Origin of the sequence: Streptomyces sp. NPDC047081, assembly GCF_040643775.1 — a bacterium.
GTDB lineage: Bacteria > Actinomycetota > Actinomycetes > Streptomycetales > Streptomycetaceae > Streptomyces.
Map to the genome: position 1 here is coordinate 169578 of NZ_JBEYUY010000007.1, position 111494 is coordinate 281071.

General features: G+C 71.9%; 110 protein-coding genes, 2 tRNA genes and 1 pseudogene (1 of these 113 only partly in view). 63 read left to right on the forward strand and 50 right to left on the reverse strand.

Going from position 1 to position 111494, the window contains the following annotated elements; genetic code table 11:
* Nucleotides 1–85: 85 nt before the first annotated feature.
* The 6 genes from ABZ848_RS15850 (at nt 86) to ABZ848_RS15875 (ending at nt 5858) form a co-directional block, all read left to right on the forward strand.
* Nucleotides 86–799 carry an SDR family oxidoreductase gene (locus ABZ848_RS15850; protein ID WP_360831386.1) on the forward strand — a complete coding sequence of 238 codons (714 nt, stop codon included), beginning with the start codon at nt 86–88 and terminating at the stop codon, nt 797–799.
* Nucleotides 800–831: 32 nt separating this feature from the next.
* Nucleotides 832–1203, forward strand: coding sequence for a hypothetical protein (locus ABZ848_RS15855; protein ID WP_360831389.1), 372 nt, complete (start codon nt 832–834; stop codon nt 1201–1203).
* A 39-nt stretch (nt 1204–1242) separates the two neighbouring features.
* Complete coding sequence (locus ABZ848_RS15860; protein WP_360831392.1) at nt 1243–2427, forward strand: Gfo/Idh/MocA family oxidoreductase; 1185 nt, start codon at nt 1243–1245, stop codon at nt 2425–2427.
* Between the two features lie 172 nt (nt 2428–2599).
* On the forward strand, nt 2600–3628 hold the full coding sequence (gene tdh, locus ABZ848_RS15865) for an L-threonine 3-dehydrogenase (protein WP_360831395.1): 1029 nt from the start codon (nt 2600–2602) through the stop codon (nt 3626–3628).
* 36 nt (nt 3629–3664) lie between these two features.
* Complete coding sequence (locus ABZ848_RS15870) at nt 3665–4912, forward strand: glycine C-acetyltransferase (RefSeq protein WP_360831398.1); 1248 nt, start codon at nt 3665–3667, stop codon at nt 4910–4912.
* A gap of 43 nt (nt 4913–4955) precedes the next feature.
* Nucleotides 4956–5858 (forward strand): LysR family transcriptional regulator, encoded by a 903-nt coding sequence (locus ABZ848_RS15875; protein ID WP_360831401.1) that lies wholly within the window; start codon nt 4956–4958, stop codon nt 5856–5858.
* A gap of 1 nt (nt 5859) precedes the next feature.
* On the opposite strand, the gene ABZ848_RS15880 is transcribed toward ABZ848_RS15875, so the two are convergent.
* Complete coding sequence (locus ABZ848_RS15880; protein ID WP_360831404.1) at nt 5860–6006, reverse strand: hypothetical protein; 147 nt, start codon at nt 6004–6006, stop codon at nt 5860–5862.
* Nucleotides 6007–6164: 158 nt separating this feature from the next.
* Between ABZ848_RS15880 and ABZ848_RS15885 the strand changes: the two genes are divergently transcribed.
* From ABZ848_RS15885 to lysA, 6 genes are all read left to right on the forward strand, one after another.
* Nucleotides 6165–6749 (forward strand): XRE family transcriptional regulator, encoded by a 585-nt coding sequence (locus ABZ848_RS15885; RefSeq protein WP_360831407.1) that lies wholly within the window; start codon nt 6165–6167, stop codon nt 6747–6749.
* A complete protein-coding gene (locus tag ABZ848_RS15890; RefSeq protein ID WP_360831410.1) occupies nt 6746–7261 on the forward strand; it encodes a GNAT family N-acetyltransferase in 516 nt (171 codons plus the stop codon). Before ABZ848_RS15885 ends, ABZ848_RS15890 begins: the two co-directional genes overlap by 4 nt.
* Before the next feature lie 73 nt (nt 7262–7334).
* Nucleotides 7335–7694, forward strand: coding sequence for an MmcQ/YjbR family DNA-binding protein (locus ABZ848_RS15895; protein WP_242761788.1), 360 nt, complete (start codon nt 7335–7337; stop codon nt 7692–7694).
* A gap of 154 nt (nt 7695–7848) precedes the next feature.
* Nucleotides 7849–9111 (forward strand): MFS transporter, encoded by a 1263-nt coding sequence (locus ABZ848_RS15900; RefSeq protein WP_360831943.1) that lies wholly within the window; start codon nt 7849–7851, stop codon nt 9109–9111.
* Between the two features lie 98 nt (nt 9112–9209).
* Nucleotides 9210–9283 (forward strand) — tRNA-Pro (locus tag ABZ848_RS15905).
* A gap of 221 nt (nt 9284–9504) precedes the next feature.
* On the forward strand, nt 9505–10791 hold the full coding sequence (gene lysA, locus ABZ848_RS15910) for a diaminopimelate decarboxylase (protein ID WP_360831414.1): 1287 nt from the start codon (nt 9505–9507) through the stop codon (nt 10789–10791).
* Between the two features lie 9 nt (nt 10792–10800).
* Here the strand turns inward: lysA and ABZ848_RS15915 are convergent, their stop codons facing one another.
* Nucleotides 10801–11952 carry a hypothetical protein gene (locus tag ABZ848_RS15915; protein ID WP_360831417.1) on the reverse strand — a complete coding sequence of 384 codons (1152 nt, stop codon included), beginning with the start codon at nt 11950–11952 and terminating at the stop codon, nt 10801–10803.
* 303 nt (nt 11953–12255) lie between these two features.
* Here ABZ848_RS15915 and ABZ848_RS15920 point away from each other — a divergent pair, with 303 nt between their 5' ends.
* Together ABZ848_RS15920 and ABZ848_RS15925 are read left to right on the forward strand one after the other, a co-directional pair.
* Nucleotides 12256–12444, forward strand: a complete 189-nt coding sequence (locus ABZ848_RS15920; RefSeq protein ID WP_360831420.1) for a hypothetical protein — start codon at nt 12256–12258, stop codon at nt 12442–12444.
* A 143-nt stretch (nt 12445–12587) separates the two neighbouring features.
* Nucleotides 12588–13607, forward strand: a complete 1020-nt coding sequence (locus tag ABZ848_RS15925) for a DUF6454 family protein (RefSeq protein ID WP_360831423.1) — start codon at nt 12588–12590, stop codon at nt 13605–13607.
* A gap of 89 nt (nt 13608–13696) precedes the next feature.
* Here ABZ848_RS15925 and ABZ848_RS15930 read toward each other — a convergent pair whose 3' ends face one another.
* Nucleotides 13697–14668: an NAD(P)-dependent alcohol dehydrogenase gene (locus tag ABZ848_RS15930; protein ID WP_360831426.1), complete on the reverse strand. Its 972-nt coding sequence runs from the start codon at nt 14666–14668 to the stop codon at nt 13697–13699.
* A 94-nt stretch (nt 14669–14762) separates the two neighbouring features.
* Nucleotides 14763–14945 (reverse strand): hypothetical protein, encoded by a 183-nt coding sequence (locus ABZ848_RS15935; protein ID WP_360831429.1) that lies wholly within the window; start codon nt 14943–14945, stop codon nt 14763–14765.
* Nucleotides 14946–15064: 119 nt separating this feature from the next.
* Here ABZ848_RS15935 and ABZ848_RS15940 point away from each other — a divergent pair, with 119 nt between their 5' ends.
* Both ABZ848_RS15940 and ABZ848_RS15945 read left to right on the forward strand, forming a co-directional pair.
* A complete protein-coding gene (locus ABZ848_RS15940) occupies nt 15065–15676 on the forward strand; it encodes a hypothetical protein (protein WP_360831432.1) in 612 nt (203 codons plus the stop codon).
* 66 nt (nt 15677–15742) lie between these two features.
* The gene (locus ABZ848_RS15945) at nt 15743–16927 is read left to right on the forward strand and encodes an FAD-dependent oxidoreductase (RefSeq protein ID WP_360831435.1); all 1185 of its coding nucleotides are present in this window, start codon (nt 15743–15745) and stop codon (nt 16925–16927) included.
* Nucleotides 16928–17141: 214 nt separating this feature from the next.
* Here the strand turns inward: ABZ848_RS15945 and ABZ848_RS15950 are convergent, their stop codons facing one another.
* Nucleotides 17142–18482, reverse strand: a complete 1341-nt coding sequence (locus tag ABZ848_RS15950; protein WP_360831438.1) for an MFS transporter — start codon at nt 18480–18482, stop codon at nt 17142–17144.
* A gap of 285 nt (nt 18483–18767) precedes the next feature.
* On the opposite strand from ABZ848_RS15950, the gene ABZ848_RS15955 reads away from it, so the two are divergent.
* Complete coding sequence (locus ABZ848_RS15955; RefSeq protein ID WP_242761761.1) at nt 18768–19127, forward strand: metalloregulator ArsR/SmtB family transcription factor; 360 nt, start codon at nt 18768–18770, stop codon at nt 19125–19127.
* 104 nt (nt 19128–19231) lie between these two features.
* Here ABZ848_RS15955 and ABZ848_RS15960 read toward each other — a convergent pair whose 3' ends face one another.
* Entirely contained in the window at nt 19232–20371 is a 1140-nt protein-coding gene (locus tag ABZ848_RS15960) for a histidine kinase (protein WP_360831441.1), read from the reverse strand.
* Nucleotides 20372–20450: 79 nt separating this feature from the next.
* Nucleotides 20451–21116, reverse strand: coding sequence for a response regulator transcription factor (locus tag ABZ848_RS15965; protein ID WP_360831945.1), 666 nt, complete (start codon nt 21114–21116; stop codon nt 20451–20453).
* 172 nt (nt 21117–21288) lie between these two features.
* On the opposite strand from ABZ848_RS15965, the gene ABZ848_RS15970 reads away from it, so the two are divergent.
* Nucleotides 21289–22512, forward strand: a complete 1224-nt coding sequence (locus ABZ848_RS15970; RefSeq protein WP_360831444.1) for a DUF418 domain-containing protein — start codon at nt 21289–21291, stop codon at nt 22510–22512.
* On the opposite strand, the gene ABZ848_RS15975 is transcribed toward ABZ848_RS15970, so the two are convergent.
* The 4 genes from ABZ848_RS15975 to ABZ848_RS15990 all read right to left on the reverse strand — a co-directional run bounded on the left by ABZ848_RS15975 (nt 22505) and on the right by ABZ848_RS15990 (nt 25128).
* Nucleotides 22505–22795 (reverse strand): DUF1905 domain-containing protein, encoded by a 291-nt coding sequence (locus ABZ848_RS15975; RefSeq protein ID WP_360831447.1) that lies wholly within the window; start codon nt 22793–22795, stop codon nt 22505–22507. The two genes, ABZ848_RS15970 and ABZ848_RS15975, sit on opposite strands and share 8 nt — an antisense overlap.
* A 4-nt stretch (nt 22796–22799) precedes the next feature.
* A complete protein-coding gene (locus tag ABZ848_RS15980; RefSeq protein ID WP_360831449.1) occupies nt 22800–23576 on the reverse strand; it encodes a DinB family protein in 777 nt (258 codons plus the stop codon).
* A gap of 118 nt (nt 23577–23694) precedes the next feature.
* On the reverse strand, nt 23695–24870 hold the full coding sequence (locus ABZ848_RS15985) for an SPFH domain-containing protein (protein ID WP_360831452.1): 1176 nt from the start codon (nt 24868–24870) through the stop codon (nt 23695–23697).
* Nucleotides 24871–24897: 27 nt separating this feature from the next.
* The gene (locus ABZ848_RS15990) at nt 24898–25128 is read right to left on the reverse strand and encodes a hypothetical protein (RefSeq protein WP_360831948.1); all 231 of its coding nucleotides are present in this window, start codon (nt 25126–25128) and stop codon (nt 24898–24900) included.
* A gap of 238 nt (nt 25129–25366) precedes the next feature.
* On the opposite strand from ABZ848_RS15990, the gene ABZ848_RS15995 reads away from it, so the two are divergent.
* On the forward strand, nt 25367–25912 hold the full coding sequence (locus ABZ848_RS15995; protein ID WP_360831455.1) for a hypothetical protein: 546 nt from the start codon (nt 25367–25369) through the stop codon (nt 25910–25912).
* A gap of 163 nt (nt 25913–26075) precedes the next feature.
* Here the strand turns inward: ABZ848_RS15995 and ABZ848_RS16000 are convergent, their stop codons facing one another.
* Together ABZ848_RS16000 and ABZ848_RS16005 are read right to left on the reverse strand one after the other, a co-directional pair.
* Complete coding sequence (locus ABZ848_RS16000; RefSeq protein ID WP_360831458.1) at nt 26076–27008, reverse strand: M56 family metallopeptidase; 933 nt, start codon at nt 27006–27008, stop codon at nt 26076–26078.
* Nucleotides 27009–27014: 6 nt separating this feature from the next.
* Entirely contained in the window at nt 27015–27404 is a 390-nt protein-coding gene (locus ABZ848_RS16005; protein ID WP_360831461.1) for a BlaI/MecI/CopY family transcriptional regulator, read from the reverse strand.
* Between the two features lie 135 nt (nt 27405–27539).
* Between ABZ848_RS16005 and tatA the strand changes: the two genes are divergently transcribed.
* Nucleotides 27540–27749, forward strand: coding sequence for a Sec-independent protein translocase subunit TatA (gene tatA, locus ABZ848_RS16010; RefSeq protein WP_360831464.1), 210 nt, complete (start codon nt 27540–27542; stop codon nt 27747–27749).
* Nucleotides 27750–27764: 15 nt separating this feature from the next.
* Here the strand turns inward: tatA and ABZ848_RS16015 are convergent, their stop codons facing one another.
* Nucleotides 27765–27977, reverse strand: a complete 213-nt coding sequence (locus ABZ848_RS16015; protein ID WP_360831467.1) for a twin-arginine translocase TatA/TatE family subunit — start codon at nt 27975–27977, stop codon at nt 27765–27767.
* A 347-nt stretch (nt 27978–28324) separates the two neighbouring features.
* Here ABZ848_RS16015 and ABZ848_RS16020 point away from each other — a divergent pair, with 347 nt between their 5' ends.
* Together ABZ848_RS16020 and ABZ848_RS16025 are read left to right on the forward strand one after the other, a co-directional pair.
* Complete coding sequence (locus ABZ848_RS16020; protein WP_360831950.1) at nt 28325–29860, forward strand: LCP family protein; 1536 nt, start codon at nt 28325–28327, stop codon at nt 29858–29860.
* 170 nt (nt 29861–30030) lie between these two features.
* Nucleotides 30031–32103 (forward strand): heavy metal translocating P-type ATPase, encoded by a 2073-nt coding sequence (locus ABZ848_RS16025; protein WP_360831953.1) that lies wholly within the window; start codon nt 30031–30033, stop codon nt 32101–32103.
* Between the two features lie 27 nt (nt 32104–32130).
* On the opposite strand, the gene ABZ848_RS16030 is transcribed toward ABZ848_RS16025, so the two are convergent.
* Complete coding sequence (locus ABZ848_RS16030) at nt 32131–32598, reverse strand: helix-turn-helix domain-containing protein (RefSeq protein WP_360831470.1); 468 nt, start codon at nt 32596–32598, stop codon at nt 32131–32133.
* 107 nt (nt 32599–32705) lie between these two features.
* Between ABZ848_RS16030 and ABZ848_RS16035 the strand changes: the two genes are divergently transcribed.
* The 14 genes from ABZ848_RS16035 (at nt 32706) to ABZ848_RS16100 (ending at nt 48141) form a co-directional block, all read left to right on the forward strand.
* Complete coding sequence (locus ABZ848_RS16035; protein WP_360831473.1) at nt 32706–33200, forward strand: PaaI family thioesterase; 495 nt, start codon at nt 32706–32708, stop codon at nt 33198–33200.
* Between the two features lie 289 nt (nt 33201–33489).
* A complete protein-coding gene (gene glnT, locus ABZ848_RS16040) occupies nt 33490–34797 on the forward strand; it encodes a type III glutamate--ammonia ligase (protein WP_360831476.1) in 1308 nt (435 codons plus the stop codon).
* Nucleotides 34798–34808: 11 nt separating this feature from the next.
* The gene (locus ABZ848_RS16045) at nt 34809–35666 is read left to right on the forward strand and encodes a glutamine amidotransferase family protein (RefSeq protein WP_360831479.1); all 858 of its coding nucleotides are present in this window, start codon (nt 34809–34811) and stop codon (nt 35664–35666) included.
* Nucleotides 35654–36328, forward strand: a complete 675-nt coding sequence (locus tag ABZ848_RS16050; RefSeq protein ID WP_360831482.1) for a glutamate synthase — start codon at nt 35654–35656, stop codon at nt 36326–36328. Before ABZ848_RS16045 ends, ABZ848_RS16050 begins: the two co-directional genes overlap by 13 nt.
* A gap of 15 nt (nt 36329–36343) precedes the next feature.
* Complete coding sequence (locus ABZ848_RS16055) at nt 36344–37663, forward strand: FMN-binding glutamate synthase family protein (protein ID WP_360831485.1); 1320 nt, start codon at nt 36344–36346, stop codon at nt 37661–37663.
* A complete protein-coding gene (locus tag ABZ848_RS16060) occupies nt 37660–38745 on the forward strand; it encodes an FAD-dependent oxidoreductase (RefSeq protein ID WP_360831488.1) in 1086 nt (361 codons plus the stop codon). Before ABZ848_RS16055 ends, ABZ848_RS16060 begins: the two co-directional genes overlap by 4 nt.
* Nucleotides 38746–38754: 9 nt before the next feature.
* Nucleotides 38755–39360, forward strand: coding sequence for an XRE family transcriptional regulator (locus ABZ848_RS16065; protein ID WP_242761718.1), 606 nt, complete (start codon nt 38755–38757; stop codon nt 39358–39360).
* Between the two features lie 102 nt (nt 39361–39462).
* Entirely contained in the window at nt 39463–40749 is a 1287-nt protein-coding gene (locus ABZ848_RS16070) for an ammonium transporter (RefSeq protein ID WP_360831491.1), read from the forward strand.
* An 87-nt stretch (nt 40750–40836) separates the two neighbouring features.
* Nucleotides 40837–43524: a glucosidase gene (locus tag ABZ848_RS16075; protein ID WP_360831494.1), complete on the forward strand. Its 2688-nt coding sequence runs from the start codon at nt 40837–40839 to the stop codon at nt 43522–43524.
* Nucleotides 43521–44969, forward strand: coding sequence for an alpha-amylase (locus tag ABZ848_RS16080; RefSeq protein ID WP_360831497.1), 1449 nt, complete (start codon nt 43521–43523; stop codon nt 44967–44969). Before ABZ848_RS16075 ends, ABZ848_RS16080 begins: the two co-directional genes overlap by 4 nt.
* 57 nt (nt 44970–45026) lie before the next feature.
* Nucleotides 45027–45692, forward strand: coding sequence for an NUDIX domain-containing protein (locus tag ABZ848_RS16085; protein ID WP_360831500.1), 666 nt, complete (start codon nt 45027–45029; stop codon nt 45690–45692).
* Between the two features lie 71 nt (nt 45693–45763).
* On the forward strand, nt 45764–46747 hold the full coding sequence (locus tag ABZ848_RS16090; RefSeq protein WP_360831503.1) for an aldo/keto reductase: 984 nt from the start codon (nt 45764–45766) through the stop codon (nt 46745–46747).
* Between the two features lie 147 nt (nt 46748–46894).
* Nucleotides 46895–47713 carry a hypothetical protein gene (locus tag ABZ848_RS16095; protein WP_360831506.1) on the forward strand — a complete coding sequence of 273 codons (819 nt, stop codon included), beginning with the start codon at nt 46895–46897 and terminating at the stop codon, nt 47711–47713.
* A 92-nt stretch (nt 47714–47805) separates the two neighbouring features.
* Entirely contained in the window at nt 47806–48141 is a 336-nt protein-coding gene (locus ABZ848_RS16100; RefSeq protein WP_360831509.1) for a DUF2218 domain-containing protein, read from the forward strand.
* Nucleotides 48142–48143: 2 nt separating this feature from the next.
* Here the strand turns inward: ABZ848_RS16100 and ABZ848_RS16105 are convergent, their stop codons facing one another.
* The 7 genes from ABZ848_RS16105 to ABZ848_RS16135 form a co-directional block, all read right to left on the reverse strand.
* A complete protein-coding gene (locus tag ABZ848_RS16105; protein WP_360831512.1) occupies nt 48144–48695 on the reverse strand; it encodes a dihydrofolate reductase family protein in 552 nt (183 codons plus the stop codon).
* A gap of 79 nt (nt 48696–48774) precedes the next feature.
* Complete coding sequence (locus ABZ848_RS16110) at nt 48775–49695, reverse strand: sigma-70 family RNA polymerase sigma factor (RefSeq protein ID WP_360831515.1); 921 nt, start codon at nt 49693–49695, stop codon at nt 48775–48777.
* Between the two features lie 14 nt (nt 49696–49709).
* A complete protein-coding gene (locus ABZ848_RS16115) occupies nt 49710–50246 on the reverse strand; it encodes an NUDIX hydrolase family protein (RefSeq protein ID WP_360831518.1) in 537 nt (178 codons plus the stop codon).
* A 15-nt stretch (nt 50247–50261) separates the two neighbouring features.
* The gene (locus tag ABZ848_RS16120; RefSeq protein ID WP_360831521.1) at nt 50262–51392 is read right to left on the reverse strand and encodes an amidohydrolase family protein; all 1131 of its coding nucleotides are present in this window, start codon (nt 51390–51392) and stop codon (nt 50262–50264) included.
* A gap of 1 nt (nt 51393) precedes the next feature.
* Entirely contained in the window at nt 51394–52794 is a 1401-nt protein-coding gene (locus ABZ848_RS16125) for a glutamine synthetase family protein (protein WP_360831524.1), read from the reverse strand.
* Nucleotides 52795–52834: 40 nt separating this feature from the next.
* Nucleotides 52835–53644, reverse strand: a complete 810-nt coding sequence (locus tag ABZ848_RS16130; protein WP_360831526.1) for an SAM-dependent methyltransferase — start codon at nt 53642–53644, stop codon at nt 52835–52837.
* Between the two features lie 109 nt (nt 53645–53753).
* The gene (locus tag ABZ848_RS16135) at nt 53754–54557 is read right to left on the reverse strand and encodes a hypothetical protein (RefSeq protein WP_360831528.1); all 804 of its coding nucleotides are present in this window, start codon (nt 54555–54557) and stop codon (nt 53754–53756) included.
* A gap of 204 nt (nt 54558–54761) precedes the next feature.
* On the opposite strand from ABZ848_RS16135, the gene ABZ848_RS16140 reads away from it, so the two are divergent.
* Together ABZ848_RS16140 and ABZ848_RS16145 are read left to right on the forward strand one after the other, a co-directional pair.
* Entirely contained in the window at nt 54762–55229 is a 468-nt protein-coding gene (locus tag ABZ848_RS16140) for a potassium channel family protein (RefSeq protein WP_360831530.1), read from the forward strand.
* 138 nt (nt 55230–55367) lie between these two features.
* Complete coding sequence (locus ABZ848_RS16145; RefSeq protein ID WP_360831532.1) at nt 55368–56780, forward strand: cytochrome P450; 1413 nt, start codon at nt 55368–55370, stop codon at nt 56778–56780.
* 7 nt (nt 56781–56787) lie between these two features.
* Here ABZ848_RS16145 and ABZ848_RS16150 read toward each other — a convergent pair whose 3' ends face one another.
* From ABZ848_RS16150 to ABZ848_RS16165, 4 genes are read right to left on the reverse strand one after another with little or no spacing between them, the layout of a single operon-like run.
* Nucleotides 56788–57483 carry a response regulator transcription factor gene (locus tag ABZ848_RS16150; protein WP_360831535.1) on the reverse strand — a complete coding sequence of 232 codons (696 nt, stop codon included), beginning with the start codon at nt 57481–57483 and terminating at the stop codon, nt 56788–56790.
* 7 nt (nt 57484–57490) lie between these two features.
* On the reverse strand, nt 57491–59524 hold the full coding sequence (locus ABZ848_RS16155) for an ABC transporter permease (protein ID WP_360831537.1): 2034 nt from the start codon (nt 59522–59524) through the stop codon (nt 57491–57493).
* Nucleotides 59525–59552: 28 nt separating this feature from the next.
* A complete protein-coding gene (locus ABZ848_RS16160) occupies nt 59553–60236 on the reverse strand; it encodes an ABC transporter ATP-binding protein (protein ID WP_360831539.1) in 684 nt (227 codons plus the stop codon).
* Between the two features lie 20 nt (nt 60237–60256).
* Nucleotides 60257–60628: a DUF4333 domain-containing protein gene (locus ABZ848_RS16165; RefSeq protein WP_360831542.1), complete on the reverse strand. Its 372-nt coding sequence runs from the start codon at nt 60626–60628 to the stop codon at nt 60257–60259.
* Between the two features lie 169 nt (nt 60629–60797).
* Between ABZ848_RS16165 and ABZ848_RS16170 the strand changes: the two genes are divergently transcribed.
* The 9 genes from ABZ848_RS16170 to ABZ848_RS16210 all read left to right on the forward strand — a co-directional run bounded on the left by ABZ848_RS16170 (nt 60798) and on the right by ABZ848_RS16210 (nt 69124).
* On the forward strand, nt 60798–61952 hold the full coding sequence (locus ABZ848_RS16170) for a histidine kinase (protein ID WP_360831545.1): 1155 nt from the start codon (nt 60798–60800) through the stop codon (nt 61950–61952).
* A 74-nt stretch (nt 61953–62026) separates the two neighbouring features.
* The gene (locus ABZ848_RS16175; RefSeq protein WP_360831548.1) at nt 62027–62707 is read left to right on the forward strand and encodes a cupin domain-containing protein; all 681 of its coding nucleotides are present in this window, start codon (nt 62027–62029) and stop codon (nt 62705–62707) included.
* Nucleotides 62708–62759: 52 nt separating this feature from the next.
* The gene (locus ABZ848_RS16180; protein WP_360831551.1) at nt 62760–64085 is read left to right on the forward strand and encodes a Xaa-Pro peptidase family protein; all 1326 of its coding nucleotides are present in this window, start codon (nt 62760–62762) and stop codon (nt 64083–64085) included.
* Nucleotides 64085–65062, forward strand: a complete 978-nt coding sequence (locus tag ABZ848_RS16185; RefSeq protein ID WP_360831554.1) for a thiamine pyrophosphate-dependent dehydrogenase E1 component subunit alpha — start codon at nt 64085–64087, stop codon at nt 65060–65062. The genes ABZ848_RS16180 and ABZ848_RS16185 overlap by 1 nt, the downstream gene beginning before the upstream one ends.
* Nucleotides 65050–66030 (forward strand): alpha-ketoacid dehydrogenase subunit beta, encoded by a 981-nt coding sequence (locus tag ABZ848_RS16190; protein WP_360831557.1) that lies wholly within the window; start codon nt 65050–65052, stop codon nt 66028–66030. The genes ABZ848_RS16185 and ABZ848_RS16190 overlap by 13 nt, the downstream gene beginning before the upstream one ends.
* A 22-nt stretch (nt 66031–66052) precedes the next feature.
* Entirely contained in the window at nt 66053–67405 is a 1353-nt protein-coding gene (locus ABZ848_RS16195) for an amidohydrolase family protein (protein ID WP_360831560.1), read from the forward strand.
* On the forward strand, nt 67402–68277 hold the full coding sequence (locus ABZ848_RS16200) for a cupin domain-containing protein (protein WP_360831563.1): 876 nt from the start codon (nt 67402–67404) through the stop codon (nt 68275–68277). Before ABZ848_RS16195 ends, ABZ848_RS16200 begins: the two co-directional genes overlap by 4 nt.
* Nucleotides 68274–68963, forward strand: coding sequence for an SDR family oxidoreductase (locus ABZ848_RS16205; protein WP_360831566.1), 690 nt, complete (start codon nt 68274–68276; stop codon nt 68961–68963). The genes ABZ848_RS16200 and ABZ848_RS16205 overlap by 4 nt, the downstream gene beginning before the upstream one ends.
* 5 nt (nt 68964–68968) lie before the next feature.
* Complete coding sequence (locus tag ABZ848_RS16210; RefSeq protein ID WP_360831568.1) at nt 68969–69124, forward strand: NAD(P)-binding domain-containing protein; 156 nt, start codon at nt 68969–68971, stop codon at nt 69122–69124.
* Here ABZ848_RS16210 and ABZ848_RS16215 read toward each other — a convergent pair whose 3' ends face one another.
* The 5 genes and pseudogenes from ABZ848_RS16215 to ABZ848_RS16235 form a co-directional block, all read right to left on the reverse strand.
* A complete protein-coding gene (locus ABZ848_RS16215) occupies nt 69125–69925 on the reverse strand; it encodes an SAM-dependent methyltransferase (RefSeq protein ID WP_360831571.1) in 801 nt (266 codons plus the stop codon).
* 54 nt (nt 69926–69979) lie between these two features.
* Nucleotides 69980–70671 (reverse strand): annotated as a pseudogene (locus tag ABZ848_RS16220) (endonuclease).
* A gap of 17 nt (nt 70672–70688) precedes the next feature.
* On the reverse strand, nt 70689–71021 hold the full coding sequence (locus tag ABZ848_RS16225; RefSeq protein WP_360831574.1) for a DUF3140 domain-containing protein: 333 nt from the start codon (nt 71019–71021) through the stop codon (nt 70689–70691).
* Nucleotides 71022–71061: 40 nt separating this feature from the next.
* Entirely contained in the window at nt 71062–71544 is a 483-nt protein-coding gene (locus tag ABZ848_RS16230) for a DNA starvation/stationary phase protection protein (RefSeq protein ID WP_360831577.1), read from the reverse strand.
* 88 nt (nt 71545–71632) lie between these two features.
* The gene (locus ABZ848_RS16235) at nt 71633–72442 is read right to left on the reverse strand and encodes a lysophospholipase (protein WP_360831580.1); all 810 of its coding nucleotides are present in this window, start codon (nt 72440–72442) and stop codon (nt 71633–71635) included.
* Between the two features lie 292 nt (nt 72443–72734).
* Here ABZ848_RS16235 and ABZ848_RS16240 point away from each other — a divergent pair, with 292 nt between their 5' ends.
* From ABZ848_RS16240 to ykgO, 4 genes are all read left to right on the forward strand, one after another.
* A complete protein-coding gene (locus tag ABZ848_RS16240; RefSeq protein ID WP_360831583.1) occupies nt 72735–73508 on the forward strand; it encodes a sulfite exporter TauE/SafE family protein in 774 nt (257 codons plus the stop codon).
* A gap of 100 nt (nt 73509–73608) precedes the next feature.
* Nucleotides 73609–73773: a 50S ribosomal protein L33 gene (gene rpmG / locus ABZ848_RS16245; RefSeq protein ID WP_242761659.1), complete on the forward strand. Its 165-nt coding sequence runs from the start codon at nt 73609–73611 to the stop codon at nt 73771–73773.
* Between the two features lie 60 nt (nt 73774–73833).
* Nucleotides 73834–74091, forward strand: a complete 258-nt coding sequence (locus ABZ848_RS16250) for a type B 50S ribosomal protein L31 (protein WP_360831587.1) — start codon at nt 73834–73836, stop codon at nt 74089–74091.
* 12 nt (nt 74092–74103) lie between these two features.
* Nucleotides 74104–74226, forward strand: coding sequence for a type B 50S ribosomal protein L36 (gene ykgO, locus ABZ848_RS16255; protein WP_360831590.1), 123 nt, complete (start codon nt 74104–74106; stop codon nt 74224–74226).
* 55 nt (nt 74227–74281) lie between these two features.
* On the opposite strand, the gene ABZ848_RS16260 is transcribed toward ykgO, so the two are convergent.
* On the reverse strand, nt 74282–75727 hold the full coding sequence (locus tag ABZ848_RS16260) for a hypothetical protein (RefSeq protein ID WP_360831593.1): 1446 nt from the start codon (nt 75725–75727) through the stop codon (nt 74282–74284).
* A 187-nt stretch (nt 75728–75914) separates the two neighbouring features.
* On the opposite strand from ABZ848_RS16260, the gene ABZ848_RS16265 reads away from it, so the two are divergent.
* Together ABZ848_RS16265 and ABZ848_RS16270 are read left to right on the forward strand one after the other, a co-directional pair.
* Entirely contained in the window at nt 75915–76661 is a 747-nt protein-coding gene (locus tag ABZ848_RS16265) for a cobalt-precorrin-6A reductase (protein WP_360831596.1), read from the forward strand.
* A 52-nt stretch (nt 76662–76713) separates the two neighbouring features.
* The gene (locus ABZ848_RS16270; RefSeq protein WP_360831599.1) at nt 76714–77427 is read left to right on the forward strand and encodes a histone-like nucleoid-structuring protein Lsr2; all 714 of its coding nucleotides are present in this window, start codon (nt 76714–76716) and stop codon (nt 77425–77427) included.
* A 43-nt stretch (nt 77428–77470) separates the two neighbouring features.
* On the opposite strand, the gene ABZ848_RS16275 is transcribed toward ABZ848_RS16270, so the two are convergent.
* The 3 genes from ABZ848_RS16275 to ABZ848_RS16285 form a co-directional block, all read right to left on the reverse strand.
* Complete coding sequence (locus ABZ848_RS16275) at nt 77471–79546, reverse strand: MDR family MFS transporter (protein WP_360831602.1); 2076 nt, start codon at nt 79544–79546, stop codon at nt 77471–77473.
* Between the two features lie 150 nt (nt 79547–79696).
* On the reverse strand, nt 79697–80479 hold the full coding sequence (gene cobF / locus ABZ848_RS16280; protein ID WP_360831605.1) for a precorrin-6A synthase (deacetylating): 783 nt from the start codon (nt 80477–80479) through the stop codon (nt 79697–79699).
* Between the two features lie 184 nt (nt 80480–80663).
* Nucleotides 80664–81203 (reverse strand): DUF309 domain-containing protein, encoded by a 540-nt coding sequence (locus tag ABZ848_RS16285; RefSeq protein WP_360831955.1) that lies wholly within the window; start codon nt 81201–81203, stop codon nt 80664–80666.
* Nucleotides 81204–81538: 335 nt separating this feature from the next.
* Here ABZ848_RS16285 and ABZ848_RS16290 point away from each other — a divergent pair.
* The 5 genes from ABZ848_RS16290 to ABZ848_RS16310 all read left to right on the forward strand — a co-directional run bounded on the left by ABZ848_RS16290 (nt 81539) and on the right by ABZ848_RS16310 (nt 85454).
* A tRNA-Pro gene (locus tag ABZ848_RS16290) sits at nt 81539–81612 on the forward strand.
* Nucleotides 81613–81931: 319 nt separating this feature from the next.
* On the forward strand, nt 81932–83752 hold the full coding sequence (locus ABZ848_RS16295; RefSeq protein WP_360831608.1) for a glycoside hydrolase family 15 protein: 1821 nt from the start codon (nt 81932–81934) through the stop codon (nt 83750–83752).
* Nucleotides 83749–84285, forward strand: a complete 537-nt coding sequence (locus ABZ848_RS16300) for a hypothetical protein (protein WP_360831611.1) — start codon at nt 83749–83751, stop codon at nt 84283–84285. The genes ABZ848_RS16295 and ABZ848_RS16300 overlap by 4 nt, the downstream gene beginning before the upstream one ends.
* Nucleotides 84286–84304: 19 nt before the next feature.
* On the forward strand, nt 84305–84883 hold the full coding sequence (locus ABZ848_RS16305) for a DUF308 domain-containing protein (protein ID WP_360831613.1): 579 nt from the start codon (nt 84305–84307) through the stop codon (nt 84881–84883).
* 79 nt (nt 84884–84962) lie between these two features.
* Nucleotides 84963–85454, forward strand: a complete 492-nt coding sequence (locus tag ABZ848_RS16310) for an SHOCT domain-containing protein (protein ID WP_360831616.1) — start codon at nt 84963–84965, stop codon at nt 85452–85454.
* 3 nt (nt 85455–85457) lie between these two features.
* Here ABZ848_RS16310 and ABZ848_RS16315 read toward each other — a convergent pair whose 3' ends face one another.
* Nucleotides 85458–86189: a TetR/AcrR family transcriptional regulator C-terminal domain-containing protein gene (locus ABZ848_RS16315; protein WP_360831619.1), complete on the reverse strand. Its 732-nt coding sequence runs from the start codon at nt 86187–86189 to the stop codon at nt 85458–85460.
* Between the two features lie 151 nt (nt 86190–86340).
* Between ABZ848_RS16315 and ABZ848_RS16320 the strand changes: the two genes are divergently transcribed.
* A complete protein-coding gene (locus ABZ848_RS16320; protein WP_360831622.1) occupies nt 86341–87573 on the forward strand; it encodes an NAD(P)-binding domain-containing protein in 1233 nt (410 codons plus the stop codon).
* A gap of 12 nt (nt 87574–87585) precedes the next feature.
* On the opposite strand, the gene ABZ848_RS16325 is transcribed toward ABZ848_RS16320, so the two are convergent.
* Nucleotides 87586–88797, reverse strand: coding sequence for an ATP-grasp domain-containing protein (locus tag ABZ848_RS16325; RefSeq protein ID WP_360831625.1), 1212 nt, complete (start codon nt 88795–88797; stop codon nt 87586–87588).
* A 19-nt stretch (nt 88798–88816) separates the two neighbouring features.
* The gene (locus tag ABZ848_RS16330) at nt 88817–90211 is read right to left on the reverse strand and encodes a sugar transferase (protein ID WP_360831628.1); all 1395 of its coding nucleotides are present in this window, start codon (nt 90209–90211) and stop codon (nt 88817–88819) included.
* A 139-nt stretch (nt 90212–90350) separates the two neighbouring features.
* Between ABZ848_RS16330 and ABZ848_RS16335 the strand changes: the two genes are divergently transcribed.
* Nucleotides 90351–91511 carry a glycosyltransferase family 4 protein gene (locus ABZ848_RS16335; RefSeq protein WP_360831631.1) on the forward strand — a complete coding sequence of 387 codons (1161 nt, stop codon included), beginning with the start codon at nt 90351–90353 and terminating at the stop codon, nt 91509–91511.
* On the opposite strand, the gene ABZ848_RS16340 is transcribed toward ABZ848_RS16335, so the two are convergent.
* Genes ABZ848_RS16340 through ABZ848_RS16360 form a run of 5 tightly spaced genes read right to left on the reverse strand, consistent with a single transcriptional unit; the run spans nt 91482 to nt 99276 of the window.
* Nucleotides 91482–92237 carry a polysaccharide deacetylase family protein gene (locus tag ABZ848_RS16340; protein WP_360831634.1) on the reverse strand — a complete coding sequence of 252 codons (756 nt, stop codon included), beginning with the start codon at nt 92235–92237 and terminating at the stop codon, nt 91482–91484. The two genes, ABZ848_RS16335 and ABZ848_RS16340, sit on opposite strands and share 30 nt — an antisense overlap.
* Nucleotides 92237–94333, reverse strand: a complete 2097-nt coding sequence (locus ABZ848_RS16345; RefSeq protein WP_360831637.1) for an O-antigen ligase family protein — start codon at nt 94331–94333, stop codon at nt 92237–92239. The genes ABZ848_RS16340 and ABZ848_RS16345 overlap by 1 nt, the downstream gene beginning before the upstream one ends.
* On the reverse strand, nt 94330–96489 hold the full coding sequence (locus ABZ848_RS16350) for a glycosyltransferase (protein ID WP_360831641.1): 2160 nt from the start codon (nt 96487–96489) through the stop codon (nt 94330–94332). The genes ABZ848_RS16345 and ABZ848_RS16350 overlap by 4 nt, the downstream gene beginning before the upstream one ends.
* Complete coding sequence (locus ABZ848_RS16355; protein ID WP_360831644.1) at nt 96486–98102, reverse strand: flippase; 1617 nt, start codon at nt 98100–98102, stop codon at nt 96486–96488. The genes ABZ848_RS16350 and ABZ848_RS16355 overlap by 4 nt, the downstream gene beginning before the upstream one ends.
* A gap of 40 nt (nt 98103–98142) precedes the next feature.
* A complete protein-coding gene (locus ABZ848_RS16360) occupies nt 98143–99276 on the reverse strand; it encodes a cellulase family glycosylhydrolase (RefSeq protein WP_360831956.1) in 1134 nt (377 codons plus the stop codon).
* A gap of 126 nt (nt 99277–99402) precedes the next feature.
* Between ABZ848_RS16360 and ABZ848_RS16365 the strand changes: the two genes are divergently transcribed.
* Together ABZ848_RS16365 and ABZ848_RS16370 are read left to right on the forward strand one after the other, a co-directional pair.
* Complete coding sequence (locus ABZ848_RS16365; RefSeq protein WP_360831647.1) at nt 99403–100413, forward strand: LCP family protein; 1011 nt, start codon at nt 99403–99405, stop codon at nt 100411–100413.
* A 211-nt stretch (nt 100414–100624) separates the two neighbouring features.
* A complete protein-coding gene (locus ABZ848_RS16370; protein WP_360831650.1) occupies nt 100625–102430 on the forward strand; it encodes a glycoside hydrolase family 15 protein in 1806 nt (601 codons plus the stop codon).
* Here the strand turns inward: ABZ848_RS16370 and galE are convergent.
* The 7 genes from galE to iolC form a co-directional block, all read right to left on the reverse strand.
* Nucleotides 102372–103433, reverse strand: coding sequence for a UDP-glucose 4-epimerase GalE (galE, locus tag ABZ848_RS16375; RefSeq protein ID WP_360831959.1), 1062 nt, complete (start codon nt 103431–103433; stop codon nt 102372–102374). The two genes, ABZ848_RS16370 and galE, sit on opposite strands and share 59 nt — an antisense overlap.
* Before the next feature lie 155 nt (nt 103434–103588).
* Entirely contained in the window at nt 103589–104374 is a 786-nt protein-coding gene (locus ABZ848_RS16380; RefSeq protein ID WP_360831653.1) for a GntR family transcriptional regulator, read from the reverse strand.
* A 35-nt stretch (nt 104375–104409) separates the two neighbouring features.
* Nucleotides 104410–105903, reverse strand: a complete 1494-nt coding sequence (locus ABZ848_RS16385; RefSeq protein ID WP_360831656.1) for a CoA-acylating methylmalonate-semialdehyde dehydrogenase — start codon at nt 105901–105903, stop codon at nt 104410–104412.
* Nucleotides 105904–105932: 29 nt separating this feature from the next.
* Nucleotides 105933–107813: a 3D-(3,5/4)-trihydroxycyclohexane-1,2-dione acylhydrolase (decyclizing) gene (iolD, locus tag ABZ848_RS16390; RefSeq protein WP_360831659.1), complete on the reverse strand. Its 1881-nt coding sequence runs from the start codon at nt 107811–107813 to the stop codon at nt 105933–105935.
* On the reverse strand, nt 107813–108703 hold the full coding sequence (gene iolB, locus ABZ848_RS16395; protein WP_360831662.1) for a 5-deoxy-glucuronate isomerase: 891 nt from the start codon (nt 108701–108703) through the stop codon (nt 107813–107815). The genes iolD and iolB overlap by 1 nt, the downstream gene beginning before the upstream one ends.
* 33 nt (nt 108704–108736) lie before the next feature.
* Nucleotides 108737–109615, reverse strand: coding sequence for a deoxyribose-phosphate aldolase (locus ABZ848_RS16400; protein WP_360831665.1), 879 nt, complete (start codon nt 109613–109615; stop codon nt 108737–108739).
* A 15-nt stretch (nt 109616–109630) separates the two neighbouring features.
* Nucleotides 109631–110593, reverse strand: coding sequence for a 5-dehydro-2-deoxygluconokinase (gene iolC, locus ABZ848_RS16405; protein ID WP_360831668.1), 963 nt, complete (start codon nt 110591–110593; stop codon nt 109631–109633).
* A gap of 240 nt (nt 110594–110833) precedes the next feature.
* Between iolC and ABZ848_RS16410 the strand changes: the two genes are divergently transcribed.
* On the forward strand, nt 110834–111494 hold the 5' portion of the coding sequence (locus ABZ848_RS16410) for a sugar ABC transporter substrate-binding protein (RefSeq protein ID WP_360831671.1). 359 nt of this gene lie beyond the right edge of the window; only the first 661 of its 1020 coding nucleotides appear in the window; the start codon lies at nt 110834–110836; its stop codon lies off the right edge, out of view.

The following is a 111494-nucleotide window of genomic DNA, read 5'->3' on the forward strand; positions in this document are numbered from 1 at the left end:
CTTCCGTCCCCGCCTGGCCCGACCTACCTTCCAATTAGTCGACCGGTCGGCTAGTAGCCGGTCACCCACTTCGGAGAAGGTCACCATGAGCACGCAGAACCAGAAGGTCGCGATCGTCACCGGCGCCTCGCAGGGCATCGGCGCCGCCCTCGTCGAGGGCTACCGCAAGCTCGGTTACGCCGTCGTCGCCACCTCGCGCACGATCGCCCCTGCCGACGACGCCGACGTCCTCACCGTGCAGGGCGACATCGCCGACCCGGCGACCGCCGAGCGGGTCGTCGCGGCCGCCGTCGAGCGGTTCGGCCGTATCGACACCGTGGTCAACAACGCGGGCGTCTTCGTCGCCAAGCCCTTCACCGAGTACACGGCCGAGGACTACGCCACCGTGACCGGCATCAACGTCGCCGGCTTCTTCCACCTCACCCAGCGGGCCCTGCCCCACCTGCTCGCCCAGGGCGGCGGCCACGTCGTCAGCGTCACCACCAGCCTGGTCGACGCGGCGGACTCCCGCGTCCCGTCCGTCCTCGCCTCCATGACCAAGGGCGGCCTCCAGTCCGCCACCAAGTCCCTCGCCATCGAGTACGCCACCCGCGGCGTCCGCGTCAACGCGGTGTCGCCCGGCACCATCAAGACCCCCATGCACGCGCCGGAGACCCACGACTTCCTCGCCGCCCTGCACCCGGTCGGCCGGATGGGTGAAGTGGCCGACATCGTCGACGCGGTGCTCTTCCTGGAGACGGCACCGTTCGTCACCGGCGAGATCCTGCACGTCGACGGCGGTATGAGCGCCGGACATTGACAGACCGTCACATCACGTACCAAGGAGCGGACATGACCACCACGACGGACGACAAGGCGATCCTGACCCAGGTCCTCGACGAGTGGAAGGCCGGCGTCGACGCACACCGACCCGAGCGCGTCGCCGCCCGGTTCACCGAGGACGCGATCTTCCAGGGGCTGCACCCCTACAGCGTCGGACGGCAGGGCATCGCCGAGTACTACGACTCCCAGCCGCTCGGCATGCAGGCGTCGTACCGCATCCTGGAGACCAGGCGCCCGGCCGACGGTCTCGTCCTCGGCTACCTGGACGTCGAGTTCTCCTTCACGGACCGGCCCGTACTGCCCGTAAAGCTCGCGGTCCTGCTGAGCCGCGCGGGCGACGACTGGTACATCAGTCACTATCAGGTCTCCCGCCTCGACTAGGCCCGCCACCCGAGGCGCACTGCTACGGAAAGGTCCGCCATGACCGATCTGCGCCTCGGTGTCCTCGGCCACGGACTGCGCGGCTCCCTCGCCCGGACCGCGCACCGGCCCGGCGGGGGAGCGCGCGTGACCGTCGTCGCCGACCCCGACCCGGAGCGGCGGGAGCGGGCCGCCGCCGACATCCCCGGGGTGCGCACGGTCGACGACCACCGCCAGGTGATCGAGGCCCCGGACGTCGACGCCGTCCTCGTCCTCACCCCGGACCACACCCACGCCGACCTCGCCCGCGCGGCCCTGCGTGCGGGCCGGCCGGTCTTCGTCGAGAAGCCCCTCGACATCACCGTCGACCGCTGCGACGACATCCTGCGCACCGCCCGAGAGACCGGCACCCGCCTGTACGTCGGCCACAACATGCGCCACATGCCGGTGATCCGCCTGATGCGCGACCTCGTCACCCGCGGCGACATCGGCACCGTCAAGACCGTCTGGGTCCGCCACTTCGTCGGCTACGGCGGCGACTGGTACTTCAAGGACTGGCACGCCGAACGCCGGTACACCACAAGCCTGTTGCTGCAGAAGGGCGCCCACGACATCGACGTGCTGCACTGGCTGGCCGGCGGATACACGCGCCGGGTGCAGGCCTTCGGCGACCTCATGGTGTACGGCGACAACCCGCACCGCCGGGCGCCGGGCGAGCCCAAGACCGCCGACTGGTACACGAAGGACGGCCATTGGCCGCCGCACACCCAGCGGGCCCTCAACCCCGTCATCGACGTCGAGGACGTCTCGCTGGTCAACATGCGCCTGGACAACGGGGTGTTGGCGGCCTACCAGCAGTGCCACTTCACCCCCGACTACTGGCGCAACTACACCGTCATCGGCGACGCGGGCCGCCTGGAGAACTTCGGCGACGGACCCGGGGGAGTCGTGCGGGTCTGGAACTCCCGGCGCTCCGGCTACCGCGCCGAGCCCGACGCCGAGTACCCGGTGCCGGAGGTGACCGAGGACGCCGAGCACGGCGGCGCCGATCCGCTGATCATCGACGAGTTCCTGCGCTTCGTACGGGAGGGCGGGCCCACCGACACCTCACCGGTGGCCGCGCGGATGGCCGTAGCGGCAGGGTTCGGGGCGACCGAGTCCCTGCGCGCGGGCGGTGCCGTACGGGAAGTGCCGCCGCTGGACGCGGAGCTGGCCGGCTACTTCGAGCGGGGGCAGCGGGCGTGAAGCGGGCCGCGAGCTGGCCGGTATGAAGCGGAGCTGCGGCGTGGCTTAAGAAAAGCTCGATGGACCTGGGGCTGCGGGTACGGCAGATTGCTAGTCGATTCCACCCCCCTCCCCGGCCGCGGGCCGCTTCGGCATGCCCGCGGCCGGGACCTCACGCACAGGAGCCGTAGCGTTGAAGGCGCTGGTCAAGGAGAAGGCGGAACCCGGGCTGTGGCTCGCGGACGTCCCGGAGCCCGTCGTCGGACCGGGCGACGTACTCATCAAGGTGCTGCGCACCGGCATCTGCGGCACCGACCTGCACATCCGGGCCTGGGACGGCTGGGCGCGGCAGGCGATCAGCGCCCCACTGGTGGTCGGGCACGAGTTCGTCGGCGAGGTCGTGGAGACCGGGCGGGACGTCACGGACATCGCCGTTGGTGACCGGGTCAGCGGCGAGGGCCACCTGGTCTGCGGCAAGTGCCGCAACTGCCTCGCCGGGCGCCGCCACCTGTGCCGGGCCACCGTCGGGCTCGGCGTCGGCCGGGACGGGGCCTTCGCGGAGTACGTCGCCCTGCCCGCGTCCAACGTGTGGGTGCACCGCGTCCCCGTCGACCTGGACGTGGCGGCGATCTTCGACCCGTTCGGCAACGCCGTCCATACCGCCCTCTCCTTCCCGCTGGTCGGCGAGGACGTGCTGATCACCGGCGCCGGCCCGATCGGCCTGATGGCCGCCGCCGTCGCCCGGCACGCGGGCGCCCGCAACGTCGTGATCACCGACGTCAGCGAGGAACGCCTGGAGCTGGCCCGCAAGATCGGCGTGAGCCTCGCGCTCGATGTGTCGGAGCATCAGATCGCCGACGGACAGCGGGAGTTGGGGCTGCGTGAAGGCTTCGACATCGGCCTGGAGATGTCCGGCCGGCCCGAGGCGATGCGCGACATGATCGCCAACATGACCCATGGCGGCCGTATCGCCATGCTCGGCCTGCCGTCCGCCGAGTTCGCGGTCGACTGGGCGCGGATCGTTACCTCCATGATCACCGTCAAGGGCATCTACGGCCGTGAGATGTTCGAGACCTGGTACGCGATGTCGGTGCTCCTCGAGGGCGGCCTCGACCTCTCGCCCGTGATCACCGGCCGGTACGGCCACCGCGACTTCGAGGCGGCCTTCACCGACGCGGCGAGCGGCCGCGGCGGCAAGGTCATCCTCGACTGGACCGCGTAACTCCCGTTCGCCGAAGGTACTTTAGGAGCTTCCCCCATGTTCGACTCCGTGCGCGACGACCTGCGCGCCACCCTCGACGAGATCCGCGCCGCCGGCCTGCACAAGCCCGAGCGGGTCATCGGCACCCCGCAGTCCGCGACCGTGAACGTCACCGCGGGCGGCCGCCCCGGCGAGGTTCTCAACTTCTGCGCCAACAACTACCTCGGTCTCGCCGACCACCCCGAGGTGGTCGCCGCCGCCCACGAGGCACTGGACCGCTGGGGCTACGGCATGGCGTCCGTGCGCTTCATCTGCGGCACGCAGGAGGTGCACAAGGAGCTGGAGGCCCGCCTGTCGGCCTTCCTCGGCCAGGAGGACACGATCCTGTACTCCTCCTGCTTCGACGCCAACGGGGGTGTCTTCGAAACCCTGTTGGGCCCGGAGGACGCGGTGATCTCCGACGCACTGAACCACGCGTCGATCATCGACGGCATCCGGCTGTCCAAGGCCCGCCGCTTCCGCTACGCCAACCGTGATCTCGCCGATCTGGAACGCCAGTTGAAGGACGCGTCCGACGCGCGCCGCCGACTGATCGTGACCGACGGCGTCTTCTCCATGGACGGCTACGTGGCACCCCTGCGCGAGATCTGCGACCTCGCCGACCGTTACAACGCCATGGTCATGGTCGACGACTCCCACGCGGTCGGCTTCGTCGGCCCCGGCGGCCGCGGCACCCCTGAGCTGCACGGCGTCATGGACCGCGTCGACATCATCACCGGCACCCTGGGCAAGGCCCTCGGCGGCGCGTCCGGCGGTTACGTGGCCGCGCGCGCCGAGATCGTCGCCCTGCTGCGCCAGCGCTCCCGCCCGTACCTCTTCTCGAACACGCTCGCCCCGGTGATCGCGGCGGCGTCCTTGAAGGTCCTGGACCTGCTGGAGTCGGCGGACGACCTGCGTGTGCGGCTGCGCGAGAACACCGCGCTGTTCCGGCGCCGTATGACGGAGGAGGGCTTCGAGATCCTCCCCGGCGACCACGCGATCGCGCCTGTGATGATCGGCGACGCGGCGGTCGCCGGACGGCTGGCGGAGCTGCTGCTGGAGCGGGGCGTGTACGTGATCGGCTTCTCGTACCCGGTCGTGCCGCAGGGCCAGGCCCGCATCCGCGTCCAGCTGTCCGCGGCGCACTCCACGGAGGACGTGAACCGGGCCGTGGACGCGTTCGTGGCGGCGCGGGCCGAGCTGGAGGCAGGGGCCGGGCCGGCGGCGCGGGCAGAGCAGGCGGCGCGGGCAGAGTCGGAGGGCTGAGGTCCGGGCTTCGGCACTCGGGGCATTTGAGACAATCGATCCCATGATCGAAGCGCGGCGGCTGCACATCCTCCGGGCGGTGGCGGACCATCGCACGGTGACGGCGGCTGCCGCCGCGCTGTATCTCACCCCGTCCGCGGTCTCCCAGCAGCTCACGGCCCTGGAGCAGGAGACGGGCCACCGGCTGGTGGAGCGCGGTGCGAAGGGGGTACGGCTGACTCCGGCCGGCGAGATCCTGCTCGGGCACACCAACGCGGTCCTGGCCCAGCTGGAGCGAGCGGAGGCGGAACTGGCGGCGTACGGCTCGGGTGCGGCGGGAGTCGTCACGGTCGCCTCCTTCGCGACGGGCATCGCGCTGGTCGTCGCGCCTGCTGTGGCCCGGCTCGCCTCGACCTCGCCGGGGATCCGGATCCGGGTCCAGGACGCTGAGGGGGACGCGAGCCTGCCGATGGTGCTGGACCGGCAGGTCGACGTCGCGGTGGCCGTGGAGTACCGGGGGGCGCCGCCGGCCGACGACCCGCGACTGACCCATGTCCCGCTGTACGCCGAGCCGTTCGAGGCGGTCGTACCGGTGGGGCACCGGCTGGCGGACGCGAGCGAGGTGCCGCTGGCCGAGCTGGCCAAGGACCCGTGGATCGGCCCGTACCCCGGCAACCCCTGCCATGACGTGGTGGTCCTGGCCTGCGAGAACGCGGGTTTCCAGCCCCGCCTCGAACACTCCTCGGACGACTTCCACGCCGTGATCGCACTGGCCTCGGCGGGCGCGGGGGTGGCGCTGGTGCCGCGCTCGGCGCTGCGCGGGGTGGACCTCGCGGGGGTGGTCGTACGGCCGGTGGACGGGGTGGCGCCCACGCGGCGGGTGTTCGCGGCGGTGCGGCGGGGGGCGGAGGGGCATCCGCTGATTCGGACGGTGTTGGAGGCGTTGGGGGAGGCGGCGGGGGTGTAGGTCAGGGGACCTTATTTCGGCGGCGGAGGCGGATGACGAGCCAGACGATGCCGTAGAGGACCATGACCAGAAGCCCGACGAGGAACGCGCTGCCGAACAGCGATGACGCGGCTAGGGCGACGACGGCTCCTGCCGCAGCCAGTCCCACAGGGACTCATGCGCACCGTCACTGCCTTCGACGCCGATACGGATGTCCGACATCTCGTTCCTCCCCCGATTGTCGCCACATTGTCGCGCTGCGTGAGCGGCCGTGGGAGGTGTTTGGCGTTAACACGGGCGTTGCATATCTGGGATACCGTCCCGGATGTGAGACGAGAAGAAGTCGAGGTCCACGCGGATCCCGTCGACGCGCGACTCGGCACCCGCCTCGCCGAGCTGCGGGCCGAACGAGGCTGGTCGCTGGGCGAGTTGGCGGAGCGCAGTGGCGTCAGCAGGTCGACGCTGTCCCGGGCCGAGCGTGTGGAGATCAGCCCCACCGCCTCGCTCCTCAACCGCCTGTGCCACGTCTACGGGCGCACCATGTCCCAGCTGCTCAGCGAGGTGGAGTCGGAGCCCGCGCTGCTCGTCCCGGCCGCCGAGCAGCCGGTCTGGGAGGACCGGGCCTCCGGTTTCGTACGCCGGTCCGTGTCGCCGCCGCACCCCGGCCTGCGCGGCGAGCTGGTCGAGGGACGGCTGGCCGCGGGCGCCGACATCGCGTACGACCGGCCGCCCGTGCCCGGGCTGGAACAGCACATCTGGGTTCAGGAGGGGGTGTTGGAGGTGACGGCGCAGGAGGTCGGGCACCGGCTCGACGCCGGGGACTGTCTGCGGCTGCGGGTGTGGGGGCCGACGCGGTTCCGCTGCCCGGGACCCGGAGAGGTTCGGTACGTGCTGGCGGTGGTGCTGCCGTGATCGTCGAGCGCTTGGACGAGGCCCAACTCGCCGTTAGCGTGGGCGAGTTGGCGGAGCTGATGGTCGACACAGTGGACGGGGGCGCCTCCATCGGATTCCTCGCGCCGATGGACCACGCGTCTGCGGTTGTCTGGTGGAAGGAGCGGGCGGCCGAGGTGGCCGCGGGGCAGTGGGCCGTGTGGACGGCGTACGACGGGCGCCGCGTTGTGGGCACCGTCAGCCTTGCCTTCCCCGCCAAGCCCAACAGCCGGCACCGCGCCGAGCTGGTGAAACTGATGGTGCACCGGGAGGCGAGAGGGCGGGGCCTCGGGCGCCGGCTGCTCGGCACCGCGGAGGAGGCGGCCGTCGGCGCCGGAATCACCCTCCTCCACCTGGACACCGAGACCGACAGCCTCGCCGAGCGCCTCTACGACTCGGCCGGGTGGACCCGGGCCGGTGTCATCCCCGACTACGCGGCCGACCCGGGCGGGGTGCTGCGGCCGACGACGCTGTACTACAAGCGGCTGGGGTGACCGCCTCTGACCAGTTGACCGAGTGAGCGCTCTCACCAGGTGACTGTCAGTCGCGGCCGCTACCGTGCGATGCATGCCGGATGCCGAAGACGTACGCCGTATCGCCCTTGCCCTGCCGGACACGACGGAGAAGGTGGCCTGGAGCATGCCCACCTTCCGGGTCGCGGGGAAGATGTTCGCCACGCTGCCCGAGGACGAGACCTCCATCGCCGTGCGCTGCCCGAAGGAAGAACGCGACGAACTGGTGCTGGCCGAGCCGGAGAAGTTCTGGATCGCCGGGCACGAAGCGCAGTTCGCCTGGGTGAGGGCGCGCCTCTCGGCGATCGAGGACGAGGACGAACTGCGCGACATCCTGGCCGACTCCTGGCGCCAGGCGGCCCCGCCCCGCCTGCTGGACGCCTACCCGGAGTTGGGGCTTCCGGCCGCGGACTGAAACTCGCTCGGGCGTTGTCAGTGCCGGGTGGCATGATCCGGAAGTGGGAGCAGGGCCCGGGGAGGCAGGGCCAAGGCGATCGGCCGGGGAGGGAGCAGGAGGGGTGACGGGTACGCCAGCGCAGTCGCCGCAGTCGCCGTTGCCGTCTGCAAAGGTGGGGACGGCAGGGGGCTGCGAGGACTCGGCGGGCGTGGGTGCCGGCGCGCGCCCCGTCTGGTCGCGGGACTTCGCGCTGTTCTTCGTCGCGCGGGCCGTCGCCCGGCTCGGTGACACCATGCTGCCCGTCGCCCTCGCCGCGGGCCTGCTCCAGCACGGATACGGCGCGGGCGCCGTCGGCCTCGCCATGGCCGCCACGTCCGTCGCCTTCGCCGGTCTCGTCGTCTTCGGCGGGGTCATCGCCGACCGCTTCAGCACCCGCAAGCTGATGATCGGCGCCGACCTGGTGCGCCTGGGCACCCAGTCCCTCGCCGCCGCCCTCTTCTACTGCGGGCACGTCGTGCTCTGGGAGATCTGCGTCATCGGCTTCGTCAACGGCGTGGCGGGCGCCGTCTTCCAGCCCGGCGTGGCCAGCACCGTGCCCCGGCTCGCCTCCGACATCCAGGGCGCCAACGGCGCGATACGCATAGCCGAGTCCGCCGCACAGCTCGGCGGCCCCGCCCTCGCCGGCCTCCTGGTCGGCTTCGCCTCGGCCGGCGGAGTCTTCGCGGCCCACGCCGCCACGTACGCCGTGAGCGCCCTGTGCCTCCTGCTGCTGCGTCTGGCCCCGCTGGTCCCCGGCGGCGGTGTGCCGGAACACGGCGGCGGCACCTTCCGGGCCGATCTCGTCGAAGGCTGGCGGGAGTTCAGAGCGCGCACCTGGCTCTGGGCCGTGATCGTCGTCTGGTGCGTGTACATGATCGCCGTCTGGGGGCCGTCCGTACCGCTGGTGGCGACCGAGGTCGTCCAGCAGCACGGCCCGCGCGCCTACGGCCTGATCAACTCCGCCCTCGGCGCCGGCACGGTCGTCGGCGGCTTCCTCGCCCTGCGCCTGCGCCCCCGCCGGATGCTGCGCGCCGGCGCGGTGTCCCTGTTCGTGTTCGCCGGGTTCCCGGCGACCGTCGGCGCGGACCTGAGCGTGCCGGTCATGGCGGCCGGAGCGGCCGTCGCCGGGGCCGGGATGTCGTTCTGGGGCGTGATGTGGGCGACCAGTGTGCAGACGCAGGTCCCGCCCGACGTCCTCAACCGCATCCACGCGTACGACGTGGCCGGCTCCCTGGCGATGATGCCGGTCGGCCAGGCCCTCGCCGGCCCGGCCGCCTCGGCCCTCGGCGCCGACCAGGTCCTGCTCGTCGCCGGGGCGATCAGCTTCGCCATCCCGATCGCCCTGCTCTCGATACCGGCGGTACGCGACCTGATACGGGCCGACAACCCTGGATAGGGGCCGACCCCGGATAAAGCGATGCGCGACCACCGACCCGAGTGCGGTATGGTTTCCATGCACGTTCTGCCGGGGGAAACCCCAGGTCAGAAGGGCACCGGGACGTGGCGCAGCTTGGTAGCGCACTTGACTGGGGGTCAAGGGGTCGCAGGTTCAAATCCTGTCGTCCCGACGGTGCGAAGGGTCTTCGCAGGCAGATGCCTGTGAGGGCCCTTTTTCGCATGGGCCGTTTCCGGGGTGAGCCGGGTGCACGGGGACGGACGTGGTTGTGGATGGACCGTGACGGCTGGGTAGAGGGGCAACTGTGCATCGCTCCATGCGATGTGGCGTAGTGTCACGAACAGATCGATGAGCTGCTGCTCTGCCCGCACTGCCAGGGGAGAAGGGTCTCCGATGGACGTATCACCCACCCTTTCACGGGACTGCACCACGCCCACGCCGGTGCGATACATCGACGGCGTCCTGTGCCTGGACGGGCTGCCGCTCGACCGGGTCGTGGCCGGGGTCGGTACTCCCGCGTATGTCTACTCGCTGGACGCCATGGTGACGAACCTGGTCCGGGTCCGGGAGGCGTTCGCGTCGCTGGGCGGGAGCGTCTCGTACTCCGTGAAGGCCAACTCGAACCAGGCGATCCTGAGCAGGTTCGCAAGGCTGGGGTCGGGCTTCGACGTGGTGAGCGGCGGCGAGCTGAGCCGTGTGCTGGACGCGGGCGGGGACCCGGCGCGCACGACGTTCGCGGGCGTGGGGAAGACGGACGAGGAGCTGCTGCTGGCCGCCCGCCACGGGGTGCTCGTCAATGTGGAGTCGGCCGATGAGCTGGACGCGCTGCAGCGGATCGCGCGGGGCGCGGGGCGCCGGGTGCGGGTGGGGCTGCGGATCAATCCCGCGGTGACGGTGGCGACGCTGGCGCCCATGCAGACCGGGAGCGCGCGGGCGAAGTTCGGGGTTCCGGCCGACGAGGCACGGGAGTTGGTGGACGGCTTCGCGGGCGGGCGGTACCCGGATCTGGAACCGCTGGGCGTGCACATGCATGTGGGCTCGCAGGTGCCGGAACCGGCGGGGATGGTGCGGGCCACCGAAGTGCTGCTGGACGTGCTGGAGTACGGGCAGCAGGCGGGCCTGGCCGGGTTCCGGCGGCTGGACATCGGGGGCGGATTCCCCATCGACCACGGCGGGGAGAGTGTGCCGGGGCCGGAGGAGTTCGCGGCCGCGCTGGCTCCGCTGCTGTCCGGGCGCGATGACCTCGACCTGTTCCTGGAGCCTGGCCGGTCGGTCGCCGGCCCGGCGGGCGTGCTGGTGGCCAAGGTGCTGTACCGCAAGCACCGGCCCGGTCGCCGGATGCTGGTCCTGGACACGGGGATGCACCACTTCATCCGCCCCGCCCTCTACCGCACGTCGGCCCATCGCATCGTGCCCGTGCGGGAAGCGCCCTCGGCGGGGCCGACCGAGGTGGTCGGCCCGGTGTGCGAGTCGACCGACACGTTCTCCCAGGACGCGCAACTGCCCGACCTCGTCCCCGGTGACCTGGTCGCCTTCCTGGACGCGGGGGCGTACGGGATGGTCATGGCCTCCAACTACAACACCAACCGGCGTCCACCGGAGATCGTCGTGGAGGGCGGCACCTCGCGAGTCGCACGCCCGCGCGAGGACTGGCGCGACCTGTACGCCTCGGAGGGCTGATCCACCGCGTCAGACGGGATCGGGATCGGGCTGGGGCGGCTCACCGGTTCGCCCGTCGACCGACTGCCGCACGCCGTTGAGGCCCTCGGACCAGGGACTCCACGCGAAGGCGAACATCGACTCGGGCAGGATCATCCCGGAGCAGCGGATCTCGTCGTTGAGCAGGTTGAGCTGGCTGACCGTCGACTGCGAGGCCAGGTTGGCGATCGGCATGAGCTGGTAGTCCTGGAAGCCGATCGCCCGGAACGAGAAGTCGTACGTACGGGCGGACGAGCGCCATACGTAGTTGTCGTGCCGGTTGCACAACTGCCGGTGTGTGTAGGTGACCCAGGCCTGTTCGCCGGGCTGCATCAGCATCTGCTGGCAGGTCACGTCGAACTCCAGCCAGAGCGTGCCGTTGGAGCTGTCGCTGAGCGAGATGCCGCCGAGGTCGGGTTCGATCCGCAGGGGTACGGCGTGGCTGGGCAGGACCACCTTGATGCTGGGCTGCAGCACGTGCCGTACCCAGATCAGGCACTCCTCCGTGGACAGCACCCCGGCTCGGAAGCGCCGGGTGAGTTCGGTGTTCGCCGGGATGGGGATCAGCTGGGAGTGGATGACGCCGTCGCCGTTGATCCGTACCGGGCGGCTGGAGGTGTTGGCGTCGGTGCGGTAGGTGAAGGACGCCTTGATCCGCAGCACGCTGTCCGGCAGCGGCGGCGCGGAGTCGGCGAACCGTTCCTGCGCCGGCTCGTCCGAGAGTTCGATCTCCGCCCGGTAGCTGCTGCGCGGTGGCGCGGCGAGCGTCGCCACCAGCCAGTCCACGGCCTGGGACACACCACCGTCGTTGGGGAAGCGGGCCCGGACCGCGCGCTTGAGGTGACGTTCCTGCTCCAGGCTGCTGAGCTGACTCAGATATCCGTCGCTGGAGAGCAGGGCGGCGACCAGCTCCTGGGTCGCGTACCGCTTGAGGTTGATCAGGTCGAGGATCAGGGCCACCGCGCCGGCCTGGACCAGGGTGTTGCCGAGGAGGTTCAGGTACTGGTTCGCCGTCGAACCGTTGGGCCCGGCCTGGTGGAGCGTCGCCAGCCACAGCCAGCTTCCGGAGATGAGCAGCAGCGCGCTGATCAGCAACGCCTTCTCCCGTACCAGCCCCCATTGCGCCCGCGAACGTCCAGCCATGCTGCCTCCCCCGGTTCCCTGGGCCGCCCCGCGTCCAGTATCCAGTCTGCTTACGGATCACGACAGGCCTTCGAACCGTCAAGTGTCCCAGCTGGAAGTGGAGTTGGCGACGGGCCCCAGAGCGCCACTACCAGCTGCGTGTCGCTTCGCCGTGGCTTCGGGAGCGGAGAGCCGTTCGTTCCGAGGACGCCAGCGGAAGTTGAAGCAGCAGCAGTGTGCCCCCAGGCGATCGACTCATCGGACTCCACGAGTTCAGGCTGAGCAGCGGGAGCACCCAACCCGGCGGCTCCGGGAGGGGGTTCGGTGGAACAGGAGGCCGGCCGGCGGGCACGCCGGGACCGCGTGGTGCCGGCCGGGCAGCCCGGGGTGCGGTTCGTGGCGGGGCTGATGGCCATACTCCTCGCCGACTGCGCGCCCGGCGCGGCGCTGACGGACTCCCGCCCCCGCGCATGTCCCTCGCGGGCCCGCCCGCCTTCCGGGACCAGCTGGTGACCCATGGCTTCGCCCGCATGGACGTGATGCTGAATCCTTGACCGGTCATTCGGATGTGCGTCGTCTGCCATTGGCCTGTGGATTCACCTGGGCCTCGTAGCGTCACCCCGTTCTCGGGGGTCCAAGGAACCGCAGGGGTGCACATGAAGATCATGGCTACCGGTCGTATCGCCGCCGCCGCGGCACTTTCCGCGTGTCTCGCCGCCGGAGGCGTGGCAGTGGCGGCCAACTCGGCGCAGCACACGGCCTCGCCGGCGACGAGTACCGTCGCGAAGACGACCCGGCCGGACGGCGCTCTCGCCCGCGACTTCGAGGCGGTCGACCGCAACACCGCCTGGCAGCTCACCGGCAAGCTCAAGCTCGACTTCACCACGTACCACACCGAGGGCATGGTCCGGGCGGGCGGTCACATCTTCCTGTCCGCGGTGCAGATCATCGAACCCACGCAGAAGTACCCCACGCCGGTGGGCGGTTACGACCGCACGCCCGGGCGCGGCATCGGCCATGTGTTCGTGATGGACGAGGACGGGAAGCTCCAGCGGGACATCGTCCTCGGCGAGGGCGACATGTACCACCCGGGCGGCATCGACTCCGACGGCAGCTCGGTGTGGGTGCCGGTGGCCCAGTACCGGCCGAACAGCAGCGCCGTCATCTACCGCATCGACCTCAAGACCCTGGGCGTCCACAAGGAGTTCGAGGTCAAGGACCACATCGGCGGCATCGTCCGCGACAAGGTCACCGGTGACCTGATCGGCAACAACTGGGGCTCGCGCCACTTCTACGAGTGGAACGCGCGCGGGCGGCTGGTCGCCGAGTGGGACAACCCCGACTACTTCATCGACTACCAGGACTGCCAGTACGTCCCGGACCGCAAGATGCTCTGCGGCGGCGTCACGAACCTGCCCCAGACCACGGCCGCGGGCGGCACGAGCGCCGTCTACGAACTCGGCGGCATGGGCCTCATCGACCTGCGCACCCACCAGGTCCTGCGCGACGTGCCCTTCCAGCAGTGGTCGACCGCCGGCCACGTGGCCACCCGCAACCCGCTCAAGCTGTCCGCCGACGGCGACAAGCTCACCATGTGGGCCGCCCCCGACAACGGCGACGAGGGCAACGGCACCGAGATCCTGACCTACCAGGCGACGGTGACCCCGGCCGGCTGACGCCGACACCAGGTACGGCGACGGGCCCGACCGTGCGCGACACCACCCGGCCGGGCGGTGGCGGCGCCGATCGGCGCCGAGAGCTGCTCTCAGACGGTGATGACCAGCTTCCCGCGCGGATGCCCCGACTCCAGATGCCGTACCGCGGTGACCGCTTCCGTCAGTGGATAGGTGCGGTCGATGACGGGAGTCACGGCCCCCGCCGCGACGAGTTCGGTCAGCCTGAGCAGGTCCTGTTGCCGCGTCACCGCGATGACCGGGCGCAGTTTCTGGCCGACGAAGGCGGACAGGACCAGGCCGCGGATCCAGCGGTCCGTGCCGCCGAGGATCGGGCCGCCGTCCTCGCCGCCGACGAACACGACGGTCCCGCGCGGGGCGAGAACGCGGCGCAGCCGGGAGAGGGGGCGGTTGCCGGCGGAGTCCAGGACGAAGTCGTAGCGGACGGGCCGGTCGGTGATGTCCTCGCGCGTGTAGTCGATGACGTCGTCGGCGCCGAGGGAGCGGACCAGTTCGGCGCCGGTGGGTCCGCACACGCCGGTGACCCGGGCACCGTAGTGCACGGCCAGCTGGACGGCGTACGTGCCCACGCCGCCGGAGGCGCCGATCACCAGTACCTCCTGGCCGGGCTTCGGGCGGGCCAGGTCCAGCCCTTGGAGGGCGGTCACGGCGGAGACGGGGAGGGCGGCGGCCTGCTCGAAGCCGAGGCCCGCCGGTTTGGGGGCGAGTTGTTCTGCCTTGCCGCAGGCGAACTCGGCGAAGGAGCCGTCGCACTGGCCGAAGACCTCGTCCCCGGGCTTGAAGGAGGTCACCCGCGCGCCGACCGCCTCGACCACTCCGGCCGCGTCCCAGCCGCGCACGCGGTGGGCGGGTTTGCGCAGGCCGATCTGCCGGTTGAGGCGGGCGAAGTACGGCCGCCCGGTCATGAGATGCCAGACGCTCGGGTCGACGCCGGCCGCCCGCACCCGCACGAGCACGTCCTCGTCGCGGGGGACCGGCGGGTCGATGTCCCGCAGCTGCAGACGGTCGGCGTTGCCGTAGGCGTCCTGGACGATGGCCTTCATCGGGGCTCTCCCTCACCGCGGCCGTGTCGGGGGTGCTCTCCTCAGGATGGTCTTCACCGACCGCGCCGTTGGCCAGAGGCTGACGGGCGGCTGGTCAGGATCCGGTCAGGGTGTCCAGCGCCATGGCCACCAACTGGCCCTCCAGAACCTGCTGTTCCGGCACGAGGCCGCCCGGTAGGTGCGCGCGTGCAGCAGTGACAGCAGCCACCAAGCCTCTGAGCGTGAACGCGTCCGCGAACTGGAAACCCAGCGAGCCACGGGAGTGGAAGCGGACCATGTCGTGACCGTGGGCCGGATGCGGTGGTGACACGGGTGCGGTCCGCGCCCCATCATGGGTGGAGTATGGGGGGTTCGGTGCATGTGTCCCGTGTGCGCCACCGTGGCCGGAGGCCGCGCGTGGTGCCGGTGGCGGCCGCCCGGGCGGGGCTGTTCTCCCTGCTGGGTACGGCGGTTGCGGCCACGGTGCATCATCTGGCCTTCGACTCCAGCCCTTCACTGCTGGTACGGGGTCTCGCGGCCCTCGTGCTCTTCGGCCTCGCGCTGCCCGGCGCGGGCCACGACAAGCCGCTGGTACGGCAGTTGGCGCTCGCGACCACCGCGCAGGTGGGCGTCGGCTACTGGTTCGTACGGGCCGACGACGCGATCCCCGTGCCACCGCACGCCCTGTGGCCGTCCTCCGTGCACGCCGGCTGGCCGGTCGTCGTCGGCCATGTGCTGCTGACCGTGCTGTCCGCGGTGCTACTGCGCGGCGTGGACAACTGTCGCCGACGCGTGCTGTACGTGGCGGGACGCAAGTGGCTGCATCTGCGCGAGGTGCTGCACAGGCTGTTCACCCCGGTCCGTGCGCCGGTCGATGTGAGTGTGGCCCGTCGTGGTGGGCGGCACGCACATGCCGGGCCCGTGCCCGGAGTTCCCCGTCCGGCCCTCCTCGCGGACGCGGTCGTCCGGCGGGGGCCGCCCGCCTTCTCCCCGCTGCCGCGCTCGCGGCGGCTTTCGGTGTGCATCTGAAGTCCTGACCATCCACACCACACCGGAGCGCGGGCTGCCCGAACGGCCCCGCGCCAGGGGGAATTCATGTCCGAGACCGTTGTCGTCATCGGGGCGGGCCCGTACGGCCTGTCCACCGCCGCGCATCTGAAGGCGCGCGGCCTGAGTGTCCGGGTGTTCGGCTCGCCGATGGTGAGCTGGGCCGGGAACATGCCCGCGGGCATGCTGCTGAAGTCACCGCCGAGCGCGTCGATGCTGTCCGCACCGCGTCCGGGGTTCACGCTGGACGACTACGCCCGGCGGGCGGGCGAGCCCCGGCTGACCGGGCACGAGCCGGTGCCCGTCGGGATGTTCGTGCGCTACGGGCAGTGGTTCGCCGAGGAGTTGGTGCCCGAGGTGGAACGGGTCCGCGTCCTCGTCGTCGACCGGCAGGCCGACGGGTTCCACCTCAAGCTCGCCTCGGGCGAGGAGCTGCGGGCGGCGGCCGTGGTCGTGGCCAGCGGCATGGACGGCTTCGCGCATGTCCCGGAGCCGCTGGCCGGGTTCGTGCCCGAGGGGCTCGTTTCGCACACCTCGCACCACGCCGACCTCAAGGTCTTCGCCGGGCGCGAGGTGGTCGTGGTGGGCGCGGGGCAGTCGGCGCAGGAGAGCGCGGCGCTGCTGCACGAGTCCGGGGCGCGGGTCCAACTGCTTGCGCGAACAGGGAAGTTGGTGTTCGGCGCGGCTCCGACTCCGCCGCCGCACTGGCAGCCGGACACTCCGCTGGGCCGGTCCTGGGGGCTGTACGGAGTCGTCCACCAGGCCGCCGCGTTCCGCTTCCTGCCGACGGGGACGCGGTTGCGGCTGGTGAAGCGGGTACTGGGCCCGTTCGGGGCGTGGTGGCTGAAGCCGCGGCTCGACGGGGTGGTCCCCGTGCGGCTGGGGGAGCACATCACCGACGCGCGGCGACAGGAGGGCGGTGTCCTCCTGACCACCAGGGACGCGGAAGGACGGACCCGGTCACTGGAGGCGGAGCACGTCCTGGCCGCGACCGGCTACCGGGTCCGTATCGACGGGATGGACTTCCTCGCCCCCGAACTGCGCGCCGCACTCACCCGCACCGGAGGCTCCCCGCACCTCGACGCGGGCCTCCAGTCCTCCGTACCCGGCCTCTACTTCACCGGCATCCAGGCGGCGGCCACCTTCGGCCCACTGCTGAGGTTCACCTGCGGAACGGCCTTCGCTGCACCGCGGCTGGCGAAGGCGCTGGCGGGGCGGGTCGCGGCCAGGTAGGTCCGGATCGGGGCGGCGGCGATTCGGGGAGGACGGGTGCGGGGAGCGGCGATCCGGCTGGAGCGGATGCGGCGCGTGCCAGGGTGGGGGCGATTCGGGGGAGGGCGGGGGCGGCGCGCGTCCGGGTGGGCGCCGCTCACGACCCGCCCGGGGGTACGCCGTTCAAGTCCCGCGCGGTTGGCCGCCGCGCAAGTCCCGCACGCGTGGCCGCCGTTCAGGAATGAGCCGCGTGCAGTGTGTCGCCGTACGCGACGTGGCTGTGCCGCCAGCCCGCCCCCACCCGCGTGGCGCCGGTCAGGTGGGGGTGGCCGGCGTGGAGATCCCTGTGCTCGTGCTCCACGGCGGCCACCGGCACCCGCCACAGCCGCACGGCCAGCAGAGAGGAGACCAGCGCGATCCCGCCCAGGCAGCCGACGGCCGTCTGCAGTCCCGCCTCCGCACCCACCCATCCGGCCAGCGGATACGTCAGCAGCCAGCAGCCGTGCGACAGCGAGAACTGGGCCGCGAACGCCGCCGTGCGCTCCTCGGCCGGTGCCGAGCGGCGGATCAGCCGGCCGGTCGGCGTCAGCACCATCGAACACGCGGCACCGAACGCCGCCCACACCACCAGCAGCGCGGGCAGCCGCCAACTCCCGCTCCGCGCCGCCGTGACGGCACCGAGCCCGGCGAACACCACGGCCAGCAGCAGCGCACCGCGCACCATCACCGTCCGGTCCGGAACCCGGTCGAGGACGCGGGGCAGCAGCAGGGCCACGGCCATCGAGCCCGCGCCGTACGCGCCGAGCGCGAGCGGTACGGCACCCGCCGACAGGCCCAGGAAGTCCCGTACGTACACGACGGAGTTGACGGTCACCATGGCGCTCGCGGCGGCGACCGCGAGGTTCAGGGCGAGGAGGGCGCCCAGCTGCGGGAGGGTGAGGAAGAGACGGGTGCCGGCCGTCGCCCTGGCGTAGGCGCCGGTGGGGCGTGGAGCCGTGGCGGCGGCCGGCTTCGGCAGCACCGCGGAGAGCACGAGCGCCGCCGAGCCGAGAAAGCCCAGCACCGTGCCGGTGAACAGCCAGTTGTACGTGATCACCGACAGCAGCGCGGCCGCCAGCGCGGGGGAGAAGAGGCTCTCCAGGTCGTAGGCGAGGCGGGACATGGACAGCGCCTGCGTGTAGTCGCGTTCCTTCGGCAGTACGTCGGGCAGGACCGCCTGGAAGGTCGGCGTGAACGCGGCCGAGGCGGACTGGAGCAGGAACACCAGGACGTAGACCTGCCACACCTGGTCCACGAACGGCAGGAACAGCGCGACCCCGGCCCGGGTCAGATCGGCGGCGACCATGAGCGCGCGGCGCGGCAGCCGGTCGGCGACCGCACCGACGGCCGGGGCGATCACCACGTACGCCACCATCTTGATCGCGAGCGCGGTGCCGAGCACCGAACCGGCGTCGGCGCCCGCGATGTCGTACGCGAGGAGCCCGAGCGCGACCGTCGCAAGCCCGGTGCCGACCAGAGCGATGACCTGGGCGGCGAAGAGGTGGCGGTAGGTCCGGTCGCGCAGGATGGCGAGCATGGGGGCGACTCCCGGGCGGACAGGCGGACAGGCGGACGAGCGGGCGGACGGGCGGACGGGCGAGCGGACGGGCGGACGGGCGGACAGGGTGACCGTGGGGTCACGGCGGGGCGGTCGACTCGGCATCGACTCGCCGTCCTCCGAGTGTAGCCATCATGTGCGCACCTGCGCACATGATGGCTGGAAATGCCGGACCGGAATCACCGGGCCGGAATCACCGCGCCGGAATCGCCGGGCCACGGACGAGGGCCGCCCACCCCACCCCGGTGGCTCTAGGCTGGCCCCATGCCCGAAAGCAACGCCATCTCACCTGCGGCCGGTGCGCATCTGCGGGCCCCGGACAGTGCACGGCTCGCCGAGGCGACCGGGGTGTTCGCGATGCTCTCGGACGCGACCCGGCTGCATCTGCTGTGGCTGCTGGCGCAGGGCGAGTCGGACGTCGGTTCGCTCACGGAGCGGTGCGAGGCCTCGCGCACGGCGGTCAGCCAGCACCTCGGGAAGCTGCGGCTCGCCGGGTTGGTGGACACCCGCCGGGAGGGGCGGCACATCTACTACCGGCTCAGCGACGGCCATCTGCGCCGTCTGGTCGTCGAGGCGCTCAGCCACGCGGACCACCGGGTGAGCGGGCAGGCGCCGCACGACTGACGGGGTCCTCGCGGATTTCCGAAGGCGGCCTGTGCGTGGGTCCACTCCGGGCGCTCGGGCCAAGTGCACCTGGGGCGGGGTGGGTTGGAGCCGGTCTGCCGGTCTCAGGTCGCTTCCTCGACCGGCAGTTCCAGCCGCAGCTCGTAACCCCCGTCGGCCGTCGGCCCCGCCGTGACTGACCCGCCGAGCAGCTCCGCGCGTTGGCGCAGGCCGGCCAGGCCGTGGTGGGCGCCGGGGAGGGGGAGGGCGGGGCTGGCGGGGGCCGAGTTGGTCACCACGGCGGTCACGGTGCCGTCCGTGTGGCCGATACGGATCGTCGCCTTGGCGCCGGGCGCGTGCTTGCGGGCGTTGGTCAGTGCCTCCTGGACCGTGCGGTAGACGGCGCGCTGCGCCGCCGGTGGGAGGTCCTCGGGCAGGTCGGTGTCGAGGTCGGCCTCGATGCCGCTGCCGTCGACCAGTTGCGGGAGGCCGGTGAGCGAGGGCTGCGGGGTGAGTTCGGTGGGGCGGCTGCCCGCGGCGCGCAGGACGCCGACCATGTGCCGCAGTTCGTCCAGCGTCTGCACCGCGAGTCGCCGGATGTCGGCCGCGGCCTTCTTGGTCTCCGGGTCTTGCGTGCCCACTTGGAGTGCACCGGCCCGCACCGCGATCAGGCTGACCTGGTGGGAGACGACGTCGTGCATCTCGCGGGCCAGTTGGGCGCGTTCCTTCGCCAGCACGCTCTGTGCCAGCAACTGCCGTTCGCTCTCCCGGGCTTGAGTGATCTCCGCGAGCCGCAGCGCGAGCTCGCGCCGGGCCTGGACCAGCTGCCCGAGGAAGACGGGCGCGGCGGCCGTGGCCAGGCTGTAGGTCACCTTGATCAGCGCCCTGGGATCCGTCAGGTCGGCGAACTCCGGTGCCGGCCACGACCATTGGGTGGTGTCGCCCGCGGCGAACGCCAGCGCGCAGCCCGCCAGCAGCACGCGCCGACGGCTCAGCGAGGCCAGCGTGTACAGCGCGGCCAGGGTGGCGAACACCGCGTCCGTGACGAGCGTGGCCGGGAACGCGAGCAGATAGGTGAGCAGCGGGTGCCGCCGCCGCAGGACGAGCGCGAAAGCGGCCAACAGGGCGACGGCGAACGCCACTTCGTCGTGCGTGTGCACATGGACCTTCACGTCCATCAGGGCCGCCAGGACGACCGCGACGTCGAGGACGACGGCGGGCGGACGCCGGGCGATCAGGAGGCCTTCGCGGCCCAGGGCGCCCATGCGCCCACCTTGGCCCCGGTCAGCCATGCGCTCAGCCCCGCCCCGCGCGGCCACGCGCTCCCCCCCCGCCCCCGGGCAGTCATCCGTCCCCCTCGCCCCGCGACGGCCTGAGCAGCCCCGCCCGCTCGGCGAGCAGTGCCGCTTGCACCCGGCCGCCCACCTCCAGCTTGGTGAGGATGGCGCTGACGTGGTCCTTGACCGTCGCCGAGCTGAGGTGCATCCGGGCGGCGATACCGGAGTTGGACAGCCCCTCGGCCACCAGGACGAGGACGTCCCGCTCGCGGTCGGTCAGGCCGTCGACCGCGAGGGCGGCCGGATTGTGGGGACCGGCGTCCAGATAGCCGTCGACGACGGTACGGGTGACCTTGGCCGACAACACGACCCCGCCGTCGGCCAGGGAACGTATGAGATACGGCAGTTGCTCGGGATCCGTGTCCTTGAGCAGGAAACCGGCGGCCCCGGACCGCAGCGCCGCCGCCACGTACTCGTCCATGTCGAAGGTCGTCAGCATCGCCACCACCGGCGGCTCGGTCATCCGGCGCAGCTCCGCCAGCACGGTCAGTCCGTCCACGTCCGGCATCCGGATGTCGAGCAGCACCACGTCCGGCCGCGCCTCCCGCGCGGTCCGCACCGCCTGCCCGCCGTGCACCGCCGCCACGACCTGGATGTCGTCCGCGGCGTCGAGGATGTGCCGGAAACCCGTGCGGATCATGGCCTCGTCGTCGACCACCAGAACCCGGATCATCATGTGCTCCGTTCGCGACCGGACCACCGCTGAAACCGCTACGACGCCCCGCACCCCCGACCGGTTCCCCGGGGCGCCCCGCACCCGCGGCGCGCGCCCCGCCGGTCGGCGGGGGCAACACCCGTCACCCGCCGGATGGGCCCCGGCTCCACCGGCCCCGAGGCTGGGGACCATGACGCAAGAAGCGACGCCGACGCTCGCCCTCCCGACCCCGGACCGACCAGCCCAGCGCCCCCGCCCGCCGTCGGCCGGCCGTCTCGTCGGCATCGACCTGGCGCGCGGCCTCGCGGTCCTCGGCATGTACGCCGCCCACGTCGGCCCCGATCCCACCGTCGGCGGCCCGCTCGGCTTCCTCCTAGAGCTGCCGCGCGGCCGTGCCTCGGCCCTGTTCGCGCTGCTGGCCGGGTTCTCGCTGGTCCTCATCACCGGCCGCCCGCACCCGCGCACGGGACGCGCGGGCCGGCAGGCGGCGGCCCGGATCGTGATCCGCGCGCTCGTCCTGATGGCCCTGGGCTTCGCCCTGACCACCCTGGACACCGACGTCGACGTGATCCTCTCCTTCTACGGCCTCCTCTTCCTCCTCGTCCTCCCGCTGTACCGGCTGAGGGCGCGGACCCTCGCCTGCATCGCCGCCGCGGGCGCCCTGCTCCTGCCCCAAGTGCTGTACCTGGTACGGCAGTCCGTCGAGGGCGGCGACTGGGCGGACGCCGTGGTCTCGGCTGATCCGCTGGCCCGCGTCAGCGGCACGAACGGCTTCATGGAGCTGCTGTTCACGGGCGAGTACCCGGTGCTCACCTGGATGCCGTTCATGGTCGCGGGCATGGCGCTGGCCCGCCTCGACCTCACCCGGCGCCGTACCCTCGCCCAACTCTCCGGCACAGGCGGTGCGTTGGCCCTGCTCGGCTACGGCGGCTCCTGGCTGGCCCTGCACCTGGTCCCGCACGCCCTCACCACGGTCGCGGCCGCCACGGACGGCGGCTCGGCCGGCGCCGCCTGGTGGTCGGACACCGTGGGCGACATCAGCGACGGCACCCCCGCCGACTGGCTGCTGGTGGCCGCGCCGCACAGCCAGACCACCTTCTCGATCCTCGGCAACACGGGAGTGGCGCTCGTCGTCGTGGCGGCATGCGGCGCGGCCACCCAAGTGCCCCGCCTGCTGCGCCTGGCCACCCCGGTCACCGCGGTCGGCATGACCGCCCTGACCGCCTACGTCCTGCACATCCTCGCCATCCGGGTCGTGGGCATGGAGGACGCGACGGGCCCGGCCCTGCTGTCCCTGCTGCTGTTCTCCCTGACCGCCATGGTGTTCGCGACGGCCTGGACCCGGCACTTCCGCCGGGGCCCGCTGGAGTACCTCCTGCACACCGCCACCCGGCCCGCGCGCCTGGTCAGGTGAGCCGTACCGTCATCCGCACCGCCACGTCGTCCCCCGCCGAAAGCCCCTGCGGTGTTCGTACCGCGTTCTTCAGGGGCAGCAGATAGCCCCCGTCCTTGGGGAACAGCGAGGTGGCGAAGGCGAGTTCGCCGATGCGAGCCTCGACCGGGATCACACCCCAGCCGTACGTGGCCATCGCCGCCACCTCGCGGATGTCCGCGGACTCCTGGTCGGGCACGGGCACGAAGTAGTACGGCGCCGGCCCGCGCCACTCGATCACCCTGCCGGTGAAGGTGAGTTCCACGGTCTCAGCCCCTTCCTTCGAGTACGGCCAGGTCGCGCTCGGCGTACATACGGTGCCACCACTCCTCGTTGAGCACGACCAGCAGACACTGCCGTACGGGGAAGCTCGCGCCCTCGTCCGGCCAGCCGGGGCCCTCCAGCGGTTCGGTCACCAAGTCGAGCTGCTCGTCGGTGAGTTCGGCGACGACCCGGCGTACCGTCCCCATCGCCGTCAGGCGCAGGGCCAGCGCCTCGTCGAGGGAGGGGCGGGCCTCGCGGTCGTGCGGGACGCCCGGGCGGGGGTCCATCTGGTCCCAGGGCAGGGACAGCGGATGCCAGGGGGCGGGGTCGCCCAGGATGCCCCGCTCGATCCAGGCCTGCGTCGCGAACGCGAGGTGGCGCAGGGTCTGGACGAACGACCACTCGCCGTCGACCGACTCGTGCAGCAGCTCCGGGGCCAGCCGGCGGGCCCGCTCGACGGTCGTCGCCCACAGCCGCTCGTTCAGCGCCCAGGCCTCGCGGAAGCCCTCCGCGGTGGTCGGCCGGAACCGGGGGCGGTCGGGGTGGCGGCGGTCCAGCTCGGCCTCCACCAGCGGTGCCACGTCGACGCCGTTGACGACCAGGCTCTCGACCTCGCCGTCGATGGTGGTTCCGGCGATCTCGACACCGCGCATCCTGACCCCCTGGAGGGCACAGTCCCGCAGCGAGGCCCGGTTCAGGATCACCGTGGTGAAGCGCGCCCCCGTCATGTCGGCGCGCTCGAACTCCGCACCGCGCAGATCCGTGAAGTCACTCTCGCCCATGGCAGTCAGCGTAGGGCCGGGGCGCCCGCTCACAGGAACAGTCGTCACACGCGCAACGGAAAACCCGGGACCGGACACGGCGTCCGGTCCCGGGTCCAGGGCCCGAGAGGCTTCGGGGTCAGTCGACGTCGACCGGGCCGTCGCCCGGCTTGCGGTCGTCCTTCGCGCGCAGCTCCAGGACACCGTTGCCGGCCGGCGGCCGGTTCTCGGCGTCCCCGCCGTTCAGGTTCGCCCGGACCGAGTCCAGGATCGTCAGGCCCTGCGAGACCAGACCGGCCGCGATCTCACCGAGGCCGTCCGCGCCGTTGAGGACGTTGACATTGGCGCCGGAGAGGCCGCCCGCGGCCTCCTTCACGATCTGCGGGAGCTGGTCGATCAGCATCCGGTCGAGCGCGACCCGGTCGTACGACGCCGCCGCCTCGGCCTGGATCTTCATCCGCTGCGCGTCCGCCTGGGCGAGCAGCCGGATCCGCTCGGCCTCCGCCTCAGCCGGCTTCACGATCTCCGCGACCAGCTGCTCCTGGCGCAACCTGGCCTGCTTCTGGGCCAGTTCGGTCTGCGCGGCGAGCACCTCCTGCTGGGCGTGCGCCTGCGCCAGCGGCCCGGCCTGCGCGGCCTGCGCCTGGGCGCGGTCCACCTCGGCCGAGTACTCCGCCTTGACGACGGCGGTCTGCCGCTCGTACTCCGCCTGCTTGCGGGCCGCCTCCTGCTGGGCCTCCGCCGCGGTCTGGGTGGCCTGCGCCTGCGCGATCTGGGCCTGCCGCTGGATGGCCGCCCGGTGCGGCGCGGACATCGCGTCGATGTAGCCGGCGTCCCCGTCGTCGATCGACTGGATCTGCAGCGAGTCCACGATCAGACCGATCTTCGCCATCTCCGTCTTGGAGGTGTCCAGCACCTCCGCGGCGAGCTTCTGCCGCTCGGTGACGATCTCCTCGACCGTCATCGAGCCGATGATCGCGCGCAGGTGGCCGGCGAAGATGCGCCCCGTCAGGACCGACATCTGCTCCTGGTCGGAGAGGAAGCGCTGACCTGCGTTGATGATGCTCTCGGTGTCGTTGCCGACCTTGAAGGCGATCACCGCGCGGACGCTCAGTGAGATGCCCTGCCGGGTGACACAGGTCTCCGTGACCTCGGCCTCGTTCATCGACAGGGTCAGGAAGCGGGTCTTGCGGAAGAACGGGATCACGAACTTGCCGTGGCCCGTCACCACCCGGAACGGCGCGCCCCCCAGTCCCCGCCGCCCACCCGAGATCAGCATCGCCTCGTCGGGAGCGGGAACGCGGTAACCGAACATTCTGCTTCTCCTAATCTGCCTCGGCACTCAGCCGAGCGCGGCAAGTGGATCCACCCACTCGATGACGCCGACCTCACGACATCCACGTGACTCGATCACGAGTACCGTCGCCCCCGTCGGCAGGGGATCCTCGGACCACGCGATGAAGGTCTCGGAACCGCCTCTGACGCGCACCAGAATCTCGCCGGGACCGGCTGCTCCCCGGGTTCCGACGAGAACCTTGCCCGTGCAGCCGATCACGGCCTCGTCCTGCGGTATCACCGGCCGACCTCCCACGCGTTGGCCCATGTTTCCGACGATAGACCCACCAGTAGCAGGGGCCTAACACCAGGGACGATCCAGCCAGGCCGACCGGTTCGCCGGACCGCCGACGAAATCGAACATGAGACCCGCATGCTTGCGCAAGCGGACAACCATTACACTCGCCAGCCCACACAGGTCACATGGGCGCGACCGGCTCCGGCCGCCCGCGGCCTTCGTCCATCGGGGGAGACAGATGCCGGAACCTGACGAAGCGGGGACCGCCGCCGGTGCCGCGTTCGAGCAGGTCCTGGAGCGGGCCCTGCACTCCGGGCAGGTCAAGGAGGCGCTGGAGCGCTCCGGCGGGACGCCCGCCCGCGAGCGGCTGCGCGCCCAGGCGCTCCAGGCGCGGGCCGCCATCGCCGCGGCGGCGGGCGTCGACCACCGCGCCGGTGCCGACCGGGACACCTGCCGGTTCCTGTCCGTACGGGCGATGCTCGTGCCCGGTGTGCCCGCCGTCACCGCGGCCTTCTTCCTGGTCCTCGGCTTCAGCATGTGCACGCTGGACGGCCGGCCCTACATCGGTGAGGGCCTGATCACGGCGGGGCTGATCGTCGGCGCGATGGCGGCCGGCGCGGCCGTCGGCGACGCGGCCTGGTTCCTCACCGCCGGGGCCCGCGACCGGGCCGACGCGGACGTACGGGCGCGGGAGGCCTGGGAACTCGCGCTGCTGGAGCGCGGCATGGTGCCGTTCCTGCTGAGCCGGCTCGACGAACCGCGCACGCCGGAACGGGGCCGCTGAGCGTTCCGCGGGAAGTGCGGCGACGGGCCGTCGTTCGGCTGCGGCACCGTCGCGGCTGGTCGCACAGTTCCTCCCCCAGCGCCCCTTGAGGGCGTGGCCGAACCGCAGCCGACTTCCCGAGGCCCGCTTGGACCCGACGCCGCCGAGCTTCGACGCCGTACCCCTACAAGGGTGTTGCGGCGTGCAGCAGGAGCAGCAGGGTCACCGCGGAGTTCGCCGAGAACATCGCGGACAGGGCGGTGCCCGCCGTGGCGCTCCACAGGGCGAGGCCCACGGTGGTGAACAGCGGCGGCCAGGGGTGTGCCGTGGGCGGTGGGCCCAGCAGGGCGGCGACGCGGCGGGGGAGCGGGCCGGGGGCCGCGAGGGCGGCGAGCGTCGGTGCCGGGGCGGCGCGCGAGATCAGGGCCGCCCTGCCGATGGCCCGGGCGACGGTCCGGCGGCTGCCGACGCGCTGGGCGGCCTCCTCGTCGGCCCAGCGCTCGGTGACGTACGAGACGGCCGTGCGCAGCGGCAGCAGGAACGGGTTGGCGCGGGCGGCGAGTTGGACGATCAGCAGGTGGCGGTGGTGCCGGGCGGCGAGATGGGCCCGTTCGTGGGCGAACAGGGCGCGGCGCTCGCGCGGCTCCAGGCGGTCGAGCAGGGCGGTGGAGACCACGATCCGTTCGCGGCGGCCGCCGGGCAGGGCGTACGCGTAGGGCGTGGCGTCGGGGAGGACCGCGACCGCGGTGTCGCGCAGGCCGGCGAGGGCCGCGTGCGCCTGCCGCCGGACGCGCCAGTGGTGCCACAGCACCCGGCCGCAAGCCGCAACGACCGCCAGGAGCAAGGGGATTGCGAGCTTCCCCGCGATCTCGTCGTGCGGCACGCTCTGCCGCACCTCGGGGTCCGACCAGCCGTCCGGCAGGGGATTGCCGGGCAGTTGGGCGGTGCCGACCACCATCAGCAGGCCCAGGCACATAGTGCTGCACACCGCCATGACCGCGGCCAGGCCGCTCAACAGCCTTGTGGCGGTGCGCGGATGAAGGTGCTGGGTGGCCAGCCGGGAGATCGGCCACGCGGTCAACGGCAGGACGAGCGGAAGGAAGACGAAGACGCCCACGGGGACTCAGTCCGCCGGCTCGTCGGCCGCCCGGTCCAGCAGATCCCGCAGCAACTGCTCGTCGCCCTCCGGCAGCGCGGTGATGAAACGGGCCAGCACCGCCCGGCGGTCCCGCTCGCGGTCCAGCACCTTGTGCATCTTCAGCGCGGCGAGACCGGCCTCGTCCGCGGCCGCCGACCAGACGAACGAACGCCCCGCCCGCTTCCGGGTGACCGCCTGCTTGTCCAGCAGCCGGCTCAACACCGTCATCACGGTCGTGTACGCGAGCCCGCCGCCCAGCCGCTCCTGTACCCAGGCCGCGGTCACCGGGACGTCGGCCTTCCGCAGGGCACCGAGTACCTGCGTCTCCAACTCGCCCTGCGCACGGCGCTGGGGGCGCGGATCCGGTTTCGCCATGCGCCCATCGTATAGAGGGCGTTGTCGGTGACCGTCTTCCCCTGGTTGTACAGTTGCGCAATGTAGCAATCATCGAGGGCGGCCCTCCGCATCCCGCGGGCAGCGCCGTCCGGCGAATCGGAAGGGGCGGGCGGGATGCTGCGCAACGGACTGGAACCCTGGCACCTGCTGATCGTGGCGATCGTCATCATCGTGCTGTTCGGCTCGAAGAAGCTGCCGGACACCGCACGCGCGCTGGGCAGGTCCATGCGCATCCTCAAGAGCGAGGCGAAGGCCATGAAGGACGAGGGCGGCACGGAGGCCCCCGTCGTGGAGCCCCGCACCGAGGGCACCGTCACCGGCTGAGCCGGGCGGAAGGGATCAGAAGCGCGGCGAGGGCTCGTCCCGCTCGACGACAGTGCCGGGGATCACCTTCTCGGCACCGGGCGGGTCCTGGTCCCTGAGCGCCCTGGCCTCGCTCTTGAAGATCCGGGTCGCCTTGCCCGCCGAGCGGGTCAGTTCCGGCAGCTTCTTGACGCCCAGGACGACCACGACGACGAGAAGGATCAGGGCGAGCTCGCTCAGGCCGAACATCAGGTCTGCTTTCTCCCGGGAACCAGTGATCTACAGCGCTGTAGAAGTCTCTCCCGAGGTGTGATCGTTCGACAAGTACGTCAGTTGCTATATTGCGCAATCATCCAACCCGAGTGGTGCGCCGTCGCGCCGATGGTTGGCGTCGGCCACAGCGTAGGGAGTGGGAGTTGAGCGACCCCTGGGGTGAGACCCGCGGCCCTGCGACCACACGTGATCGCAGGGCCGGAGTGCCACGTCAGCGTGCGACGGACGACGCACCGCCCCCTCCCGCGCCGGGCGGCCGGGCGGCGGCCCGCCAAGCGGCACGCTCCAAGGGGCGCCGCGGGGGCGGACGCCGCGCCAAGCCGGTGGCCCGCCGCAAACGGATCGCCCGCATAGCCCTGTTCACCGTCTCCGCGCTGATCCTCGTCACCGCGGGCGGCGGGCTGTGGCTCTACGAGCACCTCAACGGCAACATCAAGAGCGTCGCGATCGACGACGGCGCCGGCGGCAAGGAGAAGGCCGACGCCTTCGGCCGGACCCCGATCAACATCCTGGTCATCGGCTCCGACGGCCGGAACAACGCGGCCGACTGCAAGCTCGGCGGCGGCTGCGGCTCGGCGACGTCGACCGTCGGCCACAACGCCGACGTCGAGATGGTGGTGCACGTCTCCGCCGACCGCTCGAACGCCACCGTGATGAGTGTGCCGCGCGACACCATGACCCAGGTCCCCGCCTGTACCGACCCGGACACCAAGCAGTCCACGGCCGGCTACTACGGCCAGATCAACAGTGCCCTCCAGTACGGCCCCGCCTGCCAGGTCAAGACCGTCCACGAGCTCACCGGCATCACCATCGACCACTTCGTGATGCTCGACTTCTCCGGCGTGGTCAAGATGTCCGACGCGGTGGGCGGCGTCTCGGTGTGCGTCAGCGACAACGTCTACGACACCTACTCCCACCTCAAGCTCGCCAAGGGCACCCACACCCTCAAGGGCGACGCGGCCCTGGAGTTCGTCCGCTCCCGGCACGGCTTCGGCGACGGCAGCGACCTGGGCCGTACCGTCTCCCAGCATCTGTTCCTCAGCGCCATGATCCGCAAGTTCAAGAGCGCGGGCACGCTCGCGAACCCCGCCAAGGTGTACTCCCTCGCCGACGCGGCCACCAAGGCGCTGACCGTGGACACCGGCCTGGGCAGTGTGAGCAAGCTCGTCGATCTCGCGACCGACCTGAACAAGGTGCCGTCGAAGCGGATGACGTTCACCACGATGCAGACCGGCGCCGACCCCACCAACGCCAACCGGGTCGTCCCCGCGGCCGCCGCGAAGGCGCTGTTCGCCGCCATCGCCAATGACCAGTCCCTCACCTCGGGCAGCGGCAAGAAGTCCTCCGCGTCCCCGTCCGCCTCGGCGACGGCCACCGTCGCGCCCTCCGCGGTCGACGTCAAGGTCGAGAACGGCACCACGACCGCCGGCCGTGCCTCGGTCGTCGCCGACGCCCTGCTGGCCAAGGGCTTCGGCTCGGGCACCACCCCCGGCAACGCCCCGGAGTCGGCGACCACCACCAAGCTCACCTACGGCCCCGGCGAGAAGGCCGAGGCGCAGACGGCGGCCGCCGCCCTCGGCCTGCCCGCCTCCCATCTCACCCAGGGCAGCAGCAGCGGCATCACCCTCGTCATCGGCTCCGACTGGCCGAGCGGTACGACGTTCGGCTCCTCGGGCACCTCGTCGGCAGCGCCCGCCGACACCCACGCGGCGGTCTCCGACGCCCATGCCCAGACCGCCGACAAGGCCAAGACCTGCGCGAAGGTCAGCCCGTACAAGACCGTGCAGATCAACGGCGTGGCGATGACCCCGGCGCAGGCGTACGCGGCGGCGAGCAGCAAGAAGGACTCGGCGCCCTAAGGAGAACCAAGAACGCGCGACACCTCCTGGGCGGCCATGGACCAATGAAGAGATGAATGAGTCTTCATGTGTTCCTGTATGGTGAACCGGTGACCTCGACGCTCACCCCACCCCTCACCGACCCCTCCGCACCCGCCGACAGTGCCCGTGCGCCCCGTCGCCGCACCCGGATGCTCGCCCTCCCCGAGGTGCGCTGGGCCGCCGCGGCCACCGCCTGCTTCCTGCTCGCGCTGCCGCTCCAGCTCACCGGCCAGTCCGCCTGGCTCTGGGGACCGCTGTACGCGCTCGCGTACGTCACCGGAGGCTGGGAGCCGGGTTGGGAGGGCCTGAAAGCTCTCGCCGGCCGAACCCTGGACGTCGACCTCCTCATGGTCGTCGCCGCGCTCGGTGCCGCCGCCATCGGGCAGGTCATGGACGGCGCCCTGCTCATCGTCATCTTCGCGACCTCGGGTGCCCTGGAGGCGCTGGCCACGGCCCGGACCGCCGACTCGGTGCGCGGCCTGCTCGACCTGGCCCCGGCCACGGCGAGCCGGCTCGGCCCCGACGGCACCGAACAGGCCGTGCCGGTCGAGGAGTTGACGGTCGGCGACACGATTCTCGTACGACCGGGAGAGCGCGTCGGTGCCGACGGGAGGGTGCTGGACGGGGCGAGCGAGGTCGACCAGGCGACCATCACCGGCGAGCCGCTGCCCGTCGCCAAGGAGTCCGGCGACGAGGTGTTCGCGGGAACCGTCAACGGCACGGGCGCGCTGCGGGTCCGCGTCGAACGGGACGCCTCCGACTCGGTGATCGCCCGGATCGTGCGCATGGTCGAGGAGGCGTCGGAGACCAAGGCGCCGACGCAGCTGTTCATCGAGAAGGTCGAACAGCGTTACTCACTGGGCATGGTGGCGGCGACGCCGGCGGTGTTCGCGGTCCCGCTTCTGTTCGGGGGCGAGCTGACGGCCTCCCTGCTCCGCGCGATGACCTTCATGATCGTGGCCTCACCCTGCGCGGTCGTGCTCGCCACCATGCCCCCGCTCCTTTCGGCCATCGCCAACGCCGGCCGGCACGGGGTGCTCGTCAAGTCGGCGGTGGTGATGGAGCGGCTGGGCCAGGTCGACGCGGTGGCCCTGGACAAGACCGGCACGCTGACGGAGGGCGTCCCGAGGGTGACGGACGTACGACCGCTGCCCGGATCCGGCGTGGGGGAGCGGGAGTTGACGATCCTGGCGGCGGCGGCCGAGCGTGCCAGCGAGCATCCCCTGGCACGGGCCGTGGTCGCGGCGGCTCAGGATCGGGGCCTGCCGGTGCCGCAGGCACGGGACTTCGAGTCCACGCCCGGTGTGGGGGTGACGGCGACGGTGGACGGCTGCCGGGTGTCGGTCGGAGCACCGACGCGACTCCTCACCGCCGACACCGCGCAGGGAGCCGCGCTCGGGGCCGCCACCGGACAAGCGCCCGCCTTCGCCGACGCCACCGGCCGGGCGGCCTCCTTCGCCGACGATGCTGCTCAAGCGCCCGCTTTCGCTGACCCCACCGGGCGAGCGGTCGCCGCCGCCGACATCGTGCAACGGTCCGCCCTCGCCGCCGGCACCGGACAAGTGGCCGACCTCGTCGCCGAGTTGGAGCAGGCCGGTCGTACCGCCGTCCTCGTCGTGGTCGACGGTGTTCCCGTCGGAGTCCTCGGGCTTGCCGACCGGTTGCGGTCGGGTGCCGCCGTCACCGTGTCCTCCCTCGGCGCGCTCACCGGACGTACCCCTGTACTGCTCACCGGCGACAACCCCCGTGCCGCCGCGCACCTGGCCGCCGAGGCCGGGATCGAGGATGTGCGGGCCGGGTTGCTGCCCGAGGACAAGGTGGGCGCGGTGGCGGAGCTGGAGCGGGCCGGGCGCAGGGTGCTCGTCGTCGGGGACGGGGTCAACGACGCGCCCGCCCTCGCCGCCGCGCACACCGGCGTCGCCATGGGCCGGGCGGGGTCCGACCTGGCGTTGGAGACCGCCGACGCCGTGATCGTGCGCGACGAGCTCGCCACCGTGCCCGCCGTGATCGCCCTCTCCCGCCGCGCCCGGCGCCTGGTCGTGCAGAACCTCGTCGTCGCCGGGGTGTTCATCGCCGGCCTCGTCGCCTGGGACCTCGCCGGCACCCTGCCCCTGCCGCTCGGCGTGGCCGGGCACGAAGGTTCGACGGTGATCGTCGGCCTCAACGGGCTGCGGCTGCTGCGGGAAGCGGCCTGGACGCGCGCGGCGGCCCTCAGGGCCTGACCCCGCGAACCCCGGCCTGCACGGCCCTCAATCCCGCGGCCGCGCCCCCGGCCCCGGCCGTACCGTTACCTCCCGCGGGGAGAGCGCCGCGTGCTCCTCCGCGCACTCGACCACGACCCGCACCGCCGACCCGCAGTCGCTGTGCCGGATGTCCAGGATCGGCCCCTCGGGACTGCCCACGTACGTCTCGCCCCACTGCCGCAGCGCCACGATGACCGGCCACAGATCGCGGCCCTTGCCGGTCAGCCGGTACTCCTGCCGGGTCCGGCTGCCCTCCTCCTGGTAGGGGACGGTCTTCAGGATCCCGGCCGCGACCAGCTTGCGCAGCCGGTCGGCGAGGACCGCCTCCGAGAGCCCCACATGCCGGCGCAGATCGTCGAAGCGGCGCACCCCGTTGAAGGCGTCCCGCAGGATCAGCAGCGTCCACTTCTCGCCGACGAGGTCGAGTGTGCGCTGGACCGTGCAGTTCTCGGTGCTCATCTCCAGCCACTTCATGCCGTCATCGTAGGGACGGCCACCTGGCTCTGTCATTGACAGTCAGCTTCCGCTCGGGCTAGCTTCGAAAAACATAGCCAGGATGCCACGGAAGGAAGCGCGGGCGCATGGGACGGTCTCGTACGTACGACTGGCAGGACCCCTCGATCTCGGCGTCCGCCGTCGGACAGGGCTCGGGCCTGGACTTCCTCCGCGAGATCCTGGCCGGCAGGCTGCCCGCCCCGCCCATCGCCGCCACGCTCGGCATGGACCTCGACGAGGTCGACCACGGGCACGCGGTGTTCTCGCTGACGCCGGGGGAGGAGCACTACAACCCCATCGGCAGCGTGCACGGCGGGATCTACGCGACGATGCTCGACTCGGCGGCCGGCTGCGCGGTCCAGTCGACCCTGCCGCAGGGCATGGGCTACACCTCGCTGGACCTGGCCGTGAAGTTCCTCCGCCCGGTCACGGCCGACATGGGCAAGGTCCGTGCCGTGGGCAGCGTCCTGAGCAGCGGCCGGCGTACCGCCCTCGCGGAGGCGCGGCTGCTCGACGAGTCCGACCGCCTCCTCGCCCACGCCACCAGCACCTGCATGCTGTTCCCGATCCCGGCCGCCTGAGCCCGGCCGCGGATTCAATCAGCCCCGCCGCCCCCCGGTCCTCCCGGTCGTTGATCCCTGCGGTCAGGGCCTGGCGGCTGCTCAGCCGCCCCGGCTGCGCGAGCGAGGTGCGCACCGGACACGATCAAGCCGTGGAACTCGTGCACCAGTTGGGCCTACCGCTCGGCATCGCAGCGTGAACGGGTCGCCTTACCCGGACCTTCCCGTGCGGAAATCCCGCCGTAACGCAGGGCTTGTCTACTGGTGTGCAACAGTGATTCCTGCCAGTGGACACCTCCGGGAGGCCCCCATGACGACCGACCTGGCCGAACTGGTCCGGGCCGACGGCATCGAGTTCGTGCTCGCCGTCTTCGTCGACCTGACCGGCAAGCCGTGCGCCAAGCTCGTCCCGGCCCAGGCCATCGAGGAACTCCGCGACGAGGGCGTCGGGTTCGCGGGATACGCGGCCGGCGCGCTCGGCCAGCAGCCCAGCGACCCGGACGTCATCGCCCGGCCGGATGCCCGCTCGTACACCCCGCTCCCCTTCATCAAGCCCGGCCTCGCCCTCGTGCACTGCGACCCGCATGTGGAGGGCGAGCCCTGGCCGTACGCCCCACGCGTCATCCTGCGCCGGCTGCTGGAGCGGGCCGCGGACCGGGGGCTTTCGCTCTCCGTGGGTGCCGAGGTCGAGTACTTCCTGGTCAACCGCGACGAGCACGGCGTGCTCAGCGTCGCCGACAGCAAGGACACCGCGGCCCAGCCCTGTTACGACGCCCGCGGGCTGACCCGGATGTACGACCACCTCACCGCCGTCTCCCGCGCCATGAACGCCCTCGGCTGGGGCAACTACGCCAACGACCACGAGGACGGCAACGGCCAGTTCGAGCAGAACTTCCAGCACGCCGACGCCCTCACCACCGCCGACCGGGTCATCACCATGCGGTACCTGGTGTCGGTCCTTGCCGAACAGCGGGGCATGACCGCCACGTTCATGCCGAAGCCGTTCACCGACCGCACCGGCACCGGCATGCACCTGCACATGTCGCTGTGGCGCGGCGAGCAACCCGCCTTCCCGGACACCGCCGACGACCGCGGCCTCGGGCTCTCCCCGCTCGCCTACTCCTTCGTCGCCGGGATCGTCGAGCACGCCCGCGCCCTCCAGGCCGTCATCGCGCCGACCGTCAACTCCTACAAGCGCACGGGTGCCGTCTCGACCCGCTCGGGCGCCACCTGGTCGCCGCGCGTGGCGAGTTACGGCGGCAACGACCGCACCCACTTCGTCCGCGTCCCCGACGGCAACCGCGTCGAGCTGCGCGGCGGGGACGGCGCGGCCAACCCCTACCTCGCGGCGGCCGCCGCCCTCGCCGCCGGTCTCGACGGCATCGAACGCGGCCTCGACCCGGGCGAACCCGGCGCCGCGGGCAAGGGCCCGGAACTCCCGCCGACCCTGCTCCACGCGGTCGAGGCGCTCCAGGCGGACGACGTGATCAGCGGCGCGCTGGACGCGGCGGGCAGCGGGGTGAGCGCGTACTTCGCCGACCTCAAGCGCGAGGAGTTCTTCGACTGGCACGCCACGGTCGGCCCCTGGGAGCTCGACCGCTATCTGACCGCATTCTGAAGGGACTTGGGATGTGCGGAATCGTGGGGCTGCATCTGCGCGAGCCCTCACTGGAACCCCGGCTCGGTGAGCTGCTGACCGCGATGCTGGGACAGGTCGTCGAACGCGGGCCGGACTCGGCCGGTGTCGCGGTCTACGGCGATCCGCGCCTGTGTCCGCCGGGACGCACCGTCGTGTCCTTGCTGGGCACGTCGAAGGCCGAGGTGGAGGCCGTACTGCCGGGCGTCCGGGCCTACGACGCCGATGCCACGACGGTCGTGCACACGGACGCCGCCTCGGTCGCCGCCGCGCTCCCGGACGCCAGGGTGATCGGCTCCGGTGAGGGCTTCGCCGTGCTCAAGGGCACCGGAAACCCCGTGGAGTTGGCCGAGTCGTTCGGGCTTGCCGGGGTCACCGGCTGGCAGGGCATCGGCCACACCCGGATGGCCACCGAGTCGGCGGTCACCCCCGAAGGCGCCCACCCCTTCTCCGTCGGCCCCGGACAGTGCCTCGTGCACAACGGCTCCTTCGCCAACCACGCCACCATCCGCCGCGAACTGCGCGCCCAGGGCGTCGAGTTCGACAGCGAGAACGACTCGGAGGTCGGCGCCCGCTTCGTCGCCCACCAGCTGGCGCAGGGCGCCGACCCGGAGAAGGCGCTGCGGCTGCTGTGCGAGCGGTTCGACGGCTTCTACACCCTCCTGGTGTCCACGAGCGACTCCTTCGCGGTCGTCCGGGACGCCATCGCCTGCAAGCCGGCCCTCGTCGCCGAGACCGGCGCATGGGTGGCGATGGCCTCCGAGTACCGGGCCCTCGACGTCCTGCCGGGCATCGAGAACGCCCGCATCTTCGAACCCGAGCCGGAAGAGGTGTACGTATGGCGACGCTGATCGACCTGGCCACCACGCCCGTACGTGAACTCAACCAGGCCCTGCACGCCCCCGAGGCCACGTCCTGGCGCGTTCTCAATCCTCGCGGCGCCCACGCCGTGGCCTGCGGCATCCGGGAGGACCTCGCCGTCGACATCGAGGGCCATGTCGGCTACTACTGCGCCGGCATGAACCAGCGCGCCACGGTCACCGTCCACGGCAACGCGGGTACCGGTGTCGCCGAGAACATGATGTCCGGCACGGTCCGCGTGCGCGGCAACGCCTCCCAGTCGGCGGGCGCCACCGCCCACGGGGGCCTGCTCGTCATCGACGGGGACGCGTCGGCGCGGTGCGGGATCTCCATGAAGGGCGTGGACATCGTCGTCGGCGGAAACGTCGGCCACATGAGCGCGTTCATGGGGCAGGCCGGACGGCTGGTCGTGTGCGGGGACGCGGGCGACGCCCTGGGCGACTCGCTCTACGAGGCCCGCATCTACGTCCGCGGCACGGTGAAGTCCCTCGGCGCCGACTGCGTGGAGAAGGAGATGAGGCCCGAACACCTCGCCGAGCTCGCCGAGTTGCTGAAGGCGGCCGAGCGGGACGAGGACCCGGCGGACTTCCGGCGCTACGGCTCGGCCCGGGAGCTGTACCACTTCAAGGCCGACAACACGACGGCGTACTGAGGGAGTTCGACGCACATGGATCCCGCATCCCACGGCCTGCGCGAGTCGGCCACCTTCGACCGCGCCACCATCCACGCCATCCAGCGCGCCGCCGAGACCGGCATCTACGACATCCGCGGCTGGGGCGCCAAGCGGCGACTCCCGCACTTCGACGACCTGTTGCTGCTCGGCGCCTCCATGTCCCGCTATCCGCTGGAGGGTTACCGCGAGCGCTGCGACACGGACGTCGTCCTCGGCACCCGGCACGCCAAGCACCCCCTGCGCCTGGCCACCCCCGTCACCATCGCCGGCATGAGCTTCGGCGCCCTCTCCGCCCAGGCCAAGGAGGCCCTCGGCCGGGGCGCCAGCGAGGTGGGCACCTCCACCACCACCGGCGACGGCGGGATGACCCCCGAGGAGCGCGGCCACTCCAAGCACCTCGTGTACCAGTACCTGCCGTCCCGCTACGGCATGAACCCCGACGACCTGCGCAAGGCCGACGCCATCGAGGTGGTCCTCGGGCAGGGCGCCAAGCCCGGCGGCGGAGGCATGCTGCTCGGGCAGAAGATCACCGAGCGGGTCGCCGGCATGCGGACGCTCCCCGTCGGCATCGACCAGCGCAGCGCCTGCCGCCACCCCGACTGGACCGGCCCCGACGACCTCGCCATCAAGATCCTGGAGCTGCGGGAGATCACGGACTGGGAGAAGCCGGTCTATGTGAAGGTCGGCGCGACCCGGACGTACTACGACGTGAAGCTCGCCGTGCACGCCGGTGCCGATGTCGTGGTCGTCGACGGCATGCAGGGCGGCACGGCCGCCACCCAGGACGTCTTCATCGAGCACGTCGGCATCCCCACCCTGGCCGCGCTGCCCCAAGCCGTGCGTGCGCTCCAGGAGCTGGGGGTGCACCGGGAGGTCCAGCTGATCGTCTCCGGTGGCATCCGCGGCGGCGCCGACATGGCCAAGGCGCTCGCCCTGGGCGCGGACGCGGTCGCCATCGGTACGGCGGCGCTCATCGCGCTCGGCGACAACCATCCCAGGTACGACGCCGAGTACCGCCAACTGGGCTCCGCCCCAGGCTACTTCGACGACTACCAGGACGGCCGCGACCCGGCCGGCATCTCCACCCAGGACGAGGAACTGGCCGCCCGTCTCGACCCGGTGGACGCCGGCCGGCGCCTCGCCAACTTCCTGCGCGTGATGACCATGGAGGCCCAGACCCTCGCCCGCGCCTGCGGCAAGGCGCACCTGCTGCACCTGGAGCCGGAGGACCTGGTCGCCCTTACCATCGAGTCGGCGGCCATGGCCCGCGTCCCGCTCGCGGGCACCGACTGGATCCCCGGGGAGGGCCTGTGATCGCAGTCGTGGGTGCCGGACTGATGGGCGCGGCCACCGCCTGGGAACTCGCCCGGCGCGGCCACGAGATCACGCTGATCGAGGCGTACGAGATCGGCCACAAACACGGCAGCTCGCACGGCAGTTCACGGATCTTCCGGCGGGTGTACGGCGACAAGCTCTACGTGGAGCTGACCGGACGCGCCCACGAGCTGTGGCGCGAGCTGGAGCACGACACCTCGACTCCCTTGCTGCGCACCACCGGTGGCCTCGACTTCGGGGCGGGACGCGACCCCAAGGGTCTGTCCGACGTGCTGGGCGAGGCCGAAGTGCGGTGTGAACTCCTCGGCGCCGAAGCCGCGTCGGAGCGCTGGCCGCACATCACCTTCGACGGGCAGGTCCTGTACCAGCCGGACGCCGGGGTGATCGACGCCGACCGGACGGTCGCGGCGTGCGTGCGGCGGGCCGCCGAACTCGGCGCGGACGTGTGGACCGGCGTCCGCGTCACCGGGTTCGACGTGGGCGAGAAGGTGCTGCTGCGCACGGACGACGGACGTGAACTCACCGCCGACACGGTGGTGGTCGCGGCCGGCGCCTGGCTGCCGGAGCTGCAACTGCCCGTACGATTGCCGGATTTGACCGTCACCCAGCAGCAGGTCTTCCACTACCGGCAGCGGGAGCCGTCCGTGCAGTGGCCGACCCTGGTCTTCAAGGACGAGCCGCTGCAGATCTACGGCCTGCCGTCCGGCAGCGACGGCGGCCCACTGCCCGCCGTCAAGGTCGCCGAGCACGGCTACGGCACCCCCACCGAGGCCAGTACCCGCACGGGCCTCGTCGACCCGGAGTCGCGCACCCGCGTGAGCGGCTTCGTCCGCGACCGCCTCCCCGGCCTCGACCCCGCCCCGGTCGCGGAGGCGACCTGCCTCTACACCATGGACGTGAACGACGACTTCGTACTGGACCGGCACGGCCCCCTCGTCATCGTCTCGCCCTGCTCCGGCCAGGGCGCCAAGTTCACCCCGCTCATCGGTGTCATGGCCGCCGACCTCGCCACCGGCCGCGCCGGGACCCACCCCCGCTTCCGGCTGGTGCGCCCGGCATAGGATGCGCCGGTGACCGAGCAGCACACAGAGGACGACGACAAGGCCCTGGAACGCATCATCGCCGTCCGGGCCCGCGAGTACCGGCAGGCGGCCGGGCTCTCGGTGGGCGAGATGGCGCAGCGCGTCGGCATCTCCAAGGCCATGCTGTCGAAGATCGAGAACGCCCAGACCGCGTGCAGCCTCACCACGCTCTCCCGGCTCGCCCGCGGCCTGGACGTCCCCGTCACCGCCCTGTTCCGCGGCATGGACGACGAACGCGAGGCCGTCTTCGTGCCCGCCGGCCACGGCGCCCGGATCGTCCGGCGGGGCACCCGGGTCGGCCACGAGTACGCCCAGCTCGGCTCGCTGCGCGGCGCCCACAAACGGATGGACGCCCTCCTGGTCACCCTCACCGAGGAGAGCGAGGTCTTCCCGCTCTTCCAGCACGCCGGCACCGAGATCATCTACATGCTGGAGGGCGAGATGGTCTACGGCCACGGCAAGTCCAGCTACACCCTGCGCCCCGGCGACGCCCTGCAGTTCGACGGCGAGGCCCCGCACGGCCCCGAGACCCTGGTCGAACTCCCCATCCGCTTCCTCACGGTGACGGCTTTCGGCGACAGCCCGCACCACTGAAACCCGGCTTTAATCGGCCATGGGAGTGTCCTGTAACGCACGGTCGGTCTACTGCGGTGAAACACCGTTTCCCTCGGTTGGACCTCTCTGCGGAGTGTGCGCATGGACACCGGAAGTACCGCTTGGATGCTCGCGAGCACGGCCCTCGTCTGTCTGATGGTGCCGGGCCTCGCGCTCTTCTACGGCGGCATGGTCGCCGCCAAGAGCGTCCTGAACATGATCATGATGACCTTCGGTTCGGTCGCCCTGGTCGGCTGCATCTGGGTCGTCTACGGCTTCTCGGCCTCCTTCGGCGACTCGATCGGCGGCGCCGGGATCCTCGGTGACATCACCGAGTACTTCGGCATGAGCGGCGTGATGAAGGACGACCCGAAGGCCGTCATCCCGCTCTCGATCTTCGCCGCCTTCCAGGCCCTGTTCGCGGCGCTGACCGCCGCCCTGATCTGCGGTGCGATCTCGGACCGCATCAAGTTCGGCGCCTGGATGGCCTTCACCGGCATCTGGGTGACCCTGGTCTATCTGCCGGTCGCCCACTGGGTGTTCGCCTTCGACGGCAAGGGCGTCGTCGGCGGCTGGATCGTCAACAAGCTCGGTGCCATCGACTTCGCGGGCGGTACGGCGGTCCACATCAACTCCGGCGCGGCGGCCCTCGCGGTGATCCTGGTCCTCGGCAAGCGGATCGGCTGGAAGAAGGAGGGCGGCGCGGAACGCCCGCACAACCTTCCCCTCGTGATGCTCGGCGCGGGCCTGCTCTGGTTCGGCTGGTTCGGCTTCAACGGCGGCTCCGCGCTGACCTCCTCCAACGCCGCCTCCGTCGTCGTACTGAACACCTTCACCGCCACCTGCTCCGCGATGCTCGGCTGGCTCGTCGTGGAGAAGCTCCGCGACGGCCACGCGACCAGCCTCGGCGCCGCGTCCGGTGCGATCGCCGGCCTGGTCGCCATCACCCCGTCCTGCGGCGCCGTCTCCCCGCTCGGCGCGCTGCTGCTGGGCGCGATCGGCGGCGCGGTGTGCGCGCTGGCCGTCGGCCTGAAGTACCGGCTCGGCTACGACGACTCCCTCGACGTCGTCGGCATCCACCTGGTCGGCGGTATCACCGGCACCCTTCTCGTCGGCGTCCTGGCCACATCCGACGCCCCCAACGGCGTGGACGGCCTCCTCTACGGCGGCGGGCTGGGCCTGCTCGGCAAGCAGGCGGTGGGCGCCTTCGCCGTGCTGGCGTACTCCTTCGCCGTCACCTGGCTCATCGCCAAGGCCCTCGACAAGACGATGGGCCTGCGTGTCCGCCCCGAGGTGGAGGAGGGCGGCGTGGACGTCCACCTGCACGCCGAGAGCGCCTACGACCTCGCCCACCCGCCGGCCGCCGAGCCGGTGCCGGCCGCCGGATAGGGAGGCGACCCCTCCGCCACCCAGCCATTGCGGGTACGTCCCCGGCACCGGAGGCTGGGAACGGTGCCGGGCCATGAGGAGGCGGCGATGGTGGCGGACAGCGGTGCGACGGGCGCCGAACAGCAGCGGCTCGCGGAAGCCGACACGGACCGGGCGGACTGGCGCCGCTGGGGCCCCTACCTCAGCGAACGCCAGTGGGGGACCGTCCGGGAGGACTACAGCACGAACGGCGACGCCTGGTCGTACTTCACCCACGACCAGGCCCGCTCCCGCGCCTACCGCTGGGGCGAGGACGGCATCGCCGGCGTCAGCGACGACAAACAGCGGCTCTGCTTCTCCCTGGCCCTGTGGAACGGCCGCGACCCGATCCTCAAGGAGCGGATGTTCGGCCTGACCAACCAGGAGGGCAACCACGGCGAGGACGTCAAGGAGTACTACTTCCACCTCGACTCCACGCCCACCCACTCGTACATGAAGTACCTCTACAAGTACCCGCAGGGCGAGTTCCCGTACGCCGACCTCGTGGACACCAACCGGGCCCGCACCCGACGCGACTTCGAGTACGAGCTCCTCGACACCGGGATCTTCGACGAGGACCGCTACTTCGACGTCTTCGTCGAGTACGCCAAGGCCGGCCCCGAGGACCTCCTGATCGAGATCACCGCGCACAACCGGGGCCCCGAGGACGCCACCCTGCACCTGCTGCCGACCCTCTGGTTCCGGCACACCTGGTCCTGGGCCGGCGGCACGGCCGTACCGAAACTCACTGGGACGGCGGCCGCCGTCCGCGCCGACCACGAGGAACTCGGCACCCGCTGGCTGTACTGCGACTCCGGTGCCCCCGCCCTCTTCACCGAGAACGACACCGACAACGAGCGCATCTTCGGCAGCCCGAACCCCACGCCGTACGTCAAGGACGGCATCGACCGCTTCGTCGTCCACGGCGAGACGGGGGCCGTGAATCCGGCGCAGACCGGCACCAAGATGTCCCTGCACGACACCAGGACCGTCCCGGCGGGCGGGAGCGTGACCGTCCGGCTGCGGCTGACCGACACCGAACTCGCCGACCCCTGGGGCGAGTTCGACGCGACGATGGACACCCGCCGCACCGAGGCCGACGAGTTCTTCGAGACCGTCGTACCGGACGGGATGAGCGAGGACGAGCGGCGCGTGGTGCGCCAGGCGCTCGCCGGGATGCTGTGGAGCAAGCAGTACTACTACCTCGACGTCGAGCGCTGGCTCGCCGAGCACGGCGTCGACCCGCTCGGCGTGGACCCGCGCGTGCGCAACAGCGCCTGGTACCACATGGTCAACGACGAGGTCATGTCGATGCCCGACACCTGGGAGTACCCCTGGTTCGCGGCCTGGGACCTCGCCTTCCACTCCATCGCCCTGGCCATGGTCGACATCGGGTTCGCCAAGTCCCAGCTGGAGGTGCTGCTGCGCCGCCTCTACCTCCACCCCAACGGCCAGATCCCGGCGTACGAATGGAACTTCGGCGACGTCAACCCGCCCGTGCACGCCTGGGCCATCCTCTTCGTCTACGAACTGGAGAAGCACCGCACCGGCCGCGGCGACCGCGTCTTCCTGGAGAACGCCTTCCAGAAGCTGACGAAGAACTTCACCTGGTGGCTCAACCGCAAGGACGTCGACGGCAACAACGTCTTCCAGGGCGGCTTCCTCGGCCTCGACAACATCGGCGTCTTCGACCGCAGCGCCCCGCTGCCCACCGGCGGCCACATCGACCAGGCCGACGGCACCGCGTGGATGGCCCTGTACTGCCAGAACCTGCTGGAGATGGCGATCGAACTCGCCGTCGACAACCCCGTCTACGTCGAGCAGGCGCAGACCCTCTTCGAGCACTTCGCGTGGATCGCGGTCGCCACGGGCCGCATGGGCAAGGACAACGAGAGCCTGTGGGACGAGGAGGACGGCTTCTTCTACGACGTCCTGCGACTGCCCGACGGCACCGCCACCCGGCTCAAGGTGCGCTCCCTCGTCGGCCTGATACCGCTCGCGGCGACCAGCGTGGTCGGCGCCTGGGCCGACCGCCGCTTCCCCGAACTCATCGCCGGTGCGAAGGAGTTCGTGGAGCGGCACCCGGCCGTCGAGGCCATCGTGTCCTCCCAGGAGACCCTGGGCCCCGGCGTCGCCGGACGGCACCTGTTCGCCCTGTTCGGCGAGGACAAGCTGCGCCGGGTGCTGTCCCGGATGCTCGACGAGGACGAGTTCCTCGGCCCGCACGGCATCCGCTCACTGTCCCGCTACCACGCCGAGCACCCGTACAGCTTCGAGGTGCACGGGGAGACGTACGGCGTTGGCTATCTGCCCGCCGAGTCCGACTCGGGCATGTTCGGCGGCAACTCCAACTGGCGCGGCCCGGTGTGGTTCCCGGTCAACGTCCTGCTGATCCGGGCCCTGCTGAACCTGCACGCCTACCACGGCGAGGACTTCCGGGTGGAGTGCCCCACCGGCTCCGGCCGGCACCTCAACCTCTACGAGGTCGCCCGCGAGATCGCCGACCGCCTCACCTCCACCTTCCTCAGCGGCCCCGACGGCCATCGCCCGGTCCACGGCGCCCAGGCCAAGTTCGCCAAGGACCCGCACTGGAAGGACCTCATCCTCTTCTACGAGTACTTCCACGGCGACGACGGCGCAGGCCTCGGCGCCTCCCACCAGACCGGCTGGACCGGCCTGGCCGCGGCCACCGCGACCCTGTTCCGCCTGGTCGGCGTCGGCGACTGGGGCGCGCTGCGCGAGGAGCCCCTGTCATGACGGTCGTCTATGAGATCAACACCCTCGTCTGGCTGGGCGAGTTGAGCGGACGATACGGGCGCCGTGTCACCCTCGGAGACGTGCCCGGCGAGGTCTGGGACGAGATCGCCCGGCCCGGCGTCGACACGGTCTGGCTGATGGGCGTGTGGGAACGCAGCCCCGCCGGACTCGAGATCGCCCTGCGCAATGAGGCGTTGCTCGCCTCCTTCCGCGCGGTCCTGCCCGACCTGACCACGGCGGACATCGCCGGATCGCCGTACTGCGTGCGGAACTACGTCGTCGACGCGTCCCTCGGCGGCCCCGCGGGACTCGCCGAGGCGCGCGCACAACTCGCCGCGCGCGGCCTGCGGTTGATCCTCGACTACGTCCCCAACCACGTCGCCCCCGACCACCCCTGGCTCACCGAACGCCCCGACTGCCTGATCCGGGGCGGCCCCGACGACCTGGCCCGCTCGCCTGAGGCCTTCATCGAGGTCGAGGGCCGGATCTACGCCCGCGGCCGTGACCCGTACTTCCCGCCCTGGCCGGACGTCGTCCAACTCGACGCCTTCAGCGAGGAGTTGCGCACCGCGACCGTCGAGACGCTCGTCTCCATCGGCGACCAGGCGGACGGCGTGCGCTGCGACATGGCGATGCTGCTCATGAACGACGTGTTCGCCAAGACCTGGGGAGACAGGGCGGGTTCGCCTCCCGCCGAGGACTTCTGGCCGTACGTGATCCCCCGCGTCCGCGAACGCCACCCGGACCTCCTGTTCGTCGCGGAGGCCTACTGGGACCTCGAATGGGCCCTCCAGCACCAGGGCTTCGACCACTGCTACGACAAGCGCCTCTACGACCGGCTCCTGCACGAGGGCGCCGAGCCGGTCCGCTCCCACCTCCAGGCCGACCTCGCCTACCAGCGCGGCCTGGTCCGATTCCTGGAGAACCACGACGAGCCCCGGGCCGCCGCCACCCTCCCCGGCGACCGCGAGTACGCGGCAGCCGTCACGATCGCCACCCTGCCCGGGGCCACCCTCTGGCACGAGGGCCAGTTCGAGGGCCGTAGAGTCCGCCCACCGGTGTTCCTCGCCCGCCGTCCGCAGGAGCAGGTCGACGAACAACTCCGCCAGTTCTACGGCCGGTTGCTCCCGGCCGCCGCCACCGTGCGCGACGGCGACTGGCGGCTGCTCGCCGCAACCGGCTGGCCGGACAACGGCACCCACCGCAGTCTGCTCGCCTGGAGCTGGACCGGCACCGACACCCGCCACGTCGTCATCGTCAACGACTCCGACGCCCCGGCCCAGGGACAGATCCCCCTGCCCTGGCCCGACCTCGCCGGACGCCCCTGCCGGCTCACCGACCTGCTCACGGACCGCACGTACGACCGCGACGGCGACACCCTGCTCACCCCCGGCCTCTTCGTCGACCTGCCCGCCCGCCACTCCCATGTGCTGGCCCTGACCTGAAAGACGGCCGTGGTAGACAGCGACCATGACCTACGCACGCACGGCCGGCGGCCCCCGATGACCGCCGGCGCCGACACCCCGGACCGCCGCGGCCGCACCGGCCTGGACCGCACCGGCCTCGACCTGACCGGCAACCCCCGAGTGAAGGTGCGGGAGGTGAAGCTGCTCTCCAGCCACTGGTACGTGGAGCGCGCCACCACCTTCGACCTCCAGCGCGCCGACGGCACCTGGTCCACCCAGCAGCGCGAGACGCACGACCGCGGCAACGGCGCCACCATGCTCCTGTACGACCTCGAACGCGAAACCGTCCTGCTCACCCGCCAGTTCCGCTACCCGGTGTACGTCAACGGCCATCCCGACGGCATGCTGATCGAGACGCCCGGCGGACTCCTCGACGACGATGACGAGCACCCCGAACTCGCCGTACGCCGCGAGGTCGTGGAGGAGACCGGGCACACCATCGGCGAGGTCCGGCACGTCTTCGACGTCTACATGAGCCCCGGCTCCGTCACCGAACGCGTCAGCTTCTACGCCGCCGCCTACGGCCCCTCGACCCGCACCCACGAGGGCGGCGGCCTGGACGAGGAGGGCGAGGACATCGAGATCGTCGAACTGCCCTTCCGCCGGGCCCTGGAGATGATCCGCACCGGGGCGATCAACGACGCCAAGACGATCATGCTGCTGCAGTGGGCCGCCCTGGAGGGTCCCTTCGCGAAGGCTTGACCTGAAGCGCACTTCAAGATGAAGACTCCTGTCCGTGCCCGGAAACCCGGGCGCGAACGGGAGGGACACCCATGAAGTACCGCACCATCGGAACCGCCCCGGAAAACCGCCGCGAGGTCAGCGTGCTCGCCCTCGGCGCCATGCTCTTCGGCTCCCGCACCGACGAGAAGACCTCCTTCGCCATCCTCGACCGGTATGTCGAGGCGGGCGGCACCTTCATCGACACGTCCGACAACTACGCCTTCTGGGTCGACGGCAGCCAGGGCGGCCAGAGCGAGGAACTCCTCGGCCGCTGGCGGCGCAGCCGCGGCATCGGCGACGAGATCTTCATCGCCACCAAGCTCGGCGCCCGCCCCCTCGCCCCCGGCACCAGCTACATCGACAACCCCGAGGGCCTGTCCGCCAAGGTCATCCGCGAGTCCGCCGAGCGCAGCCGCGAACGCCTCGGCGTCGACAAGCTCGACCTGCTCTACGCTCACGTCGACGACCCCACCGTCCCCCAGCGCGAGACCGTCGAGGCCTTCGCCGAGCTCGTCGCCGAGGGCACGGTCGGCCTGCTCGGCGTGAGCAACCAGGCCATGTGGCGGGTCGAGCGGGCCCGCGCCATCGCCGCCGCGGCCGGGCTGCCCGGCTACGAGGTCCTCCAGTACGCCCACAGCCACCTGCGGCCCCGCCTGGACGTGCCCGACGCCATGTTCCCCGACGGCAGCCTCGGTCACGCGGGTCCCGAACTGCTCGGCTATCTGCGCGCCGAGCCCGCCCTGACCCTCGTCGCCTACTCGCCGCTCCTGAAGGGCGCCTACACCCACCCGGACCGGCTGCCCGCGGACTTCGACCACCCCGGAACCCCGCCCCGCCTCGCCGCCCTGCACGAGGTGGCAGGGGAGACCGGCGCGACCGTCAACCAGGTCGTGCTCGCCTGGCAGTCCGGCGGCGAGCTGCCGATCATCCCCCTCGCCGGGGCGTCCTCGGTGGCCCAGCTGGAGGAGAACCTCGCCGGAGTGGACCTGGAACTCACCGCGGATCAGCGGGCCCGGCTGGACGCGGCCCACTGACCGGGAACGGTCGTACCGCTGTCCGAAGCCGAGAAATCACCTTCGACTGGTGAACGCTTTCCGCTGTGAAGGCGTCTCCCAAATGGGGGCGAGCCGCACCGTACCCGGCCAAGGGCGGTGCGGTAGTGGGCGACAGACGGGGGAACCTTGTTTCACGAACAGCGGCGCGAGGGGCCGCGCGAGGTGCTGTGGCGAGTGCTGCTGTTCGTCGGCCGCACCCTGCGCGGCGAGTGGTACGGCATCGTCGTCGACCCGGTCCGGGAGCTGCGGCGGCGCGGCCCGTCCGCCCTGTTCCTGGCGTTCCTTGCCGCGTTCGGCGTGATCTTCTTCCACGCGATCGCCCAGCACCCGGCCGGCGCGGTCGCCGTACGGCTGCTCGGCGGCGTCTACGCCGACCTGCCGCTGTGGCTGGCCCTGCTGCGCACTCCGGTCTCGCTGTACGTCCCGGCCCTGGACCTGCCGGTGTGGGCCGGCATCACCCAGCTGTTCCTCGCGTTCGCGCTGGCCGAACTCGCGCTCGGCCGGGCCCGGACCCTCGCCATCTCCTACATCACCACCCTGGCCGGCACCCTCACCGTGCGGGTGATGCTCGCGATCGGCCCGGGCCGGCACGGCGTGGGGCTGCCACCCGAGATCGGCCAGGTCCTCGACACCGGCCCGTCCGCAGCCGTCGTCGGCCTCTTCACCTACATCTCGGTGGTCCGGCGCGCCCCCGTCGTCTTCACGCTCACCGGCGGCTCGATGGTCTGGGAGTCGATCGCCGTACCCAACCTGGCCGGCCGCGAGCACCTGATCGCGGTCGGCGCCGCGATAGTGCTGGGCCTGTTGCACGGCCGCGTCCGCTGGTGGCCGGCCACCCGGCAGGCCGGGCTGCCCGGCCTGCGCACGGTCACGCGGGTCCCGGAGATCCCGAGCCCCCAGCTGTGCCGCGCGCAGGCCCTGCGGGGCATCGGCCCGCATCCATAACTTGCGGGCCGTGACCGCCGAGGAGACGCGCGCCGGGACCTCCCTGCGGCACCATCGATCCTGTCCCGCCCACCGCACCCCGGGAGTACCCCATGGCCCGCTCCGAAGCCCGCGTAAGCACCGACCGACCGCACCGCTACGCCAAGCAGCTCGCCTCCCACCTGGGCCGCCGCAGTCAGACGAGCTGGGACGAGGAGAAGGGCGAGGGCGGCATCGTCTTCCAGAACGGCACCGGCACGCTCACCGCGACCGACGGCGCCCTGCTCCTCGCGATCGACACGGACGCCGGGAACCTCGATCTGCTGGAGGACGTCGTCGGCCGCCACCTGGTCCGCTTCGGCACCAAGGACGAACTCGTCGTCGAATGGCACCGTGACAACGGCGAACCCGGCAGCGTCCAGCGCAAGCCGGAGGAGGACCCCGCCTGACCTCAGGCCCTCCCGTAGCTCGCGAGCACCGCCGCCCCGGCCTGCTCGGCCGACCGGCACTCCAGGTGCACCGGCGGTCCGCCGGCCGGGAAGAGCCGGGTGCCGGTGCCGAGGACGGTGGGGAAGGTCAGCAGCCGGTACTCGTCGACCAGGTCCTCGGCCATCAGGGCGTGGACGACGCTCGGGCTGCCGGTGACGACCACGTCCCGCCGCTCACGCTTGACCGCGTCCACCAGGTCGCCATGCAGGACCCGCGAGTTGCCCCAGGCCGAGACGTCGGTGAGGGTGCGCGTGGCGACCAGCTTCGGCACGGCGTTCATCCGCGCCGAGAAGGGGTCGGTCCGCCCCGGCCACAGCCGCGAGAACAGCTCCCAGGTGGTACGCCCCAGCAGCAGTACGCCCTCGTCCAGGGTGCCCCCGAGCCGGAACTTGTCCCCGGCGACCGTCCCCGGCCCGTGCCGGAACGCCCAGCCGCCCCCCGGCGTGCCCGAGGAGCCGTCGGGGTCGCTGACGATCCCGTCCAGGGTGATGAACTCGATGACGATGACGCTCATGGCCGGTGTCCTCTCGAATCGGTCGATGCTCACCGGTACATACCGGCGCCACCGCCCGGACTCATCGCGGCCCGCGAAATCAACCGGAGGAGATCTCCAGGGGCAGCTCGAAGGCGGCGAACACCTGCGGATCCGCGAACACCACGTTCCGTGCCACCCGCTCCCCGGCCACCGTGAACACCTGCAGCGTGTGCAGCCGGAACCCGCCCTCCGGCACCGGCGCGTACGCGGCGAACGCGGGCTCCCCGCCCGCCTCGCACTCCCGGGTGAGCCACCCGGTCCCGCGCAGCGCGAACACGCGCTCCATGAACAGCCCGTAGTCGCCGCTCCCGCGGTACCACAGCGGCACCGGCGGCATCTCCAGCACGGCGTCGTCCGTGAGCAGCCGCACCAGCGCGGGCACATCGCCCGCCTCGAAGGCCCGCGCGTACCGCGCCACGACCTTCCGCGCCCCCGCGTCCGCCGGCTCGGCGACCTCGCCCGGATCGCCCACCCCGGCCACCGCTGCCCGCGCCCGCTGCAGCGCGCTGTTGACCGACGCGACCGTCGTCCCGAGCTGCTCGGCCACCTCGGCCGCGCTGAACTCCAGCACCTCCCGCAGCACCAGCACCGCCCGCTGCCGCGCCGGCAGCACCTGCATCGCGGCCACCAGCGCCAGCCGCAGATCGCCCCGCGCCTCCACGTCGTAACGGGAGTCGGGGAACGGCTGCAGCCACGGGATGTCGAACGCCGGTGTCAGCGGCGCCCCCGGATCCTCGCTCGGCGCCCCGAGACCCGACGGCAGGGGCCGCCGCGCCCGCCCCTCCAGCGCGGTCAGGCACACGTTCGTCGCGATCCGGTACAGCCAGGTCCGCACCGACGCACGCGAGGCGTCGTACCGCTCACGGGCCTTCCACGCCAGCAGCATCGTCTCCTGCACCAGGTCCTCGGCCTCGTGGAACGAGCCCGTCATCCGGTAGCAGTACGCCACCAGCTCGCCGCGGTACGGCTCAAGGTCCATGCGGCCATGATGGCTCAGACCGAGCAGCCCACGTGGGCCAGCGCCTGCCGCAGCAGCATCCCGTGCCCGCCCGGCATCTCGCTCTGCACCGCCTCCGACACGGCCTCCTGCGGGCTGAACCACACCAGGTCCAGCGCGTCCTGCCGGGGCCGGCAGTCACCGGTCACCGGAACCACGTAGGCCAGCGACACCGCGTGCTGGCGCGGGTCGTGGTACGGGGTCACGCCCAGCGTCGGGAAGTACTCCGCGACCGTGAACGGCTGGAGCGAGGCCGGGATACGGGGCAGCGCCACCGGGCCGAGGTCCTTCTCCAGGTGGCGCAGCAGGGCGTCCCGCACCCGCTCGTGGTGCAGGACCCGGCCGGAGACCAGCGTCCGGCTGACCGTCCCGTCCGGCCCGATGCGCAGCAGCAGGCCGACGCTGGTGACTTCGCCGTTGTCGTCGACACGCACGGGCACGGCCTCGACGTACAGGATCGGCATGCGGGCGCGCGCCAGCTCCAGCTCGTCGGGGGAGAGCCAGCCGGGCGTGGTATCGGTCATGTCAGACATTGCTTGATCATACTTTCAGGAGGGCCAGGAAAGGCGGTAGACCTGACGCGCATTGTGTGCTCCCGCCCACTCGGCGAACCGTAGCGCGTCCGACAGGGCCAGTTCGTCGGCGTCCACCCGGTCCTGCAGCAGACCGGCCAGCGCCCGCCGGAACGACAGGGCGCCCAGGTGGTGGAACTCGGCCACACCGTAGGCGTCGGAGCTGTACAGCAGTTTGCGGTACGGCGTGATCTCCAGGGCCTCCTCCAGCACGGCCCGCGACCGCGCGGGCCCGACGTGGTGCAGCGCCAGGCCCACGTCCAGGTACACCTGCTCGAAGGCCGCGGCGAGAAAAGCCGCCTGGCGCTGGTACGGCCAGCAGTGCAGCAGCATCACCGGGATCGTGCCGGCGGTCAGACGCAGCCAGTCGGTCAGCCGGGCCGGGTCCGAGCGGTGCAGCCGGATGTCGCTGTCGCCGAGCCCGACGTGCAGCTGGAGGGGGAGCCCGAGGTCCACGGCGGTCCACAGCAGATGACGTACGAGAACCGGTTCCGCCAGCCGGACGCCACCGCCCGCGAGCCAGCGCCGGGCCGCCTCGGTGACCTCCGGGTCCGAGGGGCGGGCCGGGTCCAGGTCGAAACCCGTCCGGTAGGCGGCGACGGACTTCACGCCGACCACTCCGGGCCGCCGTACCGCCTCCTCGGCGGCCGCGCGGAAGGCACTCGCGTACTCACCCGGCTCGACCCCCTTCGCCGCGACCGCCTCGGCGACACTCTCCAGCCGCACGATCTCGTACGGCGTTCCGCCCGCGGCCGCCGCCAGTTCGGCGGGGCTGGTGAGGCGGTCCGGGGTGTAGCCGGTGTCGACGCAGAAGACGTCCGTGCCGGCGGCCGTGAGGAAACGGCGGTTGACCTCGCGCCAGCCCAGTTCCGCCCGCCGGGCCACGTACTCCTCGGCGGGTGCGTGCCGGGGCAGGTCCAGCAGGGGCGCGCAGTGGCGGCGGACGGCGACACCGGCCGGGGTGTCGAAGGTGGAGCCGCCGGGCCAGGCGCCGCCCTCGGTGAGCAGGGGCTCGAACTCCGCCCGGGACAGGTCCGCCGTGACGACGCCGTGGCAGTGATGGTCCGTCAACTTCTGTGCGTCGAGCACCTCTTGGACCGCCCCCACGTCAGTACTTCCAGCGGTACGCGGCCGCCACCCGCTCGTCGTCCAGCCCCGCGACCGCCTCGCTCTCCCCCTGCCGTACGGCGATCACCGCGTCCGCGAGGACCGGCCCGAGCGCGGCCCGCAGCCGCTCGTCCTTGCGGAACTCCTCGACGGCCTCGGGCAGGGACGTCGGCAGCCGGCGGACACCGCGGGCCGCCGCGTCGGCGGGGTCGAGGCGTGCCGGGTCGCCGGTGATCTCCTCCGGCAGGGGAGTGCCGGAGGACATGCCGTCCAGGCCGGCCGCGATGACGCAGGCGAGGGCGAGATAGGGGTTGGCGGCCAGGTCGACCGGCTTCACCTCCAGGTTGGCGGCCTGCTCGCGCAGGCCCGCGGTGCCGGTGACGATCCGTACGGCGGCTTCGCGGGTCTCCCGGCCCCAGGCGGTGAACACCCCGGCCCACTGGGAGGGTTTGAGGCGCAGATAGCTCGCCGGGCTCGGCGCGGTCACCGCCGTCAGCGCGGGCAGCCGGTGCAGGATCCCGGCCGCGAACGACTCGGCCTCGGCGGTCATGCCGTGACGGCCGTCGCCGCCGGAGTGCAGGTTGACGCCGTCGCGCCAGACGGAGAGGTGGAGGTGCCCGCCGTTGCCGACGCCCTGCGCGAACACCGCCGGGGCGAACGACACCACGTATCCGTGCCGCGCGGCGACTGCCCGGATCGTCTGGCGCACCAGCACGCTCCGGTCGGCCGCCGCCACCGGGTCGAGCGCGCCCACCGAGATCTCGAACTGCCCCGCCGCGTACTCGGGATGGAGCTGCTCGACCTCCACGCCCTGTGCCGCGAAAGCGGCCAGCAGGTCGGCGGTGCAGGCGCTCAACTCGACCTGGCGCGTGGCGCTGTAGGCGGGCCCGGTGGTCGCGGGCACGAACTCGCCGCCCTCCACGGCCCCTTGACCGACCGCCCACTCGATCTCGATGGCCGCCTTGAAGCTCAGGCCGTGCTCGGCGGCCTCGGCGACGATCCGGCGCAGGACGGTCCGGCCGCATCCCGGGTGCCGCTCGCCCTCCTGGGTGATCCGGTCGACCGGCGCCCACGCCCAGCCGGGCTGCCCGGCCAGCACGACGAGTTGGTCGAGGTCGGGGTAGAGGCGCAGATCGCCGTCCGGGGAGCCGAGGACGTCGGTGGCGACGATGGAGTCGTTCGCCAGGAAGGTGTCGAACACCGGGGACATGCCGACACCCCAGGCCGCGGCCGAGGCGAGCTTCGCGGTCGGGATCGTCTTCACCCGGCAGACGCCCGCGGTGTCGACGTACGAAAGGACGACGCCGTGCACGCCCCGGCCGGACAGCTCGCCGCTCAGCGCGGTGGCCCGTTCGACGTCGCCGGGGCGGCCGCCGGGTACGGGGTCGGCAAGGGTGGTCATACGTCCTCCTCGACGGGGTCGGCGCAGTCGGTGCCGTACGTCAGGGTTTCACGGCGACCGCGCCGAACTGCGGTACCACGGCGGGCGATTCGGATCCGGCACGCCAGCGCGAGCAGGAGACCAGGCCCGGTTCGAGGAGGTCGAGGCCCTCGAAGAAGGAGGCGATGTCCACGCCGGGGCGGGCGGTGATCGGGGGAGTGGCGTTCTCGTTCCAGAACCACATGGCCGGTATCTGGCCCCGGCCGCCCAGATCGGCGTCGGTGGTGGGGTGGGTGAGGGCCAGGAAGCTCCCGGAGGGCACCGCGGCCATCAGCCGCCGTACGATCCGCCGGGCCTCCTCGGTGTCCAGCACGAAGTTGAGGATGCCGAGCATCAGGACCGCCACCGGCTCGGTGAAGTCCAGGGTCCGGGCGGCGGATTCGAGGATGGCGTCGGGGTCGTGCACATCGGCGTCGACGTAGTCGGTGACGCCCTCGCGGGTGCCGGTGAGCAGGGCGCGGGCGTGGGCGAGCACGATGGGGTCGTTGTCGACGTAGACGATCCGCGCGTCCGGCGCCACCCGCTGGGCGATCTCGTGGGTGTTCTCGGCCGTCGGCAGGCCGGTCCCGATGTCCAGGAACTGCCGTACCCCGTGCTCCTCGCTGAGGAACCGCACCACGCGGCCGAGGAACCAGCGGTCGGCACGCGCGACCTCCCGGATGACCGGGAACATTCCGGCCACGTGCTCGCCGACCCGCTGGTCGACGCCGTAGTTGTCGCTGCCGCCGATCCAGTAGTTCCACACGCGCGCGTTGTGCGCGACCGCGGTGTTCAGCCGCGCCGACCCGCCCGGGGTGTGGCTCTGCCTCACGAATCTGCTCCTTCTCGCACCCTGCGGTCGTCGCCATTGTGCCGCCAGGTGATCACACTGTCCCGGGATTCGGGCGACCGGATGTGCGAGAAGGGGTCCTGCCGGTCCGTCAGTCGAACTGGCCGGGATTAGCCGTCGGGGTCTTCCCGGCGAGGACGTCCTTCAGCCGCTGGGTGCCCAGCTGCACCGCCCGCTCGGTCGAGTCCTCCTCGCCGCCGTCCAGACCGCCGGCGGTGACGGTGATCGCGTCGCTGCCGACGCGTACGGCGGCCACGTCCAGGGTGAGGGTGGTCGTCGCGCTTTTCACCGTCACCCGCAGACCCTGCCGGGTGTCGCCGGCCTCCGGGGGCGGCTGGTCGATCACCTGGACGGTCCGCTTGCCGCCCTTGGCGTCGGTCGCGGTGAACTGGTCGCACTTGACGGGCAGTTCCTTCAGCCACGCCAACGACGCGTCCAGCCCGGCGCGTTGATAGGCGGCGACCTGGTAGAGGAGCCGGGACTCGCCCTCCTCGAACCCGGTCAGCGCGGACGCGCCGGACGGCTTGCCCAGCAACTCGTCGCCGTACAGCGAGTCGAGGAGCTTCTGGCAGTCGGCGGCGTTCGTCTTCGCGGTGAGGAGGTCCGCCACGTCGACCCGGCCGACGAGCAGGCTGTCCCGCCAGGTCGCCGCGTCCTTCACCTGCGTCCAGTCGTCCTCGATGTCGGCGGGCGTGATGAGCGCGGCCCGCGCACCGGCCTCGGTGAGCCGGGCCGGGGTGGCCGACTCCACGGCGAGCGGGGAGGCGGCGATGTCGGAGGCCGCGGAGGAGCCGCCGTCACTGTCGTCCGAGCAGGCCGCGACGGTCAGCAGGGCACTCGCGCTCAGGGCGCAGGCGAGCACACGCACGACGGGGAGCGAGGGTCGACGGCTCATCGCGGAAGCCTCCGAAGCAGAAGACGGGGTTTCCCCCAGCGCACCACCGACCTCCCCGGCCCACCAGCGCCACTGGGCCGTACGGGTGAGCCTCGCGGGCGCAACACCGCAGGTCGTACGGCAACTCGAACGCGTCGCCCGGCAGGCGGACCGGCGTGAGCGCACCGACACTGACCTCATGCCCACGTCCGCGAAGGGGTGACCATGCTGCCCGGGTTCCTCGCCAGGACGATCGAGCTGCTGCTGGGCCGGGAGGGCCGCTCCCTGCACCTCAAAGCCGCCGGCGGCGCGACGGCCGTCCTCGCGGTCGTCATGCTCGCCGGCTCCTGGGCGGTCGTCGCCGTCGAGAGCGGCGCACGGGGCGCCAACCTGAGGACGTACCCGCAGGCCCTGTGGTGGTCCATCGAGACCGCGACGACCGTCGGGTACGGCGACTTCTACCCGGTCACCCTGGGCGGCCGGATCATCGGCGCGGTCGTGATGGTCGTCGGCATCACCACGTACGGCATGGTCACGGCCGCCCTGGCCACCTGGTTCGTCGGCCGGGAACAGCGCCGCCGGCACCGTCTCGCGCACGGCGCCCGGGAGTTGGGCGAGGAAACGGCGAGGGCGCTGCACGAACGCTTCGACCGGCTGGAGCGGATGGTGGCGGGAAAGAACGAGCCGGACTGATACCGGAGGCTGCCTCCTGCTACTCGTGAGTACCCCGCCGTGTGACGTACGCGACGCCTGAGGTAAGGTCCCAGCGGTCCACAAGTACCGGCAGCGTGCGGGCCGCTACGGGCGGTGTCGAATGGGGGCGACGGAAGTATGGAATCCCACCTGGTCGACGGAGGGGGCACGGCGGCGGATGACACGCGCCTGGAGGCCCTGGACCCGCAGCCGCTGCTGACCCGGGACTACGAGACGCGACCCGCGCTGGTCTACGAGCGGCTGCGCGACCGCCACGGCCCGGTCGCGCCGGTCGACCTGCTGGGCGTGCCCGCCTGGCTGGTCCTCGGCTACCGCGAGTCGCTCCAGGTGCTCCAGGACGACGCCGGCTGGCCCAAGGGCCTGGAGAACTGGCGGGCCCGCACCGAGGGCCGCGTCCCCGCCGACTGGCCCCTCGCCCCCTCCCTCGAGGTCAACCACGTCCTGATCCAGGGCGGCCCTTCCTACCGCACCCTGCGCACCGCCTGGGACGCCGCCCTGCGCCCCTTCCAGGACCCGCGCCACCCCCAGGCCAAGCGGCTGAAGTCCGCCGTCACCGGCTACGCCGACGAGCTGATCACCCTCCTCGCACAGGGCGGCGGCACCGGACTCGCCGACCTCTCGGCGCAGTTCTCCCGCCCGCTCCCGCTGATGGCGGCTAGCCATCTGCTCGGCTTCCCCGGCTCGCAGGGCGACGACGCCCTGATGGACATGTGGCGGGTGCTGGACGCGGGCCCCGACGCCGAACCGGCCCTGGCCCGCCTGCTGGTGACCCTCTCCGAACTCGCCGCCGCCAAGATCGCCGAGCCGGGTGACGACTTCCCCTCGCACCTCCTCGCCGCCCACCCCGACCTGCCGGTCGACGCGCTGGCCCGCGAGCTGTTCATGCTGCTCGGCATGACCTCCGACCACGTCGGCATCCTCATCTCCAACACCGTCGTCGAGGTCATCTCCGGCGAGGCCGAGGGCGGTGTGCGCACCGCGCTGTCCGCCGGGATGGTCCGCGAGACCATGAACCGGGTCGTCATGCGCAAGCCGCCGCTGGTCAACTTCGTGCCGAGGTTCGCGGCCCGGGACACCCGGCTCGGCAACTACACCATCCGCGCCGGTGACCCGGTGTGGGTCTCCTCCGCGGCGGCGCACGCCGACCCGCTCTTCGCCGGCCAGATGACACCGGGCTCCAGCATCAGCAGCCGGGCCCATCTGTCCTGGGGCGCCGGACCCCGCCAGTGCCCCGCCCGCGAACTCGCCTCGACCATCGCGGCGGCCGGAGTCAGCCGCGTCTTCGAACGCTTCGCCCACCTGGAGCTGGCCCTCCCGGTCGACCAACTCCCCTGGCGCTCCTCGCCGTTCATGCGCGGCCTGCGCTCCCTGCCGGTGCGGTACGAACTCGCCGGGCCGGTACCGGAGTTGCCGGAGCCGGCCGAGCCGACGTCACCCGCGGCGGACGTACCGGAGGAGCGGGAGCGGGCGAACCGGCGGCGGTCCTCGCTCTGGCGTTACCTGACCGGGCTCATCCGCTCGAACGGCTGACGCCCTGTCAGGAGCCCGGCTGCGCGTATCCGTTCTGCCAGGCCCAGGCCGCGATCTCGACTCGGTTCCGGGCGGCGATCTTGAGCTGGACGCTGGAGAGGTGGGTCTTGACCGTGGAGAGGGAGACGTAGAGCTCGCCGGCGATCTCGGCGTTGGTGCGGCCGAGGGCGACGAGGCGTACGACGTCGAGTTCGCGGTCGGTGAGCGGCTCCGCGGGCGGCGCGGGGCGGGGTGCCGCGGCGGGCCGAGGCTCTTCGGTGAGGTGCCGGAGCAGCCGTACGGTGACGGACGGCGAGACCAGTGAGTCACCGGCCGCGGCCGCCCGGACCGCCTCCGCGAGGAGCGTGGGCCCGGAGTCCTTCAGCAGGAACCCGCAGGCACCGCCGCGCAGCGCCCCGTACACGTACTCGTCGAGATCGAAGGTGGTCACGACGACCACCCGCATCGGATCCGCCACCTCGGGCCCGGCCAGCAGCAGGGTCGCCTCCAGCCCGTCCAGCTTCGGCATCCGGATGTCCAGGAGACACACGTCGGGCCGCAGCCGCCGCGCGAGCGCCACGGCCTCCTCACCGTCGGCGGCCTCCGCGACGACGGTGATGTCGGGCTGCGCGTCCAGGAAGAACCGGAATCCGGTGCGGACCATGTCCTGGTCATCGGCGATCAGCACGCGGATGGGGGCACCCGGCGGGGTGGGGACGGTCATGTCTCGATCATGCCTCACGGGATTCGGACCAGTCGGCGGCCTGGGCCGGATCCTCGGTCACCTTCCGCAGCAGCCGCCGGCTGCCGGAGATCGCGGCGAACACGGCCACCGCACCGATGACCACACAGACCACGAGCTCGACCACGCCGGAGGTGTTGATCGTGGCTCCGGCGGACTTGTTGAGCTGATAGGCGCCGTAGGCCCCCATCGCGGTGGTACCGCCGGCCAGCACCACCAGCGGGATCACGGTCTCCCGCACCCGCGCCCGGTCCAGCACCCGCAGTGGGGTCCCCGCCAGCCGCAACAGGCGGTACACCCGGCGCCGGTCGAGGACGTTCGCCGCCGCCGTCAGCCCGGCGGAGGCCGCGGCGACCAGGAAGCTCAGCGCCAGCGTGCCGATCGTGACGTCGTCCAGGCGGTCGAACACGGCCTTGTCCGAGCCGCCGGCGTAGTCCTGCCCGTAGGGGAGCCCGCCCGCGACGAGCGGGGTCAGCGCGGTGGTCGCGGAGTCGACCCGGGCCTGGTCGCCCTGCACATGGGCGATGACACCAGGGTTGCCGCCGAGGAGGTTGTCGTAGTCGTCGGCGCGGCCGGTGGTGACGGTCGCCGTAACGCCCGCCTTGTGCAGCAGGCTACGCGCCTCGACGGCCGCGGACCGGGCGTCGGCGGCGGTGACCGTGGCGACGGCGACCTGCCCCTGGTACTGCGAGGTGTCGGAACCGAGCAGACTGACCGAGAAGAACCCGGCCGCGAACCCGGCCAGCACCAGCCCGCTGACGGTACGCCAGGCACCGCGCGGATCGTCGCTGAGCCGCCGGCCCGCCAGCAGGGTCGCCGGACGCTTGGCCAGGCGGCCCACCAGACGGCCGAGCCGGTCCACCACCCACGGCCCGAACAGCCAGAACGCGCCGTAGAAGAGCAGCAGGAGGGCGAGGGCCTGCTTCGAACTCATGCGCCCGCCGCTGTACATGAAGATGACGGCCAGAGCCCCCACGAAGAAGGCGAGGCGGATCATGCGGGTGCGCCTCGGGTCGGCCTGTTGGGCGACGCCGAGCGGCGAACCGGCGACCTGGCGCAGCATCGAGACCGCGCTGACCGTGATGAGGACGGTGACCCCGGCCACGACCGCCGCCAGCCAGGGCAGCCCGACCCACAGCGTGCCGACGAACCAGGTGCCGACACCGAACGGCACCTGCGCGAGCGCCGGCAGCAGCACCACGTACGCGAGCGCACCCGTCAGCGCCCCGCCCGCGCCGAGCACGGCAGCCTCGGCCGCGGTCATGGCGACGATCTGCCGCGGGGTCGCTCCCGCCAGCCGCAGCGCGGCCAGCCGCTGCTCGCGCCGGGCCGCGCCGAGGCGTCCGGCGGCGGCCGACAGCACGGTCACGGGCATCGCGAGCAGGACGACGCCGAGGGCGGCGACGCCCTGGTCACCGGCGGTGAACATGCTCGCCGTGCCGCCGCCGAAGCCGGAGATCGGGGCGCGCGCCTTCTGCCCGTCGTCGAACCAGGTGCCCGCGGATCCGGCGGCCTTCGAGACGGCCGGGTCGGTCGGCGCCCGGCCCACCACGGCGACGAGCTCGTCCGGGGAGGCGAGACCGGCTGCGCCGATCGTGCCGTAGGACCTCACCTTCGGGAAACGGCCGGCGAGTTGGCTCGCGGGCAGCCTGTGCAGGAGGTCGGCCAGGGCGGGGGAGACGTACACCTCGCCCTGCTTCGGGAAGGTGCTCAGGCCGGGCGGCGCGGGTGTCCGTGCGCGGCCGGGCAGTCGGGCGAGGGAGACGACGGTGACCGGGTCGTGGCGGACCCAGGTGGTGCCGAGCGCCTGGACGGCGGTCGCCCGCTCGGCCGAAACCGCGTCGGGCGTACGCCACTTGGTGTGGTCGGCGCGGGTGCCGGCGCCGAGCGTGGCGGCGACGATCACCAGCATCACGAAGGCGCCGACGGCGGCGGCACCGGCCGCCAGCAACTGGCTCTGCACGCCGCGGCGGCTGGCGGACCTGGTCAGATGCCAGGTCAGGGGCAGGACGGGGGAACGCATGGCAGGGCTCTCCAGGCGGGAGGTCGGGTCAACTGACCGTGAACGGGCTGTGGTTGCTGATCCGGCCGTCCCGGACCTGGAGGACGCGGTCGCAATGGGCGGCCACGTCGGCGTCATGGGTCACCATCACCAGGGCGGCGCCCTGCTCGCGCGTCACCGAGGCGAGCAGGCGTACGACCTTCTCGCTGGTGCGCTGGTCGAGGGCGCCGGTCGGCTCGTCGGCGAAGACCACGTCCGGGCGGACGACCAGGGCGCGGGCGATGGCGACGCGCTGGGCCTGGCCGCCGGACAACTGCCCGGGCCGGCGGGCTTCCAGGCCGTCGAGGCCGAGCGGCGCGAACCAGCGGCGGGCCTGCTGCACGGCCTGCCCCCGCGGCATGCCCTCCAGCATCAGCGGCAGCGCGACGTTCTCCTCGGCGGGCAGCTCCGGCAGCAGCTGGCCGAACTGGAAGACGAACCCGAACCGCTTGCGGCGCAGCGCGCTGAGCCGGTTCTCGTTGAGCCCGTCGATGGCCTTGCCGCGCAGCAGCACGCTCCCGTCGTCGGGGCGGACGATCCCCGCGAGAACGTGCAGCAGGGTCGACTTGCCGGAGCCCGACGGGCCCATGACGGCCAGCGACTCCCGCTCGCCGACCTCCACGTCGACGCCGTCCAGAGCGGTGGTGGAGCCGTACTTCTTCACGAGGCCGAGTCCGGCCAGAACGGTGCTCACGATCGTGTCCCGTGCCCTTCTCAGCGCTCGAACTTCCAGGTGACGGAGGATCCCGTCGCCTTGACCACGGAGACCGGGATGTCGACCGACTTGCCGTCGCCGGTCCGGCCCACGCAGGTCATGGAGGCCCCGGCGACGGCCTTCAGACCGGTGGGGCAGCTGACGTCGGTGACCTTCTTCCCGACCCAGGGCAGCGGGTGGTACTTGCTCTGCGTCCGCCCCTCGACGATGTTGGCCGCGAGGGCCTTGTGGCCGTCCACCCTGGCCGTGCTGTAGGCGTCGAGCTCGGAGGTGGACTCCGTCCCGGAGAGCAGATAGGTGCCGAGGCCGCCCAGGGCGACGACGGCGGTCGCCCCGCCGACGACGCCGACCAGGAACTTGTTGACCTGCATGGACGTACTCCTGATGACTGAGGGCCCCGAGGGGAGGGAGGAGGAAGCGGCTCCACCCTCGCCCGCGGCCAGGGACGCGCGCCTCGGCCAGACGGCCATGACCCGGACGCCGGCCCCTCGACCTTTCGGCCGATCCGGGCGTCGTACCGCGTCACCTACGGTGATCGGCATGACCTCCATCTCCGGCCGGGGCTGCGTCCATGGCATCGGCGTCGGCATCCTGCTCGCGGCGTGCGCCGCCGACGTCCTGACCACGGGCGCCGAGGGCCACCAACTCGGGCCGGTCGTCGTGGTGCTCCTGGCCGGACTCACCGCCCTGCTGTGGCCGGTCGCGCACCGGCCCGCGTGGTTCACCCCGCAGCTGCGCACCGGCGTACCCGCCCTGCTCTCCGTGATCTACACGGCCGGCGCGGTCCTGGACGGCACGGAGGCCCTCTTCGGCCCCGGCGAGATCGCGGTCCTGCTCTCCCTGCTCTTCATCGCGGTACGGCACTGCCCGCCCCGCTGGGCCGTGGTGTGCGGGGTGCTGGACGGCGTCGCCCTGCTGTTCACGCCGGTCCGCTTCTCGCACTCCTTCGGGGGCGAGACCCTCGGCTTCATGCTGGGCGGCCTGGTCCTCATCGGTCTGGTCGCCGGCCTCGCGGCCTACCTGCGCTCCCTCGACTACCGGCGCACGGTCGCCGTCACCGAGACGCGCCGCGAGGAGCGCGTGGCGATCGCCGCCGACCTGCACGACTTCGTGGCCCACCATGTCACCGGGATCCTGGTGCAGACGCAGGTGGCGCGGATGATGGCGGCCACGCGGCCGGAGGGGCTCGACCCAGTCCTCGCGGGCATCGAACGCGCCGCGACCGAGGCGCTCGCCTCGATGCGCCGCACGGTCGGCGTCCTGCGCGACACGGAGGAGGTCGACCGGCGCCCGGTCGGCGACCTGGCGGGCATCACCGAATTGACGGAGGGCTTCGCGAGCCCGGTCCAGAAGGTGACCCTGCACCGCGACCCGACCGTCCCGGCCGACATCCCGCACGAGATCCAGGCGGCAGCCTTCCGCGTCGTCCAGGAGTCCCTGACGAACGTCCGCCGCCACGCGGCCGACGCCACGCAGATCACGGTCGCACTGTCCCGCACCCGCACCCGCCTCTCGGTCACCATCACCGACGACGGCCACGGCGGCACCCAACTCCCCGCCGCGGCCCACGGAGGCGGCTTCGGCCTGGTCGGCCTGAAGGAACGGGTGACGGCACTCGGCGGGGAGTTGGAGGCGGGGCCGAGGGAGGGTGGCGGGTGGGAGGTGCGGGCGGGGTTCCCGGTGGACAGGGGCTGAGCGGCGACCGGCCGCGCCGCCGACCCGGTTCCTCTGGTGCTGTGGCCGACCACCGCTGTTCAATGGTGCTGCACATGTCCGCCGACAGAGGAGCCGCCGTGTCCCCCGCCGCCGTGCCGCCCGTGGGCGCGCGCATCCGGCAGGCGCGTCTTGCCAAGGGCGTGAGTCTGCGGGCCCTCGCGCGGGAGGTCGGGGTCTCCGCGAGCCTGGTCTCCCAGATCGAGACCGGCAAGAGCCAGCCGTCGGTGAGCACGCTGTACGCCATCACCACCGCCCTGTCGATCTCCGTCGAGTCGCTCTTCGACGTGTACGAGGAGGAGGCCGCCGCGGCCCCGGCGGTGACCGCGTCCGCCACTCCCGCAACGGTCCTGCACGCCCTCGCCGCCTTCGCCGCCGACCCCGGCCGACGCATCGGACCCCTGGTCGCGGCCGGTGCGCACGAGACGCTGGAGCTGGATTCCGGCGTGGTGTGGGAGCGGCTCGGCCACGTCCCCGGCACCGACGTCGACTTCCTCCGCGTGACCTACCGCCCCGGCGGCTCCTCCTCCAGCTCCGGCGGCCTGATGCGGCACGCCGGCACCGAGTACGGCTATCTCACCTCCGGTGAACTCGTCCTCACCCTCGGTTTCGACGAGTACACGCTCGGCCCCGGCGACGCCGTCTGCTTCGAGTCGACGACCCCGCACCGCTACCGCAATGATGGAGCCGAGCCGGCCGTCGGCGTCTGGTTCGTGTTCAGCGAGAGTGTTCAGTAACACTTGACAGTCGGGCGGGGCGGTCGTCTACTCCGAAGTGGGGGTGGTCGCCATGGCGATCCGCACATACGGACCCAATGCCGTCGACTGGGAAGAGCGCGTCGACCTGGACCGGCTGCGCAAGGAACGCCTGGCCAGGCTGCACGAGAAGCTCGACGCGTCCTCGCTCGGCGCCGTGCTGAGCTTCGACTTCGCCAACATCCGCTACATGACCGCCACGCACATCGGCACCTGGGCGATCGACAAGCTGATCCGCTTCGCCCTGCTGGTCCGCGGCGGCGAACCGGTCGTCTGGGACTTCGGCTCCGCAGCCCGCCACCACCAGCTCTACAACCCCTGGCTCGACTACAGCGACGGCAAGGGCGGCCCGCCCACCGGCGCCCGGGCCGGCATATCGACCCTGCGCGGAGCCTTCCACCCGGACGCGGGCATCGCCGAGGACGTGGCCGCCAAGATCGCCGCCGAACTCCGCGAACACGGCCTCGCGAACGAGCCCCTCGGCATCGACGTCGCCGAGATGCCGATCCTCACCGCCCTGCGCGCCGAGGGCATCGACGTCGTCGACGGCCAGCAGGTCTTCCTGGAGGCCCGCCGCACCAAGACCCGCGACGAGATCTCCCTGCTCACCCAGGCCTGCGCGATGGTCGACGCGGCCTACGAGGAGCTGTACGGACACCTCCGCCCCGGCGTGCGCGAGAACGAGTGCGTCGGACTCGTCAGCAAGGTGCTGTACGACCTCGGCAGCGAGTACGTCGAAGGCGTCAACGCCATCTCCGGCGAACGCTGTTCACCCCACCCGCACGTGTACAGCGACCGCCTGATCCGCCCGGGCGACCCCGCCTTCTTCGACATCCTGCACAGCCACCTCGGCTACCGCACCTGCTACTACCGCACCTTCGCGGTCGGCAGCGCCTCCCGCGCGCAACGCGACGCCTACGTCCGCTGCCGCGCGTACATGGACGAGGCCATCTCCCTCGTCCGGCCCGGCGCCACCACCGCCGACATCGTCCAAGTCTGGCCGCGTGCCGAGGAGTTCGGCTTCGCCGACGAGACCGCCGCGTTCGCGCTGCAGTACGGCCACGGGGTCGGCCTGTCGATCTGGGAGAAGCCCATCTTCAGCCGCCTGGTCTCCCTCGACCACCCCGAAGTCCTCGAAGAGGGCATGGTGTTCGCCCTGGAGACCTACTGGCCGGCCACCGACGGCTGGTCGGCGGCCCGCATCGAGGAGGAGCTGGTCGTCACGGCCGACGGCTGCGAGGTCATCACCAAGTTCCCCGCGGAGGAACTGCTGGTGGCGGGCCGCAAGTACTGGACCGTCGACGGTGCGCTGAACACGCAGCGGGAGGCGCAGTCCCACCTCAACGCCCGGGACCGCTGATGGACGGCCCCGAACTCCTCACCCTGTACGAGCAGATGGCCGTCATCCGCCGTACGGAGAAGGCCGCCCACGACCTCTTCATGTCCGGCCTGGTCAAGGGCACCACCCACCTCGCCGCCGGCCACGAGGCGATCGCCGTCGGCGCGAGCGCCGCCCTGCGCCCCGACGACTACGTCTTCGCCACCTACCGCGGCCACCACCACGCCCTGGCCCGCGGCGCCACCCCCGAGGAGTGCCTCGCCGAACTCATGAGCCGTGCGACGGGGTTGTGCAAGGCCAAGGGCGGCTCCATGCACCTCACCAAGGCGTCCATGAACATGCTGGGCTCGTACGCCATCGTCGGCGCCCACCTTCCCATGGCCGTCGGCGCCGCCTGGTCGGCCCGGCTGCGCGGCACCGGACAGCTCGCGGTCGCCTTCTTCGGGGACGGCGCCACCAACATCGGCGCCTTCCACGAGGCACTGAACCTGGCCGCCGTGTGGAAGCTGCCCGTGCTGTTCGTCTGCGAGAACAACCTCTACATGGAGTACACGCCGATCGCCGACGTCACGGCCGTCGCCCGCCCCGCGGCCGACCGGGCGCCGGCGTACGGCATCCCCGGCGAGACCGTCGACGGCAACGACGTCGTCGCCGTCCGCGAGGCGGTGGCCGGGCTGGCCCGGCGGGCCCGGGCAGGAGACGGGCCCGCCGTGCTGGAGGCCGAGACCTACCGTCACTTCGGGCACAGCCGCGCCGACCCGGCCGCCTACCGCCCGGCCGAGGAGGTCGAACGCTGGCTCAAGCACGACCCGTTGGACCTCGCGCGCGGCCGGCTCGTTGAGATGGGTGTGCCGGAGGCGACGGTCACCGCCGCCGACGAGCGCGCCCGTGACGTCGTACAGAAGGCCGTCGAGGCGGCGAAGAGCGCGCCGTCGCCGGATCCGGGCGAGGCGCTCACCGACGTTTGGGCGGACGGAGGTGCGGCATGGCGGACGTGATCACCTACCGGGAGGCGGTCGCCGAGGGGATCGCGCGGGAGATGCGGCGCGATCCGTCCGTCGTGTGCCTCGGGGAGGACATCGGCGAGGCGGGCGGGGTGTTCAAGACGACCGTCGGGCTGCTGAAGGAGTTCGGGCCGGAGCGGGTGTGGGACACGCCGATCTCCGAACAGGCCATCGTGGGCGCGGCGATGGGGGCCGCGATGACCGGGATGCGGCCGGTCGCCGAGATCATGTTCAGCGATTTCCTCGCCTGTTGCTGGGACTACCTCGCCAACGAGATACCGAAGGTGCGGTACATGACGGGTGGTCAGGTGACCGTTCCGCTCGTCGTGCGCACCGCCAACGGCGGCGGTCTCGGCTTCGGCGCCCAGCACTCGCAGGCCACCGAGAACTGGGCGCTGACCGTACCGGGACTGAAGATCGCCGCTCCCGCCACCCCCGCCGACGTGGTCGGCATGATGGCCGCCGCCATCCGCAGCGAGGACCCCGTCGTCTTCTTCGAGCACAAGGGGCTGCTGGCGAGCAAGGGAGCGCCTCCGCCGCCGGACCACGTGGTCGAGCTGGGCCGCGCCGCCGTCGTGCGCGAGGGCGCCGACGTGACCCTGGTGGCGCTCGCCTCGATGGTGCCGGTGGCGCTGAAGGCCGCCGGTCAGCTCGCCGAGGAGGGCGTCGACGCCGAGGTCGTCGACCTGCGCAGCCTCGTACCCCTCGACACCGCCACCGTCCTCGCCTCGCTCGCCAGGACCTCGCGGCTCGTGACCGTCGAGGAGAACCCGTACCAGGGTGGCTGGGGCGGCACGCTCGTGTCGGTCGTCGCCGACGAGGGCTTCGGCCTGCTGGACGCGCCGGTGCGGCGGATCGCGGGGGAGTGCGTCCCGCTGCCCTTCGCGGACGCGCTGGAGGAGCAGGTCATCCCCACCACAGACAAGGTCGTGGCGGCCGTCCGGAGTCTCGCCGCGTACTGAACACCCGCTAGGAGGAAGCGCGATGACCAATCGGACACTCCTTCGCGCCGGGCACGTCGTCTCCATGGACCCCGCCGTCGGGGACCTGCCGAGGGGTGACGTCCTGATCGAGGACGGGAAGATCGCGGCCGTGCGGCCGGAGATCAGCGCCGACGCCGAAGTGCTCGACATGACCGGCCGGATCGTGATCCCCGGCTTCGTCGACACCCACCGCCACACCTGGGAGGCGTCCATCCGCGGCGTCGCACCCGACGCCACCCTGGACGACTACTTCGTCGACATCCTCGACACCTTCGCCCCGCTCTACACACCCGAGGACGTGTACGCGGCCAACCTCGCCGGCGCCCTCGAATGCCTCAACGCCGGCATCACCACGCTCGTCGACTGGTCCCACATCAACAACACGCCCGAACACCCGGACGCGGCGATCCGGGCCCTGGCCGAGACCGGCATCCGCGCCCAGTACGCGTACGGCAGCGCCAACACCTCCCTCGCCGACTACTGGTTCGAGAGCAAGATCGCCATCCCGGGCGACGACGTCCGCCGTATCCGCGACAGGTACTTCGCCTCCGACGACGGCCTGCTCACCATGGCGCTAGCCACCCGCGGCCCCGGCTTCTGCGTCAACGACGTCGTCACCGCCGAATGGGCCCTCGCCCGCGAACTGGGCATCCCCATCACCGTGCACGTGGCGATGGGCCGGATGGCGGGCCGCTTCGGCATGGTGAAACAACTGGACGACCTCGGCCTCCTCGGCCCGGACACCACCTACATCCACTGCTGCTACTTCAGCGATGAGGAGTGGCGGATGGTCGCCGACAGCGGCGGTACGGTGTCCATCGCGCCGCAGGTCGAGACGCAGATGGGGCACGGCTGGCCGCCCGTGATGAAGGCCGTCGAGTACGGGCTGCGGCCCTCCCTCAGCATCGACGTCGTCACCACGGTCCCCGGCGACATGTTCACCCAGATCCGCGCGGCCTTCGGCGCCGAGCGGGCCCGCGTCAACGCCGAGTGCTGGCAGGCCGATGTGCCGGTCCCCGAAACGATGTTGACGGCCCGTCGGATGCTGGAGATCGCCACCCGGAACGGCGCCCATGTGGCCGGTCTCGAGGACCGCACCGGTTCGCTCACCCCCGGCAAGCGCGCCGACGTCGTCGCCCTCGACGCCACCGCCCTGAACGTCGCGCCGGTTCACGACGCGGCAGCAGCGGTGACGCTCTCGGCCGACGTGTCCAACGTCGAGACGGTCATCGTCGACGGCGTGGTCCGCAAGCGCGACGGGAAGCTCACGGCCGACGTCGCGCGGGCCCGGCGCCTGGTCGAGGAGTCCCGCGACCGGCTCCTCGCGGCGAAGGAGGCGAAGTCCACCGCATGACCCGACACCTGGTGCGACGGGCCGCCGACCTGCCCGAGCCGCCGTACGACCAACTCGGTTACCGCAGACGGGCGTTGGTCGACGAGGACGACGGAAGCGTGCACACCGGCTTCGGCGTCTGCGAACTGCGGCCCGACGGTGCGGTGCCGGCACATGTGCACTCGTACGAGGAGAGCTTCCACGTCCTCGACGGGACCGTGATCCTCGATGTGCCCGAGGGCGCCTGCCTGTTGGAGGAGGGCGACTACGGCATTCTCCCGACGGGCGTGCCGCACGCCTGGCGCGGTGCCGGGGACACGGTGGCGCGCTGGGCGGACATGCTGGCTCCGGTGCCGCGGGCGCGCTACGGCTACGACACCCAGACGGTGCCCGCCCTGCCGTCACGCCTGCCCGTCCGCATCGACGTCCGCGACCCGCGCACCAGGAACTTCGGCCGCTTCGAGCCCGCCCAGATGGACCCGGGCAAGCAGTCCCAGGACCTCCTCGCGGTCTCCGCGAGCATGCGCACCGCGCTGCTCGTCTACAGCGGCATCACGGTCAAAATGATGGTCGACAGCGACCTCGGCGCGGTCGCCTCGACGATGTTCATGGTGCAGTACGCGCCCGACGGCGTCGCCGGCACCCACGACCACCCCTTCGAGGAGACCTACTACTTCCTCGAAGGGATGGCCGACGCGGCCTTCGACGGCGAGACGTACCGGCTCGGCCCCGGCGACTGCGCCTGGGCGGGGGCCGGTTGTGTGCACGGCTTCGCCAACGCCGGTACCGGACCGCTGCGTTGGCTGGAGACCCAGGCGCCGCAGCCGCCGCCGCGCCACTCGTACCGGTTCACCCGGGACTGGGAATACCTGAGGGAGGCTCTGGAGTCATGAGCGGTGTCCTGGTCGTCGGCGGCACGTCGGGCATCGGCCGCGAATTCGCCCGGGTGCGCGCGGAGTCGGGCGACGAGGTCGTGCTGACCGGCCGCGACGCCGAGCGCGCCGCGTCCGTCGCCAAGGAGGTCGGCGCCCGCGGCCTCGCCCTGGACCTGTCCCAACCCCGGGCGATCGCGGGCGCGTTGGCGGACGTCGGCCGCGTCGACCACCTGGTCCTCGCGGGCGTCTCCCGCGACGAGAACCGCACCACCGACTACAACATCGACGCCGCCCTCGCCCTCGTCACCCTCAAGCTCGTCGGCTACACCGAGGTCGTGCACGTACTGCGGCCCCGCATGACCGACGACAGCGCGATCGTCATCTTCGGCGGCCAGGCCAAGGAGCGGCCCTATCCCGGGGCGACGACGGTGGCGACGGTCAACGCGGGCGTACGGGGTCTGGTGAACACCCTGGCTGTCGAGCTGGCGCCCGTCCGTGTCAATGCCGTCCACCCCGGAGTCGTGGGCGACAGCCCGTACTGGCAGGCCAAGCCGGCGGAGGTGTTGGCCGGGTTGCGCGCGAGGACACCGACGGGGCGGCTGGCGACGGTGGCGGACGTGGTGGACGCGGTGGACTTCCTGCTGCGCAACAGGTCGGTGAATGCGGTGGAGTTGAGCGTGGACGGGGGGTGGCTGCTGGGGTGAGCGGTGTGACCGGGAGTCGCGGTGAGCCGTGCGTGTCGGTGATCGGCACCGGCCGGATGGGCGCGGCCATGGCGGCGCGGCTGCGCGAGGCCGGGTTCCCGGTGACCGCGGTGAGCGCGATCGCCGAGTTTCTCCGAGGCCGGGTGACCGGCGGACCGTAGTCAGCCCTTCACGCCGACGCCCCCGTACAGTGCCACCGGCTCCTCGCCGACCCCACCGACCTCCGGCCGCCAGTCCACCACGCACACGATCCCCGGCTCCACCAGCTCAAGTCCCTTGAAGAACCTGCCCATTTCGGTGTGTGAGCGGGCCACGAGGGTCACCCCGCCCGCCGTGTACGCCTCGATGCTGCGCCGTACGTTCTCCGGCTCGAAGTCGGCGGTCATCGCCGAGAGGACCAGACAGCTGCCCGGCGCGAGCGCGTCGACGAGGGTGTCCACCAGGTCGTGGGCACCGTCCTCGTCCGCGACGAAGTGCAGCAGGGCGATCAGCGAGAGGGCGACGGGTCGGCCGAAGTCCAGTACGCGGCCGGCCTGTTCGAGGATCGAGCTGGGCTCGCGGGCGTCGGCCTGCACGTACTCCGTGACGCCCTCCGGGGTGCCGCGCAGCAGCGCGCCCGCGTGGGCGAGCACGATCGGGTCGTTGTCGACGTAGACCACCCGCGCGCCGGGCACGATGCCCTGCGCGACCTGGTGGAGGTTGGGCTCGGTGGGGATGCCGGTGCCTATGTCGAGGAACTGGCGGACGCCCGACTCCTCGGCCAGCAGACGCGTGGCCCGCCGCATGAAGCCGCGGTTGGCGCGCGCGGCCCGCGCTGCGGCGGGCTCGATGGCCATGATCTGCCGGCCGAGCTGCTCGTCGACCGGATAGTTGTCCCTGCCCCCGAGGAACCAGTCGTAGACGCGGGCCGGGTGCGGTCTGCTGGTGTCGATCCGCGGCACGCCCGGCTCGGTCGAGGTCACGTGCTGCTCCTCCGCTCGGCGCGCCCGATGTGACGCCCGAGCAGTCTGGCACGGTCACGCGGCCCGGCGCAGACTGTCTTCGGCCACCTCCTTGTCCAGCGCCGCCCGCACCAACGCGGCGGCCAGCACGGCCGGTTGGGCGTCCCCGGCCAGCTTCACCAGCCGGTCAGGGTCCTTCGGCAGCCCCAGCCGTGCGGCCCCGTCGAGCGCCTTGCCGTCCAGACAGGGGGCCACTTCCGGCCATACGCGCTGGGCCTCGCGCAGGAAGATGTCGGCACCGGCGGGGCCGATCCCCGGCACCTCCTGCAGCAGCCGGCGCAGTTCACCGACATCCCCGTCGGCCTCTTCGCGCATCCGGCGCAGATCACCGCCCCACCGCTCGCTCAACAGCTCGGCTCCGTCGCCGAGCGGAGCGGAGCGAAGTCGGAGCCGGAGCGAATGGGGGTACCGCCCGTGCCCGAAGGGCTACGGGGGAGGGTGGCGGTGCGCTCGTCGTAGCGCCGGTAGCCGCCCCGCCCGAGCGCGTCCACCCGCTCCTGCCAACTGGCCTGAGCCATCCGGCGCGGATCCCGCAGCCCGGACCGGTGCAGCTCGCGGGCCGTGTCGACGGCGATGGACCCGCGGATGCGGGCGCTGAGCAGCAGGGCGAGCACCAGCAGCCGGTACAGCGGCTGCGGGGTGTCCCTGAGCGTGATGCCCGCGTCCTCGGCGAAGGTCCGCCCGTGCGCGCCGATCAGCTCCCGCATCACACGCCTGTCGTCGGTCACGGCTTCAGCGGGTCGTGGCCGACCGTCATCAGCCGGTGCCGGCGGCGGGTCTCCTCCGCCTCCGGCTCGTTCTCCACGTCCGTCTGCGCCGTCACCTCGTCCACCACCTCGTACATCACCTGGATGTCGTCCTCGGTGAGGTCGGTGCGGCGCTTCTGCAGGATCGCCAGGACGTGCTGCCCGGTCGGCGTGCCGGCGTGTTCCGGCAGCGGTTCCGTGGTCTCGTCGGCGTCGCTGACCCGCAGCCAGGCGGCCAGCTCCTGCGAGGTCATGTTCACCACGCGGTGGAAGTCCTCCCACAGCGCGTCGAGTTCGAGGGCGTCGGTCATCGCGTCCCCCTCTCCGTGCGTAAGGTGCCGGTGGTGTCGGTCAGTTGTCGCGCGGCCAGTTCTCCGCGTCGAACATCCACCGCTCCTTCTCCAGCTCGGCGGTGAGCGAGATCAGCAGGTCCTGGGTGACCGGATCCGGCTCGTCGGTCGCGGCGATCCGCTCCCGCAGCCGCCCGATCGCCGCCTCCAGCGCCTCCACCATCAGCTGTACGACCTCGGTGTCCCGCAGCCAGCCGTCCTTCGGGCCCGGCAGCGTGTACCCGGCGGCGATGGTCTCGGGCCGGCCGTCCGGCGGCAGACCCAGCGCCGCGGAACGCTCCGCCACCGTGTCGGCGTACGAGCGTGCCGTGGCCACCACCTCGTCGAGCTGCAGATGGATCGAGCGGAAGCGCGGGCCCACGATGTTCCAGTGCGCCTGCTTGGCGATCAGCGACAGCCCGAGAAGATCCACGAGAGTGCTCTGCAGAGCCTCCCCGGCGACCTTGCGGGCCGGCTCGGGAAGCGTGCTCTTCACCACGGTCATGAGGTGCTTCTCCTTTCGTCCGTGCCGGCGCGGGTGCCCAGGGCGAAAGGAGGGCAAACGTGGTGGCCTGCCGGTTCGCGGCGCAGTCTCAGTTCCTGAGCCGGTCGTCCAGGAAGCGGACGAGGTGCGCGAAGACCTCGGCCTTGTTGGTCTCGTGGAACACCTCGTGCCGGGCACCGGAGTAGATCCGCTCGGTGAGCCAACGGCCCCTGAGCTGCTCGATGCCGACCCGGCTGCCGGCGAGCGGGACCAGCCGGTCGTCGTCCCCGTGCAGCCACAGCAGCGGCAGCGGCCCGATGTCACCGCCCTTGGCCACCGTCTCCAGGGTGCGCGCGAACGCCTCGACCGTCGGCCGCTTCATCGGCCCGTGCCAGACCAGCGGATCCGCCGCGTACGCCGCCCCGACCGCTGGATCCCGGGACAGCGAGGCCGGACTGATCGGCGTGTCCGGGATCTCGTCCAGCGCGAGCAGCCGCCCCGGCAGCTCCCAGGCCCCGATCACCGGCCCGGACAGCACCAGCGCGGCGAGCTCACCGCCGTACCGCTGGGCGTACCGCGCGGCGATCAGGCCCCCCATGGAGTGCCCGACGAGGACGACGGGCAGTCCCGGATGCGCGGCCCGTGCCAGCTCGGCCACGGCACGCACATCGCCGACGACCTCCTCGAAGTCCTCGATCAGCACCCGTTCGCCGTCGGACTTCCCGTGCCCCATGTGATCGGGCCCGAAGACGGCCGCGCCGTGCTCCGCCAGGACGCCGGCGACCTCGTCGTACCGGCGGACGTGTTCGCCGTAACCGTGCACGACAAGGGCCACGTACCGGGGCCGCCGCGACGGCCACTCGCGTACGACGACCGAGCCGCGGCTTCCCGTGAGTACGTGCTCGCGGACGTCCGGCATTGCTCCTCCAGCTGCGTCGGTGGAAGGTCTCCGAAGATCTTCCCAGTGGCCGGGGCCGGGGTCCACAGTCGAAAACTAGCACTGCTAACAACCGCCTGTGCACCTCCGGCCTCGAAGCGGTGACGACGACGGACTCCTCCCGGTGCAACTCCCGGACGGAGTCGTGGTGTCGGCCGACGAGCGCATCCGCGAGGACACGTCGTACCCCGACGTGATGGGCATCGACGCCGGGTGCCAACCAGCGAGACGGTACTTACACACCCGGTTGCCTGCACATAGCATCGGTCCCCGCATGGACACGATGACGCTCTGGCACATAACCGGCTGGGAATTCGCCGCCCTCGCCTTCGCGGCCCTCCTCGTCGGCTTCTCCAAGACCGCCGTGAGCGGGGCCAACACGGTGAGCCTCGCCATCTTCGCGGCGGTCCTGCCCGCCCGCGCCTCCACCGGCGTCCTCCTGCCGGTCCTGATCGCCGGCGACATCCTCGCCGTCCTCACCTACCGCCGCCACGCCCACTGGCCCACCCTGTGGCGGCTGTTCCCGGCGGTCGCGGCCGGTGTGGTCGTCGGCACCCTGTTCCTGGTGTGGGCGGACGACGCGGTCGTACGGACGTCGATCGGAGCGATCCTGCTGCTGATGGCGGGGGTGACGGTATGGCGTCGGCGCAAGGCGGACGCCGACGACGAACCGGACTCGGTCGCCACCCGCTCCGGCCGCATCAAGGCCCGCTCGTACGGCGTCCTCGGCGGCTTCACGACCATGGTGGCGAACGCCGGCGGCCCGGTGATGTCGATGTACCTCCTGTCCGCCGGCTTCCGCAAGCTCGGCTTCCTGGGCACCTCGGCCTTCTTCTTCCTGATCGTGAACGTGTCGAAGGTGCCGTTCAGTGCGGGCCTCGGCCTCATCGACGGCCGTTCCCTGCTCCTCGACGCCGCCCTCGCGGTGTTCGTCGTACCCGGCGCGTTCTTCGGCAAATGGGCTGTGAACCGAATCAACCAGCGACTCTTCGAACAGCTCGTGATCGCGGCGACGATCGTCGGCGGCCTCCAACTGCTGCTCCGCTGAGACCGTTGGCCGGGAATGAACCGCGGGGACCCTGTGTTGAACCGGCTGTGATTGGCATGCCCGGATCAAGATTCCGCGGCATGGGCGAAGGGAGGACCCGATGGCACGCAGCAAGGCGCGCCCCGTCGTCACACTGAGGTCGACCGCCGGAACCGGCGTCACCTACGTGACCCGCAAGAACCGCCAGAACCACCCCGACCGGCTGGTCCTGCGCAAGTACGACCCGGTGGCCGCGGCCCACGTCGAGTTCCGCGAGACCCGCTGAACATCGCCGTACCGCACAGCCTCGTACCGATTCGCCTCGCCTCCCGAGGAGGGAAACCCCGTGAAGCCCCGCATCCATCCCGAGACCCGGCTCGTCGTCTTCCGTGACCGTGCCGCCGACGCCGCGTTCCTGACCCGCTCCACCGCCGACTCGTCGAAGACGATCGAGTGGGAGGACGGCCGCACGTACCCCGTGATCGACGTCGAGATCTCCTCGGCGTCCCACCCCTTCTACACCGGCAACTCGCGGGTCGTGGACACCGCGGGCCGCGTGGAGCGCTTCGAGCGCCGCTACGGCCGCGCCGGCGCGCGTGACTAGGAGAGCAGAACCATGAAGGTGCGCAAGTCCCTGCGCTCACTGAAGTCCAGGCCCGGCGCCCAGGTGGTGCGCAGACGGGGCGTGGTCTACGTGATCAACAAGAAGGACCCCCGCTTCAAGGCCCGCCAGGGCTGACGGGAGTACGGGTACAGGGCGGCCCCCCAGCCATGGGGGGCCGCCCGTGTCCGTGTCAGGGCGCGATCCCGACCCCGTCGATCCTGCTCCACTCCTTCTCCCACGCCGCCGACACGACCGGCCAGCGCAGCCCACCCGGCCGCGACCGGACCCGGGAGGCGTAGGCGGACGGGTGGAAGCCGGTGTCGTAGAAACAGCCCGTGCCGTACGACCGGTCGAAGCCGGCGCACGACTCCGCGACCGAGCCCGGAGTCGGCCTCTTCCCGCTCCGCACCCAAGTGGCCAGCGCCGCAAGGGAGTTGGCGTACTCAGCGTCGCTGAGCTCGCTGTGCTCGGCCTCCCGGGTGAACGTCTGCACCAAGTACCGCTCCCGGTGGGCCCCTTGAAGCGTCGCCCGGTAGGCGGCCTCGTGCTCCACGAACGCCGTCGGGTCGTCGATCGCGTGCAGCGTGAGCACCGGGATCGAAACCTTGCCGGTGAGATCACTGTCGTACGACAGATCGCGTACGGCGGTCGGGTCGGCGCCGAAGCGTTCGACACCGGCGTTGAGCGCGGCGTCGTCGTGCGAGCCGGTGTACCGAACTCCCTGGTTGGAGAAGGGATTTCGCCCGCCCAGCCGGTCGCGCACGATGTCGCGGAAGGTGAAGGTCGCGAACCGCAGATGCGACTCCAGGGTGCGTTCGGGGATGCCGGTGACGGCGAGGATGTCGTCGAGGTTGCGCTGCTGCGCCGCGGTCCGCTCCTGCGGCGGTGAGGCGTACCCGGTGCACTCCTGGAGCCGGGCGCGCAACCCGGCGGCCGTCATCGTCGAGTCGGCCCGCAGCCCCTGCCACAGCGGATACTGCGGCTCGGTCGGACGCGGATGGTTGCGGCAGTAGTACTGGTACACGACCCGCAGATCCACGCGGTAGTCGTACCCCCGCGACCCGCCCGCGAGCACCCCGCTGGTGAGCAACGCGCCGTCGTACGGCCCGTGTTGGCGGCCGTACGTCTCCACGACCTTGGCGGCGACGTCCCCGCCCCACGACTGCCCGTGCACATAGGTCCGCCGCGGTTTCCCGAACTCCCCGACGAACAACCGGCGTACGTTCTCGGTGTCCTCGGCCGCCATCCGGGTGCCGTAACCGCCGCGCCGGTACGACGATCCCGCCCAGGCGTACCCCTCGGCCACCATCACCGACCAGCGCGCCAGGTCGTCGAGGCTGCGCTGCGGATCCGAACCGGCGCCGAGGTCGGGGCCGCCGTGGGCGTGCACGACGAGGGAGCCGTTCCATGTCTTCGGGACGGCGATGGCGTAGTAGGCGCCGTTGGCGTCCTTGCCGGTGTAGCAGGTGGCCTTCGTGGCGAGTCCGGCCGGGCAGTCGACGGCGGTCGGCGGCGGTTCGGCCGCCTGGGCCGGAGGGGCGGCGGTGAGCGTGGCGACCACCGTGGCCAGCGCGGCGATCACCCCCGTACGGCGGCTTGTTCTGCGGATCCGTGCACGCGTTCCCGACCTGTCCAAGACGCTGCTCCTCGTCCTCGTCGACGCTCCGTCGCGCCGTCGGCGGCGATGCTAGGAACGGACTGTGAGCCGGGACCATGGTCTTGATCGTTGTGTTCATACTGTTCGCCCGGGTCGGGAGCCGAGCGGGGGCGCTGCGCCGGGGCTGGGCGTCGGGCCGCCCCGCCGCACCTCGTAGGCTCCTCGCATGCCCCAGCACGTCCTGATCCTCGGCGGCACCACCGAGGCCCGCGAACTGGCCGCCGCCCTCGCGGCCCACCCGGACGTGCGCGTCACCACCTCCCTCGCCGGGCGGGTGTCCCGGCCGGGCGCGCTGGCGGGCGAGGTCCGGGTCGGCGGCTTCGGCGGGGCGGAGGGGCTGGCGGACTGGTTGCGCGCGGAACGGGTGGACGCGCTGGTCGACGCCACCCATCCCTTCGCCGAGGCGATCACGGGGAACGCGGCGCGGGCCGCGGCGGCAACCGGCGTCCCCGCGGTCGTACTGCGCCGCCCGGGTTGGCAGCCCGGCCCCGAGGACCGCTGGCACATGGTCGCGTCCTTGCCCGCAGCGGCCGACGCGCTCGCCCGCTTCGGCCCCCGCGTGTTCCTGACCACGGGCCGCCTGGGCCTGTCGGCCTTCGCCCATCTCACGGACCGCCATTTCGTCGTACGTTCCGTGGAACCCCCCGAGCCACCGATGCCCCCGCACACCGAAGTGCTGCTCGGGCGCGGCCCGTTCACGGTCGACGACGAGACGGCGCTCCTGCGCGAATACCTGGTCGACGTCGTCGTGACGAAGGACAGCGGAGGAACGGCCACGGCGGCGAAGCTCACGGCCGCGCGCGGGCTGGGCGTGCCGGTCGTGGTCGTACGCCGGCCGCCGTTGCCGGAGGGCACGCAGGTCGTGTCGGACGTGGCCGGGGCCTTGCGGTGGCTTGGGCTGGGTCGTCCGTGACCGCGGTCGTCCAGGGGGAAACCCGTATCTCTTGCCGGAGTGGAGATCACACATGAGCGGAAATCCGATGCACGAGGCGGGAGACGTGCGAGAGGCGTGGGGTCGGGTGACCGCATGGCTTGGACGCAACGACCCCGAAACTCTCGCCGCGCTTGGCGGTCCGGGGAGCGATGCGGCCATCCGGGAGGCCGAACTGCGCACGGGGCTGGAGCTGCCGGGGGAGCTGCGACAGTGGCTGCTGGTGAACGACATCGATGCCGGCACGCAGCCCGACGGTCGGTCCAGTCTGGTGGCACTGGGGTGCGAGCTGGACATCCCCGGCGGTCATCTCCTGCTCGGGCTGACGGACATTCAGCGGGTCTACCTCAGCCGGATGGGCCTGGAGGAGATGGAACCGTCCCCGGACCCGGACCACCCGTTCTGGCGTCGTGAGTGGGTGCCCATCGCCGCGGAGCGCGACGGTCTCTACGGGACGTTCCTGGACACGCGCAACGGAACCATCGGATTCTGGGCCGAGGCGCGGGACCCCGAGGAGGGCGCATACGCCTCGCTGTTCGCCTTCTTCCAGGAGACGGCGGACCGGCTGGAAGGGGTGTCCTCGGGAGAGTGGGGAGGCCCCGGCCGACCTGCCGAACCGCGTGAACCCGTTCCCCGATCGGAAGACGAGCCGATACGCCTCTGGGCGCGCGCCAACGGCTATCGCTTGAACGATCGTGGCCGTATCCCTGCGCCCATCCGCGAGGCCTACGAGATGTCACAGAGATGAGCACCGTTTCGAGACGGGGGCCGAGCCACCTTCAAAACCGGGCCTAGTGGGCGCCCGCCAGTTCCGGCTGTTGGCGTTCCGCGAGGCCGTTGTTCAGGTCCTCGACCAGTAGCCGCTTCGCGATCGTGTCCACCGCGGCGCGCAGGTCGGTGCCCGACGGGCGGCCGATGTCCTGCTGCACCCGTTCCTCCAGCCACTTGCCCCAGGCCTCGCCGATGACGGCGGCCTCACGCTGGCCCGCCTCGGTGTGGGAGAGCAGATAGCCGTCGCGGGTGAGGTAGCCCTCCTCGACCATGCGGTCGAAGACCGGGAGCAGCACCTCGGGCGGCATGTGCCGGCGTGCGGCGATCAGTCCGAGGCTCGCGTGGCCGACCATCCGCGTGAACAGCTCGACCTGCATCACGGCCCAGGCACCGGCGATGTCGAGGCGGGTGTCGGACTCCGCCATGATCCGGCGCGCGGTGTCCAGGTCGGTACTGCCGATGATCTTCCCCACGGCCGTTTCGAGCAGCCGCTGCGAGTCCGCGCCGTGCGGTGAGGCGAAGCCCTCGCCCATGTCGGTGGAGCCCTTGCGGGCGCTGTCGCGCAGCTCGACCTGCTTGAGGAAGAGGGAGACCAGGAAGCCGATGGCCGCGACCGGCACCGTCCACAGGAAGACGGTCTGGATGGTGTCGGCGTAGGCGTCGATGATCGGCGCGGCGGCCGCGGACGGCAGCTTGTGCAGCCCTTCCGGACTGGTCGCGGCCTTCGCGATCACGGCGGGGGACGCGGCGCCGGTCTTCGCGGCGGCGGCGATGCCGTCGGTGAGGTTCGGCTTCAGGGAGTTGGTGTAGATCGTCCCGAACACGGCCGTACCGAACGAACTTCCCAGCGTACGGAAGAAGGTGACGCCGGAGGTCGCGGTGCCGAGGTCGGCGTAGTCGACGGTGTTCTGCACGGCGATCGTCAGCACCTGCATGCACAGGCCGATCCCGGTACCGAGCACGAACATGTACAGCGACTCCAGCCAGGCCCCGGTACCCGGCCCCATCAGGGACATCAGATACAGGCCGAGGCCCATCACCAGGGAGCCGACGATCGGGAACACCCGGTACTGGCCGGTCTTGCTGACCACGTTGCCGCTGAAGACCGACGCGATGAGCAGCCCTATCACCATCGGCAGCGTCCGCACACCGGAGACGGTGGCCGAGTCGCCGTCGACGTACTGCAGATAGCTCGGCAGATACGTCATCGCGCCGAGCATCGCGAAGCCGACGATGAAGCTGAGGATCGAGCAGACCGTGAACACCGGATTGCCGAACAGCCGCATGGGCAGCATCGGTTCGCGCGCCCGGGTCTCCACCCAGCAGAACAGCGCGAGCGCGATCGCACCGCCGACGAACAGGCCGATGATGACGCCGGAACCCCACGCGTACTCGTTGCCGCCCCAACTCGTCGCCAGGATCAGCGCGCTCGCGCCGACCGCGACCAGTGCGATGCCCAGATAGTCGATGACGGGCCGGGACGCCGACTTCACGACCGGGATGGTGCGGGCGGCCGCGATGACGACGACGATCGCGATCGGCACGTTGACGTAGAACGCCCAGCGCCAGGACAGATGGTCGGTGAACACCCCACCGAGCAGCGGCCCGATGACCGTCGCCACGCCGAACACCGCGCCGATCGCGCCCTGGTACTTGCCGCGCTCCCGCAGCGGAATCACGTCGGCGATCAACGCCATCGCCGTCACCATCAGCCCGCCGGCGCCGACGCCCTGCATCGCCCGCCAGGCGATCAGCAGCGACATGTTGGTGGCCAGGCCGCACAGGAACGAGCCGGTGATGAACACGATCGCCGACACCTGGAAGACCACCTTGCGGCCGAATAGGTCGCCGAACTTGCCGACCAGCACGGTCGAGACGGTCTCCGCGAGCAGGTACGACGTCACCACCCACGACATGTGCGCGGCACCGCCCAGGTCCGACACGATCGTGGGCAGCGCCGTACCCACGATCGTCTGGTCCAGGGCCGCGAGCAGCATGCCCAGCATGATCGTCACGAAGACGACGTTGCGGCGCCGGGAGTCCAGCACGGGGGGCTGAGCGGCGGCGGACGGCGCGATGTCCTCGGTCACTGTCACGAGGTCACGATCACACCGTCGGCGGAGCGGTGCATGTGGGGCGGTCCGCTCGGGTGGCGTACGCCGAGGGCCGGCCGACGGATGCCCGCGGGCTGTACCGCGGCGGCTCGACGGCTGCCCGAGGGCTGTATGGCGGCTACCGAAGGGGGCTTACCGCTCCCGCTCCTCGGGATGCCTGCGCAGCAGATACGTGTCCATGATCCACCCCTTGCGCTCACGGGCCTCGGCCCGCAGCCGCTCGATCCGCGGGGCGGCCTCGGCGATCGGGCCGGACGCGAGGATCTCGTCCGGGGTGCCTATGTAGGCGCCCCAGTAGATGTCGATGTCCTCGTCGGCGTACTGCCGGAAGGTCTGGTGCGCGTCCAGCATCACGACCACGTCGTCCACCCCCTCCGGGAAGCCCTCGGCGAGCCGGCGCCCAGTGGTGATCTGCACGGGGCGGGCGACTCGGTTCAGCCCTGTCCGGTGCCGGGCGACCAGCGCGGAGACGCTGCTGATGCCGGGCACGACGTCGTACTCGAACTCGACGCCGCCGCGCGCCTGGACCTCGTCGAGGATCCCGATCGTGCTGTCGTAGAGCGCCGGGTCCCCCCACACGAGGAACGCGCCGCTCTCCCCGTCCCCCAACTCCTCCGCGATCAGCCGCTCGTAGATCCCGGCGCGGGCACTGCGCCAGTCCCCGACGGCGGGGGAGTAGTCGGCCCCGCCCGCCTTCCGGTCCCGCTCCGGGTCGGTCGCCTCGACCACCCGGTACGGCTGCCCCTCCGGTATGTGCGCGTCCAGCATGTCCCGGCGCAGCTGCGTGAGATCGCTCTTCACCTCACCCTTCTCAAGGATGAAGAACACGTCCGTACTCCGCAGCGCCCTGACCGCCTGCAACGTGAGCTGCTCGGGGTCGCCCGCACCGATACCGATGACATGAATCTTTCGCACACCCCGAGTCTGCCGCACACCACTGACAACGGGGACACCGCGTCGGGGCTGGTGGTGGGGCTCGCTGTCTCGCGGGTGGTGGTGGGGCGGGGGAGGAGAGCGCTGGGCACGACGCCGAGGCGCAAGGAGGGTGGGTTCAAGAGGGGCGGCCTCGTGGAGCGTCCACCGCCCTCCGAGGTCCCCGTCACCGCCCCCTGAGCCTCGGCGCCCGCGCCCCCGCATCGACAACCCCGCCGTCCCCGCCGCCCCGCTCCACCTCGCCCGCCAGCCCCCGCGCCCAGCCGACGACCCCCGCAAGATCCATCCCGTAAGGCTGCCGTTCCCCCGATTCCGCCGCCCACTGCTCCACGGCCCCGGCCCCCCGCCGCAGCAGCCGCGCACCCCCGGTCACATTCCCCCGGGCGGAGTGCGTCAGCCCCACCGCCAGCTGTGCCAGCCCGCGCCACAGCTCCCGTTCCGCCTCCGGCCCCGACTTCCAGGCGTCCTCGAACACCTCGTGCGCATGGAAGGGCTTCCCGGCATCGAGCAGCTCCTGTGCCTCGGCAACGGTCTGCTCGGGCGTACGTACGACCCCCTCGGGCTGCCGGGAGACCCCCTGCGCGCCGTACGGCAACGGCCGGCCGAGCCCGTCCCGCGGCCGAGCGTTACGCGCCCGCCCCTCGCCGTCCCGGTCCCGCGCGTCGCGTACGAGGTCCTGGTCGCCCCCGTCCCGCGTCCCGCCCACTGGCCCTTCACCGCCCCGATCCTGCACGTCACCCTTTTCGCCCTCGCCGTCCCGCACATTGTGGGCCAGACCCTCCCGGTCACGGCCCCGCGCGCGGCGGCCCGCGAGGCCCTCGTCGTCTCGCCCCGGCACGCCGCCCGCGAGGCGCCCGTGCCGCCCCTGCGCGTCGCGCGCGCCGCCCCCCTCGTCCCCTTCCCCTGCACCCGGCGTTCGTCCTGACGATGTGCTGGCCATGTACCGATTGTCCCGCGCCCCGGCGCCCCGCTTCGGCCGGGCCCCCGACGTGGGGTAAAGTGCTGTCCGCGCGATCACGCGGTTCACCGTGGGCAGCGCACCGGGACGTGGCGCAGCTTGGTAGCGCACTTGACTGGGGGTCAAGGGGTCGCAGGTTCAAATCCTGTCGTCCCGACGGTGCGAAGGGTCTTCGCAGGCGAGAGCCTGTGGGGGCCCTTTCGCGTGGGCCACTCCCGAGCCGCCGAGCCTCGTTCGCAGGAGCTCACCGAGCCTCACGCCGTGCGCCTCAGCCGAGCACCCCGAGCCACGCGCGCCGATCCGCGAGCCCCTGAGCCCCAAGCCTCGACTGCCCAGGCCGAAGCCCCAAGCCGCATGCCCGCGTCTCTCCCCTCCCCGCCCCCCGCCCCGAATTCACCCGCGACGGGCGAAGACGGCACCGGCCGGCCCGCAGATGTTCAGGGGGGCGGGTGTCGGCCCCGAAGGGAGCTCCGATCATGCGACGTTATCCCCCCATCGCGGACCACGGCCTCATCGGCGATCTCCAGACCTCCGCGCTCGTCTCGTCGGACGGCACGGTCGACTGGTTCTGCGCGCCCAGGTTCGACTCGCCAAGCGTGTTCGCCTCGCTCCTCGACCACGACCGCGGCGGTCACTTCACCGTCTCCGCCGACACCGATCGCCCCCCGGTCCAGCTCTACCTCCAGGACACCGCGATCCTGGTGACCCGCTTCCTGGCCACTGAGGGCGTGGGCGAGGTCGTCGACTTCATGCCGGTCGAGCGGCCCGAGCAGGCGGCGGACCGGCACCGGCTCGTCAGGATCCTGCGGGTGACCCGCGGCCGGGTCCGCTTCACGCTCGCCTGCCGCCCCCGCTTCGACTACGGCCGCGCCGCGCACCGCGTCGAGCAGACCGAGGACGCCCTCCACTTCGACGCCCCCGGCGGCCACGCCGTACTCCAGACGAACGGTCCGGTCCGCTGGAACCGGGACGGGGACGACGTGACCGCCGAACTGGTGCTGCGGCAGGGGGAGTTCGCCGCCGTCGTACTGACCGTGGGAGCGGAGCGCATCGGGCCGCTGCCGGCACGCACCCCGGCCGACGTGATGGCCCTGTTCGAGAGCACCCGCGACTACTGGCACGCGTGGAGCCGCCGCAGCCGCTACCGCGGACGTCGGCAGGACATGGTCAACAGGGCGGCCATCACCCTGAAACTGCTCACCTACGCCCCCACCGGCGCACCGGTCGCCGCGCCCACCATGGGCCTGCCCGAGCAGATCGGCGGCGGACGCAACTGGGACTACCGCTACACCTGGGTGCGCGACGGCTCCATGTCGGTGGGCGCGTTGCTGGGGCTCGGCCACGTCGAGGAGGCGTACGCGTTCCGTACGTGGCTCGGTGACCGGATCCGGGCCGGGCGGACCGTCAGCGGCGACCCGTTGCAGATCATGTACCGCATCGACGGCGACCCGGAGCTGCCCGAGGAGGTCCTCGGGCACTTCGAGGGCTACCGCGGCTCGGCCCCCGTGCGGGTGGGCAACGGGGCCGCCGGCCAGCTCCAGCTCGACATCTACGGCGAGGCGGTCCTCGCGCTGTCCCAGGCCGTGGAGGACGCCGGCGAGGTGCCGCCGTACGACGGCTGGCAGGCCCTGTGCGGAGTGCTGGACTGGCTGGTGAAGGCGTGGGACCGGCCCGACGAGGGGATCTGGGAGACCCGCGGCGGCCAGAAGGACTTCACCTACAGCAGGCTGATGTGCTGGGCGGCCTTCGACCGGGGTATCCGGATGGCCCGCGACTTCGCCCGCCCCGGCAACATCGCCGAGTGGCGCGCGGCCCGCGACGACATCCTGCGCCAGGTGATGGAGCGCGGCTGGAGCACCCGCCGCCAGGCCTTCGTCCAGCACTACCAGGACACCACCCTCGACGCCGCCCTGCTCCTCATGCCCTCCGTCGGCTTCATCGCGCCGACCGACCCGCGCTGGCTGTCCACCCTCGCGGCGATGGAGCAGGAACTCGTCTCCGACAGCCTCGTCCACCGCTACGACCCCCAGGCCTCCCCGGACGGCCTGCGCGGCAGCGAGGGCACCTTCTCGCTGTGCAGTTTCCTGTACGTCGACGCGCTCGCGCGGGCGGGCAGGCTCGGGCCGGCCCGGTACGCGTTCGACAAGATGCTCACGTACGCCAACCACGCGGGCCTCTTCGCCGAGGAGATCGGCCCCACGGGAGAGCAGCTCGGCAACTTCCCGCAGGCCTTCACGCACCTGGCGCTGATCACGGCCGCGCTCTCCCTCGACCACCAGATGGACCTGGTCGCTTGAGCACCGGACAGACCCGCCGCGACCTGACCGCGACCCGGACGCGCCGCGCCGAGCGCAGGGCGCACGCCGACTTCACCGGCGGTGTCTACGGCTCGATGCTCGCCGCGTCCGTGGTCGTGGGAGTGGGCGCGGGCGACCTGGAGTCGTTCCCGCGTCTGCGGTTGGTGCTGCTGCTGTTGTGCACCGGGCTGGCGTTCTGGCTCGGGCATGTGCACGCCCAGCTGTTCGGGGCGCGCATGGCCCAGCGCAGCCTGGACCGGAGGGCGGTGCTGGAGGTGTGCCGGGAGGAGTGGCCGATCGTCAAGGCGGCCGTCCCGCCGGCCGCCGCCGTGGCCGTGAGCCCCCTGCTCGGCCTCGACGTCCAGGGCGCCCTCTGGCTGGCCCTCTCCGTCGCGGTGGCGGGCCAGGTCGGCTGGTCGACGGCCGCAGCCCGCAGCGCGGGCGCCTCCTGGCGCCTGGTGACGGTCACCGCGTCGGTGAACCTGCTGCTGGGCCTGCTGATCATCGTCCTGAAGATCTTCCTGACCCACTGACGAGCATGAAGGAGGAGCCATGGCTGAGGAGAAGTCGTTCGACGGCGACCCGTCCCAGGTCCTGGCCGGTCTCGGCGGGTCGTGGCTCTGGCTCCTGGGCTCCGCGCTCGCCACGCTCGTACCCGGTGTCCTGGTCCTGGTCTGGCCGGACGAGACCCTGCACGTGCTGGCCGTCCTCATCGGCCTCTACCTGCTGGTGATCGGCGGCTTCCGTTTCGTGGCGGCTTTCGCCCGCGAGGAACTCGGCGAGCGGCTCACCGGCCTGCTCCTGTCGATCCTCTACGTCCTCGCCGGCGTCCTGTGCCTGCGCAATCCGCTGCAGACCATCTCGGCGCTCTCCCTGATCGTCGGGATCGTCTGGCTGGCGTCCGGCATCCTCACCCTCTACACGGCCGTCGCGGCCAAGGGCCTGCCGCACCGCGGCTTCGTCTTCGGGGTGGCGGTGCTCGCGATCGTCGCGGGCGTGGTGGTCCTGGCGATGCCGGCGGAGTCCGCCCGTGCGCTGACCCGCCTGGTCGGCCTGTGGCTCGTACTGCTCGGGCTGGCCGAGCTGGTCCTCGCCCTCGCGTGGCGGGCCAGGCTCACCCGCTCCGAGTGAGGCCGAGGGCGCCTCGGCGTGGGCACGGTGATTCCGGCAGGAACCGGTGCCGCGCGTGCGGCCTGGACGAGGAGAGGCTGTGAGTGCGCCGATGTACCTCGCGTACGACTATCCGCTGATGAACGTCTTCTGGACCATGCTCTGGTTCTTCCTGTGGGTCATGTGGTTCGTCCTGCTCTTCCGGATCGTCGTCGACGTCTTCCGCGACGACGCCATGAGCGGCTGGGCCAAGGCCGGCTGGCTGGTCTTCGTCCTCGTCCTGCCCTTCCTGGGCGTCTTCGTCTACGTCATCGCGCGCGGCAAGAACATGGGCCGCCGGGAGGCGGCGCAGGCGCGCGGGCAGCAGCAGGCCTTCGACGACTACATCCGCCGCACCGCCCAGAGCACGGAGTCCCATCCCAGCAGCGCCGACGAACTGGCGAAACTCTCCGAGATGCGCACCCGCGGCGACATCACTGACGACGAGTTCCGCAGGGCGAAGGACCTGGTCCTGACGGACTACGGGCCCCCGGGGCCGGGCCACCGCCCGGCTGCCACGGCCGGCTCGGCGACGGAGACGGCCCGGCACTGAGGCCTACCGTGCCGTGAAACGGTCGAGCAGGGCGTCGAGGCCCGCGGCCAGCTCCGCGGGGCCGCCGTGCTCGGCGAGCGCCGGGGCGGCCCTGCGGAGCCTCGGCAGCTCCTGCACCGGCATGCGGTGCAGCCCCAGCCGGAACGCGGGATCGGTCTCCTCGGGGTTGTCCACCATGGCGCGCAGCTCCACGAAGACATAGCCGAGAACCCAGCTGGTGCAGGCCCGGAAGACCGCGACGGCCTGCTCCTCCTCGAACCCGGCCGCTTCGAGCAGCCCCAGGACCCGTTCGTGATCCCGCAGAACGGCCAACGGTCGCCGGGCCAAGGGGACCGCCAGCATGCGGGTCGCCAGCAGCGGCACCGCCTGGGGGTGCGCCAGGGCGACCTGATAGGTGGCCAAGGCGATGCGATGCAGTTCGGCGCGCCACGCGGGGCCGTGGCGACGGCTGTGCGCCTTCCCGTCGCCGGGACCGGCCGCCAAGTGGTCCTCCAGCTCGAGGTAGAGGGCCTCGACCAGGCCGTCCAGGAGGGCGTCCTTGCTCGCCGCGTACCGGTACAGCGCCATCGCCTCCACACCGAGCTCGGTGCCCAGCCGGCGCATGCTGAGTGCCGAGAGCCCCTCCCGGTCGACCAGCTCCAGGGCGCTGGCCAGCACGCGTTCCCGGCTCAGCCGGCCGTAGCGGCCCTGGTCCCCGGCCCGCCTGCCGGGCGCCGGCTTCTTGTCCTTCGCCATGCCATGCCCCTCGGGGATGTGATGCCCGTATACGCAGTAAACATGCACGGTAAGCGTAGCGTGACGAAGCGGCCGGGGCGCGCTTCAAAAAGGCTATATACCTTGATAATTGGTACGATTGATGGAATTCGGAGTGAGCTGGGAGCGCGTCGTGAGCCCAGAACAGGAAGAGCTGGTCACCGTCGTCGGTTCCGGACCGTACGGTCTGGCCGCGGCTGCTCACCTGAAATCCCGCAAGGTCCCACTTCGTGTCTTCGGCGAGCCGATGGACGGCTGGCGATCCCATATGCCGGAGGGCATGTACCTCAAGTCCTCCCCCTTCTCGTCCTCCATTTCCGCGCCGGAACCGGGCTGGGGGCTCGCGGACTTCTGCGTCTCGGAGGGCCGCGCACCCAGAGGCGAGCGGGCCCCGGTGCCCATCGCCGAGTTCATCCGGTACGGGCTCTGGTTTCAGCAGCACTGCGTGCCCGAGCTCGAACGGGTGGCGGTGCGCCGTGTCGAGAAGGCTCCCGGCGGAGGATTCCGGATCGCCCTGGAGTCCGGCGAGGAGTTCGGCAGCCGCGCCGTCGTCGTGGCCACGGGGATCGTCGAGTTCGCCCATGTGCCGCCCGTCCTCGCGCGTCTGCGGTACGACGGACTCGTGTCCCATACGGCGGACCACGTGGACCTGTCGGCGTTTGAGGGGCAGGACGTGGTCGTGGTCGGGGCCGGACAGTCGGCGCTGGAGAGCGCCGCGCTGCTGCACGAGGCCGGTGCGCGGCCCACTGTCGTCGCGCGCGCCGCCTCGGTGGTCTTCGGCTCGCCGCCGCCCTTGGACCGGCCGGCCGAGCGTTCGCTGCGGGAACGGCTGATGTATCCGAACTCCCTTCTGGGGGACGGCTGGTCCCTCGTGGCCTGCAGCAGGGGCCCGGCCCTCTACCGGCACCTTCCCGCCCCCGTCCGGGCCCACTTCCTGCGCACCGTCCTCGGTCCCTACGGGGCCTGGTGGCTGCGGGACCGGGTCGACGGACGGTTCTCGGTGCGGCGCGGCTGCCGCGTCCGCTCGGCGGCTCCCGAGACGGGCGGCGGTGTGCGGCTCCAGTTGGAGGGCCCGGCGGGCGACGCTCAGACGCTGCGAGCCGACCATGTGATCGCCGGTACCGGCTACCGCGTGGACCTCGACAGGCTGGAGCTGCTGAGTCCCGGGCTGCGCCGTGAGCTGGCCAGGACGGCCGGCGCCCCCACGCTCTCGGCGGGCTTCGAGGCCTCGGTCCCCGGGCTGTACTTCACCGGGCTGGCCGCCGCTCCCACGTTCGGTCCCCTGCTTCGGTTCGTCTCCGGAGCCGGGTTCGCCGCCCGGCGCATCAGCGCGGCGGTGAGCGAAGGCGGCAGCGGGCCACGGTGAGCACCGGCGCTGTCACGCGGGTTGCCGGGGGCGCAGCGGCCTGGTGACCCGCCGTGCGACCGTACCGCCGAACCGTACCGACTCGGCGACCGCCGGCCAGGGGTCGTCCCAGCTCAGCCAGGCACGCTCGGTTCCGCGCCGGGGCAGCACCGCGGACGGGAGCCGGCGCTCCTGCCAGGCGCCGATGGCGGCCGACAGCACGTCCAGCTGGCCCACGACGAACATCCGGCCGTACGTCTGATGCGCGTGCGGGATTCGGCGGCCCGTCAGATCCAGGTACATCGCCCGGACCACGTCGACGCCGTGCAGATCCTCGAAGAGCCGGAACTGCGCCCCGATGCGCGGATTGAAGTCGACCAGCTTGTACCGGCCGTCCCGCCGGTCGTAACGCCAGTCGAGGTCGGCCACACCGCTGTACCCGATCCGCCGGCACAGGTCCGCGGCCAGCCGGGCGAGTGGCGGGTTGGCCCAGGCCCAGGCCCTGGTGGTCGCCCCGCTGCGCACCGGCCAGGAGCGGACCTTGTATCCCGTGAACACGGCCTTGGGCGTCCCCTGTGCCCCGCAGTAGAGGTGGGTGATCCAGTCCTCGGCTTCGGATGGCGGAATGTACTCCTGCATCAGCACCGAAGGCGTCTCGCACGATCCGATCAGGGCGAGCAGTTCGTCCTCGTCATGGACCACGGTGGTGTGTCCCACCACGGGGGAGTGCACCCGGGTGTACGCCTCCAGGTTCTTCAGCACCACGGGGTAGCGCAACTCGCGGGCGAAGGCGACCAGTTGTGCCCGGTCGGCGGGTGCGTGGGCACGCGGTGTCGGCACGCCGTGCTCGATGCAGATCCGGCGCATGCCCTCCTTGCTCGCCAGCCTGCGGGGCAGGCCGGGCCGCACCGGCGGCAGCAGGAACCACTCCGCGAGGCGTTCGGCATGCTCGGCCAGCAGCACGGCGGACTCGTCGTCGGTCGGTACCGCGACGGACCTGCGCCCGATCTCGCGGCCGATACGGGCCAGCGTCGAGGTCAGGGTCCCGGGGTCCTCCAGACCCGTCGTCGGTACGACGAACCGGCCGGTGAGATGACGGGAAACGGCACAGGGGGTGAACCGGTCCTCGACCATGGCGTAGACGGGGACGCCGGCCCTGCCCAGGCTCCGCAGCGCTCCGAGACAGCCGTGGTTCTGCGGGGAGCGGCCGACTTTCACCAGCAGGGCGGGCACATCGTGGTCCATGGCGGCCTCGGTCCGTTCGTCAGTAGGCACCGGTCCCGCGGACGACCGCTCCGGGCGTACGCGCCAGGATCCGCAGGTCGAGTGCGGTAGACCAGTTCTCCACATAGCTCATGTCGAGCCGCATCCGCTCGTCCGGCGGGAGGTCGGAGCGGCCGCTCACCTGCCACAGCCCGCTGAGCCCCGGTTTCACCAGCATCCGGTGGCGCCGGACCTCCTCGGGCAGGCCGGCCACCTCGTCGGGCGGCAGCGGGCGCGGCCCGACGAGCGACATCCGGCCCGCCACCACGTTCAGCAGCTGCGGAAGTTCGTCCAGCGACCAGTGGCGCAGAACCGCGCCGACCCTGGTGATCCTGGGGTCGTCGGTGATCTTGAAGAAGCCGCCGTCGCCGTACTGGTTGAGCGCGGCGAGTCCGGCCTTGCGCTGCTCCGCGTCCCGGCACATGGTGCGGAACTTCAGCAGGGTGAACTCACGGCCGTGCAGCCCCACTCGAGTGTGCCGGAACAGCGCCGGACCCCGGCTGTCGAGCCGTACGACCAGGGCGATGAGCAGCATCAGCGGCGACAGGAGAAGCAGGCCGACCGCGGCCAGCAGCCGGTCCGTCAGCTCCTTGGGGATGCGCGGGAGCCGGGAGAGCGTGGGTCCGTGAAGCTCCATCAGCGGGAGTCCGGCGACCGGCGTCACGGCCAGCCGGGCCGCCGCCACATCCGCCAGCACCGGCGCGAGCAGGAGCTCGACGCCCTCGCCCTGGAGCTCCCAGGAGAGCCTCCGTAGCATGCCGGCGTCCAGCCCGGGCCAGGGCAGCACGACGACCGCGTCGCAGTCACTGCGCCGTACCGCTGCGAGGGTGTCCTCCACTCCACACGCGCCCACGACTTCGAGCTCACAGGCGCCGCTGTTTCGCAGCAGCGCGGTGAACTCGGCCACGGCACCGTCAGGTCCGACCACTACGGCACGCTCCAGACGCCGACCGCGGCGCCAGCCCGCCCGGATCCGCGACTGCCGCACCACGCGCAGCACCAGAGCGACCGCCACCGCGATCGGCAGCGCGAACAGCGTGTCGTGCAGCAGTTCGGACCCGGGCGCGAACCACCACGCCACGCTCGCCGCCACGGCGATCAGCCCCGCGGCACCGAGCACACGGTGGAACTCGTCCGTCCCGGCCCGCAGACAGTGCTGCTCGTACGCCCGTTGCGCCGCGAGGGACAGCAACCAGGCAGCCGGCAGCAGGGTGGGCACCGGCCACCGGTCGAAGAGCACGAGGACGGCAAGGGATGCCATGAGAGCGGCGAGCGTGTCCATGGCCAGGAACGGGGCCACCGGCACATGGCAGCCGCTGCTTTGGCGCGGTGTGGCGTGGATGCCTCGCTGCGATCGCGGCGGCGCGTCTTCTCGGGTCGTGCTCAGCGTCGTCATCTGGAAGCACCCCTTGGAACCGAGTGGCCAGACCTGTACGTATACATCGTAAATATACACTCTTGACCGGTCGAGGTCGCCGGACGACGATGTACGTATACGTAGTAAATGTGCGAATCGACGCCTGGGAGGTCGTGACATGCGCGGCCGTACCGTCCTGCACATCGCGCAGTCGAGCGAGGGTGGCGTGGCCACTGTGGTCGCCGACCTGGCCGGCGGGCAGCGGGCCAGGGGTGACCGCGTGGTCGTCGCCTGTGTTCCGGGCAGCCGGCTGGCCGCGTCGGCCGCCCGGGCCGGGGCCGAGGTCGTCCCGTGGCGGGCCGTGAGCGCGCCCGGGCGCTCGACCCCGGCCGAGGTGGCCGGTGTACGGCGGATCGTCGCCGCGGTCCGTCCCGACCTGGTGCATCTGCACAGCTCCAAGGCGGGTCTGGCGGGCCGGCTCGCGCTACGAGGGCGTATTCCGACGGTGTTCCAGCCGCACGCCTGGTCGTTCTTCGCCGCCGAGCCCGGCCGCCCGCTGTACTGGGCCTCGGTGCGCTGGGAGCGGGCGGGCGCCAGGTGGGCGCACCGGTTGGTCTGTGTCAGTGAGGCCGAGCGCGCGGACGGCGAGGCCGTGGGAGTCCGGGCCCGCTACACGGTTGTGCCCAATGGCGTGGACCTCGCGCACTTCGGCGCCGCCGGGGACGCCGAACGGCATGCGGCGCGGGCCACGCTCGGCGTGGACGAGTCGACGCCGCTGGCGGTGTGCGTCGGCCGGCTGCACCGCCAGAAGGGCCAGGATCTGCTGCTGACCGCTTGGCCGGACATCGAGCGACGGGTGCCACGGGCCCGGCTCGCGCTGGTCGGGGACGGACCGAACCGCGCGCTGCTGGAGCAACGGGCGCCCGCCACGGTGCGCTTCGCCGGCGATGTCGCCGATCCGCGTGACTGGTACCTCGCCGCCGATCTGGTGGTGCTGCCCTCACGGTGGGAGGGGATGGCGCTCGCCCCGCTGGAGGCCATGGCGTGCTCCTGCCCCGTGATCGTGAGCGACGTACCGGGAGCCCTGGAGTCCCTGCCGCCCGGCCACGCGCGGACCGGCCTGGTGCCGCCGGAGGACAGGAAGGCGCTGACCGACGCCGTCGCGACGCTGTTGGCGGACCGGGAGAGCTGTCGGGCACTGGGCAAGCAGGCACGGGCGCACGTCTGCGAACAGCACGGTGTGCGGCGGGTGGTGGAGCGCGTGGACGCCGTGTACGAGGCGGCTCACCTGGACTGGGGTCGCGGTCGTTCAAGGCCGGGGCGCGCGGCCGATCAGTGAGTGCAGGGTCGAGCGCAGCGCGGGTGCGCGGCCGGACAGGCGGCGCAGGGCCGGGTAGGCCCGCCAGGTCTTCATCCGGAAGGTCGCATCGGTGTCGATGGACGTGACGTCGACGCGGGGGACGGCGAACCGCCCCGCTCCCTCGTGCACGCTGAAGGCCACCTCGAAGCCCGCCTCGGCCACGGCTCCGCGCGCCGCGGCGTCGTGGTCCCCGTACGGGTAGGCGTACGCGCGGGGTGTACGGCCCGTCAGCTCGGCCAGGGCCCGGGCGGCGTCCGTGACATTGCGGGCCAGGGCCCCGGGATCGGTACCGGACAGATGGCTGTGGTCCCAGCCGTGGCACTCGACGTCCAGACCGGCTGCGGCCAACTGCCGTACGCCGTCGGCGTCCACGAGTGCCTCGTCGGGCATCTCGGGCATCCACTCCGACCGGCCGCCGAGCAGCCCGGTGAGCACGAACACGGTGGCCGGCACGCCCAACTCCCGTAGCACGGGCAGCCCTTCGTCCAGGAAGGCCTGGTAGCCGTCGTCGAAGGTGAGCAGCACGCTTCGCCGCGGGCTGTCACCTCGGAGGTAGGCGTCGAGGGTGAGCGGTGTCCAGCCGCGGTCGAGCAGGGCGGAGAGCTGTCTGCGGAGGGTGTCCGGCGGGACGAAGAGGTTGTGCGGGTCGTGTGCCGCGGTGCGGGTGCCGACCGCGTGATACATCAAGACCCGGGTGCCGCCCATCAGTCCTCCCCGGCCGCCCGGCGGGCGGCATACCGGACGCCCACGGCGACCCAGGCGGCTATCAGGATGGCGGCGACGATCGCGATGGTCAGCAGCAGCGTGCGGGAAGGCTTGCGGTCCGCGGCGTCCGGATCGGCGGGAGCGGTGACCTCTCCCGTGATCAGCCGGTCGTGGTCGGTGGCCGTGGCGACCGCGGCGGCGATCGAGTTGGCGGCGCTGGCGGCCTGATCGGCGTTCCTGCTCGTCACCGTGATGTCCACGTTGGCCGTCTCTTGCTGCACCGTCACTGACAGATCGTCCCGGAGCTCCGACGTCGTCATGTCGCTCCGGCGGGCGGCCAGTTCGAGATTCGCCGTCGAACCGGCCACGACGGCGTACTTGGTGGCCGCCAGCCGGACGATGTCGGCGCTGACGTTGGGCAGCGAGCGGGGTGCGAGGGACACGGTGCTGGTGGCCGCGTAGCGGGTCGGCTGCTGTGCGATCACGATCAGTCCGGCGCCGAGCACGAGGAGTCCCGCCAGCAGCCCGGCCAGGACCGCGCGTGTCGTCGGACGGGCGTTACGAAGGGTTCTCCCGCCCCGCTCGTTCCTCTGCGGCCGGGTCGGGGAGCCGGGCGTCGCCGACGCTGTCAGTCTCTTCATCTGGGCCACCTTCGGATCGTTGCCGCTCGGCATCGCCGACCGGGTCCGGGCACAAGCCGCGAGCAGGCCGATGATCAGCCACGTCATTGCCCCCAGCACGGGGTTGCGCAGGGGATAGTCGACGACTCCCTCGGCGACGACGGCGGTCAGTGCGGCGGCGGCCGCTGCCGACACGCCGGCCTCCACCGGGTACACCTGGGGAGAAGCGGTCGCACGGGGACCGCCCGGGAAGTCGGTGGGCGCGGGGCGGTTCCGCAGGGCTTCCCGCACTCCGAAACCGATCACGACGACCAGCGCCGCCAACCCCAGCACACCCTGCTCCGCGCCCACGGTGAGGTACAGCACGTGCGCATGCACTACCTGCCGAACGTCGGTGAACTGCGCCAACCCCTGTCCGGCGGCCGTCGGAAAGGCGGCGGGGCCGCTGCCGAGCAGCGGGCTGTGGGCCATCTGCTGGAGTGCCCCAGCCCATGCCGCGGGCCGCTCGTCGAAGGGGCTGCGTTCGCCGGTGAAGATCGTGGCGAAGCGGTCGACGAAGACGGAGGAGCCCGATGTCGCCGGCTCGGCCACCAGCAGGGCCAGGACGATCACGCTCACCGTCAGGAAGCAGATCAGCAGGGGCCGACGGGCCCCGCGGAGCAGCGCCACCAGGACGACCAGGCCGGCGAACGCGCCGATCCAGCCTCCTCGGGAGAGGCTGAGCACCAGAGCCGTCAGCGCCAGCACCGAGGTGAGCCCGCACAGCACTGCCAGTGCCCTGTGCCCCCGGCGCAGGGTGACAACGGCCAGGGCAAGGCTGAAGCACAGCATCATGGCGGTACAGAGCCCGAGTTCGTTGGGCTGGGCGAAGATTCCCGTCGGCCGGTTGCCGACGATCGTCGAGTCGAACCGGGCTTGCAGGTTCGGAAGATCGACGAGCACGCTGCCGCACAGCACCGCCCCGCCGATGACCACGGCCATCGCGAGCACGAGAAGGTCGCCGCGCCGGGCCGTCGCCGCGACGACGGCCGCCGCGAGGGCCAGACCGGCAACGTAGTTCGTGGTCTGCAGCAGTGAGATGCGCGGGGCGACGCTCGTGAGCGTGGACAGCAGCGCCGATACGACCAGCAGGGCCGACGCCGCGAGCACCGGCGATCTTCCGATGCTCCGGCCCCGGCCCCCGATCCGCGCCGCGAGTACCACCAGGGCCGCCCAGACGGCCAGAACCTGTGCGACGTTCGTCGACAGGGGCAACCCGATGCTCCCGGTCGGAAGGAGTACGGCGAAGGCCGACACGGCCAGCACCGGTCGGCGCAGGGCGGCGACCGTGAAGAGAATCATCAGCGGGACCAGGACGAGGACACCGAGGCCGAGCGGAGCGCTTCGCGCGGAGGCCCAGACAGCCGCCGAGGCGAGCACGACGCCGCAGCCGATGACCGGCGGAATGCTTCGTTCTAGTGCCCTCGTCGCTGTCATGGGATCGGGCCCCGTCGCGTGTCGTCCGCCGTATGCCGCACTGTTCGGACACGCCCGGCCAGCCCGCGCGCGAACCCCACCGCCCGCGCGGCCGAGAGGGCGCCGACGACCGGAGGGACGAGAGGCAGGGCGGCCCAGTTCCCGCGACGGACAGCCCTGCCGACCGGCGTCGAGAGCCAGACACCGACCACCCCGGCTGCCGCCGGCCGCAGTCGAGGACGCGTCAGCGCCGCCCCCAGGACGACCCCGTACACAGCCGCCCGGACCACGACACCGGTCAACTGGCCGCCATCTGCCCGGAGTCCGAGCTCCTCACCGTGCCGCAAGGCCGCTCGAACGGCCACCGGCAACGGCGCCGGCGGCTCGCGGTCGACCTCGGCCGAGCCGACGACGGCCACCCGGTGGCCCGCCCGGGCCGCCGCTTGCCCGAACAGCACGCCCACGCCCGGCGAGTTCTGCTCGCGCAAACCGCCGACGTCCTGCCAGGCCGGGGACGTGCAGGCGAGCGAACCCCCGGCAGGGCCGGTCGCGCCGAATCCGGGGCCGAAGATCAGGCGGCGCGCCCGCGACCAGGGTCCCCGAGCGCGCCGAACCTCCTCCGGCAGGGGATATACCGTGGCCATGGCCTGGGCCAGCGCTCCGTGGCCGGTCACCCGGCAGACGCCGACCAGCAGTTCGGCCGGCTCCGGCTCCGACGCTGCCGCCCGCATCCGGTCCAGCCAGTCCGGCGCGGGCACGCATTCGGAGTCGGCACAGACGATCAGGAGGTTGGCCGCTGCCCGGACACCCGCGTCCTGCCCGGCCCCGGCACTCGTGCCGGGGCACGTCACCAGCCGGACCCGAGCATCCAGGGAGGCCCGCGCGGCCACCCGCTGGGCCGTGCGGTCGACGGAGCCGCGATCCACCACCACGATCTCGTCGTCCCCGACGGCGAGTTGGCGCAGAAGCAGCTCCAGGAGCCCGTCGACCCTAGGACCCTCGTCCAGCACCGTGACCACCACCGACACCGGTGTCGTTCCCGTCAGCCCGGCACCCGGCAGTCCTGCGGCCCCGGACAACGTCTGCGCGAGCAGTGCCGCGCACCGCGCCGGACCGGGATTGTCCGCCGTCCGGCGCAGCCCCGCGCGGCCCATGGCCGCCCGGGTGTCCGCGTCCGAGAGCCGGAACAGGGCATCGGCGACCCTGGCGGGCGCGGCGGCGGGCACCTCGATCCCGCCAGGAGGCGCCGCAGACGGACCGGCCACCCGGTCGGCCACCGAGCCGGGTCCGGTGGTGATCACCGGCACGCCGTTGAGCATGGCCTCGATGGCGGTCCCACCGAACGCCTCCTGACCTGGCCCCGTTCCGTCGGGCTTGGTCAGTACGGCGACGGAGTCGGCCGCCGGGATGATGCGCCACGCGTCCTGCACCCAGCCGGCGAAGTCCACCCGGTCCGCCACGCCCAACTGCCCGGCCAGGGCGGTGAGCCGCTCGCGTTCACCCGGATCGCTCGGGTCCGCAGGGCCCACCACGGCCAGCCGCCACCGCGCGCCGCCGGGCAGTGCGAGGGCGGCGATCGCGTCGTCCACGCCCTTGTACGAGACCAGCCGGCTGATGGTGAGCAGCAGCCGCTCGTCGCCGTCGAGCCGAGCACCGCGCCGGGACAGCTCCGCGCGGGCGGCCGCGCGCGACAGCGCGGTTCCGCTCGGCGCGGGCACCGGCACGAGCGCCGCTCGCGGGTGGTGCGAGGCGGTGATCAGACCCGGTTCGGTGCCGATGCAGGCGTCGGTGACGGTTGCCAGGGCCCGGGTGAGGAAGCCGTCGTAGGAGTGGTCGTGCTTGGCCCAGACACAGGGAACTCCGGTGAGCCTGGCGGCGGGGGCGGCTACCGTGGCGGCCTTGACGCCGTTGGCGAGGATCACGTCGGGTGCGTCCGCGCGCAGCCGGCGCGCCAGCCAGGACGCGGTGCCCGCCAGGGCGCGGACGGATCGGCCGGTGTGGCGCAGGACGTACGGAATACCGCGGGCGGCGAACTCGTCGCGCAGCGGTCCGTCGGCCAGCATCACGACGTTCACGTCGAGTCGGTCGGTGACGTCCAGCAGGGAGAGCAGCCAGAGTTCGGCGCCTCCGATGACCCCGTACGGCGCCACGACGGTGACGCGCAGCGGACGGCTCATGCGATCCTCCCGCGCCGGAGCATTCTGCGCAGGACCTGTACCTGCTTCGGATCGACGCGCTGGGTGACGAACAGCCAGGACGGCACGTACACGAGGGCCGCGGTGAACACGGCGGGTACGAACGGCCAGGGCGCCAGCAATGGTCCGCAGGCGAGGGCGGACGCCGTCACGGAGGCCAGCATGGCTCGCGGCAGCCTGGGCATACCGGCCCTGGCACGCCCCAGCAGGATCAGGGCGGCCGCATAGACCCCGTACGACAGCGAGGTCGTGAACGCGGCGGCGATCCCGCCGTAGGGAGGGATGAGGGCGAGGTTCAGGCCGATGTTCAGCGCCAGCGCGATCAGGGAGCTGGTGAGGGCGCGCAGGGTCGGACCCGCGGCGACGATGGCGTACGAGGCGAGGTAGGACACGCCGTAGAGAAAGGGGGCCGGTGCCAGCCAGGCCAGCATGCCGGTGCCCGTGTCGGCGAACTGGTGGCCGTACAGGACGTCCAGCACCGTGTGCCCGCGGCACCACAGGAGCACCGCGTACGGCACGAACACGGCGGCCATCATGCTGATGCCCTGCTCGCTGTAGCGCCGGATCCGGTCCGGTTCGGGACTGCTCGCCATCAGGGGGAAGATCGTGCGGGCGGCCACGAAACTGACGAACAGCGTGGTCTCCAGCAGCCGGTAAGTGGCGGCGTAGATGCCGACCTCGCTGGGGCCCGCGAACCAGCCGATCATCACCGTGTCGATCCGGAACAGCACCATCAGCGCGAGAGAAGCGACGCCGATCACCCACGTACCCCGGTTCAGGTCCGCGAGACCCGCGAGGGACACCTGCCGCCAGCGGGGCCCGTAGCCCGTGCGCCGCATGAGCACCGCCGCCGTGACCGGCCCGACGACGGTCCCGGCGAGAAAGGCCACTGCAAGCCCGGTCAGTCCGGTGTCGCCGAACAGCGCCAGCAGCGCAGCGCCCGCGGTCAGCAGCCGCTGAGTCAGGTGGACGGCGGCCATCATGGTCTGCCGCTGCAGCGCGGCGGCGGCGGAGCGGTAGGCCTCCGTGTACGTGTCCATCAGCACGGCGGCGACGATGAGCAGCCCCGTGGCGGTGCCCTGATCTCCGGACAGCGAGGTGAACCCGGAGAGGCCGCCGATGACCGCGAAGACCAGGACGACGAGGAGCGTGCGCATCGCCAGGAGTTCGGCGAGCAGCTCCCGCAGGCGCGACGGTTCGGCACTGGCCCGCTGGATCACGATGATGTCGTAGCCCCACTGCGGCACCACCGCGGCGAGCGTGCCGATGGCCAGGGCATAGGAGAACACGCCGAAGTCGGCGACGCCCAGCATCCGCGCGGCGCCGACCGTGAGGATCAGCATGGACAGCTTGCCGATGACCTCGGCGACGCCCAGAGTCAGGGCCGTGCGCGCGGTGTGGACCGGCCTGTCGTCCGGGAGCGGGTGGCCGACGGGAGTGGGCTGTCCGTCTGCGGCGTCGTGACGGGGCGGTCGGCGGGACCACATGAGTCCGAGCCAGGGTGTGCCGTGCCAGTGCGCCGATGCAGCGGGAACGGGCACCCGGCCCAGCCCCGTGGCGGTCTGGGTGCAGCAGTTCCACCGCAGATGGTTCACCGTCGTCGACCTTGGCCTCGGTTTCCCGAGTACATATGGATCAATGGTTGCTCATCGGCCCCGACGCTGCCAGCGGTGGACTCGCGGGCCGGTGGCGGAGCCCTGCGACGGCTCGACGGAGCGCGTCGAAGGCGGGTTTCGCCCGCCCGTCGGCGCGGCGCAGGCCGAAGAAGTTCTCCACCGTGGACGTGTCGGTTCCCGGATCGCGGTCGGTGTACCAGATCAGGGCCCGCACATGCGGAGTGCCGGCCGCCGTGCGGACCACGTCCGCCGCGATCAGGGCCTGCCGCTGCTCGGTCACGTGTCCTGGCCCGTCCGTCGGCGCGCCGAACTCGGTGATCCACACAGGGGTGCCGGGCATGCCGTGCGCCGCCAGCACGCCGTGCAGGCTGGGGTGTGCGCGGTTGATGCCGTCCCATGCCGTGCCCCTGGGAACTCTCGCACTCGCCGGCCGGGGGTAGGTGTAGGGGTGATAGCCCACAGCGTCGAAGAGTCCCTTGCCGTCATGCGCCAGTACGGCCGCGAGAAAGTCCGGTGCCGCTACGGCCGCACCCCCGGCACCGGCCGAGGACAGCCCGCCGAGGACGACCTCGGCCGACGGGGACACGCGCCGCAGGGCCCGGCTCGTCGCCCGCAGCAGCGCCGTGTACGCGGTCGCGTCGGGTGCCGGGTGCCAGAAGGCCGGGATGTTGGGCTCGTTCCAGATCTCCCATGTGCCGATGCCTCGCGGCGTGTAGCGGGCGGCGGCGGCACCGGCGAAGGCGGCGAAGGCCTCCGGGTCGGCAGGCCCGCACTTGCTGTCCGCGCAGTGCCCGGACCGCGCCCACGCCGGGGTGTAGGCCAGTACGGGCAGCACGGTCAGGCCGCGCGCCTCGGCCGCCGTGACGACCCGGTCGAACGGGCCCCATCGATAGCGGTCGGGCCCGTCGGGCTGGACGTCCTGCCAGGACAGGTCGGCCCGCACCCACCGCGCGCCCACCGCGACGGCGTCGTCGAGCGACGCCGCGAGATCCCTGTCGGACATCCAGACGAGCCGGTCACCGTAGGCGATGCCCAGGCGCAGGGACGGGTGCGAGGAGGCGGGCCGCGTGCAGCCCCCGGCCAAGAGTGTCCCGGTCACCAGGAGTGCCAGCGCCGTCCGGACGCCCCGGAGGTGGCATTCGTGGAGGTGCATCGCCACTCGAACCAGCCTGGAAGTCGGCAGTAAATGGGTCGAATTGTGCAGGTATTGACTCCATGCTTGCATAGGCTGACTCTGTATGTATACGGCGTAAATCCACGTCTTTCGAGCGTGAGGCGCATGGCAACCCAGTGGCCGCAGTGGGAACCCGGGCGTCGGACCCACCGGCGCCACCGCCTCCTGCCTGCCCTCTTGGTGCTCGGCCTGGCCACCGTGCTCGCCCTCCTCGGGCTGGGTGCCGGTGCCGTCTGGTGGGGTACCGACCACTACGGCGACCAGGTCGCCCGCATCCCCGACGCCTTCCCCTCCGGCCCGCGCCCGCCCGGGCCCGCCGCGCACGACGGCGGTACGACCTTCCTGCTCGCCGGCGTCGACAGCCGCTCCGCGCGCCCGACCACCGGCAGCGCCGCCACCGCGCGCCTGTGGACGTACGGCGCACAGCGCAGCGACACGCTGATGCTGGTGCGCCTGAGCGGTGACCGGCGCACGGTCCACGTGATGTCCATCCCCAGGGACAGCTGGGTGCCGATCCCGGGCCATGGCTCGGCGAAGATCAACGCCGCCTTCTCCTGGGGCGGACCGCCTCTCATGATCCAGACGGTGGAGCGGCTCACCGGCAGCCGCGTCGACCACTTCGCGGTCATCGACTGGAGCGGTTTCCGTGCGCTGACCGACGCCGTCGGCGGCGTGACCGTCACGGTCCACGAGAACTCGTACGACTCGGCGCGGCACCGGCGCTGGACGGCCGGCACCCATGTCCTGCACGGTGCCGACGCGCTCGCGTACGTCGGTCAGCGCCACGGCCTGCCGCGTGGCGACCTGGACCGGATCGAGCACCAGCAGCAGTTCCTGCGCGGTCTCGTCGGCGAGATCCGCGGCCGGGTCGGCCTCACCGACCCGCTCGGCACCGCCCGGATGCTCGACGCCATCACCCGCACAGTGAGCGTGGACGACCGGATGTCCAACGGCGACCTGCGCGACCTCGTGTTCGGCCTGCGCCATCTCGACGCCGCGGACGCGCACTTCACCACCGCGCCGATCGCCGGTTCGGAGACGATCGGCGGTCAGTCCGCGCTGATCCTGGACCGGGAGGGGCTGCGGGCACGGTGGCATGCGGTGGAGTCGGGCTGAGTCGGGCCCGTGCGGTTGACCCGGGGAGACCGCCGGGAGATGATGTATGTATACGTCGTAAACGTACGCTTAAAGGTACGTTTCTCTCGCAGTGGTGACGGGTGATGCGGAATCGGATGTCCCCGCAGTTGGCGCCGACGGTGGAGCTGCCGCCACCGTCGGCGCCTCACCTCCGGTCCGCCGCACCGGGGCAGAGGGACCCCCTCCGGCCATGAGCGCACCCATCGAGACCTACGCCCTCCTCAGCGACCTGGAGACCGCCGCCATGGTCGGTCGGGACGGGTCCGTCGACTGGCTGTGTCTGCCACGGTTCGACTCGCCCGCCTGTATGGCCGCGCTCGTGGGGAACGAACGGAACGGGTTCTGGCGGGTCGCGCCGGTCGGGGGCAGGAGTTGTGCGCGGCGGGCCTATCGGCCCGACACGCTGGTGCTGGAGTCGCGGTGGGAGACCGCCACCGGTGCCGTGCGGGTCGTCGACTTCATGCCGCCCCGCGGCGGCGTGCCGTGTCTCGTCCGGGTCGTCGAGGGGCTCGCCGGCGAGGTGGCCATGCGCAGCGAACTCCGCCCCCGCTTCCACCAGGGCCGGGTCGTGCCCTGGATCCGGGCCGTCGACCGGTGTGCGGTCGCGGTCGCCGGGCCGGATGCCGTCTGGCTGGGGGCCGACGGGTCCGTCGAGGGGGCTAGCGGCGGGCAGGGCACTGTTCACGACTTCACCGTCGCCGCCGGACGGCGGCTCGCCTTCACCCTCGTCTGGTCGCCCTCCCATCTGCCCGAACCGCCCGCGCCGCTCGGCGTACCGGCCGAGACGCTGCTGAAGGAGACCGTCGACTTCTGGCGGCGGTGGGCCGGGCAGTGCCGTTACGAAGGCCCTTGGCGGGACGCCGTGGTGCGGTCGCTCATCACGCTCAAGGCCCTCACCTACGCCCCCACCGGCGGCATCGTCGCCGCCCCCACCACCTCGCTGCCCGAGCGCGTCGGCGGCGAGCACAACTGGGACCACCGCTACTGCTGGCTGCGCGACTCCACCCTGACCCTGTCCTGTCTGCTGCGCAGCGGCTACCACGAGGAGGCGACCGCCTGGCTGGACTGGCTGGTGCGGGCCATCGCCGGCGACCCCACCGATCTGCAGGCCGTCTACGGCGTCGGCGGGCAGCGGCTGCTGCCCGAGACCGAGGCGCCGTGGCTGTCCGGCTACGAGGGGTCCCGGCCCGTACGGTTCGGCAACTCCGCCGTGAAACAGTTCCAGTTGGACGTGTACGGCGAAGTCCTCGACGCCTTCTGCCTGTCGCTGCGGGCCGGGATCCCGATGCCCGCCCATGTGTGGGAGCTGGTCGAGGCGATGATGGGCTACCTGCTGCGGCACTGGCGGGAACCCGACCAGGGGCTGTGGCAAGTACGCGGCCCGGGACGGCAGTTCGTCCACTCCAAGGTGATGGCCTGGGTGGCCGCCGACCGTGCGCTGGAGATGGGCCGGCTGCTCGGCCGCAACGGCTCCACCGGCGAATGGCGGGCCATGCGCGACGAGGTGCACCGCCAGGTGTGCCGGGAGGGCTGGGACGCCGGGCAGGGCTCCTTCGTCCAGTCCTACGGCTCCCGCGCCCTCGACGCCTCCGCACTGCTCATGCCGCGGCTCGGCTTCCTGCCGGCCCGCGACGAGCGGGTGCGCGGCACCCTGCACGCCATGCGGCGGCTGCGGCACGGCGGGTTCATGAGGCGCTGCGCACCCGAGGGCCGGGGCGAGTCGGGCTCGGAGGGCGTCTTCGTCTCCTGTTCCCTGTGGTACGCCGACGCCCTCGCCGCCACCGGCCGGCTCACCGAGGCCCGCGAGGCCTTCGAGCGCGTGCTGGGCGTCCGCAACGACGTCGGGCTGCTCGCCCAGCAGTGGGATCCGGACGCCGGGCGCCAACTGGGCAACGCACCCCAGGCGTTCAGCCACCTGGCCCTGGTGGAGACCGCCTTCACTCTGGGTGCTTCGAGTTCGGGCGGCGCGCGGCCCCGGCGTACCCGTGCGGGTTGAGCTGCTGGAACCGCCAGGCGTCCCGGCACATGTCCGCCAGGTCCCGCGTCGGCCGCCAGCCCCAGGCCCGGGTCACCGCACTCGGGTCGGCGACCAGTGCGGCGACGTCACCGGGGCGGCGCGGGCCGATCTCGTACGGCACCGGTCGGCCGCTCGTCTCGGCGAACACGGCGATCACGTCCAGGACCGAACTGCCCTGCCCCAGGCCGAGGTTGAAGACGCGCATGCCCGGTGCGTCGACCAGGTGGTCGAGGGCGACCCGGTGGGCCTCGACGGTGTCCATGACGTGGATGTAGTCCCGGATCGCGGTGCCGTCGGGGGTCGGGTAGTCGCCGCCGAAGACGCGCAGCCGCTCCCTGCGGCCGTCGGCGACCTGGGCGACGTACGGCATGAGGTTCTCGGGCACGCCCTGCGGGTCCTCGCCGAGCAGTCCGCTGGCGTGGGCGCCGGTCGGGTTGAAGTAGCGCAGGCACAGCACCGTGTACTCGGGGCGGCGGCGGCACACGTCGGCCAGGATCTGCTCGCAGAGCCACTTCGAGGCCGCGTACGGGTTGGTCGGCCGGGCCGGGGTGGTCTCGTCCAGGAGCCCCGCGCCCGCGTCGCCGTAGACCGAGCCGGAGGACGAGAAGACGAGCCGGTGCACGCCGTGCTCGTGCATCGTGCGGAGCAGGGCGGTGGTGCCGCCGACGTTGATGTCGTAGTACTCGATCGGCGTCCCGACCGAGCGGCCCACCGACTTGAGCGCGGCGAAGTGCATGACCGCGTCCACGGGGTGGCGGTCGAAGACCGCCGACAGGGCCCGCCGGTCGCGGATGTCGAGCTCGTACACGGCCCCCACGAAACGGCCCGCGATCCGCTCGACGCGGGCGAAGACCTGGGGCCTGCTGTTGGCGTAGTCGTCGACCACGATCACTTCGTAACCGTGGTCCAGGAGCTCCACGCAGGCGTGGCTGCCGATGAAACCGGCGCCCCCGGTGACCAGGACGGTGGACGGAGCCCACAGGGAACCCGCCCCCTGGCGCGCCCGTGCTCGCCGCTCCTGATCCACGGTGCCTCACCGGCCCTGGCGGGTTCAACGTCGTATGTTTACGACGTATATGTACGACTCTGCGCCCCCTGTCCTCCCGAGTCAAGCGGGCAGGGGGCGCGGGCGCCGGGTCAGGGCCGCACCAGCAGCTGGAAGTCGAAGGCGTAGCGGGAGGCGCGGTAGATGTGGGTGCCGTACTCGACCGGGCGGCCCGTGTCGTCGTACGCCGTGCGCTGCATGGTCAGCAGGGCGGCGCCCGGCTGCTCGTCCAGGCGGGCCGCCTCCTCGGGGGTGGCGGAGCGGGCGCCGATGGTCTGGCGGGCGCTGTGCAGGGTGATGCCGGCCGTGCGCATCATCCGGTACAGGCCCGTCGACTCCAGGCGGGACGAATCCAGGTCCAGGAGGGACGCGGGGAGGTAGTTGCTGAGCAGCGCGACGGGCTGGCCGTGGGTGAGGCGCAGGCGTTCCAGGGCGATCACCTCGCCGCCCTCGGCGATGCCGAGCGCGGCGGCCACGTCGGCGGACGCCGCCTCGCGCTCGTTGCGCACCACCTGGGTGGTCGGGCCCTGGCCGGCCGCCTCCAGGTCGTCGTAGAGGCTGGAGAGCTCCAGCGGACGCTTGACCTGGCTGTGGACGACCTGGGTGCCCACGCCTCGGCGGCGGACCAGGAGACCCTTGTCGACCAGGGACTGGATGGCCTGCCGGACCGTCGGTCTGGACAGGCCCAGGCGGGTCGAGAGGTCGATCTCGTTGCCCAGGAGGTTTCCCGGGGCGAGTGCCCCGTGCTCGATCGCCGCCTCCAGCTGCTGGGCGAGCTGGTAGTAGAGCGGCACCGGACTGCCCCGGTCCAGGGCGAAGTCCAGGGAGTCGAGCGCGGGCGCGTTCGCGGCACGGGTCGTGCCACGGGTCTTCGCCATGGACGTACCTCCCTCCGATGAGAGTTGACGTGACGTCAGGAGTGGCTGGGGAAGCCGAGGTTGATGCCCGCGTCGGCCGGGTCGGGCCAGCGCGTGGTGATCACCTTGCCCTGCGTGTAGAAGGCGACGCCGTCGTTGCCGTAGATGTGCAGGTCCCCGAAGAGGGAATCCTTCCAGCCGCCGAAGGAGTGGTAGCCGACGGGTACCGGGATCGGCACGTTGACGCCGACCATGCCCGCCTTCACCTCCAGCTGGAAGCGGCGGGCGGCGCCGCCGTCCCGGGTGAAGATCGCGGTGCCGTTGCCCCAGCGGGAGTCGTTGATCAGCTTGATCGCTTCGTCGTACGACTCCGCACGCACGACCGCCAGCACCGGGCCGAAGATCTCGTCCCGGTACGCGTCCGCCGTCAGCGGCACCTTGTCGAGGAGCGACACGCCGATGAAGAAGCCGTCCTCGTGACCGTCCACCGTGTAGCCGGTGCCGTCGACCACGACCTCGGCGCCCTGGTCCGCCGCCGAAGTCACGTACGAGGCGACCTTGTCGCGGTGTTCGCGGGTGATCAGCGGGCCCATCTCGGAGGCCGGGTCGTCGCCGGGGCCGATCCTCAGGTTCTTCGCGCGCTCGGCGATCTTCGCCACCAGTTCGTCGCCGGTGTCGCCTACCGCCACCACGACCGACACGGCCATGCAGCGCTCGCCCGCGGAACCGTAGGCCGCGTTGATCGCCTGGTCCGCGGCGAAGTCCAGGTCGGCGTCCGGGAGTACGAGCATGTGGTTCTTGGCGCCGCCGAGGGCCTGGACGCGCTTGCCGTGCTCAACCGCCTTGAGCTGGATGTACTTTGCGATCGGCGTGGAGCCGACGAAGGACACCGCCTCGATGTCCGGGTGCTCCAACAGACGGTCCACGGCGACCTTGTCGCCCTGCACGATGTTCAACACGCCGTCGGGCAGGCCCGCTTCGGCGGCCAGTTCGGCGAGCCGGTACGACGCCGACGGGTCCTTCTCGGACGGCTTCAGCACGAAGGTGTTGCCGCACGCGATGGCCAGCGGGAACATCCACATCGGCACCATGGCGGGGAAGTTGAACGGCGTGATGCCCGCGACCACGCCGAGCGGCTGGCGGATCGAGGCGACGTCCACCCGGGTGGAGACCTGCGTCGACAGCTCGCCCTTCAGCTGCACGCTGATCCCGCAGGCGAGCTCCACGATCTCCATGCCGCGCGCCACCTCGCCCAGCGCGTCGCTGTGCACCTTGCCGTGCTCGGCGGTGATCAGCTCGGCGATCTCGTCGCGGTGGGCGTCCAGCAGCTCGCGGTACTTGAACAGGATCGCCGTGCGCCTGGCGATCGAGGAGGAGCCCCAGGTCTCGAAGGCGTCCTTCGCGGCGGCGACGGCGGCGTCCACCTCGTCGACGGTCGCGAAGCCGACCTGCTTCTCCTGCGCGCCGGTCGCGGGGTTGTAGACGGCCCCGTAGCGGCCGGAGACGGACTCGACGGGCTTGCCGCCGATCCAGTGGGTGATGGTCTTCATGGTGCAAGGGCCTTTCGAGGTACGGGAGTTCAGAGATGGCGACGCCGGCTTGCGACCTGGCTGTCGTACTCCTCGCGGGCTTGTACGGCGGCCTCGCGGGAGGCGGTCTCGGCGACCGGCACGTCCCACCACGCCTCCGTCGGGGGAGCGTCCGGATTGAAGGTGTCGGTCTCGACGTACACGCACGTCGGCCGGTCGGACGCGCGGGCCGTGGTGAGCGCCTCGCGCAGCTCGCTCACGGTCTTGGCGCGCAGGACGTCCATACCGAGGCTGGCCGCGTTGGCGGCCAGGTCGACGGGGAGCGGGGCGCCGGAGAAGGTACCGTCGGCGGCCCGGTAGCGGTAGGCGGTGCCGAAGCGCTCGCCGCCGACCGTCTCCGAGAGGCCGCCGATGGAGGCGTAGCCGTGGTTCTGGAGGAGGACCAGATTGATCGGCAGGCCCTCCTGGACGGCCGTGACGATCTCCGTCGGCATCATCAGATACGTGCCGTCGCCGACCAGCGCCCACACAGGAGTGTCCGGGCTGGCCTGCTGCACACCGATCGCGGCCGGGATCTCGTAACCCATGCAGGAGTAGCCGTATTCGAGGTGGTACTGGCGGCGACCGCGCGCCCGCCACAGCTTGTGCAGGTCGCCGGGGAGGGAGCCGGCCGCGTTGATCACCACGTCGTCGTCGCCGACCACCGCGTCCAGCGCCCCCAGGACCTGGGTCTGCGTCGGTGCGGCGTTCTCGTCATCGACGCCATAGGCGTCCTCGACGACCGCCTCCCAGTGCTCCTGGCCGAAGGTGTACTCGGCCGCGTACGACGGCTCCACGAAGTGGCCGGACAGCGCCTCCGTGAGCGCGGTGAGCCCGGCCCGGGCGTCGCAGACCAGCGTCCGGGCGGACAGCTTGTGCGCGTCGAACGCGGTGATGTTGAGGTTGACGAAACGGACGTCCGGGCGCTGGAAGAGCGTGCCGGAGGCGGTGGTGAAGTCCGTGTAGCGGGTGCCGACGCCGATCACCAGGTCGGCGGAGCGGGCGAGGTCGTTGGCGGCCGCGGTGCCGGTGTGGCCGATGCCGCCGAGGTCGGAGGGGTGGTCGTACCGCAGCGAGCCCTTGCCGGCCTGGGTGGAGGCGACCGGAATGCCGGTGGCCTCGACGAGCTCCTTCAACGCCTCCTCGGCCGCGCTGTGGTGCACCCCGCCGCCCGCCACGATCAGCGGCCGCTCGGCGGCCCGGATCGCCGCCACCGCCTCCGCGAGCTCGTGGGGGTCGGGAGCGGGACGCCGTACGTGCCACACCCGCTCGGCGAAGAACTCCTCCGGCCAGTCGTACGCCTCGGCCTGTACGTCCTGGGGGAGGGCCAGGGTGACCGCGCCGGTCTCGGCGGGGTCGGCGAGGACCCGCATGGCGTTCAGCGCGGAGGGGATCAGGGCCTCGGGGCGGGTGATGCGGTCGAAGTAGCGCGACACCGGGCGGAGGGTGTCGTTCACCGACAGGTCCGCCTCCACCGGGTGCTCCAGCTGCTGCAGGAGCGGGTCGGCGACGCGGGTGGCGAAGTAGTCGCCGGGGAGGAGCAGGACCGGGAGGCGGTTGATGGTGGCGAGGGCGGCGCCGGTGACGAGGTTCGTCGCGCCCGGGCCGATGGAGGTGGTGACCGCCTGCGCGGAGAGGCGGTCCAGCTGGCGGGCGTAACCCACGGCCGCGTGCACCATGGCCTGCTCGTTGCGGCCCTGGTGGAACGGCATCGTGTCCTCGCCCGCCTCCAGCAGCGCCTGGCCGAGTCCGGCGACGTTGCCATGGCCGAAGATGCCCCAGGTACCGGCGATCAGCCGCCGCCGGACGCCGTCGCGCTCCGTGTACTGGACGGACAGGAACTGCACCAGTGCCTGGGCGACGGTCAGGCGGCGGGTGGGGGCGGTGCTCATCAGGACTTCTCCGGGGCCGTGTAGAGGGGCAGGCGGGGGTCGACGGGCTGGTCGGGCCAGGTGCCGCGGACCCAGGCGTGGTCCGGGTGGTCGCAGATCAGCCAGGCGCGTTCGGGCTCGGGGCCCGCCATGACGTTGAGGTAGTACATGTGGTGGCCGGGCACCGCCATCGAGGGCCCGTGCCAGCCGTCGGGGATCAGCACGACATCTCCGCCGCGCACTTCGGCCAGTACGTCGGTGCCCCGGCCGTGGCCGGAGGGCGAGACGCGCTGGTAGCCGAGGCCGGGGATGCCGTCGTGGGCGGCGAACTCGAAGTAGTAGACCTCTTCGAGGACCGACTCCTCGCCGGGCCGGTGCTCGTCGTGCTTGTGCGGCGGGAAGGACGACCAGTTGCCGCCCGGCGTGATCACCTCGACCGCGATGAGCCGGTCGCACTCGAAGACGCCCGCCGCGCCGAAGTTGTTGACCTGCCGCGAGGAGTTCCCGGTGCCGCGCAGCTCCACCGGCACCGAGGAGGCCGGTCCGTAGCGGGCGGGCAGCCTGCGGGTGCACCGGGCGCCGGTGAGCGCGAACCGTCCGCCGCCGTCGGACGTGACGGTGGTACGGGCGTCACGCGGCACGTACGCGAAGTCGCTCACGCCGCTGAACACGCTCTCGCGGCCGGTGAGTTCGAAGGTGTCGTGGCCGAAGTCGTCGGCGGCCGACACCGTGCAGCCGCCGCTCAGCGGCAGCACGATCCACTCGCTCTCGCCGGTGTCGAAGGTGTGCGTGCCGCCCGGGGGGAGCTCCAGGACGCGCAGGCTGGAGTAGCCCCAGCCGGCCTTCTCCGGGGTCACGTCGACGACGTAGGGGCCGCCGAGGGCCTTTCCGGCGGGAAGGTGGTATGTCATATGGCACTCCTCGTCCGTGTCATGACAGGCACGTCACAGCAGCCCGACGGCCGTGTCGACCGCCGTCTCCACACTGCCCTGGGCCGGATACAGCAGCGACCGGCCGACGACCATGCCCAGGACGGTGGGCAGCCGCAGCGCCTTGCGCCAGCGCTCGTACGCCCCGTCCTGATCGTCCCCGACCTCCCCGCCCAGCAGCACGGCCGGCAGCGTGGACGTCTCCATGACCTCGGCCATGTCGTCCGGTTTCTCGGTCACCGGCAGCTTCAGCCAGGTGTAGGCGGAGGTGCCGCCGAGCCCGGAGGCGATGGCGACGGACTTGGTGACGGCCTCGGCGGACAGGTCGTTCGTGACCTTCCCGCCGATCCGACGGGACAGGAACGGCTCGACGAACAGCGGGAGTCGGTGCGCCGCCATGTCGTCGATCGCGCGGGCCGTGGACTCCAGGGTGGTCAGCGAGCCCGGGTCGTCGTGGTCGATACGCAGGAGCAGCTTGCCGGCGTCGAAGCGGAGCCGGGCGATGTCCTCGGCGCGGTGGCCGGTGAAGCGGTCGTCCATCTCGAAGCGCGCGCCCGCCAGGCCCCCGCGGTTCATGGAACCCATCACGACCTTGTTCTCCAGCACCCCGAGCAGGAGCAGGTCCTCCAGGATGTCGGCGGTGGCCAGCACCCCGTCGACGCCGGGCCGCGACAGCGCGATGCAGAGACGTTCCAGCAGGTCGGCCCGGTTGGCCATGGCGAGGCCGCGGCCGCCGACGCCGAGCGCGCCGCGGGCCGGGTGGTCGGCGGCCACGATCATCAGTCGGCCGGAATCGCCCAGGAGGGGCCTGCGGGTGCGTCGGGCGGCCGCCTCGGCCACGGCCTCCGGGTGCCGGGCCCGGACCGAGACGAGGTCGGGGATGCTGAGGGACAAGTCAGAAGCTCCGTTTCAGGGAGTTGCGCGCGCGAGGAGGTCGTCGACCTCGGCCGGGGTGGGCATCGCGGAGGAGCAGGCGAGACGGGAGGCGACGAGGGCGCCGGCCGCATTGGCGTACCGCATGGTTTCGGCCAAATCCCAGCCGGAAAGCAGCCCGTGCACGAGCGAACCGCCGAAGGCGTCGCCCGCGCCCAGCCCGTTGGCCACCTCGACCGGCACCGGCGGGACCTCGGCGCTGCTGCCGTCGCGGTGCACCGCGAGCACGCCCTTGGGGCCCTGCTTGACGACCGCCAACTCCACGCCCGCCTCCAGCAGCGCCTCGGCACAGGCCCGCGGCTCGCGGACGCCGGTGGCGACCTCGCACTCGTCGAGGTTGCCGACGGCGACCGTGACGTGCCGCAGGGCCTCCGCGTAGTACGGGCGGGCCTCCTCCGGATCCCGCCAGAACATCGGCCGCCAGTCGAGGTCGAAGACCGTGATGCCCGCCTTGTCGCGCGCCTTGAGGGCGGCGAGCGTGGCGGAGCGGCTGGGCTCCTCGCTGAGGCCGGTGCCGGTGATCCAGAAGACCCTGGTCGCCCGAATGGCGAAGTAGTCCAGCTCCTCGGTGTGAATCTCCAGGTCAGGAGCCTTAGGCTGCCGGTAGAAGTACAGAGGGAAGTCGTCCGGCGGAAAGATCTCGCAGAAGGTCACCGGTGTCGGGTGGGCGGCCACGGGTGTGACCCAGCGGTCGTCGACGCCGAACTCCTTCAGCGCCTGATGGAGATAGGCGCCGAAGGGGTCGTCCCCGGTGCGGGTGATCACCGCGGTGGACCGGCCGAGCCGGGCCGCCGCGACCGCGACGTTGGCCGCCGAACCGCCGAGGAACTTGCCGAAGGTCTCGACCTGCGACAGAGGAACGCCGGACTGGAGGGGGTAGATGTCCACTCCGATACGGCCCATAGTGATCAAGTCGAGGGACTGTGCCTGCTCGGTCATGTCCCAGGTGTAGGCCTCGAGGACCGGCGCTGTCAATAGTTTGTACTTACATTCGGACCTGCTTGTGAAATGATGTCTTAACAAAGTATTGACAGCGGGCGCGTTAAGGGATGGAATCCCGTCCCAGCGCAACCGCCGCATTTGCGGCAGACGACCCGGACATGCCAAGATCCCGGGCCCTGGATCTTCGTGATCCACTTCTCCCTTTCCCCCGCAAAGCACAGTGAGGTGCCAGGAAAGATGGACCGCTCTTCAAAGCCCCGCTCCCGCAGACTCGCCCCCGTAGTCGCGGTGGCCGCGGTTGCCGCCCTGACCCTCGCAGGCTGCTCCAGCAGTTCCGGGGGCAAGAAGTCCGAGGAAGGCGGAGCCGACGCCTCCGCGGGCAAGGCCACCACGCCCCGGATGACCGTCGCGCTGGTCACGCACCAGTCGCCCGGCGACACCTTCTGGGACATCGTCCGCAAGGGTGCCGAGGCCGCCGCCGCCAAGGACAACATCAAGCTGATCTACTCCGCCGACCCGAACGCGGGCAACCAGGCCACCCTGGTGCAGAACGCGATCGACCAGAAGGTCGACGGCATCGCCGTCACACTCGCAAAGCCGGACGCCATGAAGACGGTCATCGGCAAGGCGAAGTCGGCCAACATCCCCGTCGTGGGCCTCAACTCCGGCGTGAGCGACTGGAAGAAGCTCGGCCTGATGGAGTTCTTCGGTCAGGACGAGACGGTGGCCGGTGAGGCGTTCGGCAAGAAGCTGAACTCCCTCGGCGCCAAGCACGCCGTCTGTGTCGTGCAGGAGCAGGGCAACGTCGGCCTCACCCAGCGCTGCGACGGCCTCAAGAGCACGTTCTCGGGCAAGACCGAGGTGCTCAACGTCAACGGCACCGACATGCCGTCCGTGA

Coding starts and splice junctions, on each gene's coding strand:
- ABZ848_RS15850 (WP_360831386.1), top strand. CDS start 86: ATGAGCACGCAGAACCAGAAGGTCGCGATCGTCACCGGCGCCTCGCAG.
- ABZ848_RS15855 (WP_360831389.1), top strand. CDS start 832: ATGACCACCACGACGGACGACAAGGCGATCCTGACCCAGGTCCTCGAC.
- ABZ848_RS15860 (WP_360831392.1), top strand. CDS start 1,243: ATGACCGATCTGCGCCTCGGTGTCCTCGGCCACGGACTGCGCGGCTCC.
- ABZ848_RS15870 (WP_360831398.1), top strand. CDS start 3,665: ATGTTCGACTCCGTGCGCGACGACCTGCGCGCCACCCTCGACGAGATC.
- ABZ848_RS15875 (WP_360831401.1), top strand. CDS start 4,956: ATGATCGAAGCGCGGCGGCTGCACATCCTCCGGGCGGTGGCGGACCAT.
- ABZ848_RS15895 (WP_242761788.1), top strand. CDS start 7,335: ATGCCGGATGCCGAAGACGTACGCCGTATCGCCCTTGCCCTGCCGGAC.
- lysA (WP_360831414.1), top strand. CDS start 9,505: ATGGACGTATCACCCACCCTTTCACGGGACTGCACCACGCCCACGCCG.
- ABZ848_RS15915 (WP_360831417.1), bottom strand. CDS start 11,952: ATGGCTGGACGTTCGCGGGCGCAATGGGGGCTGGTACGGGAGAAGGCG.
- ABZ848_RS15925 (WP_360831423.1), top strand. CDS start 12,588: ATGAAGATCATGGCTACCGGTCGTATCGCCGCCGCCGCGGCACTTTCC.
- ABZ848_RS15930 (WP_360831426.1), bottom strand. CDS start 14,668: ATGAAGGCCATCGTCCAGGACGCCTACGGCAACGCCGACCGTCTGCAG.
- ABZ848_RS15935 (WP_360831429.1), bottom strand. CDS start 14,945: ATGGTCCGCTTCCACTCCCGTGGCTCGCTGGGTTTCCAGTTCGCGGAC.
- ABZ848_RS15945 (WP_360831435.1), top strand. CDS start 15,743: ATGTCCGAGACCGTTGTCGTCATCGGGGCGGGCCCGTACGGCCTGTCC.
- ABZ848_RS15950 (WP_360831438.1), bottom strand. CDS start 18,482: ATGCTCGCCATCCTGCGCGACCGGACCTACCGCCACCTCTTCGCCGCC.
- ABZ848_RS15955 (WP_242761761.1), top strand. CDS start 18,768: ATGCCCGAAAGCAACGCCATCTCACCTGCGGCCGGTGCGCATCTGCGG.
- ABZ848_RS15960 (WP_360831441.1), bottom strand. CDS start 20,371: ATGGGCGCCCTGGGCCGCGAAGGCCTCCTGATCGCCCGGCGTCCGCCC.
- ABZ848_RS15965 (WP_360831945.1), bottom strand. CDS start 21,116: ATGATCCGGGTTCTGGTGGTCGACGACGAGGCCATGATCCGCACGGGT.
- ABZ848_RS15970 (WP_360831444.1), top strand. CDS start 21,289: ATGACGCAAGAAGCGACGCCGACGCTCGCCCTCCCGACCCCGGACCGA.
- ABZ848_RS15980 (WP_360831449.1), bottom strand. CDS start 23,576: ATGGGCGAGAGTGACTTCACGGATCTGCGCGGTGCGGAGTTCGAGCGC.
- ABZ848_RS15985 (WP_360831452.1), bottom strand. CDS start 24,870: ATGTTCGGTTACCGCGTTCCCGCTCCCGACGAGGCGATGCTGATCTCG.
- ABZ848_RS15995 (WP_360831455.1), top strand. CDS start 25,367: ATGCCGGAACCTGACGAAGCGGGGACCGCCGCCGGTGCCGCGTTCGAG.
- ABZ848_RS16005 (WP_360831461.1), bottom strand. CDS start 27,404: ATGGCGAAACCGGATCCGCGCCCCCAGCGCCGTGCGCAGGGCGAGTTG.
- tatA (WP_360831464.1), top strand. CDS start 27,540: ATGCTGCGCAACGGACTGGAACCCTGGCACCTGCTGATCGTGGCGATC.
- ABZ848_RS16015 (WP_360831467.1), bottom strand. CDS start 27,977: ATGTTCGGCCTGAGCGAGCTCGCCCTGATCCTTCTCGTCGTCGTGGTC.
- ABZ848_RS16025 (WP_360831953.1), top strand. CDS start 30,031: ATGCTCGCCCTCCCCGAGGTGCGCTGGGCCGCCGCGGCCACCGCCTGC.
- ABZ848_RS16030 (WP_360831470.1), bottom strand. CDS start 32,598: ATGAAGTGGCTGGAGATGAGCACCGAGAACTGCACGGTCCAGCGCACA.
- ABZ848_RS16035 (WP_360831473.1), top strand. CDS start 32,706: ATGGGACGGTCTCGTACGTACGACTGGCAGGACCCCTCGATCTCGGCG.
- glnT (WP_360831476.1), top strand. CDS start 33,490: ATGACGACCGACCTGGCCGAACTGGTCCGGGCCGACGGCATCGAGTTC.
- ABZ848_RS16045 (WP_360831479.1), top strand. CDS start 34,809: ATGTGCGGAATCGTGGGGCTGCATCTGCGCGAGCCCTCACTGGAACCC.
- ABZ848_RS16050 (WP_360831482.1), top strand. CDS start 35,654: ATGGCGACGCTGATCGACCTGGCCACCACGCCCGTACGTGAACTCAAC.
- ABZ848_RS16055 (WP_360831485.1), top strand. CDS start 36,344: ATGGATCCCGCATCCCACGGCCTGCGCGAGTCGGCCACCTTCGACCGC.
- ABZ848_RS16070 (WP_360831491.1), top strand. CDS start 39,463: ATGGACACCGGAAGTACCGCTTGGATGCTCGCGAGCACGGCCCTCGTC.
- ABZ848_RS16075 (WP_360831494.1), top strand. CDS start 40,837: ATGGTGGCGGACAGCGGTGCGACGGGCGCCGAACAGCAGCGGCTCGCG.
- ABZ848_RS16080 (WP_360831497.1), top strand. CDS start 43,521: ATGACGGTCGTCTATGAGATCAACACCCTCGTCTGGCTGGGCGAGTTG.
- ABZ848_RS16085 (WP_360831500.1), top strand. CDS start 45,027: ATGACCGCCGGCGCCGACACCCCGGACCGCCGCGGCCGCACCGGCCTG.
- ABZ848_RS16090 (WP_360831503.1), top strand. CDS start 45,764: ATGAAGTACCGCACCATCGGAACCGCCCCGGAAAACCGCCGCGAGGTC.
- ABZ848_RS16100 (WP_360831509.1), top strand. CDS start 47,806: ATGGCCCGCTCCGAAGCCCGCGTAAGCACCGACCGACCGCACCGCTAC.
- ABZ848_RS16105 (WP_360831512.1), bottom strand. CDS start 48,695: ATGAGCGTCATCGTCATCGAGTTCATCACCCTGGACGGGATCGTCAGC.
- ABZ848_RS16110 (WP_360831515.1), bottom strand. CDS start 49,695: ATGGACCTTGAGCCGTACCGCGGCGAGCTGGTGGCGTACTGCTACCGG.
- ABZ848_RS16115 (WP_360831518.1), bottom strand. CDS start 50,246: ATGTCTGACATGACCGATACCACGCCCGGCTGGCTCTCCCCCGACGAG.
- ABZ848_RS16125 (WP_360831524.1), bottom strand. CDS start 52,794: ATGACCACCCTTGCCGACCCCGTACCCGGCGGCCGCCCCGGCGACGTC.
- ABZ848_RS16135 (WP_360831528.1), bottom strand. CDS start 54,557: ATGAGCCGTCGACCCTCGCTCCCCGTCGTGCGTGTGCTCGCCTGCGCC.
- ABZ848_RS16140 (WP_360831530.1), top strand. CDS start 54,762: ATGCTGCCCGGGTTCCTCGCCAGGACGATCGAGCTGCTGCTGGGCCGG.
- ABZ848_RS16145 (WP_360831532.1), top strand. CDS start 55,368: ATGGAATCCCACCTGGTCGACGGAGGGGGCACGGCGGCGGATGACACG.
- ABZ848_RS16150 (WP_360831535.1), bottom strand. CDS start 57,483: ATGACCGTCCCCACCCCGCCGGGTGCCCCCATCCGCGTGCTGATCGCC.
- ABZ848_RS16155 (WP_360831537.1), bottom strand. CDS start 59,524: ATGCGTTCCCCCGTCCTGCCCCTGACCTGGCATCTGACCAGGTCCGCC.
- ABZ848_RS16165 (WP_360831542.1), bottom strand. CDS start 60,628: ATGCAGGTCAACAAGTTCCTGGTCGGCGTCGTCGGCGGGGCGACCGCC.
- ABZ848_RS16170 (WP_360831545.1), top strand. CDS start 60,798: ATGACCTCCATCTCCGGCCGGGGCTGCGTCCATGGCATCGGCGTCGGC.
- ABZ848_RS16175 (WP_360831548.1), top strand. CDS start 62,027: ATGTCCGCCGACAGAGGAGCCGCCGTGTCCCCCGCCGCCGTGCCGCCC.
- ABZ848_RS16180 (WP_360831551.1), top strand. CDS start 62,760: ATGGCGATCCGCACATACGGACCCAATGCCGTCGACTGGGAAGAGCGC.
- ABZ848_RS16185 (WP_360831554.1), top strand. CDS start 64,085: ATGGACGGCCCCGAACTCCTCACCCTGTACGAGCAGATGGCCGTCATC.
- ABZ848_RS16190 (WP_360831557.1), top strand. CDS start 65,050: ATGGCGGACGTGATCACCTACCGGGAGGCGGTCGCCGAGGGGATCGCG.
- ABZ848_RS16195 (WP_360831560.1), top strand. CDS start 66,053: ATGACCAATCGGACACTCCTTCGCGCCGGGCACGTCGTCTCCATGGAC.
- ABZ848_RS16200 (WP_360831563.1), top strand. CDS start 67,402: ATGACCCGACACCTGGTGCGACGGGCCGCCGACCTGCCCGAGCCGCCG.
- ABZ848_RS16205 (WP_360831566.1), top strand. CDS start 68,274: ATGAGCGGTGTCCTGGTCGTCGGCGGCACGTCGGGCATCGGCCGCGAA.
- ABZ848_RS16225 (WP_360831574.1), bottom strand. CDS start 71,021: ATGACCGACGCCCTCGAACTCGACGCGCTGTGGGAGGACTTCCACCGC.
- ABZ848_RS16230 (WP_360831577.1), bottom strand. CDS start 71,544: ATGACCGTGGTGAAGAGCACGCTTCCCGAGCCGGCCCGCAAGGTCGCC.
- ABZ848_RS16235 (WP_360831580.1), bottom strand. CDS start 72,442: ATGCCGGACGTCCGCGAGCACGTACTCACGGGAAGCCGCGGCTCGGTC.
- ABZ848_RS16240 (WP_360831583.1), top strand. CDS start 72,735: ATGGACACGATGACGCTCTGGCACATAACCGGCTGGGAATTCGCCGCC.
- rpmG (WP_242761659.1), top strand. CDS start 73,609: ATGGCACGCAGCAAGGCGCGCCCCGTCGTCACACTGAGGTCGACCGCC.
- ykgO (WP_360831590.1), top strand. CDS start 74,104: ATGAAGGTGCGCAAGTCCCTGCGCTCACTGAAGTCCAGGCCCGGCGCC.
- ABZ848_RS16265 (WP_360831596.1), top strand. CDS start 75,915: ATGCCCCAGCACGTCCTGATCCTCGGCGGCACCACCGAGGCCCGCGAA.
- ABZ848_RS16270 (WP_360831599.1), top strand. CDS start 76,714: ATGAGCGGAAATCCGATGCACGAGGCGGGAGACGTGCGAGAGGCGTGG.
- ABZ848_RS16295 (WP_360831608.1), top strand. CDS start 81,932: ATGCGACGTTATCCCCCCATCGCGGACCACGGCCTCATCGGCGATCTC.
- ABZ848_RS16305 (WP_360831613.1), top strand. CDS start 84,305: ATGGCTGAGGAGAAGTCGTTCGACGGCGACCCGTCCCAGGTCCTGGCC.
- ABZ848_RS16315 (WP_360831619.1), bottom strand. CDS start 86,189: ATGGCGAAGGACAAGAAGCCGGCGCCCGGCAGGCGGGCCGGGGACCAG.
- ABZ848_RS16325 (WP_360831625.1), bottom strand. CDS start 88,797: ATGGACCACGATGTGCCCGCCCTGCTGGTGAAAGTCGGCCGCTCCCCG.
- ABZ848_RS16330 (WP_360831628.1), bottom strand. CDS start 90,211: ATGACGACGCTGAGCACGACCCGAGAAGACGCGCCGCCGCGATCGCAG.
- ABZ848_RS16335 (WP_360831631.1), top strand. CDS start 90,351: ATGCGCGGCCGTACCGTCCTGCACATCGCGCAGTCGAGCGAGGGTGGC.
- ABZ848_RS16340 (WP_360831634.1), bottom strand. CDS start 92,237: ATGGGCGGCACCCGGGTCTTGATGTATCACGCGGTCGGCACCCGCACC.
- ABZ848_RS16345 (WP_360831637.1), bottom strand. CDS start 94,333: ATGACAGCGACGAGGGCACTAGAACGAAGCATTCCGCCGGTCATCGGC.
- ABZ848_RS16350 (WP_360831641.1), bottom strand. CDS start 96,489: ATGAGCCGTCCGCTGCGCGTCACCGTCGTGGCGCCGTACGGGGTCATC.
- ABZ848_RS16360 (WP_360831956.1), bottom strand. CDS start 99,276: ATGCACCTCCACGAATGCCACCTCCGGGGCGTCCGGACGGCGCTGGCA.
- ABZ848_RS16365 (WP_360831647.1), top strand. CDS start 99,403: ATGGCAACCCAGTGGCCGCAGTGGGAACCCGGGCGTCGGACCCACCGG.
- ABZ848_RS16370 (WP_360831650.1), top strand. CDS start 100,625: ATGAGCGCACCCATCGAGACCTACGCCCTCCTCAGCGACCTGGAGACC.
- ABZ848_RS16380 (WP_360831653.1), bottom strand. CDS start 104,374: ATGGCGAAGACCCGTGGCACGACCCGTGCCGCGAACGCGCCCGCGCTC.
- ABZ848_RS16385 (WP_360831656.1), bottom strand. CDS start 105,903: ATGAAGACCATCACCCACTGGATCGGCGGCAAGCCCGTCGAGTCCGTC.
- iolD (WP_360831659.1), bottom strand. CDS start 107,813: ATGAGCACCGCCCCCACCCGCCGCCTGACCGTCGCCCAGGCACTGGTG.
- iolB (WP_360831662.1), bottom strand. CDS start 108,703: ATGACATACCACCTTCCCGCCGGAAAGGCCCTCGGCGGCCCCTACGTC.
- iolC (WP_360831668.1), bottom strand. CDS start 110,593: ATGACCGAGCAGGCACAGTCCCTCGACTTGATCACTATGGGCCGTATC.